Origin of the sequence: Bauldia litoralis, assembly GCF_900104485.1 — a bacterium.
Taxonomy (GTDB): Bacteria; Pseudomonadota; Alphaproteobacteria; order Rhizobiales; family Kaistiaceae; genus Bauldia; species Bauldia litoralis.
Genome location: NZ_FMXQ01000004.1, coordinates 168,135 through 283,477, shown reverse-complemented (window position 1 = coordinate 283,477; position 115,343 = coordinate 168,135). Strand labels below are relative to the sequence as shown.

At 66.1% G+C, this 115,343-nt stretch carries 99 protein-coding genes and 1 pseudogene (2 of these 100 cut by a window edge); 36 read left to right on the top strand and 64 right to left on the bottom strand.

Translation table 11 applies throughout. The annotated features are described in order from the left end of the window. The 3 genes from BLT60_RS11535 to BLT60_RS11525 all read left to right on the top strand — a co-directional run. Window positions 1–784, top strand: the 3' portion of a protein-coding gene (locus BLT60_RS11535) for an efflux RND transporter periplasmic adaptor subunit (protein ID WP_090876591.1). The gene continues 383 nt to the left of window position 1, outside the view; only the last 784 of its 1,167 coding nucleotides appear in the window; its start codon lies off the left edge, out of view; it ends in the stop codon at window positions 782–784. Continuing rightward, window positions 781–3,930 (top strand): efflux RND transporter permease subunit, encoded by a 3,150-nt coding sequence (locus BLT60_RS11530; RefSeq protein ID WP_090876590.1) that lies wholly within the window; start codon window positions 781–783, stop codon window positions 3,928–3,930. Before BLT60_RS11535 ends, BLT60_RS11530 begins: the two co-directional genes overlap by 4 nt. Window positions 3,931–4,065: 135 nt before the next feature. Continuing rightward, the gene (locus BLT60_RS11525; RefSeq protein ID WP_139167808.1) at window positions 4,066–4,629 is read left to right on the top strand and encodes a hypothetical protein; all 564 of its coding nucleotides are present in this window, start codon (window positions 4,066–4,068) and stop codon (window positions 4,627–4,629) included. Window positions 4,630–4,662: 33 nt separating this feature from the next. Here the strand turns inward: BLT60_RS11525 and BLT60_RS11520 are convergent, their stop codons facing one another. The 5 genes from BLT60_RS11520 to BLT60_RS11500 form a co-directional block, all read right to left on the bottom strand. Beyond that, entirely contained in the window at window positions 4,663–5,703 is a 1,041-nt protein-coding gene (locus BLT60_RS11520) for an ABC transporter permease (RefSeq protein ID WP_090876588.1), read from the bottom strand. Beyond that, entirely contained in the window at window positions 5,697–7,259 is a 1,563-nt protein-coding gene (locus BLT60_RS11515; protein WP_090876587.1) for a sugar ABC transporter ATP-binding protein, read from the bottom strand. Before BLT60_RS11515 ends, BLT60_RS11520 begins: the two co-directional genes overlap by 7 nt. Window positions 7,260–7,337: 78 nt before the next feature. Further along, a complete protein-coding gene (locus BLT60_RS11510) occupies window positions 7,338–8,294 on the bottom strand; it encodes a sugar-binding protein (RefSeq protein ID WP_090876586.1) in 957 nt (318 codons plus the stop codon). 843 nt (window positions 8,295–9,137) lie between these two features. Continuing rightward, window positions 9,138–12,317, bottom strand: coding sequence for an efflux RND transporter permease subunit (locus BLT60_RS11505; protein WP_090876782.1), 3,180 nt, complete (start codon window positions 12,315–12,317; stop codon window positions 9,138–9,140). 10 nt (window positions 12,318–12,327) lie between these two features. Then, a complete protein-coding gene (locus BLT60_RS11500) occupies window positions 12,328–13,524 on the bottom strand; it encodes an efflux RND transporter periplasmic adaptor subunit (RefSeq protein WP_139167807.1) in 1,197 nt (398 codons plus the stop codon). Window positions 13,525–13,882: 358 nt separating this feature from the next. Between BLT60_RS11500 and BLT60_RS11495 the strand changes: the two genes are divergently transcribed. Both BLT60_RS11495 and BLT60_RS11490 read left to right on the top strand, forming a co-directional pair. Then, window positions 13,883–15,673, top strand: a complete 1,791-nt coding sequence (locus tag BLT60_RS11495) for an FAD-dependent oxidoreductase (protein ID WP_090876781.1) — start codon at window positions 13,883–13,885, stop codon at window positions 15,671–15,673. Further along, window positions 15,670–17,520, top strand: coding sequence for a 2-oxoacid:acceptor oxidoreductase subunit alpha (locus BLT60_RS11490; protein ID WP_090876584.1), 1,851 nt, complete (start codon window positions 15,670–15,672; stop codon window positions 17,518–17,520). Before BLT60_RS11495 ends, BLT60_RS11490 begins: the two co-directional genes overlap by 4 nt. Window positions 17,521–17,624: 104 nt before the next feature. Here BLT60_RS11490 and BLT60_RS11485 read toward each other — a convergent pair whose 3' ends face one another. Then, window positions 17,625–17,999: an endonuclease domain-containing protein gene (locus BLT60_RS11485; protein WP_244521225.1), complete on the bottom strand. Its 375-nt coding sequence runs from the start codon at window positions 17,997–17,999 to the stop codon at window positions 17,625–17,627. 293 nt (window positions 18,000–18,292) lie between these two features. On the opposite strand from BLT60_RS11485, the gene BLT60_RS11480 reads away from it, so the two are divergent. After that, complete coding sequence (locus BLT60_RS11480; protein WP_090876583.1) at window positions 18,293–19,348, top strand: 2-oxoacid:ferredoxin oxidoreductase subunit beta; 1,056 nt, start codon at window positions 18,293–18,295, stop codon at window positions 19,346–19,348. A 21-nt stretch (window positions 19,349–19,369) separates the two neighbouring features. Here the strand turns inward: BLT60_RS11480 and BLT60_RS11475 are convergent, their stop codons facing one another. After that, a complete protein-coding gene (locus tag BLT60_RS11475) occupies window positions 19,370–21,157 on the bottom strand; it encodes an amidohydrolase (protein WP_210185597.1) in 1,788 nt (595 codons plus the stop codon). A 222-nt stretch (window positions 21,158–21,379) separates the two neighbouring features. Here BLT60_RS11475 and rfaD point away from each other — a divergent pair, with 222 nt between their 5' ends. Beyond that, complete coding sequence (gene rfaD, locus BLT60_RS11470) at window positions 21,380–22,324, top strand: ADP-glyceromanno-heptose 6-epimerase (RefSeq protein ID WP_090876581.1); 945 nt, start codon at window positions 21,380–21,382, stop codon at window positions 22,322–22,324. A gap of 5 nt (window positions 22,325–22,329) precedes the next feature. On the opposite strand, the pseudogene BLT60_RS25035 reads toward rfaD, so the two are convergent. The 5 genes and pseudogenes from BLT60_RS25035 to BLT60_RS11450 all read right to left on the bottom strand — a co-directional run. After that, window positions 22,330–22,585, bottom strand: a pseudogene (locus BLT60_RS25035) (IS66 family transposase); the annotation flags it as partial. A gap of 15 nt (window positions 22,586–22,600) precedes the next feature. Then, window positions 22,601–22,972: an SHOCT domain-containing protein gene (locus BLT60_RS24025; protein WP_175478392.1), complete on the bottom strand. Its 372-nt coding sequence runs from the start codon at window positions 22,970–22,972 to the stop codon at window positions 22,601–22,603. A gap of 280 nt (window positions 22,973–23,252) precedes the next feature. Then, window positions 23,253–24,275: a lipopolysaccharide heptosyltransferase I gene (gene waaC, locus BLT60_RS11460; protein WP_090876579.1), complete on the bottom strand. Its 1,023-nt coding sequence runs from the start codon at window positions 24,273–24,275 to the stop codon at window positions 23,253–23,255. After that, the gene (locus BLT60_RS11455) at window positions 24,272–24,859 is read right to left on the bottom strand and encodes a D-glycero-alpha-D-manno-heptose-1,7-bisphosphate 7-phosphatase (protein ID WP_090876578.1); all 588 of its coding nucleotides are present in this window, start codon (window positions 24,857–24,859) and stop codon (window positions 24,272–24,274) included. The genes waaC and BLT60_RS11455 overlap by 4 nt, the downstream gene beginning before the upstream one ends. Window positions 24,860–24,865: 6 nt before the next feature. Next, window positions 24,866–25,465 (bottom strand): SIS domain-containing protein, encoded by a 600-nt coding sequence (locus BLT60_RS11450; protein ID WP_244521224.1) that lies wholly within the window; start codon window positions 25,463–25,465, stop codon window positions 24,866–24,868. 48 nt (window positions 25,466–25,513) lie between these two features. Between BLT60_RS11450 and rfaE1 the strand changes: the two genes are divergently transcribed. After that, window positions 25,514–26,956, top strand: a complete 1,443-nt coding sequence (rfaE1, locus tag BLT60_RS11445) for a D-glycero-beta-D-manno-heptose-7-phosphate kinase (protein WP_090876577.1) — start codon at window positions 25,514–25,516, stop codon at window positions 26,954–26,956. Between the two features lie 23 nt (window positions 26,957–26,979). Here rfaE1 and BLT60_RS11440 read toward each other — a convergent pair whose 3' ends face one another. The 17 genes from BLT60_RS11440 to BLT60_RS11360 all read right to left on the bottom strand — a co-directional run bounded on the left by BLT60_RS11440 (window position 26,980) and on the right by BLT60_RS11360 (window position 44,488). Then, window positions 26,980–28,404, bottom strand: a complete 1,425-nt coding sequence (locus BLT60_RS11440) for a FadR/GntR family transcriptional regulator (protein WP_175478391.1) — start codon at window positions 28,402–28,404, stop codon at window positions 26,980–26,982. A gap of 133 nt (window positions 28,405–28,537) precedes the next feature. Continuing rightward, the gene (locus BLT60_RS11435) at window positions 28,538–29,371 is read right to left on the bottom strand and encodes an SDR family oxidoreductase (protein WP_090876575.1); all 834 of its coding nucleotides are present in this window, start codon (window positions 29,369–29,371) and stop codon (window positions 28,538–28,540) included. A 26-nt stretch (window positions 29,372–29,397) separates the two neighbouring features. Next, on the bottom strand, window positions 29,398–30,306 hold the full coding sequence (gene iolE, locus BLT60_RS11430; protein WP_090876574.1) for a myo-inosose-2 dehydratase: 909 nt from the start codon (window positions 30,304–30,306) through the stop codon (window positions 29,398–29,400). Window positions 30,307–30,308: 2 nt separating this feature from the next. Further along, the gene (iolD, locus tag BLT60_RS11425; protein ID WP_090876573.1) at window positions 30,309–32,150 is read right to left on the bottom strand and encodes a 3D-(3,5/4)-trihydroxycyclohexane-1,2-dione acylhydrolase (decyclizing); all 1,842 of its coding nucleotides are present in this window, start codon (window positions 32,148–32,150) and stop codon (window positions 30,309–30,311) included. 166 nt (window positions 32,151–32,316) lie between these two features. Beyond that, window positions 32,317–33,492 (bottom strand): Gfo/Idh/MocA family protein, encoded by a 1,176-nt coding sequence (locus BLT60_RS11420; protein ID WP_090876572.1) that lies wholly within the window; start codon window positions 33,490–33,492, stop codon window positions 32,317–32,319. Window positions 33,493–33,531: 39 nt separating this feature from the next. Further along, a complete protein-coding gene (locus BLT60_RS11415; protein WP_090876571.1) occupies window positions 33,532–34,659 on the bottom strand; it encodes a Gfo/Idh/MocA family protein in 1,128 nt (375 codons plus the stop codon). Further along, complete coding sequence (locus BLT60_RS11410) at window positions 34,656–35,624, bottom strand: hydroxyacid dehydrogenase (protein WP_090876570.1); 969 nt, start codon at window positions 35,622–35,624, stop codon at window positions 34,656–34,658. Before BLT60_RS11410 ends, BLT60_RS11415 begins: the two co-directional genes overlap by 4 nt. A 92-nt stretch (window positions 35,625–35,716) precedes the next feature. Further along, entirely contained in the window at window positions 35,717–35,956 is a 240-nt protein-coding gene (locus BLT60_RS11405) for a hypothetical protein (RefSeq protein WP_090876569.1), read from the bottom strand. Between the two features lie 27 nt (window positions 35,957–35,983). Next, window positions 35,984–37,270 carry a phosphopyruvate hydratase gene (gene eno / locus BLT60_RS11400; RefSeq protein ID WP_090876568.1) on the bottom strand — a complete coding sequence of 429 codons (1,287 nt, stop codon included), beginning with the start codon at window positions 37,268–37,270 and terminating at the stop codon, window positions 35,984–35,986. Then, window positions 37,267–38,271 (bottom strand): phosphotransferase family protein, encoded by a 1,005-nt coding sequence (locus BLT60_RS11395; protein WP_090876567.1) that lies wholly within the window; start codon window positions 38,269–38,271, stop codon window positions 37,267–37,269. Before BLT60_RS11395 ends, eno begins: the two co-directional genes overlap by 4 nt. 41 nt (window positions 38,272–38,312) lie before the next feature. Then, window positions 38,313–38,954 (bottom strand): methyltransferase domain-containing protein, encoded by a 642-nt coding sequence (locus tag BLT60_RS11390; RefSeq protein ID WP_090876566.1) that lies wholly within the window; start codon window positions 38,952–38,954, stop codon window positions 38,313–38,315. After that, window positions 38,951–39,601: a class I SAM-dependent methyltransferase gene (locus tag BLT60_RS11385; RefSeq protein WP_210185596.1), complete on the bottom strand. Its 651-nt coding sequence runs from the start codon at window positions 39,599–39,601 to the stop codon at window positions 38,951–38,953. Before BLT60_RS11385 ends, BLT60_RS11390 begins: the two co-directional genes overlap by 4 nt. Next, window positions 39,598–40,338: a polyamine aminopropyltransferase gene (locus tag BLT60_RS11380; RefSeq protein ID WP_090876565.1), complete on the bottom strand. Its 741-nt coding sequence runs from the start codon at window positions 40,336–40,338 to the stop codon at window positions 39,598–39,600. Before BLT60_RS11380 ends, BLT60_RS11385 begins: the two co-directional genes overlap by 4 nt. Then, window positions 40,335–41,273, bottom strand: coding sequence for an L-threonate dehydrogenase (ltnD, locus tag BLT60_RS11375; RefSeq protein ID WP_090876564.1), 939 nt, complete (start codon window positions 41,271–41,273; stop codon window positions 40,335–40,337). Before ltnD ends, BLT60_RS11380 begins: the two co-directional genes overlap by 4 nt. A gap of 163 nt (window positions 41,274–41,436) precedes the next feature. Next, window positions 41,437–42,495 (bottom strand): sugar phosphate isomerase/epimerase family protein, encoded by a 1,059-nt coding sequence (locus BLT60_RS11370; protein ID WP_090876563.1) that lies wholly within the window; start codon window positions 42,493–42,495, stop codon window positions 41,437–41,439. Between the two features lie 40 nt (window positions 42,496–42,535). Further along, the gene (locus tag BLT60_RS11365; RefSeq protein WP_090876562.1) at window positions 42,536–43,384 is read right to left on the bottom strand and encodes a sugar phosphate isomerase/epimerase family protein; all 849 of its coding nucleotides are present in this window, start codon (window positions 43,382–43,384) and stop codon (window positions 42,536–42,538) included. 57 nt (window positions 43,385–43,441) lie between these two features. Further along, window positions 43,442–44,488 carry a C-terminal binding protein gene (locus tag BLT60_RS11360; RefSeq protein ID WP_090876561.1) on the bottom strand — a complete coding sequence of 349 codons (1,047 nt, stop codon included), beginning with the start codon at window positions 44,486–44,488 and terminating at the stop codon, window positions 43,442–43,444. 197 nt (window positions 44,489–44,685) lie between these two features. Here BLT60_RS11360 and BLT60_RS11355 point away from each other — a divergent pair, with 197 nt between their 5' ends. Together BLT60_RS11355 and BLT60_RS11350 are read left to right on the top strand one after the other, a co-directional pair. Then, window positions 44,686–45,708 (top strand): aldo/keto reductase, encoded by a 1,023-nt coding sequence (locus BLT60_RS11355; RefSeq protein WP_090876560.1) that lies wholly within the window; start codon window positions 44,686–44,688, stop codon window positions 45,706–45,708. Window positions 45,709–45,861: 153 nt separating this feature from the next. Then, on the top strand, window positions 45,862–46,494 hold the full coding sequence (locus BLT60_RS11350) for a Crp/Fnr family transcriptional regulator (protein WP_139167805.1): 633 nt from the start codon (window positions 45,862–45,864) through the stop codon (window positions 46,492–46,494). Between the two features lies 1 nt (window position 46,495). Here BLT60_RS11350 and BLT60_RS11345 read toward each other — a convergent pair whose 3' ends face one another. Then, window positions 46,496–47,278 carry an inositol monophosphatase family protein gene (locus BLT60_RS11345; RefSeq protein WP_090876558.1) on the bottom strand — a complete coding sequence of 261 codons (783 nt, stop codon included), beginning with the start codon at window positions 47,276–47,278 and terminating at the stop codon, window positions 46,496–46,498. A gap of 254 nt (window positions 47,279–47,532) precedes the next feature. Between BLT60_RS11345 and BLT60_RS11340 the strand changes: the two genes are divergently transcribed. The 5 genes from BLT60_RS11340 (at window position 47,533) to BLT60_RS11320 (ending at window position 52,876) form a co-directional block, all read left to right on the top strand. Beyond that, a complete protein-coding gene (locus BLT60_RS11340) occupies window positions 47,533–48,873 on the top strand; it encodes an ABC transporter substrate-binding protein (RefSeq protein ID WP_090876557.1) in 1,341 nt (446 codons plus the stop codon). A gap of 70 nt (window positions 48,874–48,943) precedes the next feature. After that, window positions 48,944–49,897 (top strand): carbohydrate ABC transporter permease, encoded by a 954-nt coding sequence (locus BLT60_RS11335; protein ID WP_090876556.1) that lies wholly within the window; start codon window positions 48,944–48,946, stop codon window positions 49,895–49,897. Next, complete coding sequence (locus tag BLT60_RS11330) at window positions 49,897–50,982, top strand: carbohydrate ABC transporter permease (RefSeq protein ID WP_090876555.1); 1,086 nt, start codon at window positions 49,897–49,899, stop codon at window positions 50,980–50,982. The genes BLT60_RS11335 and BLT60_RS11330 overlap by 1 nt, the downstream gene beginning before the upstream one ends. Before the next feature lie 3 nt (window positions 50,983–50,985). Then, complete coding sequence (locus BLT60_RS11325) at window positions 50,986–52,050, top strand: ABC transporter ATP-binding protein (RefSeq protein WP_090876554.1); 1,065 nt, start codon at window positions 50,986–50,988, stop codon at window positions 52,048–52,050. Then, the gene (locus BLT60_RS11320; protein ID WP_090876553.1) at window positions 52,031–52,876 is read left to right on the top strand and encodes a glycerophosphodiester phosphodiesterase; all 846 of its coding nucleotides are present in this window, start codon (window positions 52,031–52,033) and stop codon (window positions 52,874–52,876) included. Before BLT60_RS11325 ends, BLT60_RS11320 begins: the two co-directional genes overlap by 20 nt. Before the next feature lies 1 nt (window position 52,877). Here BLT60_RS11320 and BLT60_RS11315 read toward each other — a convergent pair whose 3' ends face one another. Next, window positions 52,878–53,675: a glycerophosphodiester phosphodiesterase gene (locus tag BLT60_RS11315; protein WP_090876777.1), complete on the bottom strand. Its 798-nt coding sequence runs from the start codon at window positions 53,673–53,675 to the stop codon at window positions 52,878–52,880. Window positions 53,676–53,875: 200 nt separating this feature from the next. Here BLT60_RS11315 and BLT60_RS11310 point away from each other — a divergent pair, with 200 nt between their 5' ends. Then, window positions 53,876–54,340 carry a RidA family protein gene (locus BLT60_RS11310; RefSeq protein ID WP_090876552.1) on the top strand — a complete coding sequence of 155 codons (465 nt, stop codon included), beginning with the start codon at window positions 53,876–53,878 and terminating at the stop codon, window positions 54,338–54,340. 47 nt (window positions 54,341–54,387) lie between these two features. Here BLT60_RS11310 and BLT60_RS11305 read toward each other — a convergent pair whose 3' ends face one another. The 6 genes from BLT60_RS11305 to BLT60_RS11280 all read right to left on the bottom strand — a co-directional run bounded on the left by BLT60_RS11305 (window position 54,388) and on the right by BLT60_RS11280 (window position 60,448). Then, window positions 54,388–54,696: a putative quinol monooxygenase gene (locus BLT60_RS11305; RefSeq protein ID WP_090876551.1), complete on the bottom strand. Its 309-nt coding sequence runs from the start codon at window positions 54,694–54,696 to the stop codon at window positions 54,388–54,390. Window positions 54,697–54,700: 4 nt separating this feature from the next. Continuing rightward, the gene (locus BLT60_RS11300; RefSeq protein ID WP_090876550.1) at window positions 54,701–55,639 is read right to left on the bottom strand and encodes an ABC transporter permease; all 939 of its coding nucleotides are present in this window, start codon (window positions 55,637–55,639) and stop codon (window positions 54,701–54,703) included. Between the two features lie 19 nt (window positions 55,640–55,658). Further along, complete coding sequence (locus BLT60_RS11295) at window positions 55,659–57,239, bottom strand: sugar ABC transporter ATP-binding protein (protein ID WP_090876549.1); 1,581 nt, start codon at window positions 57,237–57,239, stop codon at window positions 55,659–55,661. Next, window positions 57,239–58,405, bottom strand: coding sequence for a levoglucosan dehydrogenase (locus BLT60_RS11290; protein ID WP_090876548.1), 1,167 nt, complete (start codon window positions 58,403–58,405; stop codon window positions 57,239–57,241). Before BLT60_RS11290 ends, BLT60_RS11295 begins: the two co-directional genes overlap by 1 nt. A gap of 57 nt (window positions 58,406–58,462) precedes the next feature. After that, on the bottom strand, window positions 58,463–59,527 hold the full coding sequence (locus BLT60_RS11285; RefSeq protein WP_090876776.1) for a substrate-binding domain-containing protein: 1,065 nt from the start codon (window positions 59,525–59,527) through the stop codon (window positions 58,463–58,465). Window positions 59,528–59,635: 108 nt separating this feature from the next. Further along, window positions 59,636–60,448: a sugar phosphate isomerase/epimerase family protein gene (locus BLT60_RS11280; RefSeq protein WP_090876547.1), complete on the bottom strand. Its 813-nt coding sequence runs from the start codon at window positions 60,446–60,448 to the stop codon at window positions 59,636–59,638. 319 nt (window positions 60,449–60,767) lie between these two features. Between BLT60_RS11280 and BLT60_RS11275 the strand changes: the two genes are divergently transcribed. Next, entirely contained in the window at window positions 60,768–62,180 is a 1,413-nt protein-coding gene (locus BLT60_RS11275) for an ROK family protein (RefSeq protein ID WP_090876546.1), read from the top strand. A gap of 2 nt (window positions 62,181–62,182) precedes the next feature. Beyond that, entirely contained in the window at window positions 62,183–63,181 is a 999-nt protein-coding gene (locus tag BLT60_RS11270) for a substrate-binding domain-containing protein (RefSeq protein WP_090876545.1), read from the top strand. 31 nt (window positions 63,182–63,212) lie between these two features. Here BLT60_RS11270 and BLT60_RS11265 read toward each other — a convergent pair whose 3' ends face one another. After that, window positions 63,213–63,971: an SDR family NAD(P)-dependent oxidoreductase gene (locus tag BLT60_RS11265; RefSeq protein ID WP_090876775.1), complete on the bottom strand. Its 759-nt coding sequence runs from the start codon at window positions 63,969–63,971 to the stop codon at window positions 63,213–63,215. A 443-nt stretch (window positions 63,972–64,414) separates the two neighbouring features. Between BLT60_RS11265 and BLT60_RS11260 the strand changes: the two genes are divergently transcribed. Next, window positions 64,415–65,245: a DeoR/GlpR family DNA-binding transcription regulator gene (locus BLT60_RS11260; protein ID WP_090876544.1), complete on the top strand. Its 831-nt coding sequence runs from the start codon at window positions 64,415–64,417 to the stop codon at window positions 65,243–65,245. Between the two features lie 33 nt (window positions 65,246–65,278). Here BLT60_RS11260 and BLT60_RS11255 read toward each other — a convergent pair whose 3' ends face one another. From BLT60_RS11255 to BLT60_RS11215, 9 genes are all read right to left on the bottom strand, one after another. Continuing rightward, a complete protein-coding gene (locus tag BLT60_RS11255) occupies window positions 65,279–66,364 on the bottom strand; it encodes an ABC transporter ATP-binding protein (RefSeq protein ID WP_090876543.1) in 1,086 nt (361 codons plus the stop codon). Between the two features lie 20 nt (window positions 66,365–66,384). Next, window positions 66,385–67,251 (bottom strand): carbohydrate ABC transporter permease, encoded by an 867-nt coding sequence (locus BLT60_RS11250; RefSeq protein WP_090876542.1) that lies wholly within the window; start codon window positions 67,249–67,251, stop codon window positions 66,385–66,387. Next, the gene (locus BLT60_RS11245; RefSeq protein ID WP_139167804.1) at window positions 67,244–68,167 is read right to left on the bottom strand and encodes a carbohydrate ABC transporter permease; all 924 of its coding nucleotides are present in this window, start codon (window positions 68,165–68,167) and stop codon (window positions 67,244–67,246) included. The genes BLT60_RS11250 and BLT60_RS11245 overlap by 8 nt, the downstream gene beginning before the upstream one ends. Before the next feature lie 145 nt (window positions 68,168–68,312). Next, entirely contained in the window at window positions 68,313–69,692 is a 1,380-nt protein-coding gene (locus BLT60_RS11240) for an ABC transporter substrate-binding protein (RefSeq protein ID WP_090876540.1), read from the bottom strand. A 301-nt stretch (window positions 69,693–69,993) separates the two neighbouring features. Beyond that, window positions 69,994–71,175 carry a M20 family metallopeptidase gene (locus BLT60_RS11235; RefSeq protein ID WP_090876539.1) on the bottom strand — a complete coding sequence of 394 codons (1,182 nt, stop codon included), beginning with the start codon at window positions 71,173–71,175 and terminating at the stop codon, window positions 69,994–69,996. A 40-nt stretch (window positions 71,176–71,215) separates the two neighbouring features. Beyond that, window positions 71,216–71,986: an SDR family NAD(P)-dependent oxidoreductase gene (locus BLT60_RS11230; RefSeq protein WP_090876538.1), complete on the bottom strand. Its 771-nt coding sequence runs from the start codon at window positions 71,984–71,986 to the stop codon at window positions 71,216–71,218. A gap of 32 nt (window positions 71,987–72,018) precedes the next feature. After that, a complete protein-coding gene (locus BLT60_RS11225) occupies window positions 72,019–74,289 on the bottom strand; it encodes a N,N-dimethylformamidase beta subunit family domain-containing protein (RefSeq protein ID WP_090876537.1) in 2,271 nt (756 codons plus the stop codon). A 23-nt stretch (window positions 74,290–74,312) separates the two neighbouring features. Continuing rightward, complete coding sequence (locus BLT60_RS11220; protein ID WP_090876536.1) at window positions 74,313–74,636, bottom strand: N,N-dimethylformamidase alpha subunit family protein; 324 nt, start codon at window positions 74,634–74,636, stop codon at window positions 74,313–74,315. 83 nt (window positions 74,637–74,719) lie between these two features. Next, complete coding sequence (locus tag BLT60_RS11215) at window positions 74,720–76,222, bottom strand: FGGY-family carbohydrate kinase (protein ID WP_090876535.1); 1,503 nt, start codon at window positions 76,220–76,222, stop codon at window positions 74,720–74,722. 275 nt (window positions 76,223–76,497) lie between these two features. On the opposite strand from BLT60_RS11215, the gene BLT60_RS11210 reads away from it, so the two are divergent. Then, complete coding sequence (locus BLT60_RS11210) at window positions 76,498–77,982, top strand: amidase (protein ID WP_090876534.1); 1,485 nt, start codon at window positions 76,498–76,500, stop codon at window positions 77,980–77,982. A 16-nt stretch (window positions 77,983–77,998) separates the two neighbouring features. Then, on the top strand, window positions 77,999–79,717 hold the full coding sequence (locus tag BLT60_RS11205; protein ID WP_175478389.1) for a GMC family oxidoreductase: 1,719 nt from the start codon (window positions 77,999–78,001) through the stop codon (window positions 79,715–79,717). Window positions 79,718–79,723: 6 nt separating this feature from the next. Here BLT60_RS11205 and BLT60_RS11200 read toward each other — a convergent pair whose 3' ends face one another. After that, window positions 79,724–81,334 (bottom strand): GMC family oxidoreductase, encoded by a 1,611-nt coding sequence (locus BLT60_RS11200; RefSeq protein ID WP_090876532.1) that lies wholly within the window; start codon window positions 81,332–81,334, stop codon window positions 79,724–79,726. 28 nt (window positions 81,335–81,362) lie between these two features. After that, window positions 81,363–82,835 carry a M81 family metallopeptidase gene (locus tag BLT60_RS11195; RefSeq protein WP_090876531.1) on the bottom strand — a complete coding sequence of 491 codons (1,473 nt, stop codon included), beginning with the start codon at window positions 82,833–82,835 and terminating at the stop codon, window positions 81,363–81,365. Between the two features lie 228 nt (window positions 82,836–83,063). Between BLT60_RS11195 and BLT60_RS11190 the strand changes: the two genes are divergently transcribed. Genes BLT60_RS11190 through BLT60_RS11170 form a run of 5 tightly spaced genes read left to right on the top strand, consistent with a single transcriptional unit; the run spans window position 83,064 to window position 88,796 of the window. After that, entirely contained in the window at window positions 83,064–85,493 is a 2,430-nt protein-coding gene (locus BLT60_RS11190; protein WP_090876530.1) for a thiamine pyrophosphate-dependent enzyme, read from the top strand. A 36-nt stretch (window positions 85,494–85,529) separates the two neighbouring features. Then, window positions 85,530–86,213: an E3 binding domain-containing protein gene (locus BLT60_RS11185; protein WP_090876529.1), complete on the top strand. Its 684-nt coding sequence runs from the start codon at window positions 85,530–85,532 to the stop codon at window positions 86,211–86,213. A 31-nt stretch (window positions 86,214–86,244) separates the two neighbouring features. Continuing rightward, window positions 86,245–87,363 carry an Ldh family oxidoreductase gene (locus BLT60_RS11180; RefSeq protein WP_090876528.1) on the top strand — a complete coding sequence of 373 codons (1,119 nt, stop codon included), beginning with the start codon at window positions 86,245–86,247 and terminating at the stop codon, window positions 87,361–87,363. Next, on the top strand, window positions 87,360–87,989 hold the full coding sequence (locus tag BLT60_RS11175; RefSeq protein ID WP_090876527.1) for an SDR family NAD(P)-dependent oxidoreductase: 630 nt from the start codon (window positions 87,360–87,362) through the stop codon (window positions 87,987–87,989). Before BLT60_RS11180 ends, BLT60_RS11175 begins: the two co-directional genes overlap by 4 nt. A gap of 30 nt (window positions 87,990–88,019) precedes the next feature. After that, window positions 88,020–88,796, top strand: a complete 777-nt coding sequence (locus tag BLT60_RS11170; protein ID WP_090876526.1) for an SDR family NAD(P)-dependent oxidoreductase — start codon at window positions 88,020–88,022, stop codon at window positions 88,794–88,796. A 24-nt stretch (window positions 88,797–88,820) separates the two neighbouring features. Here the strand turns inward: BLT60_RS11170 and BLT60_RS11165 are convergent, their stop codons facing one another. The 7 genes from BLT60_RS11165 to BLT60_RS11135 all read right to left on the bottom strand — a co-directional run bounded on the left by BLT60_RS11165 (window position 88,821) and on the right by BLT60_RS11135 (window position 96,494). Then, window positions 88,821–89,639 carry an HpcH/HpaI aldolase family protein gene (locus BLT60_RS11165; RefSeq protein ID WP_090876525.1) on the bottom strand — a complete coding sequence of 273 codons (819 nt, stop codon included), beginning with the start codon at window positions 89,637–89,639 and terminating at the stop codon, window positions 88,821–88,823. Window positions 89,640–89,642: 3 nt separating this feature from the next. Next, complete coding sequence (locus tag BLT60_RS11160) at window positions 89,643–90,731, bottom strand: NAD(P)-dependent oxidoreductase (protein WP_090876524.1); 1,089 nt, start codon at window positions 90,729–90,731, stop codon at window positions 89,643–89,645. A gap of 2 nt (window positions 90,732–90,733) precedes the next feature. Beyond that, complete coding sequence (locus BLT60_RS11155) at window positions 90,734–92,005, bottom strand: mandelate racemase/muconate lactonizing enzyme family protein (protein WP_090876523.1); 1,272 nt, start codon at window positions 92,003–92,005, stop codon at window positions 90,734–90,736. Between the two features lie 477 nt (window positions 92,006–92,482). Beyond that, complete coding sequence (locus tag BLT60_RS11150; RefSeq protein ID WP_090876522.1) at window positions 92,483–93,364, bottom strand: carbohydrate ABC transporter permease; 882 nt, start codon at window positions 93,362–93,364, stop codon at window positions 92,483–92,485. Further along, entirely contained in the window at window positions 93,361–94,275 is a 915-nt protein-coding gene (locus BLT60_RS11145; protein ID WP_175478388.1) for a carbohydrate ABC transporter permease, read from the bottom strand. Before BLT60_RS11145 ends, BLT60_RS11150 begins: the two co-directional genes overlap by 4 nt. Window positions 94,276–94,378: 103 nt before the next feature. Further along, on the bottom strand, window positions 94,379–95,710 hold the full coding sequence (locus BLT60_RS11140) for an ABC transporter substrate-binding protein (RefSeq protein ID WP_139167803.1): 1,332 nt from the start codon (window positions 95,708–95,710) through the stop codon (window positions 94,379–94,381). A gap of 130 nt (window positions 95,711–95,840) precedes the next feature. Beyond that, window positions 95,841–96,494 (bottom strand): GntR family transcriptional regulator, encoded by a 654-nt coding sequence (locus BLT60_RS11135; RefSeq protein ID WP_175478387.1) that lies wholly within the window; start codon window positions 96,492–96,494, stop codon window positions 95,841–95,843. A gap of 131 nt (window positions 96,495–96,625) precedes the next feature. Here BLT60_RS11135 and BLT60_RS11130 point away from each other — a divergent pair, with 131 nt between their 5' ends. From BLT60_RS11130 to BLT60_RS11110, 5 genes are all read left to right on the top strand, one after another. Continuing rightward, window positions 96,626–97,642 carry a C-terminal binding protein gene (locus BLT60_RS11130; protein WP_090876519.1) on the top strand — a complete coding sequence of 339 codons (1,017 nt, stop codon included), beginning with the start codon at window positions 96,626–96,628 and terminating at the stop codon, window positions 97,640–97,642. 41 nt (window positions 97,643–97,683) lie between these two features. After that, on the top strand, window positions 97,684–98,859 hold the full coding sequence (locus BLT60_RS11125; RefSeq protein WP_090876518.1) for a mandelate racemase/muconate lactonizing enzyme family protein: 1,176 nt from the start codon (window positions 97,684–97,686) through the stop codon (window positions 98,857–98,859). A 219-nt stretch (window positions 98,860–99,078) separates the two neighbouring features. After that, window positions 99,079–99,891, top strand: coding sequence for a transporter substrate-binding domain-containing protein (locus BLT60_RS11120; protein WP_090876517.1), 813 nt, complete (start codon window positions 99,079–99,081; stop codon window positions 99,889–99,891). Between the two features lie 75 nt (window positions 99,892–99,966). Continuing rightward, a complete protein-coding gene (locus BLT60_RS11115; RefSeq protein ID WP_090876516.1) occupies window positions 99,967–100,632 on the top strand; it encodes an amino acid ABC transporter permease in 666 nt (221 codons plus the stop codon). 4 nt (window positions 100,633–100,636) lie between these two features. Next, window positions 100,637–101,353 (top strand): amino acid ABC transporter permease, encoded by a 717-nt coding sequence (locus tag BLT60_RS11110; RefSeq protein WP_090876515.1) that lies wholly within the window; start codon window positions 100,637–100,639, stop codon window positions 101,351–101,353. Between the two features lie 4 nt (window positions 101,354–101,357). Here BLT60_RS11110 and BLT60_RS11105 read toward each other — a convergent pair whose 3' ends face one another. The 6 genes from BLT60_RS11105 to BLT60_RS11080 all read right to left on the bottom strand — a co-directional run bounded on the left by BLT60_RS11105 (window position 101,358) and on the right by BLT60_RS11080 (window position 107,941). Continuing rightward, window positions 101,358–102,242 carry an SMP-30/gluconolactonase/LRE family protein gene (locus BLT60_RS11105; RefSeq protein ID WP_090876514.1) on the bottom strand — a complete coding sequence of 295 codons (885 nt, stop codon included), beginning with the start codon at window positions 102,240–102,242 and terminating at the stop codon, window positions 101,358–101,360. Beyond that, window positions 102,239–103,246 carry an ABC transporter permease gene (locus tag BLT60_RS11100; RefSeq protein WP_090876513.1) on the bottom strand — a complete coding sequence of 336 codons (1,008 nt, stop codon included), beginning with the start codon at window positions 103,244–103,246 and terminating at the stop codon, window positions 102,239–102,241. Before BLT60_RS11100 ends, BLT60_RS11105 begins: the two co-directional genes overlap by 4 nt. Next, window positions 103,243–104,238 (bottom strand): ABC transporter permease, encoded by a 996-nt coding sequence (locus BLT60_RS11095; RefSeq protein WP_090876512.1) that lies wholly within the window; start codon window positions 104,236–104,238, stop codon window positions 103,243–103,245. The genes BLT60_RS11100 and BLT60_RS11095 overlap by 4 nt, the downstream gene beginning before the upstream one ends. Then, window positions 104,238–105,743 carry a sugar ABC transporter ATP-binding protein gene (locus BLT60_RS11090; RefSeq protein WP_090876511.1) on the bottom strand — a complete coding sequence of 502 codons (1,506 nt, stop codon included), beginning with the start codon at window positions 105,741–105,743 and terminating at the stop codon, window positions 104,238–104,240. The genes BLT60_RS11095 and BLT60_RS11090 overlap by 1 nt, the downstream gene beginning before the upstream one ends. A 74-nt stretch (window positions 105,744–105,817) precedes the next feature. After that, window positions 105,818–106,888, bottom strand: a complete 1,071-nt coding sequence (locus BLT60_RS11085; RefSeq protein WP_244521223.1) for a substrate-binding domain-containing protein — start codon at window positions 106,886–106,888, stop codon at window positions 105,818–105,820. A gap of 282 nt (window positions 106,889–107,170) precedes the next feature. Beyond that, window positions 107,171–107,941, bottom strand: coding sequence for a GntR family transcriptional regulator (locus tag BLT60_RS11080; RefSeq protein WP_090876510.1), 771 nt, complete (start codon window positions 107,939–107,941; stop codon window positions 107,171–107,173). 133 nt (window positions 107,942–108,074) lie between these two features. Here BLT60_RS11080 and BLT60_RS11075 point away from each other — a divergent pair, with 133 nt between their 5' ends. Then, entirely contained in the window at window positions 108,075–109,073 is a 999-nt protein-coding gene (locus BLT60_RS11075) for an FG-GAP repeat domain-containing protein (RefSeq protein ID WP_090876509.1), read from the top strand. 45 nt (window positions 109,074–109,118) lie between these two features. Here BLT60_RS11075 and BLT60_RS11070 read toward each other — a convergent pair whose 3' ends face one another. After that, window positions 109,119–109,562, bottom strand: a complete 444-nt coding sequence (locus tag BLT60_RS11070; RefSeq protein WP_090876508.1) for an Rrf2 family transcriptional regulator — start codon at window positions 109,560–109,562, stop codon at window positions 109,119–109,121. 105 nt (window positions 109,563–109,667) lie between these two features. On the opposite strand from BLT60_RS11070, the gene BLT60_RS11065 reads away from it, so the two are divergent. Together BLT60_RS11065 and fdxA are read left to right on the top strand one after the other, a co-directional pair. After that, window positions 109,668–110,111: a group III truncated hemoglobin gene (locus tag BLT60_RS11065; protein WP_244521222.1), complete on the top strand. Its 444-nt coding sequence runs from the start codon at window positions 109,668–109,670 to the stop codon at window positions 110,109–110,111. Further along, the gene (gene fdxA / locus BLT60_RS11060; protein ID WP_090876507.1) at window positions 110,108–110,446 is read left to right on the top strand and encodes a ferredoxin FdxA; all 339 of its coding nucleotides are present in this window, start codon (window positions 110,108–110,110) and stop codon (window positions 110,444–110,446) included. The genes BLT60_RS11065 and fdxA overlap by 4 nt, the downstream gene beginning before the upstream one ends. Window positions 110,447–110,473: 27 nt before the next feature. On the opposite strand, the gene BLT60_RS11055 is transcribed toward fdxA, so the two are convergent. Then, a complete protein-coding gene (locus BLT60_RS11055; protein ID WP_090876771.1) occupies window positions 110,474–111,172 on the bottom strand; it encodes a helix-turn-helix domain-containing protein in 699 nt (232 codons plus the stop codon). A 231-nt stretch (window positions 111,173–111,403) separates the two neighbouring features. On the opposite strand from BLT60_RS11055, the gene BLT60_RS11050 reads away from it, so the two are divergent. Together BLT60_RS11050 and BLT60_RS11045 are read left to right on the top strand one after the other, a co-directional pair. After that, on the top strand, window positions 111,404–114,133 hold the full coding sequence (locus BLT60_RS11050) for a nitrate/nitrite transporter (protein ID WP_090876506.1): 2,730 nt from the start codon (window positions 111,404–111,406) through the stop codon (window positions 114,131–114,133). A gap of 10 nt (window positions 114,134–114,143) precedes the next feature. Next, window positions 114,144–115,343: the beginning of a nitrate reductase subunit alpha gene (locus tag BLT60_RS11045; RefSeq protein WP_090876505.1), read on the top strand. The gene runs 2,538 nt beyond the window's last position; 1,200 of the gene's 3,738 nt are visible here — the first part of the coding sequence; the start codon lies at window positions 114,144–114,146; its stop codon lies off the right edge, out of view.

Genomic DNA, 115,343 nt, shown 5'->3' with positions numbered 1-115,343 from the left:
GAAACTGTCCGACGAGGGCCGGGTCGCGGCGGTCAAGCAGGCGGAAGCGCTGCTGCTCCAGCGGCAGGCCGAGTATGACGCCAACAAATCGCTGATCGACAAGGGCAACGCGCCGAAGAACCAGCTTCCGGCGCTGGAAGCGGCCGTCGCCTCGGCGGAAGCGACGCTTGCCACCGCCAATGCCCTCGCCGATCGCTCGATCGTCCGCTCGCCGGTCGGCGGCGTCGTCGACAGCGTTCCGGTGCAGGTCGGCCAGGCCGTCGAGGCGGGCTCGCTTATCGCCGAGATCATCGACCCGGACCCGATGCTGGCCGTCGGCGCGGTCAGCGAGCGCGAGCGCGGCTATCTAGATCTCGGGCAGAGCGCGACGATGCGCTTCATCGACGGCAAGACGGTCGATGGCGAGATCAGCTATGTCGGGCTGAGCGCCGACAAGGCGACCCGTACCTATCCGGTCGAGGCGCGCATGGCCAATCCCGGCGCGCTGATTCCCGATGGCGTGACCTGCGAGATGGTGGTGACCACCGAGCCGGTGATCGCGACGTCGATCCCGCGCTCGGCGCTGGTCTTTTCCGACGACGGGCTGCTTGGCGTGCGTCTCGCCGACGAGAATGACCGGGTGCAGTTCAAGCAGATCTCGATCGTCGATGACGGGCGCGACTCGGTCTGGGTCGCCGGCATCGACGAGCCGACGCGGATCATCATCGTCGGCCAGGACTTCGTGAAGGACGGCGACCTGGTCGAACCGGTCTCCGAAGTCGCCAAGGTGGAGCCGCCGGCATGAGAGCGATCGTCGAATACGCGATCGACCACGCGCGTCTGACGATTGCCATCCTGCTCTTCCTGCTGCTGGCGGGCGCCAGCGCCTATGTGAGCATTCCGAAGGAAGCCGAGCCGGACGTCACGATCCCGATCATCTATGTCCAGCTCTCCCAGGCGGGCATCTCGCCCGAGGATTCCGAGCGCCTGCTCGTGCGGCCGCTGGAATCGCAGCTCAAGACGGTCTCCAACGTCAAGGAAATGAAGGCAGCCGCCTTCGAGGGCGGCGGCTATGTGCTGCTCGAATTCGAGGCCGGCTTCGATTCCGACGTCGCCCTGCAGGATATCCGCGCCAAGGTCGATGACGCCAAGGCCGAACTGCCGTCCGACGCCGACGAGCCGCGGGTCCAGGAGGTCAATCTCTCCGAGCAGCCCGTCGTTCTCGTCAGCCTGGCCGGCGACCTCTCCGAACGGTCGCTGAACCAGATCGCCCACCAGGCGCAGGACGCCATCGAGCTGATCCCCAGCGTCCTGTCTGCCGATATCAACGGCCTGCGCGATGAGGTGATCGAGATCATCGCCGAGCCGATGCTGCTCGACAGCTATGGCGTGTCGCTCGAGGACTTCGCGATCGCCGTGGCCCGCAGCAACAGCCTGGTTGCCGCCGGCGCGCTCGAAGGGCCCGAGGGCCGCTTCGCGGTCAAGGTCCCTGCCCTGATCGAGACGCCCGACGACGTGCTCAACATCCCGGTCGCCGCCTCGACAGCGGCGACGGTGACGCTCGGCGATGTCGCCACGGTGCTGCCGACCTTCAAGGACCCGACCTCGATCACCCGTGTCGACGGACAGCCGGCCGTCGTCATCTCGGTCGCCAAGCGCTCCGGCGCCAACCTGATCGAGACCGTCGACGCCGTCCGTACCGCCATTGAGCCCCTCAAGAAAAACTGGCCGGAGTCGCTCGAGGTCCGCTTCCTCCAGGACAAGTCGAAATTCATTCGCCAGATGCTGGCCGACCTGCAGAATGCGGTGCTGACGGCGGTCATCCTGGTCGCGGTCATCATCCTCTTCTCGCTCGGCGGCCGCGCCTCGATCATGATCGGCATCGCGGTGCCCTTCTCCTTCCTCGTCGGCGTTCTCGGCCTCTACATGGCCGGGCTGACGATGAATATCGTCGTACTGTTCAGCCTGATCCTCGCGGTCGGCATGCTGGTCGACGACTCGATCATCGTCTCCGAATTCGCCGAGCGGCGAATGAGCGAAGGCATGCGGCCGCGCGAGGCCTACGCCTTCGCCGCCAGCCGGATGACCGGCCCGGTGGTCGCGGCGACGCTGACCCGCATCGCGGCCTTCTCTCCCCTGCTCTTCTGGCCCGGCATCGTCGGCCAGTTCATGGGCTACATGCCGCTGACGCTGATCGCGACGCTGAGCGCGTCGCTGGTCGCGGCGCTGATCTTCACGCCAACGCTCGGCGCGCTGATCGGCAAGCCGCAACCGCTGCATGAGGAAAAGGCGCGCCGCGAGGGCCCCTATCTCAAAACGGTTCGAATCGCGGTCCGCCATCCGGGGCTGACGCTGATCCTGGCGGTGGCGATGCTGGTCGGCGTCATCATGGCCTATGGCAAGTATGGCTCCGGCGTCGAGTTCTTCCCGACGGTCGAGCCCGATACCGGCCAGGTGCTGGTCCATGCCCGCGGCAACACCTCGCTGGCGGAGAAGAACCGCCTGGTTCGCCAGGTCGAGGCGCGCATTCTCGACCTGGACGGCCTGACGACGATTTATGCCCGGGTTGGCAGCGGCCAGCAGGGCGACGAGAACGTCACCGAGGACGTTATCGGCACCATCCAGTTCGAGTTTGTCGACTGGCAGGAGCGCCGCCCGGCGGCCGAGATCATGGAGGAGGCGCGCCAGCGCACCGCCGATATCCCCGGCATCCGGGTCGAGGTGACGACGCCGCCGGCCGGTCCGCCGACCGGCAAGGCGGTCCAGGTCCAGTTGTCGAGCGTCTATCCCGACGCGCTGAACGAGGCCGCCCGCCGCGTTGCCGGCGAACTCGCCAAATATCCGGAAATCCGCGATCTCGACGACGGCCTGCCACTGCCCGGAATCGACTGGCAGCTCGAGGTCGACAAGGCCGAGGCCGCCCGCTACGGCGTCAGCGTCGCCTCGGTCGGCTCGATCGTCCGCCTGGTCACCAACGGCCTGACGGTGACCGACTATCGCCCGGCGAGCAGCGAGGATCCGGTCGACATCATCGTCCGGGTGCCGGAAGACCGCCGGACGCTGAACCAGATCGACGACCTCTATATCGAGACGCCGGCCGGTTCCGTGCCGATCAGCAATTTCGTCGTGCGCACGCCCTCCCGCCAGGTCGGCGTCATCAACCGCATCGATGGCAAGCGGATCGTGACGGTGACCGCCAACGTCGCCGAGGGCGTGCAGTCCTCGGCCGTCCAGCAGCAGGTCAAGGAAATGCTGGACGAGACCGATTTCGAGGGTCTCGTCACCTGGAAGCTGGCGGGCGAGGACGAGGAAAGCCAGGCCGCCCAGGAGTTCCTCGGCAACGCCTTCGGAGTCGCCATCTTCCTGATCTTCGTCGTGCTGCTGGCGCAGTTCAACAAGCTGTCGAGCGTCTTCCTCATCCTGTCGGCGATCATCATGTCGACGATCGGCGTCATCATCGGCCTGCTGGTGATGGGCCAGCCCTTCGGCATCGTCATGACCGGCATCGGCATCATCGCGCTGGCCGGCGTCGTCACCAACAACAACATCGTGCTGATCGATACCTATGACCGGCTGCGACGGGAAGGCGTGCCGACCGAGGAGGCGATCATGCGGACGGCGCGCGAACGTGCCCGGCCGGTGATGCTGACCGCCGTCACCGCCATTCTTGGCGTGTTGCCGATCGCCTTCGCCGTCAACCTCGACTTCGTCAACCGCGAGGTCACCCAGGGCGCGCCGTCGGCGCAGTGGTGGGTCGGGCTGTCGACCGCCATCGTCTTCGGCCTCGGCTTCGCCACCATCCTGACACTGGTGGTGACGCCTGCGGCGCTGTCCTTCCTTGCCAAGATCAGGCGTCTCTACGACCGCATCTTCCACCGCAAGAAATCGGCGACGACGCCGGGCGGGGGCGTTTCGCCGGCCCATATCCGCGGCCCCGATCACCCCGCCTGACCGGCGCCGACCGCTCGCGAATGGCGGGCTGACGCCGGCGGTCGCGGTGCGCGCGCCGCGCCCTGCATGCCCGGCCAAGTTCCCTGCCCGGCTGAAATCGGGTAGTATTGCCGCGCAAGGCAAGAGGAGGAGACCATGGCGACATTGGCTCTACTCGTTGCGTTGGTGGCTCTCGCCGCTGCGTTGATCGCGATCCGGATGGCGATGAATGCCGGCGGCCAGCATCGGGCTCCCGGCCCGGCACCGGCGCCCCCGGCACCGCCCGCTCCACCACCGCCCCCGGCTGCGGTCAACTACACTATCACCGGCACCATCCGGGTCACCAACGACTGCGACGGCCTGCAGGCGTCGATTCCGGGCCGGGTGACGATCAAGACGGAGCTGTCGAACGCGGCCGGCACGATCGCCGTTCCCGGCTCGACCACCGTCAACCTGGCGCCCGATCCGGCCAGTCCGGCCGCCCCGGTCAAGATCGGCACCTATACCATCACGGTGCGATGGCTGGGCGGCGTCCCGGCCCATTGGACGCGCCCCGATGTGGAGGATCCGGCGACGGGCAACCCGGTCTGCAACGGCATCCCCGGTTGCGTGCCCCCGCAGGTGTGTCGCGACAGGGCCACTGCGACGCGGACCGTGCCCTTCGTCAACCCCAACACGACCCACGACATTCCGGTGGGCTGCGCCTGCGGCAATCCCTGAGGCCGGGCGATTGGCGCGTCCGGCGATGCCCTGCTATTCGGCCGCCGCGGCGGCCGGCCCGGCGGCGCGTTGCCGGCCGCGCTTCCTGGCGTTGCGCTCCCGGTAGAGGAGGAACTGCTGGTCGGCGATGACGCCGATCAGGATCACCGAGCCCATCACCGCGAAGTTCAGCGACGAGGGAATGCCGAGCAGGTTGACGAGGTTCTGCAGGACCTGGAGCAGGATGGCGCCGAGGACGACGCCGACGATCGAGCCCTCGCCGCCGCGCAGCGAGAAGCCGCCGAGCACCGCCGCGGCGATGGCGTAGAGCTCGTAGAAATTGCCGTGGCCCGAAGGCAGGATCGAGCGGGTATACATGGCGAAGAACACCGCCGAGAGCGCCGCCAGCGTCGCGGAAATCACGTACGCTGCCACTATCACGCGCGACGTGCGGATGCCCGAGTAGCGCGCCGCCTCCTCGTTCTTGCCGACTGCGTAGAGATATCGGCCGAAGACGGAGCGGTGCAGCACGATCCACATGATCACCGCGATCACCAGCATGATGAAGAACGCGTGCGGGATGGGAATGGAGTGCATCGTGTCACCGGTCAGAACCGCGACAATGTCGGTGCGCCCAGTGGTGATCCATTCAAGGTCGGGAAAGCTCACGCCGAATGGAAAGCCTGCGGTCGCATCCTTCGTGTAGAAGCGCGCGATGCCGCGATAGATCAGAAGGCCGCACAAGGTGACGACGAACGGCTGAAGCTTCAGCTTGGTGATCAGCAGTCCATGCACCGTTCCCATCACCATGCCGAGCGCCAGGACGACCAGCACCGCGAATGGCCAGGGCACGCCATGGTTGGCGATCAGGTCGACAAACACGACGCCCAGCAGCGCGATGATCGACCCGACCGAAAGGTCGATGCCCCCGGTAATGATCACGAAGCCCTGGCCGATGGCGAATATGCCGAACAGGCCGACCAGGTTGGCGGTGTTGGCGATATTGATCGGCGAGAGGAACCGCGGATTGATGATCGCGACCACCGCCCCCACGACGATGATCAGTGTCAGCAGCCCAAGGTCTTTCTTCAGCATCCCCTGCCCCGTTCCTGGATCGACCGGCCGACAGCCAGTTGCAGTATGTTCTCTTCGCTGCACTGGTCGCGATCCAGCGTGCCCTGGATGTGCCCCTCGTGCATGACCGCGACGCGGTCGGAGACGCCGATCACCTCTTCCATGTCCGACGAGATCATCAGCACCGCGACGCCGGAATCCGCCAGTCCTCGCATCAGGCGGTAGATCTCGGACTTGGCGCCGATGTCGATGCCGCGGGTCGGCTCGTCGAGAATGATGGCCTTCGGCTCCATGGCCAGCCACTTGGCCAGCACCACCTTCTGCTGGTTGCCGCCGGATAGCGCTGAAGTGCGCTGCCTGACGTCGGGCGCGCGGATGTCGAGATGCGTGCGGCTGCGCTCGGCCTGGGCGATCTCGGCCTCCCGCGACACCCATCGCCGGCGCGCATAGGCGGATAGGTTCGGCAGTGAAATGTTCTGTGCGATGGCGAAGTCGAGCAGCAGGCCGGCGCCCTTGCGGTCCTCCGGCACCAGGAAGACCCCGGCGGCGACCGCGTCGGAGGCGGTGGCGAAATGCGCCTCCTCGCCGTTGAGTTCGAGGCGTCCCCCGGCCGGGCGATCGATGCCGAAGAGCACGCGGGCGAGTTCCGTGCGGCCGGCGCCGACAAGCCCGGCCAGCCCGAGGATCTCGCCGGCCCGCAGGTCGAGGCTGATCTCGCGGTTCGGATAGGTCGAGGTCCGCACCGCCTTGATCGACAGCACCACCTCCCCGCTGGTCCTGGCCGGCGGGACGTAATCGACCTTGAGATCGCGCCCGACCATCAGCCGGACCATCGCGTCATGATTGATATCGTCGTCCCCGAGCTCGCCGACCAGGTTGCCGTCGCGCAGCACCAGCACGCGATCCGACGCCTGGACCACCTCATGCAGCCGGTGCGAGATGAAGATGACGGAGATGTCGTGCGCCTTGAGGCCGGCGATGACGTCGAGCAGCTTTTCGGTCTCGGCGATCGGCAGGCTCGAGGTCGGCTCGTCGAGGATGACAAGGCGCGAGTCGAGGCTCAGCGCCTTGGCGATCTCGACGATCTGCTGTTCGGCGAGCGACAGGCGCGATACCGGCGTCGCCGGCGAGAAGGTCGCGCCGAGCTGGTCGAGCAGCGGCTGGACCAACTTTTCGAGCCGGTCGTTGTCGACCAGCTGCAGAAAGCCGTATTTCCTTGGCTCGCGGCCGATATAGACGTTGGCCGCGACGCTGAGATTGTCGAACAGGTTGAGTTCCTGGTGGACGAAGGCGATGCCGGCGGCCATCGACTGGGCGACCGTGAGCGACGGATGCGCCTCCCCGTCGATGACAATGGAGCCCTGGTCCGGTTCGATCACCCCGCCGAGAATCTTCATCAGGGTCGACTTGCCGGCGCCGTTTTCCCCGACCAGGCCGATGACCTCGCCGGGCCTGACCGTCATGCCGAAATCGGCCAGCGCGACGACGCCGGGATAGGTCTTGCGCAGCCCCGACAGGTCGAGGAACGGCTCGGCCGGAGCCGAGGCCTCGACGGCGGCAGTTGCGGACGTGGTCATTGCACCAGGAGTCTCACGGAGGCCGGTATAGCATGAATGCCCGCAGCCGGCGGACCGGCTGCGGGCATCGGGACCGTATCAGCCGCCGGAAAGCTTCTTCTTGAAGTCTTCCTCGAACTGCTTGACGTTGTCCTGGGTCAGGGTCAGGCCCTCGATGATCATGATCCCGTCAGCCGGAATCTTCGACTTGTCGCCGTTCAGGAAGTCGGCGATCAGGTGGGCGCCCTGGTAGCCCCATTCGTAGGGCTGCTGCACGACCGTGCCGGCGAAGGAGCCTTCGGCAACGGCACCGAGCGTGATCGGGTCCTCGTCAAAGGCGACGACCGTGACTTCGCCGAGCTTGCCGGCGTCACGCAGCGCCTCGTACATCCGCGGCGGGTTGTACGAGTAGAAGCCGACCATGCAGTTGACCTCGGGGTTGGCGACGAGCACATCGTCGACATTGGCGCGGGCGCGGGTCTGGTCGATGTCGTCGCCGCGGACGTCGATCAGTTCGAGCCCCGTACCGGCGACGGCCTCGTTGTAGCCATTGATGCGCTCCTTGGCGTTGTCGGCGCCGGGCAGGCCGACGAAGCCCATGCACTTGCCGTCCTTGCCTTCCATCGCCGTCTTCATCAGTTCACCAGCCATCTTGCCGAGCTGGGTATTCGACGAGCCGATATAGGCGATGCGGTCGGACTGGGTCGCGTCCGAATCGAAGGTGAAGAAGGGGATCTCGGCGGCGACGGTGTTGATCGCGTCGGTCGAGGTCGGCGGATCGACCACCGAGACGGCGATCGCGTCAATGCCGGCGGCGACGAGATCGTCCATCATGCGGCGCTGGACGGCCGCGTCGGCGCGCTCCGGATACCGGAACTGCAGGTCGAAGTCCGGCAGTTCCGTCTGGGCCCTGGCGACGGCCGCTTCCATGATCTTCCAGAAGTCCGACGGACCATTGACGACGAAGGCAATGGTCTTCTTGTCCTGGGCGAACGCGGCGGTGGACGCTGCCAGCGTCAACGCGGCCGCGAGGCCCGTAATCATCATACGCTTCATCGATGTTTCCTCCCGATTGACGTTTCGTTCTGGTTGGCGAGCGTGCCCCTGCAGGCACGCCCCGATTGCCGGCGCTTCCTCCGCTCCCGCGGTCGGTGACGCTGGCAAACCCCTTGTCGGGCAGCTACTTGCGACGCTTCATCGGTCGCGCCTGCCGCCTCGCAATCCTCCTCTGGCGTTGCAAAGACTGGCTTGAGGCCACCCGTCAATACAATTGCACATACTATTAGTAAACTATCGAAACCGCGGAAACAGCGCAACAGCGTTTGGGCGAAGGCCTGGCGATTCTTCCAGACAGGGGCATAGCCTCCCCGTCCGCCGCCCGTGACCGCCAGCGCCAACTATACGCTTTCATCCTATGAATTGCCACTGGGGCGATCATGACCCCGCAGCTACGCGCAGGGTGCAGCGCGGAATCCGCCGACGGGCGCCCGCCGAACGCCCGACTCCCCGGGCGATTCGGCGAAATGCGATTCAAAGTGTTGAAAAGTCCGATCGATTCACGCTTAGATATGACCACTGCCAGCGAAGTCATTGGGCATGGTTGGCAGGCCGCCGGATTCAGTCGAAATAATCGACAGCCATGGGAGGCGGCAGACACAGGCGGATCATCCGCCCGCGAAGCAAGCGGGCCGGTCATGGTCTTAAGGGGAGAGGCCTGCGCCTAGGCCGTAATTGTCTGGCGGTGCCGTGCGTTCGTGATTTTTTCGGGCGTCGGCACCGACCCTGCATCGGTCGAAGCAGCGTTCAGCGCCGGCTCGGTCTCTCCCCGCCGCCTCACCCGTCCCGTGCGCAATTCCACCATCGATCCGGCTCGACCGGCACGGCCGAAGCGTCGCCGTCCTATTCGGCGGGCACGCGCGCCGGTTCGGCTTCGCCCAGTTCCTCCGGCGTCGGGGTCATGCCGAGCGGAATGCCCTCCGCCGCGCGCAACTCGCGCTCGAGACGCTGTTCCTCCGTCACCCGGGGCTTGGAAAAGCCGGCCAGCAGGCAGAAGACCACCGGCGTCAGGAACAGGGTCGCCAGCGTCGCGAAGCCGAGGCCGCCGACGATGATCCAGCCGAGCGCCTCGCGGGCTTCGGAGCCGGCGCCCGAGGTGAGGATCAGCGGCAGCCCGCTCAGCACCGTCGAGATCATCGTCATCACCACCGGCCGCAGCCGGATCAGCGAGGCGTTGTAGATCGCGTCGCGGACCGACTGGCCCTGGTCGCGGAGCTGGTTGGCGAATTCGACGATCAGGATGCCGTTCTTCGACATCAGCCCGACCAGCAGCACCAGCCCGATCTGGCTGTAGATGTTCAGCGATCCGCCGGTCAGCAGCATCGCGAAGACGGCGGCAGCCAGCCCGAAGGGCACCGTCGCCACCAGGATCAGCGCGCTGACGAAGCTCTCGAACTGGGCGGCGAGCACCAAGAGGACGATGACCAGCGCGAAGAGGAAGGTCTGCATGACGCCCGAAGAGGCGCGATCGAGTTCCTTGGCCTCGCCGGAATAGAGGATGGTCATGCCCGGCGGCAGGACCGTCTCGACGATCGCCTCGAGCTCGCTCATCGCCTGGCGCAGGTCGACGCCCTCGGCCAGCGACGCGGTCATCGGCACGGCGCGGCGCTGGTCCTGGCGCTGGAGGTTTGGCGCGACGGCCGATTCCTCGAAAGTGACGAGCGAGGCCAGCGGCACCATGCTGCCGCTCGACGAGCGTAGCTGGATGCGGTCGAGCCCGGAGGGATCCTGGATCATCCCCTCCGGCGCCTGCAGGCGGATCTCGATCGGGTCGTCGCCGATATAGAAGTTGCCGAGGTCGCGCCCGTCGAGCAGCGCCTGGACGAAGGACGAGATATTCTCGATCGAGATGCCGAGGTCGGCGGCGCGCTCGCGGTCGATGTTGATCGAAAGCTGCGGCTGGGTGGTGTCGTAGTCGAGCCTGACATTGCTGAAGGCCGGATCCTCGCTCATCGCCACCTGCAGCGCATCGGCCGCGGCGGCGATCTGGTCATAGTCGTTGCCGGCGACCGCGAAGCGCAGGCCCTGCCCGCCGCCGCGAATGCCGAGGCTGTTCGGCGTATAGGCGAAGACCTGGATGCCGGGGATGGCGCCGAGCCGGGCGTTGAGGTCGGCGGTGATCTCCTGCTGGCTGCGCTCCCGCTGGTCCCAGGGCGCCAGGGAAACGAACATGAAGCCGCCGCCGCCAAAGCCCCGCGCCCGGGCGAAGATGTTCTGCACCTCGCCGCTTTCGATGAACGGCGCCAGAACCGCTTCGGCCTTGTGAACCTGCTCGGCCGTGTATTCGACCGTCGCGCCCTGCGGCGCGCGGATGGAGATCGGGATGAAGCCGCGATCCTCCATCGGCGTCAGCTGGTTGGGCAGTTGGGTGAAGGCGACACCGGCGGCGCCGGCGAAGAGCACGGCGACGACGACGACGACGATCGGCGCGGCAAGGCAGGCGCGCAAGAGCCGGGCATAGAGGCGCTCGGCGCCCCGGCCGATCGCCGAGATGCCGCGGCCGAGGAAGCTGCTGCTCTCGGTCGTCCCCTCGCCGATCCAGCGCGACGCCAGCATCGGGACGATCGTCAGGGCGACGACGGAGGACAAGAGCACCGCGAAGGCGAGAACGAAGCCGAATTCCGAAAACAGCCTGCCCGCCGTACCGGGGAAGAAGGAGATCGGGATGAACACCGCGGCCAGCGTCGCGGTGGTCGAGATGACGGCGAAGAACACCTGCTTGGTGCCGACGACGGCGGCCGCCCGCGGCCCAAGGCCGAGGTGGCGCTGCCGGGATATGTTCTCGACCACGACGATCGCATCGTCGACCACCATGCCGGTCGCCAGGACGAGCGCCAGCAGCGTCAGGATATTGATCGAGAAGCCGGCAAGGTAGATCGCGCCGACGGTGCCGATCAGCGCGATGGGAACGGTGATCGCCGGAATGAAGGTGATGCGCACCGAGCGAAGGAAGACGAAGATGACGCCGACGACGATCGCCGTGGCGAGCAGCAAGGTGAAGATCACCTCGTCGATGGCGCCGCTGATGAAGGTCGCATCGTCGGAGGTGATGATCAGCGAGACGTCGTCGGGCAAAGAGGTCTGGAGGTCGGCGACAGCTTCATGGACGCGTGCCGAGATTTCCAGCGTATTCGAGGATGCCTGGCGGACCAGCGCCATGCCGACGCCGGTCACGCCGTTGACGCGCATGGTGCTGGATTCGTCGGCGCGACCGAAGACGACGTCGGCCACATCCCTCACCCGGGTCGTCGGATTGATCCTGACGGCGCCGATATCCTCGGCCGACTTGGCGCTGGCATCGGCACGCACCAAAAGGGTCTGGGTCGCATCGGAAACCCGGCCGGCCGGCGCGTCGAGGGCGACATTCGAAAGCGCGGAGAACAGATCGCCGGCGGCGAGGCCACGCGCCGCCATGGCGTCGGGGTCGACGATGATCCGGACCATCTGTTCGCGGTCGCCATAGATCGTGACGTCCGCGACGCCGTCGATGGCGGCCAGCCGGTCGACGACCATGTCGTTGACGATGCGGGTCAGTTCGTCGATCGGCCGCGTGGTCGAGGTCGCCGAGAGGCGCATGATCGCGTCGGAATCGGCATCGGCCTTGATGACCACCGGCGCGTCGGCGTCGTCGGGCAGGCTGCGCAGGCCACCGATCGCATCGCGAAGGTCGTTGGCCGCGACATTCAGGTCGGTCGACTCGCTGAATTCGATGGTGACGCGGCTTTCGCCGGCGCTGCTGCGCGACGAGATGGAATCGACGCCCGGAGTCCGGGCGACCGCGCCCTCGACAACAGCGGTGATCTCCTTGTCGACCGTCTCCGGCGTGGCGCCGTCATAGTCGGTACGGACGGTGATCACCGGCCGGTCGATATTCGGCAATTCGCGCACCTCGACGCCGAGGATCGCGGCCCCGCCCGCCACCAGGATCAGGAGGTTGAGGACGATGGCGAGCACCGGTCGGCGCACGAAGAGCGATGCGAAGCCCGCGGCGCGGGTCGAAGACGTGGTTTCGGTTTCGGCCATGTCGTCCTCCCTAGCTGCCGCGCTCGGCCGCCGCCGCCGCTCCGGCGGCCGCTTCCGGCCGGCCCGTCGGTTCCGGCGCCGCATCGTCACCAGCCGGCCCGGGCGAAGCCTCGTTGGCGCCTGCCCGCTCGACGGTCTGCCCCTTGCGGAGGCTGAGGACGCCCTCGACCACGACGCTGGTATCCTCGGTCAGGTCGCCGGCGACTGTGACGGCGCCGCTTCGGCGGGCGACGACCTGGACCGGCACCCGCTGCACCTTGTCGCCGTCGAGTGCCCAGACGAAGGAGCCTTCGCGGTCCCACTGGATGGCCAGCGACGGAACCGACGGCCGCACCGTGCCGGGAATCGAGAAGTCGATGTTGATCGCCATGCCGGGCCGCAGGGCGTCGCTGTCGTTCGGCAACGTCGCTTCGACCTTCAGGGTCCGGGTGGTCGGATCGACCCGGTTGTCGATCCGGCTCAACTCGCCGGAAACCGTCACACCGGGCAGTGCCGCGACCGTCGCGCTGACCGACTGTCCGATCGCCACCTCGCCGACGGCGCGTTCCGGCACCTCGAAGGACACCGTCACCGACGACATGTCGGCGATTGTCGCGATCGCCGTCGAGGAATTGACCAGGTCGCCGATCGAGATGTCGGCCAGTCCGATGACGCCGTCGAAAGGCGCCTTGATCGTCCGCTTGGCCAGTTCGATTTCGGCGCTGCGCAGGTCGATCGACGCCTTCTGCAGCGCGGTCTTCGCGTCGGACAGGGTGACGGCGGTGACATTGCCGGATTTCGACAGGCGTTCGGCGCGATCCACCGCCTCCTGCGCGGACGACTGGGCAAGCGTGGCGAGTTCGACCGCGATCTGCTGGTCGGCATCCTCGAGCACGACCAGCGTGCTGCCCGCCTTGACCTCGGTCCCGGGGGTGAAGGCGACCTCGGTGACGATCCCGGTGACCTGCGGATAGACAACCACCTCGCGCGCCGCCGCGGCAGTGCCGATCGCCCGGATGTCGGTGCCGGTCTCGACCATCTCGACCGGCGCGGTCACAACCAGGGTCGGTCCGCCGCCGAACGAAGGCCGTCCGCCGCCCGTCGGGCCGGCCGCCTGTTGCGAGGCGTCGACGCCGAAGATCAGCTCCGGCCGCTGGAAATACGCCCAGCCGCCGGCGGCGACAGCGATGACGACAAGGGAGAGAAGGAGCTGTTTCAGAACGGACATCTGCACTCGCCTTTGGAGCCGCCAGCCTCCCCCTGCTGCCGGATCGAGCCGATAAATCGGCCACACTCGTTGATTCTTAACCTGGAAACGTTAGTTTCAATGTCAGAATCTTCGCTAACCTCTTTATTTGCAAGAAAGAGTTTGTAACAATTTGCATCATGGAGGTTTGGAAGAACTTCTTGGGGAAACGCCTTTTCTTAATGCCCGTTAGAGGCAAGAGAGTGACAGAGAACCTGAAGATCCGCCGAACAGGTGGACAACCGGACCGTCAACACGGGGCCTCGCCCCGAAACGGGCACTGACGATGTCGATTTCGGACACAGCCGATATCGACGCGCAACAGGCGCTCGCCCCGGGCATGAGCCCCACCGACATCGACAATCCGGACTATTTCCACAAGGTCGTAGACTGCCAATGGGCGTGTCCCGCCCATACGCCCGTCCCGGAATACATCCGCCTGATCGCCGCGCAGCGCTACAGCGACGCCTACATGGTCAACTGGCAGTCGAATGTCTTTCCCGGCATCCTGGGACGGACCTGCGACCGCCCTTGCGAGCCGGCCTGCCGTCGCGGCCGGGTCGAGGAAGAGCCGGTGGCGATCTGCCGGCTGAAGCGCGTCGCCGCCGACAACAAGGACGACATCCGCGGCCGGCTTCCGACCGCGCCGGCATCGAACGGCAAGCGCATCGCCCTGATCGGGGCCGGCCCTGCCTCGCTCGCTGTCGCCCGCGATCTGGCGCCGCTCGGCTACCAGCTCGTCATCTACGATTCCGAACCGCGTGGCGGCGGGATGATCCGCAGCCAGATCCCCCGCTTCCGCCTGCCCGAGACGGTGATCGACGAGGAGGTCGGCTACATCGTCGATATCGGCGGCATCGAGACCCGCTACGGCCAGCGCATCGACAGCCTGCGTTCGGTGATCGACGAGGGCTATGACGCGATCTTTGTCGGCACCGGCGCGCCGCGCGGTCGCGACATCGACATTCCCGGCCGCGCCGAAGCAGCCGCCAACATTCATATCGGCATCGACTGGCTGTCGAATGTCTCCTTCGAGCATACCGACAGGATCGGCCGCCGCGTCATCGTGCTGGGCGGCGGCAACACGGCGATGGACTGCTGCCGCACCTCGCGCCGGCTGGGCGGCGAAGACGTCAAGGTCATCGTCCGCTCCGGCTTCGACGAGATGAAGGCGTCGCCGTGGGAGAAGGAGGACGCGATGCACGAGGGCATCCCGATCCTCAACTTCCTCGTGCCGAAGGCCTTCCTTCACGACAACGGCAAGCTCACCGGCATGGTCTTCGAGAAGGTCGCCGCGCAATATGACGACGACGGCCGCCGTCGCCTGGTGCCGACCGGCGAGCCGGACCAGACCTTCGAATGCGACGACGTGCTGGTGGCGATCGGACAGGAGAACAGCTTCCCCTGGATCGAGCGCGACATCGGCCTCGACTTCGATCGCTGGGACATGCCGGTGGTCGATCCGGTCACCCACCAGTCGACCGTCCCCAACATCTTCTTCGGCGGCGACGCCGCCTTCGGCCCGAAGAACATCATCTGGGCCGTCGCCCATGGCCAGCAGGCCGCCATCTCGATCGACCATTTCTGCAAGGGCCGCGACGTCGCCGACCGGCCGCCGCCGATGGTGACCATCGGCAGCCAGAAGATGGGCATCCACGAGTGGAGCTACGACAACGAAATCTCGCTGGAGGAGCGGCGCAAGGTGCCGCTGCGCGACCAGGTCATCGCGCTCGCCGACATCCGCTCGGAGGTCGAGCTCGGCTTTGACCGGGCGGTCGGCTACGAGGAAACCCAGCGCTGCCTGAACTGCGACGTGCAGACCGTCTTCGCCGAACCGCTGTGCATCGAGTGCGATGCCTGCGTCGACATCTGCCCGACCGACTGCATCACCTTCACCGAGAACGGACCCGAGGCGGACCTGCGCCGGCGGTTGAGCGCGCCGGCAACCAATCTCGACCAGGAGATCTACGTCTCCGCCCCGCTCAAGACCGGCCGGATCATGGCCAAGGACGAGGACGTCTGCCTGCATTGCGGGCTGTGCGCCGAACGCTGTCCGACGGGAGCCTGGGACATGCGCAAGTACCTGATCGACATGGCTCACGCCGCGGGGGAAGCCGGACACCAGCAATGAACGCCGACACACCCCGCAACATCCGGGTCAACGACTTCGTCGTCAAATTCGCCAACGTCAACGGCTCCGGCTCGTCCAGCGCCAACCGCCTCTTCGCCCGCTCGATCCTGCGGATGGGCGTGCCGGTCGCCTCGCGCAACATCTTCCCCTCCAACATCCAGGGCCTGCCGACCTGGTACGAGGTGCGGGTCTCCGAGGCCGGCCATATCGGCCGGCGCGGCGGCGTCGACCTGATGGTCGCGATGAACCCGCAGACCTGGGACAAGGACGTCGCCGAGATCGACGAGGGCGGCTACCTCTTCTACGATTCGACCAAGCCGATGCCGGCCTCGAAATTCCGCGAGGACATCACCGTCCTCGGCCTGCCGCTGACAGCGATCTGCAATGCCCGCTACTCGGACCCGCGCCAGCGGCAGCTGTTCAAGAACATCATCTATGTCGGCGCGCTGGCCGAACTCCTCGGCATCGAGATGGCCGAGGTCGAGAAGCTGATCGCCGAGCAGTTCAAGGGCAAGGACAAGCTGATCCCGCCCAATATCGAGGCGCTGGCGCTCGGCCGCGACGCGGTCCGCGCCGAATTCGGCAAGGGCATCGACCTGCGGATCCACCGGGCCGACGCCGTCGGCGACCGCATCTTCATCGAGGGCAATGACGCCGCCGGCCTCGGCTGCGTCTATGGCGGCGCGACCGTCGCCGCCTGGTATCCGATCACGCCCTCGACCTCGCTGGCCGAGTCCTTCGGCAAGCATTCGAAGCGCCACCGCACCGACCCGGTCTCCGGCAAGGCGCGCTACGCTATCGTCCAGGCCGAGGACGAACTCGCCTCGATCGGCATGGTGATCGGTGCGGCGTGGAACGGCGCCCGCGCCTTCACCGCCACCGCCGGCCCCGGCATCTCGCTGATGCAGGAATTCATCGGCCTCGCCTATTTCGCCGAGATCCCGGCCGTCATCTTCGACGTCCAGCGCGGCGGCCCCTCTACCGGCATGCCGACCCGCACCCAGCAGTCCGACCTGACGATCTGCGCCTATGCCTCGCATGGCGACACCAAGCATGTCCTCCTGCTGCCGGCCGACCCGCACGAATGCTTCGAGTTCGCCGCCACCTCCTTCGACCTCGCCGACCGGCTGCAGACGCCGATCTTCGTCATGCTCGACCTCGACATGGGGATGAACGAATGGCTCTGCGAACCGCTGGTCTGGGAGGAAGGCCGGCGCTACGATCGCGGCAAGGTGGTCACCGCCGAGGAACTCGAATCCGGCCGTGAATTCGGCCGCTATCTCGACATCGACGGCGACGGCATCACCCAGCGCACCTATCCCGGCACCCATCCGAGCCGCGGCGCCTTCTTCACCCGCGGCACCTCGAAGACCCGCTATGCCCGCTACAGCGAGGAGGGCGCGGACTATGTCGAGAACATGCAGCGGCTCCTGCGCAAGTTCGAGACCGCCCGCTCGATCGTCCCGGCCCCGGTCCGCCAGAATGCCGACGAGCCGTCGCCGATCGGCGTCATCTATTACGGCTCGACGACGCCGGCGATGCACGAGGCAATGGCGATGATCGCCGACGAAGGCCATCCGCTCGACATGCTGCGGCTGCGCGCCTTCCCCTTCCATGAAAGCGTCTCAGACTTCATCGCCGAGCATGATTTCGTCTTCGTCGTCGAGCAGAACCGCGACGGCCAGTTGCGGACGCTGCTGATCAACGAACTCAACGTCGATCCGGCCCGCCTCGTGCCCGTCCTGCACTACGACGGCACCCCGATCACCGCCCGCTTCATCACCCGCGCCATCGGCGAACACCTCGCCGCGCTCAAGGTGACGCCGCTGAGGAAGCAGGCGTCATGAGCGGTTCGCCCGGGCCCAGCGCGGACGCTTCACCTCTCCCATTGGGAGAGGTCGAATCGAGGCGGATGCAATCCGCATCGATCCGGGTGAGGGGCGAACCCGCGTCAATCGGACGGAGCCCTCAGGGCGAGCGCCGCACGGATATCCTCAAGCACCCCGTCCATTCGAGTCAGCACGTCGCGGTTCCAGAAGCGCAGGACGAGATAGCCGGCCGTGCCGATTGCCTCCGTGCGACGGCGATCGGCCTCGGCCGCCAGGTCGTGTTGGCCGCCATCGAGTTCGACAATCAGCTTCGCCTCGACACAGGCGAAGTCGACGATGAATCCCTCGATCGGCATCTGCCGGCGAAACTTGTAGCCTCCGAGACTCCGGTTCCGCAGTTTCGACCAGAGACGCCGTTCGGCGTCGGTCATCTCGTGGCGCAGTCGGCGCGCGAATTGAACCCGCTTCATCCCCTCACCCGGCTCGACGACGGACATTCGTCCGCCCTCGACCCGACCTCTCCCCATGGGAGAGGTGACGCAAACCGAAGGCCGAAGCAAGCTTCCTGCCGCCGCGTCGGCCCTACCCCGAAGCTCACCCAGCGCACGCGATCCGCGCTTCCAGCAGCGTCCACGCCAACACCCACGCCCACTTCACCTCTCCCATCGGGAGAGGTCGGATCGAGGCGGATGCAATCCGCATCGATCCGGGTGAGGGGCGAAGCCTGTCCGGTCGTGCGCTCACCCCGGTACAAACACCCCTCTCCGCCAGACACGCGCGTGGCTACCCCATGACCTACCTCGTCAAGCCAAAGCTCCATCATCCGAACCTGCCGAAGAACCGGCTGGGCTTCACCCGGCGCGACTATGAGGGGCCGGTGTCGACGCTGTGCGCCGGCTGCGGCCATGACTCGATTTCGGCGGCGATCGTCCAGGCCTGTTTCGAGCTCGACCTGCCGCCGCACAAGGTCGCCAAGATGTCGGGCATCGGCTGCTCGTCGAAGACGCCGACCTATTTCCTCGGCCAGAGCCACGGCTTCAACAGCGTCCATGGCCGCATGCCGTCGGTGGCGACCGGCGCCAGCCTCGCCAACCGCGACCTGATCTATCTCGGCGTTTCCGGCGACGGCGATTCCGCCTCGATCGGCCTCGGCCAGTTCGCCCATTGCCTCAGGCGCGGCGTCAAGATGGTCTATATCGTCGAAAACAACGGCGTCTACGGACTGACCAAGGGCCAGTTCTCGGCCACCGCCGACGCCGGCTCGACCTCGAAGCGCGGCGTCGGCAACAAGGACCAGCCGATCGACCTCGTCTCGATGGCGCTGCTGCTCGGCGCGACCTTCGTCGCCCGCGGCTTTTCCGGCGACAAGAAGCAGTTGGTGCCGCTGATCAAGGCCGCGATCAGCCATCGCGGCGTCGCCTTCATCGATTGCATCAGCCCCTGCGTCGCCTTCAACAACCACGCCGGCTCGACCAAGAGCTTCGACTATGTCCGCGAGCATAACGACGCGGTCAACGCCATCGACTGGATCGAGGGCCGCGACGAGATCGTCACGGATTACGAGCCCGGCTCGGTCGAGGACGTCACCCAGCATGACGGCACGGTGCTGAAGCTCCGCAAGATCGAGGCGGACTACGACCCGACCGACCGCCTCGCCGCGATGTCCTATATCCAGACCCACCAGGCCAGGGGCGAGGTCGTCACCGGCCTGCTCTACATCGACGACGCGCCGGGCGACCTCAACGACCGGATGAACACCGTCGACACACCGCTCAACCGCCTCGGCGAGGAAGACCTCTGCCCCGGCCCGAACGCGCTCGCCGCGATCAACGCGAGCTTGCGCTGACCGGCACGGATCCCGCGATCGTTATTGCGCGATCTGGCTCATGCCTTCGTACATGGCGTGCAGGAACTGGTGCGCGACCTCCGGGTCGCCGCCGCTGAAGGGCAACGATGGAACTAGGTCACCGCGACGCTCTTCCTCGTCCGCCTCGTAGATGACCGTGTCGTCCTTGATGGTGACCAGTACCTGAAGGTCGGCAAGCGTCTCGGGATCGACCGCGGTCGGGTCGTCCGAGAGAATGACGAAATCGGCCAGCTTTCCGACCTCGATCGAGCCCTTCCGATCCTCTTCGAAGTGCTGATACGCCGGCCAGATCGTCATCGCCTTCAGGGCCGTCAACACGTCGACGCGCTGATGCGGGCCAAGGATGTCGCCCGATCGCGTCCGTCGGGTAACCGTGGCGGAAAGGATGCGCATGCTGTCGGGAAACGCCACGGGCGCGTCGTGATGGGAGCCGAACATCATGTCGCGCTGCCGGACCCAGCCGGTCGGCGAAATGTTTTCGGCGTTCACCGGCCCGACCGTGTGATCGCGGTGCCAGTCACCCCAGTAGAAAGTATGCATGGGGAACAATGACGGGAAGACGCCAAGCCGCTTGTAGCTGTCGATCTGGTCCTCGCGCAGGAACTGTCCGTGGATCAGGACCGGGCGGTTTCCCGGGTCTCCATATTCCGCCTGAGCCGCTCCGATCGCCGCGATCAGCATGTCCGAGGCGCCTTCGCCATTCGCATGCGTGAGAATCTGAAAGCCGTGCTCGTAGCACCAGTTCACGGCATCCTGGACCTGCTCCATGGTGACGGAGGCATAGCCGGCATAACCCGGTGGGTAATCGCCGACCGGATCGTAGTAAGGACGGTCCCTGAGCGCGGTGAATCCCTGCGGGGACCCGTCGATGGTCAGCTTGCAGCCGCCGACCCGTACCTTGCCCGCATAGTCCATCGAAACGTTCGCCTCGATAAACGCCCGGTCTTCCAGCACATCCGGATAGGCGACGACATCGACCGGCAGGTCACCTGAAGCATCGACGGCGTTCAGCGCCTTCACGATGCCTGCGGAAGACCGGCCATCCTGGGCCGTGGTGTAGCCGAAGCTCGCCCACAGGTCGGCACCCGCCCGCGCGAAAGCCGTCAGTCCATCGGGCCCGAGTTCGCCGATCATCGGGACCAGAACGGCAAAGAACGCGTATTCCTCGAGGACACCGGAGGGCTCGCCGTCCGCGCCGCGCTGGATCACCCCACCCGCAGGATCGGGCGTGGAAGCATCGATGCCCGCCAGCTCCAGAGCCCTGGAATTCGCGACCCCAAGGTGGCCGGACTGGTGGACGATGATGATCGGAAGGTCCGTCGACACAGCATCAAGGTCTTCTTTGGTCGGATGCCGCAACTCCACCAGTTGCGCGTTGTCGTAGCCAAAACCGACGATCATCTTCACCTTGTCGACCGCTTCTGCGTTCTCCTCGGCCCATGACCTCAGCGTCGCCTGCAGGCTCGCGATGTCGGCTACTTCGCCATCGGGCGGCGCAAGCAGGTTTGCAGACAGGGCCTGCAGGCCGCCCATGACGACGTGACCGTGGCTGTCGACGAACCCCGGCAACATCGCGCGACCCGAAAGGCCGACCATCCTGGTCTGATCGTCCTGATGGGCCATGACGTCGTTCAGGGCCCCGACGGCGATGATGCGGCCATCTTTCACAGCAACCGCTTCGGCGACGGGGTCCGAATCGTCGATCGTGAGAATAGGCCCGCCCGAATAGATCGTATCGGCAACGTCCTGGGCGAATGCCGCGCAAGGCAGCATCGACAGCGCCAGCACGGTCGACAGGCACGCGTTCTTCATGACTTCCTCCCCTATGTCGAGCGTTCACCATAGGTATCTAGCCCGGCGCGAACCATTCGCAATACCCGGCCTCCCGAGGCCTGCCCGCCGCCGCAAGCTAAGTCGCCGGGGCAGATCGTCTCGCCCGTGACAAGACCGGTATCGACGAGTCTGTCCTCCCCCTTGCATTCGCCCCGTCCACAGGCCATCAAACCGGCCATGTTCATCGTCACCGGCGGCGCCGGCTTCATCGGCTCGAATCTGGTCCACGCCCTCAACGGCCTCGGCCATGACAACATCATCGTCGTCGACGACCTGAGCGACGGCCACCGCTTCCGCAACCTCGCCACGGCCCGCATCGCCGACTACATCGACCACGCGGATTTCCGCGAGCGGATCGGCGAGAATGCCGATTTCGGGCCGGTCCGGGCGGTTTTCCATCAGGGCGCCTGCTCCGACACCACCGAGTGGGACGGGCGCTACATGCTCGACACCAACTTCACCTTCTCCAAGGAAGTCTTCGCCTGGTGCCAGTCGCGTGGCGTGCCGCTGATCTACGCCTCGTCGGCCGCCGTCTATGGCGGCTCTTCCGATTTCACCGAGACCAATGACGGCCTACGTCCGCTCAACGTCTATGGCTGGTCGAAGCTGCTTTTCGACCAGTGGGTGGCCCGCCAGGACGACCTGACCGCCCGTGTCGTCGGCCTGCGCTACTTCAACGTCTACGGGCCGCACGAGGCCCACAAGGGGCGGATGGCCAGCGTCATCCAGCACTTCAGCCGCCAGGCGAACGAGGACGGCGTCATCAAGGTCTTCGGCGCCTCGCACGGCTTCAACGACGGCGAGCACCGGCGCGATTTCGTCTTTGTCGGCGATGCGGTCCAGGTCAACCTGTGGGCTTGGGAGTCGCGCACCGCCAACGGCGTCTATAATGTCGGCACCGGCCAGAGCCGCACCTTCAACGACGTCGCCGGCGCGGTGATCGATTTCCACGGCAAGGGCAAGATCGACTACATCCCCTTCCCCGACGACCTCCGCGACGCCTACCAGCCGGTCACCGAAGCCGACATCGAACGCCTGCGCCGCGACGGCTACGCCGAGACCTTCACGCCGATCGAGGAAGGCGTCGCCGAGACGTTGGGCGCAAACCTTCCCGACGCCTGAGCGGTTCGGCCCGCCGCCAGCCCATGGTCATGGGTCAGAAGATGAAACGGACGCAGCGCCGCCACGCATGCCCCATCCGGTCCGCCAAGGAGTGGACAAGGTGAGGTCGATGCCTTCGCCGGTGCGCTTGCTCGGCCGGTTCAGCGGCGGATGCTGGCCAAACGGCTCGAACAGCCCTATGGCGAGCAGGCTCGGACCGGCGAAGCCGCGCGGCGAAACATGGAACGGTGCAGGTGGCCGCTCAATGGCCTCGCGCTGTCGGCGCTGGACGCGCGCTTAGTCGGCCAGCAGCTTCTTGCGTTCTGCAAATTCCCCGGAGTCGATTTCACCCTTGGCATAGCGTTCCTTGAGGAGCGCCAGGGCACGATCATGCGCAGCATGGCCGCTGCCGCCTGGGGCGGTCCCGCCGAACAGGCGCACAAGATAGATGATCCCGGCAACGATTCCGAGCAGTATCAGAATCATGAAAATCGGTCCAAGGACCATACCAAACCCTCCCCACTGGCCACCGCCCCACATCATGTCATGCCCGTAATAGTATGGGCCGTATCGGTCCGGGCTTTCCCCGGCCTGCGCGAGGGCAGATGTCGCAGCTGCTGCCGTCGCCACGATCAGGCTCGTGGCAAGCGCGATATTCCTGTTTCTCACGAGACATCTCCTGTTGTGTGGCATTCACTGTCGCCGCTTGGTCACCATCTACCCGGAGCGATGTCGCCGCCGTGATCTCGATCAAGTGCGCAAGGAAAGACGCTCCCTCGCGGGGCGGCACGTCGACCCGGTCGGTAGGCAAAACTTCCCGTAGGTTTTTTAGGCAAGACGTCGCAGGACCGCAGGGTATCTCCACCGCGTCAGCATCCCGTTTTCGACGCCAATTATTGTCGCGGCGCGCGCGGGTCGATGCACGCAACGACGCTGCGGCCCCGCACCATCACGACTGGCTGGTCAGCGCCTGGATCGCAGCGACAACATCGTAGGGATCGATCGCCTGCATGCAGCAATGGCCGCCCGGTTCGCGGTCGCAGGTGCGGCGGCGGCATGGCGCCTCTGGATAGCGTGAGGCGAGCACCGTCTGGTCCTTGCCATAGGGACCGGTGAGCCCCGGGTCGGTCGGCCCGAACAGCCAGATGCCCGGCACGTCGAGCGCGGTGGCGAGGTGCATCAGGCCCGAGTCGAGACCGATGGCGAATTCGGCGCCGCTGACGACACGGGCGAGATCGGCCCCAGACAGCATCGAGCGCATGACGTGGACGCCGTCGATATCGACCGCCAGCCGCTCGGCCCGCGCCTTCTCGTCCGGCGAGCCCCAGGGCAGGACGACCGACCGGCCGCCAGCGGTGATCTCCTCCAGCACGCCGCGCCAGTTGCGCTCCGGCCAGAGCTTGGTCTCCCAGCTCGCCGCATGCATGGCGATGGCGTAGGGCTTGGGCAGCGCGCTGTCGCGCCCGTCAAGGACGCGCAGGCCGTAGCGCCCCTGCCCCGCCGGCACGGTATAGCCAACGGCGGCGGCCAGAAGACGCCGGCTGCGCTCGACCGCGTGCATTGCCCGGGGTACGGGAATTCCCCAGCGATAGAGCCGGCTGGCGGCCCGCTCGCGGGCGCTGTCGGTGTCGTAGCCGGCGACCCCCCTGCCGGCCAGCAGTGCCGGGATCGCGCTCTTCAGCAGCCCCTGCATGTCGACGACGTAATCGTAGCGCGCCGCCCGCAAGGCGCGGCCGAGGCGGATTGCCTCCATCGGCAGCCGCGTCCAGCGGCTTGGCGGCGACCGCAGCCTGCGAAACGACGCCGGGTGAATTGTCGAGACGGCGGGATGCAACGCCACGAAGGGGGCGAAGGAGTCCTCGACCAGCCAGTCGATCTGGATATCCGGGCGTTGCGACCGCAGATCGCTGATCGCCGGGAAGGTGTGGATGACATCGCCGAAGGACGTCAGCTTGACGATCAGGATCTTCATGGCGACAGCGCCGCGAGGTTGTCGACAAGGTCGAGCGGGATCGAGACGCCCCAGTCCGTGCGCCCGGGCCGCTGGTCGGCGCCGTGGCCGGTGAGGACATGTACCGCGCGACCGACACCGGCGGCCTCGGCCGCCTGGAGGTCGCCCGGCATGTCGCCGACCATCAACGAGGCGGCGAGGTCGATGTCGAGGTCCTTCGCCGCCTGGAGAAGCATTCCCGGCGCGGGCTTCCGCCAGCCGCAGGTTGCGCCTTCCGCCGGCGCATGGCCGCAGGCGCATTCGGCGTCGAGGATGACGCCCTCGGCGGCCAGCGCCTGGCGCATCCGCGCGGCAACCCGGTCGTAGTCGGCCCAGCCGAAAAGCCCGCGCCCGATGCCGGACTGGTTGGTCACCAGCACCAGCGCATAGCCGGCCTCGGCGAAGCGGCGGAGCGCAGGCGCGGCACCGGAGAAAACCGCCACCTTGTCGGGATCCGACAGGTAGCCGGGATCGTCGAGGATGGTGCCGTCGCGATCCAGGAACAGCGCCGGGCAATGCCGCCGTGGCGCGTCGGCAAGATGGACGCGATGCATGTCATCGCTCACCGGAATTCATTCCCTGTCGGTGAAGGCGTCGTCGATCGCGGCGCAGAGGAGATGGCCGAGGAAGATATGCACTTCCTGGATATGGGCAGTGATTTGCGACGGGACAACAAGGCAGTGATCGGCGAGCCGTCCGGCGGCTATCTCGCCGCCGTCCCGGCCCGTCAGGCAGGCCGTCGCAAGCCCGCCCGCGCGTGCCGCAACCAGTGCCGCGGTGACGTTGGCCGAGGTGCCGGAGGTGGTGAGTCCGACCAGCATGTCGCCGGGCCGGCCGAGCGCCTCGACCTGGCGGGCGAAGACCTGTTCATAGCCAAGATCGTTGCTGGCCGCCGTCAGCGCCGAGCTGTCGGTGGTCAGCGCAATCGCCGGAAGCCCCTTTCGCGTGGTCTCGAAACGGATCGTACACTCGGTCGCGATATGCTGCGCATCGGCAGCGCTGCCGCCGTTGCCGCAGAAGAGAAGCTTGCCCCCGGCTTCCAGCACCGATATAGCCGCTTCGGCGAGCGCCGCCGTCGGCGCGAGCAATCCTTGCGATCGCTCGAAGACGGCAAGGTGTTCTTGATAGCGGCGGGTGAATTCAGCCGTCACCGCGGCGCGGTCGGATTTCAAATTGATTCGGCCTTCAGGGAAAGTGGCAGGAAACCGGTCCAAACGGCGATGGATGCTAGCCTCATAGACCGTCTCGCTCAAGCGAAGGTCCTCGTCATCGGCGATGTCCTGCTCGATCGCTTTGTCGAGGGCACCGTCCGCCGCGTCTCGCCGGAAGCGCCGGTGCCGGTGCTTAATCACACCCGCGAGCGGTCGCTGCTCGGCGGCGCCGGCAACGTCGCCGCCAATCTCCTCGCCTATGGCGCCTCCGTGACCCTTGTCGGGGTCGCGGGCGCCGACAGCGGAGCCGAGGAACTCCGCCGGTTCTGCGACGGTTTCGAACGCCTGACCTGCCGCCTGATCGAGGACGAGAGCCGGCCGACGACGGTCAAGACCCGCTATCTCAGCGGCTGGCACCAGTTGCTCCGGGTCGACGCCGAGGCGGTCGACGATCTTCCGGCCTCCGTCGCCCGGGACCTGCTCGCTGCCGCCCGCGAGGCGCTGCCGGACGCCGACGTGGTGATCCTCTCCGACTATGCCAAGGGCGTCCTCGGCGCCAAGACGATCGCCAGCCTGATCGGCGCGGCGCGGGAGGCCGGGACCCCGGTGATCGCCGATCCCAAGAAGCCGCAGGCCGCCGTCTTTGCCGGGGCGACCCTGGTGACCCCGAATACGCTTGAACTCGAACGCTTCACTGGCCGGCCGGTCGACAGCGACGCGGCAGCGGAAGAGGCCTGCCGCAGCGTGCTGGAAACCTGCGGGCTCGACGCCATCCTCGTCACCCGCGGCCACGCCGGCATGACGCTGGTCGCGCACAACGCCGACGCGCTTCACGTTCGGGCCGAAAACCGCCGGGTCTTCGATGTCACCGGCGCCGGCGACACGGTGGTCGCCACCCTTGCTGCGGCGATGGCGATCGGCGTACCGCTTGCCGACGCGGTGCGTCTCGCCAATGCGGCGGCGGGTGTCGCGGTCGCCAAGCCGGGCACGGCGACCGTTCACCCGCGCGAACTCAAGCAGGCGCTGGGCGTCGAGGCCTCGGCCAACGTGCTCGCCCGCCAGGAAGGGCTCGACCAGGTCGGCCACTGGAAAAGCCAGGGCCTGCTGGTCGGCTTCACCAACGGGTGTTTCGACCTTCTCCACCGGGGCCACCTGCATTCGCTGGAGCAGGCATCGCGCCGCGTCGACCGGCTGGTGGTCGGCATCAACAGCGATGCCTCGGCGAAGCGCCTCAAGGGGCCCGGTCGCCCCGTCCAGGACGCCGAAACCCGGGCCGCGGTCCTTGCGGCGCTGCGGTTCGTCGACCTCGTCGTTCCCTTCGAGGAGGATACGCCGGCGGACCTCATCGGCGCCGTCCTGCCCGATGTCTTGTTCAAGGGCGCGGACTACGCGGAAAACGAAGTGGTCGGCGGCGATGTGGTGAAGGCCAATGGCGGCCGGGTCGAACTGATTCCATTACTGCCCGGGCATTCGACCACGGGAACGGTCGGCCGGATGAAATCCGCAGGATAGCGGCGGCGAACAGAGCGCGAGCGCTATGCGCTGCGCTGCTTCCCCAGTCCCACCGCCTCATGCAGGCGACTGTCGGTCAGGCTGAGCATCGCCGCCATGGCGGCGCCGGCCCGTTCCGGGTCAGCCGCGACAATGCCTTGCTCGATCGCGGCATGAACCTCGAGGGCAACCTCGAGGGTTGGCGCGAGGTTGCCCTGGCCCTTCATGCTCGCTTCCAGCACCGGCGCCAGAATCCGGCTGAGGCTTACGAGGATCGCATTTCCACTGGCCGCGGCCACGGCCATGTGGAATTCGACGTCCGCGTCGACCCAGTTCGACTCGGCCGCGGTCCTACGCATCTCGGACATGGCCGACGAGATTCGCGCCATCTGCGCAGGGCTTCGACGCGCCGCCGCCAGCGCAGCCGACGGCGGCTCTACCAACTGGCGCAACTCGATCAGGTCGATCAGGAACTGAAAGGACAGGTCTTTGGGATTGTGCCAGGCGATAACGTCGTGATCGAGCAGGTTCCAGTTCTCGCGGGCCGTAACCGTCGTTCCGGCACGCCGCCGGGTCGACACAAGTCCCTTGGCGGCAAGGACCTTGAGCGCCTCGCGAACCGCTTGCCGGCTGACCTTGTATTTCAGGGCGAGCTCGGATTCGCGCGGCAGCGTGACGCCTTCGCCGAGGGTCCCGGAAACGATCTGCTCGCCGATCTGGTGGGCGAGTTGGCCATGCAGAGCACCGGAGGGATAAAGCAGGCTTGCATCGGAGGTCTTCCAGACAACGGCAGCGTCGGCGGACACTCTGCCGCGTTCATCGGTCGATACCTCGCCGTTGTACATATCGACGACGTATCTCATCGCCGCCTCCGCCCCGTCGGCGTCATGATTGGCGATTGCCGTCGCGACACGCTCGTGGTCGCCCGCCCACGCCGTGCGTTCAGAGGCTGAGCTCTGAACGGTGGAACTCACCTGAAGAACCGGCTCGACGATCGTGCTCAACCGGTCGATCAGCGCGTTGCCGCTGGCGGCGAAGACCGCGGCATGGAATGCGACATCCGCATCGTGGAAGCGATCGCAATCGTCGACCGCCGCGCGCATCGCCTCTGCAGTCCCCACGATCCGCTCCAGTTGGTCGGGGCTGGCGCGCCGTGCCGCAAGCGCGGCGGTATTCGGTTCAACCAGGGCGCGAAATTCGACAAGGTCACGCAGAAATTCGGGTCTGAGGCCGACAATTGCGTGCCAGGCCAGAACGTCGGGATCGAGGAGATTCCACAGGCTTCGAGGTGATACCCGACTGCCGGCGCGGCGCCGCGTGGTCAGCATGCCCTTGGCCGCCAGGACCTTCAGCGCCTCGCGAACCGCCTGCCTGCTGACCCCATAGGATTGGGCCAGTTCAGCTTCGCGCGGCAACAATGTGCCCTCACGAAGATCGTCCGCTACAATACGGCGACCGACCTCGTGCACCACCTGGCCGTGCAGAGCGACCGAAGGGTAAAGTCCCGGCGGGATCGTATCAATCCTCGAAAACGGCAAGAATTATTGCAAATTCGCAATAAGTATAACATTAGAATACCAGCGGGTCCAGCCTGCCTAATAATTAGGCATCCGGTAGCCGACCGGTTGGATGCGCTGCCGACTCCGCCGACCCAAGAACCTGCTGATCGAAATCGATAATCGATCCCGTCATCATGCCAGACTCGTCGCTGGCCAGATACGCGACAGCGCGGGCGACCTCCTCCGGCTTCAGCAACCGACCGAATGGCTGTGACTGCTCCGCCTTGGCAAGCCAGTCCTTGTCATCGGTATGGTAGCGCATCTGGATCGAATGCTCCCCAGGCGTGTCCATCCATCCGATGTTGAGGCCGTTGACGCGAATGCAATCCGGCATCAGCGAGAAGGCGGCATTCTTGGTCAGCGCCGACAGCGCCGCCTTGGACGCGGAATAGGCGGTGATGAAAGGCTGGCCGCCATGGGCCGACATCGACTGGATATTGACGATCGACCCTTCGATTCCCTCGCGCCGCATGATCTTCGCTGCGTCCTGGATCAGGAAGAACGGTGCCCGGACGTTCAGCGCGAACATCCGGTCGAAGAGTTCCGGGCTCGTGTCGAGGATGGTGCCGCGATCGGTGGTGGCGGCGACATTGACGACGACATCGACGCGGCCGAAGGCCTTGTCCGCACCGGCAATGACCTTGCGGCAATCCTCGACCTTGTTGAGGTCCGCCTTGATGAAGACCACTTTTGCGGCGGTCTTGCCGAGCGATGCGGCGACCGCCTTGCCGAGCTTGGCGTTGCGGCCGCAGATCACGATGCCGGCGGCGCCCCGCGCCGCCAGCAGCCGGGCAACGGTCTCGCCCAGTCCCTGCGTACCGCCCGTCACGACGGCGACCTTGCCGGCGAACTGCTTCTTGAGATTCGTCGTCGTCATGTTCCCCTCCCGCGCCGCGGCGCCTCTCAGGTGATCGGGTAACCCGCCGCAGCAAACGCCGATGTCAGGTGCCGGCGCCCCATCAAGGAATACTCGTATGGCGGGGCCTTGGCCGGATCCTGCTCCGCCTCGACGACCACCCAGCCCTCGTAGCCGATATCGGCCAGGACGCGGGCAAAGGCGTGGAAGTCGATATAGCCGTCGCCCGGCACGGTGAAGACGCCGTCGAGCACGGCCGAAAGGAAGCTCTGGTCCTTCTGGCGCACGGTCTTCAGCACGTCCGGACGCAGGTCCTTGCAATGGACATGGTTGATCCGCCGGCCATGCTTGCGCGTCGTCTCGACGATATCGCCCCCGGCGAAAGCCAGGTGCCCGGTATCGAGGAGCAGGCCGACCGCTTCGCCGGTGTTGGCCATCAGCAGGTCGATCTCCCGCTGGGTCTCGACGATGGTGCCCATGTGGTGGTGGTAGGTCATCGGCACGCCGTAGTCGGCCATCCACTCGGCGAGTTCGGTGAGCTTTCGGCCATAGGCCGGGAAATCCTCGGCCGCCATGCGGGGACGCGACGACAGCGGCGCATCCATGACATTCTGCACCGTTCCGGTGGTCTCCGCATAGACATAGGCTGGCGCACCGAGCGCCTTGTAGGTGTCGATCTGCGCCAGCATCCGTTCACGCTCGGCCTTGACCGAGCGCTTCAGCAATTCGCCGGAAAACCATCCGGAGATCAGCTTCAGTCGGTGCTTCTTGAGGATCGGGCCGAGGACCTTCGGGTCCATCGGGAACTTCACCCCGGTTTCGGTGCCGGTGAAGCCTGCCTTGCGGGTTTCCTTCAGGCAGGTTTCGAGGCTGGTTTCGCCGCCCAGTTCGAGCATGTCGTTGTTCGACCAGGCGATCGGCGCGACGCCGAGATGGACTGGACCCGCCGTCGGCATGGTCAGACCCCCACCCGCTGCTTGCCCTTGCCCTCTTCGTGCTCGGCGCGGGCGGCGCGCACCTCCTTGCGGGTCGAGACTTCCGGCACGCCGGTCTCCCACCAGGCATCGCCAGGCGTCCATTCATGCGACTGGACCTTGACGACGATCACCGACGTCCGGTCCGCCTGCTTGGCCCGGTTGAAGGCCTGCTCGAGTTCGCCGATCGAATGGACTGTCTCGGCCAGCGCCCCCATCGAGGCTGCGTGCTTCTCGAAATCGACCTCGACGAGGTTCTCGATCTTGCAGTCGGCAATGAGGTTGTTGAAGGACTTCGAACCCTTGGCGTTCTGCAGGCGGTTGATGACGGCGAAGCCGCCATTGTCCATGACGACGATGATCAGCTTGTGGCCGGTCAGCACCGTCGAATAGATGTCCGAATTCATCATCAGGTAGGAGCCGTCGCCGATCATCGAGATGATGTCGCGATCCGGATCGGCCATCTTGGCTCCCCAGGCGCCGGCGATCTCGTAGCCCATGCAGGAATAGCCGAACTCGCAGTCGAAGGTGGCCGGGGTCTTGGCCCGCCAGTTCTGGCAGAGCTCGCCAGGCAAGCCGCCGGCGGCGGTCAGCGCCAGGTCGGTCGGGTCGCAGATCCGGTTGATCGCGCCGACCACCTGGGCATAGGTCGGAACCTCGGCATTGGTCGGTCCGGAATTCTTGTCAATCAGGTCGTTCCACGCGCCGTATGCCTTGGCCCCCTTCTTCGACCAGCTGCCTGGCGCCTGCCAGTCGGTCAACGCGTCGGACATCTCCTCGATGCCGACCAGCGCGTCGCCGACCACCGCCAGCGAGCGATGCTTGGCAGCGTCGAAGCGGGCGGCGTTGAGGCCGATGATCTGCGCGCTCTCGGGGAAGAGCGTCCAGGAGGCGGTGACGAAATCCTGGAGCCGGGTGCCGACGGCGAGGATGACATCGGCCTCGCGCGCCAGCGCATTGCCCGAGGTCGAACCGTTGATGCCGACAGGCCCGACATTCATCGGGTGGTCATGGACCAGCGAGGTGCGGCCGTTGATCGTCTCGGCGACCGGGACATTGTGCTTCTCGGCAAAGGCGCCGACCGCGTCATTGGCGAGCGACCAGTGGACGCCGCCGCCGGCGATGATCAGCGGCTTCTTGGCCTTGCGCAGAAGCGACACCGCCTCGCGAATCGAGTCCGCGTCGGGCCGGGCGCGCGGGATGCGGTGAACCGTCTCGGCGAAGAAGGCTTCCGGGTAATCATAGGCCTCGGCCTGTGCGTCCTGGGCAAGGCCGATGAAGGCCGGGCCGCAGGTGGCGGGGTCGAGCATGGTGGCCACCGCCTGGGGCAGCGAGCCGATGATCTGCTCCGGCCGGCTGATGCGATCCCAGTAGCGGACCACCGGCTTGAAGCAGTCGTTGACGCTGATCGTCGGGTCGTCGAAGCGCTCGACCTGCTGGAGCACCGGGTCGGGAATGCGGCTGGCGAAGGTGTCGCCGGCAAGCACCAGCAGCGGCAGGCGGTTAGCCATCGCGACGGCGGCGGCGGTCACCATGTTGGTGGCGCCGGGGCCGATCGACGACAGGGAGACCATGATCTGCCGGCGCTTCTTCATCTTGGTGTAGCCGATCGCCGCCAGCGCCATCGACTGCTCGTTCTGGCCGCGCCAGGTCGGCAGGACGTCGCGCACGGGCTCCAGCGCCTCGCCAAGGCAGGTGACGTTGCCATGGCCGAAGATGGCGAAGACGCCGCCGAACAGCGGGACCTCCTCGTGATCGATGACGATCTTCTGCGCGGTCAGGTAGCGGACCAGGGCCTGGGCCATGGTCAGACGGACGGTTTTCATGAGTCTTCCTCCTCCCCTTCGATCCGGCGCCACGATCGCATGAGGCTTTGGCCATTCCGCGGCTGGGACAGTCGAACTATAATAACAGGGACATTCTACACAATCTCAAAACGGAACGTATGTTCTATTTTGAGATTGTTCGTGATCCACGAGGATCCACGCTCGCTCAGAACGCCACCTGGTAATCGATCCAGCCGCCGCTATGGGATGACTCTAGCGCGGCGGCAATGAACTGCATGGTGCGGGCGCCGTCCTCGACGGTCGGGAAATCGAGGGCGAGGCGATCAGGCTTTTCACCGAGCTTGCGGGCGACGATCGCCTCGGCGGCGTCGGCATAGAGCACGGCGAACGCCTCCTGGTAGCCCTCGGGATGGCCGATGCCAACCCGAGTCGCCCGCGCCGCTTCCGGCTTCAGACCGGGGCCGTCGCGCTCGTAGATCGTCGCCGGTTCGCCGATGCGGGAGCAGGTCAGCTGGTTCGGCGTCTCCTGCGCCCATTCGAGGCTCCCTTTGGCGCAGAAGACGCGGAAGTAGAGCCCATGGACCGCGCCGGCGCCGGCCTGGGTCACCCACATCACGCCCGGCGCGTTGTTCTCGAGGCGAAACAGGATGCCGGCATAGTCGTGGGCCGTGCGTCCCGGAACCACGGAGGTGATGTCGGCGGTCAGCCGCGACAGGTCCTGGCAGGTAACGAAGCGGGCGAGGTGATGGGCGTGGCTGCCGATGTCGCCGAGGATCAGCGACTCGCCGACCCGGGCCGGATCGAAATGCCAGTTGCTCTCCTCGCCGCTTTCGGTCGCGGTCAGCGCCGCGTTGTGGCCCTGGACATACTCGACCTCGATCATCCGCACGTCGCCGAGATCGCCATCGCGGACCATCGCCATCGCCTGGCGGACCAGCGGGAAGCCGGAATAGTTGAAGGTCTGGCAGAAGACCACGCCGGCGTCGCGAACCCGGTGGACGAGATCGTTGGCGTCGCGGAGGTTGGTGGTCAGCGGCTTGTCGCAGATGATGTCGAGACCGTTTTCCAGCGCCTGCAGGCAGAGCGGGTAGTGGCTGTCATTCGGCGTCATGATGGCGACAACGTCGATGCCGTCTTCGCGGGCCTTCTCGCCGTCGAACAGCTCCGTCGCGGTTCCGTAGGCGCGGTCCGGCGCAACGCCGATGGCCTGGCCCTCGCGCCGCGACCGGTCGGGATCGGAGGAGAGCACCGAGGCGACGATCTCGTAATTGTCGTCGAGCCGCGCCGCCGCCCGGTGCACCGGGCCGATGAACGAGCCCGGCCCACCGCCGATCACTCCCAGTCGGAGCCGCCGGCCAAGTTTGGCGATGGTCTTGCTCATCCTTGTTCGCTCCCTCGAATTGAATGCTGCGCGGTCGCCCTAGATCTCCGTCACCGCCAGCCAGCGCTCCTCCCGCGCCGACTGGACGATGGCGTCGACGACCCGCTGGATTTCCCAGGCCTCGCGGAAATCCGGCATGAATGCCTTGCCGCCGGCCAGGGCGGTAATCAGCGCCTTGACCTCGATGGTCTTGATGTCGTTGAAGCCGAGCTGGTGGCCGGGCGCCGGGCAGAACTCCTTGTAGGAGTCGTGCTGCGGCCCGGCCAGGATGGTCTTGAAGCCCTCGCGACCGCCCGGCTGGCCGACCGTATAGAGCTGCAATTCGTTGAAACGCTCGTGATCGACGGCGATCGTGCCCTTCGTGCCAGTGACCTCGAAGGCGAGCATCATCTTGCGGCCGGCGGCCACCCAGGAAGCCTCGAGCGACCCGGTTGCGCCTCCGGCAAAGCGGACCAGCGCCCGCGCCTCGTCATCGACCTCGACGGCGCGCATTTCGCTCGCCCCCGGCCCCGACGGACGCTTGTCGGTCACCGTCCGGATCTGTCCAACCACCGACTCGATCGGCCCAACGACGAAGCGGGCGATCGAGATGATGTGGCTGCCGAGATCGGCCACGACGCCGTGACCGCCGGCGGCGTCGAGCCGCCAGGTGAACGGCGCCTTCGGATCGGTCATGTAGTCCTCGGCATGGATGCCGCGGAAGGACACCACCTCGCCGATCTCGCCGCTGGCGACGATCTCGCGAGCCAGCGCCACCATCGGATTCTTCAGGTAGTTGAAGCCAACCGCCGTCTTGACGCCCTTACGCTCGGCGGCGTCGACCATCCGCTTGGCTTCCAGCGCGTTGGGCGCCAGCGGCTTCTCGCAATAGACCGGCTTGCCGGCTTCGATCGCGGCCAGCGCGATCGGCTTGTGCAGGGTGTTCGGGGTGGTGATGTCGACAAGGTCGACGGCCGGATCGGCAACCAGCGCCTTCCAGTCGCCGGTGGAGCGGTTGAAACCGAGAGCGTCGGCCGCCCTGGCCGCGACCGTCTCGTTGACATCGGCGAGGAGTTCCAGCGTCGGCGCCATCGGCAGGTCGAAGACGCCCGCCGCCGCGCGGAAGGCATGAGCGTGGCTGCGACCCATGAAGCCGCTGCCAACCAGACCAACACCCAGTCTCTTCATGTCGTGAGCACCGAAGGATTGACGACGACAGCGGGATCGAGTTGGCCGTCGATGGCGGCCAGCACGTTGCGGGCCGCATAGACGCTGAGCCGCGCCCCTGCCTCGCGGGTCAGCCCGGCGATATGGGGGCTGAGGATGGCGCGCTCGCAATTCAGCAGCGGGCTGGCGCCGGGCGGCGGCTCGTCGGCAAAGGTATCGATGCCGGCACCGGCCAGTTGCCCCTTCTGCAGCGCAAGCGCCAGGGCATATTCATCGATCAGTCCGCCGCGCGAGGTGTTGATCAGGATGGCATCCGACTTCATCGATCGCAATTCGGCGGCGCCGATCATGTTCTCGGTCTCGGGCAGGCGCGGCGTATGCAGGGAGACGACGTCGACTTCGGCCAGCACGTCACGCCAGTCGTCGGTCTTCTCGACTCCCGCCTCCGCCATCGCTTCAGCGCCGACCGCCGGATCGAAGGCGATGACCCGCATGGAAAAGGCCTTCGCGATCCGCGTCACCGACCGACCGACCCGGCCGAAGCCGATCAGCAGCAGGGTGCGTCCGCCGATATCGAAAGCCGGCATCCGGTTGCGGACATTCCATTCGCCGTTGCGCACGGCGGCATCGTTGGCCGGTCCGCCCTTGGCGATCGACAGGATCAGGTAGAAAACGTGCTCGGCGACGGAATCGGCATTCGCCCCCACCGCCAGCGCCAGCGGGACACCCTTGGCGGTCAGCGCGTCGACCGGGATGTTGTCGTAGCCGACACCATGGCGCGAAACGACGCGCAAACGGTCGGCGACGGCGATCGCCTCTGCCGGCAGGAGCGACGTCCGGATAAGCAGCGCATCGGCGTCCGGCAGGTCGCGCATGAATGTCGCCGCCTCGTTGTCCTCCATCTCGCGGATGGTGACATCCGGCCGGGCTTCGAAAACGGCCATGCCGTCATCGTGGATCTGGCCGGAGAGAAGAACGAGCGGCATTGAGGCGTTTCCGTTCGATTGTGGCCCGCGAAACTAAAAGCCCCGCCCCGTCCTGTCCAGCCGATGCCCGGCCGCCGGATGATGGTGCCCCATCAGTGAAAGCGGTTGTCCACCTCCGATGCCACACGCTGCCGCCAGCGATAGAGCGCGACCGCCGCCCAGATCGCCTCGACGACGCCGAACGGCCACGCGCCCTGCAGGAAGCCGTAGACCGAGGCGAGGACGCAGGCCGCCGCGAAGGCGGCGATGTACCAGGGGCTGCGACCCTCCAATGCGTAGAAGACGAGCATCAGCGTCACCGCCAACAGCCCGAACAGCGTCAGGGAGTCCATCGTCACCGCCGTCGTTTGGCGGCACCCTCAGGCCGCGCCCCAGGGGAAGCTTGCGCGCGGCGGCAGGTCGCCGTCGCCGATCGCCTCGGCGACACGCAGGCCTTCGTTCCATTTGGCCATTCGCTCGGACCGGGTGAAGGAGCCGACCTTGAGCTGCGTCGCCCCCCAGCCGACCGCCAGGTGGACGATCGAGACATCCTCGGTCTCGCCGGAGCGTGCCGACACAACCGCGCCCCAGCCGTCGGCATGCGCCGCGTCCAGCGCAGCCTTCGTCTCGGTCACGGTGCCCGCCTGGTTCGGCTTGACCAGCACCGCGTTGCAGGCGCCGACCGCCTGTCCATGGCGAACCCGGTCGGCATTCGTGACGAGATAGTCGTCGCCGATGATCTGCAGCCCCTTGCCGGCGGCCTTGGTGAAGGCGATCAGACCCGCCTCGTCGTCCTCGGCCAGCGGGTCCTCGATCGAGACGATGGGATAGCGCTCGACCCAGCCGAGCAACAGCGCGACCATCGCGTCGCTGTCGAGGTCGCGCGACTCGCGGGCAAGCCGGTAGCGGCCGTCCTTGCCGAACTCGGACGCCGCGATATCGAGCGAGATGGCGACGTCGTCGCCCGGGAGGTAGCCGGCTTTCTCGATCGCCTCGACCGTCAGGCCGAGCGCCTCCTCGTTGGTGTCGAAGTCCGGCCAGTAGCCGCCCTCGTCGGCGACGCCGGCAAGCTTGCCGCGCTCGGCGAGGATGGCGCCGGCGGCTCGATAGACCTCGGCCGTCATGTCGAGCGAGTCGGCGAAGGTCTTTGCACCGACGGCGATGACCATGAAGTCCTGGACGTCGACGCGACGGGCCGCATGGGCGCCGCCGCCAAAGAGCTGGATCTCGGGAAGCGGCAGCCCGACCTTCCGGTCGCCGGCCAGCGACTTCCAAAGCGGCACGCCCGCGGCGGCTGCCCGCGCGTGGGCTGCGGCCAGCGAAACGGCGATGATGGCGTTCCCGCCAAGGCGCGATTTGTTCGAGGTACCGTCCAGCGATATCAGAATGTTATCGACGGTTTCCTGATCTTCTGAATCAACGCCGTACAGCGCTTCGGCGATCTCGCCATTGACCGCGCCGACCGACATGGTGACGTCGAGGCCGCCGAAAGCGGTGCCGCCATCGCGCCGGTCCACCGCCTCGCCCGAGCCCATCGACGCACCCGCCGGAGCGATGGCCCGGCCCATCGCGCCGCCGGCCAGCGTCACCTCGGCCTCGACCGTCGGCCGGCCGCGCGAGTCCCATACCCGCCGGCCGTGCACCTTCACGATGTCCGTCTTCGTCACCCTGTCTTCTCCTTCGTCCAGGCCTGTCGCACCGCGTCGAGCGTCGCCGGTGCGGATTCAATCAATGGAATGGCGACGCGGCGCACCCGCTCTCGCGTCGCGTCATCCGTCACGTATTCGACCGGCGACTTGCCGTCGATCCGCGCCAGCAGCAGGCCGGGGAGCAGCGAGGCCGCCCGGCTCTCGAGGTCGGCCACCGGCTCCCAGTCAACGCCGGCGCGGTAGGCGTCGCAGAAGGCGTCGAAGGCCGCGAGCAGCGCGCCCCCGGCCTGCGGCGCGGCCAGCGTCTTCAGGAGCAGGTGGTTGACGCAGAAGGCGAGATCGAAGGCCGGGTCGCCATACCAGGCGCACTCGGCGTCGAGGATGACGGGCTCGTTTGTCGGCCCGATCATGATGTTCTTCGGGCTGACGTCGCCATGGACGAGCGCCAACCGTGTCGCGGCGGTACGGTCGGCGAGCGCGTTCAACCGGCCAGCAAGCGCCGGATGGCGGACGCCGGTGGCGCGCAGGTAGGGCTCGAGCCGCAGCGCCTCGAACAGCGGGCCGGTCTGGAAGGCCGCGGCAATCTCGGCGTCGCCCGCCGTGGCGGCATGAATCGCGGCGAGCTTGCCGCCGACATTAGCGGCAAAGGCGCCGTCGACGCGGCCGGCCATCAGTTCGGCCTTCCACAGCCGGTGATCGGCCGGATCGAGGAACTCCATGACGAAGAACATGGCCGCGTCATCGGCGGCAAGGACGGCGGGAGCGACACCCGGAACCCGGGCGGCGGCGGTCGCGTACCACAGCTGCTCGTAGCGATTGCGCTCGACCGGCGCGAACCACTCGTCCTTGACCGCAAGTTGCGCCATGGCGCGCTTGACGCAGAAGGTGCGGTCGCCGGCCGTCACCTTCCAGATGTCGGAGGAGACGCCGCCGGTCAGCCGCTCGGCCTCGACCGGCGCACCGTCGGCGATCAACCCCATGGCGGCGAGGCTGGTGATGATTTCGGCGGGAAGGATCATTCGCTCAGCCCGGAAGAGCGCCGTCGCGCGGCGCGGCGGTCTTATAACCCATGTGGCGGGGATGCCACCTCCCGTTTCGCGATTTCGGCCCTACGGGTGAAAACCGCCATCTGCGTCGGCCCGCCGAGCGTCGGATGCGCACCGATGTCGGTGACGGCGCTGTCATAGCCATGCCGGCCGGCGACGCCCTCCGCCCAGGCGCGGAACTTCGCCCGCCCCCACTCGAAACGGTGATCCGGATGTCGGAGACGGTGGGCTGGAACACCGAGCAGGGCGTTGAACTCGCTGTTCGGGGTGGTGACGATGACGGTCGCCGGTGCGAGGTCGCCGAAGACGGCGCGCGCCACGGTCGACAGGCGATCGGGGTCGATATGCTCGATGACCTCGACGAGGACCGCCGCATCGAAGCCGGCAAGGTCGCTGCCGAGGTCGGTCAGCGAGCCATGGATCAACGCGACCGTGTTCCCCTGCCCGCCCGGCAACCGCACGAGATCGGTCCGCAGCCGCGCAAGCGCCTCGGCCGAAAGGTCTACGCCGACGATCCGCTCGATCGCCGGATCCGTGGCCAGCCGGAAGAGCAGCGCCCCGTCACCGCAGCCGAGATCGAGGATCGTTCTTGCCCGGCAGTCGCGCAGCACGGCGAGGACAGCCGCCAGCCGCTGCTCGTGCAGCCACGAGGTCATCGGCGCGGCTTCCGCATCAGAGCCACATCCTTGGCCGGGATGTCACACCACCAGCCGCGTAGCGCCGCGATCGTCCGCAGCGTCGCCTCGCGATAGAAGACGACGTGGGTCGGGTCGGTCCGATAGTGCCAGGTGGCGAAGCGGTCGTCGTCCGTCTGGAAGCAGGTCATGACGCCAAGCCAGCCGCCGGGGCGAAGCAGGGAATCGAGCCGGTCGAATTCGTCGGCGGGGCGATGGAAATGCTCGGCGACCTCGGTGCAGGTGATGAAGTCGTAGGTTTCTTCGAGGGGGCCGGTGTCGGGCTGGAAGAACGGGTCGTAGAGCGCCATGGCGTGGCCGGCCTCGCTGAGCATCGTGGCAAGCGCCGGCCCCGGCCCGCAGCCATAGTCGAGGCCCGCCTTGTTTGGGCCGAGCTTCGCCAGCAGCGGCTCGGCCAGCCGGGCGAGAAATCGGCGATAGCCCGGGTCGTCCGGGTCATTCTCGTGGAGCAGGTAGTGGGCGCGTTCGTCGTCCGATCCGGGCTGCTGGCGCGGATCGAGGAACCGCGCCTCGCATGCCACGCAACGCCAGTAGTCGCGGCCGTCAACGGTCAGAAAGGGCAGCGGCGCGGCCGCGCGACAGACGGGGCAGGCCGCCGGCGCGGTCACGCGGCGCGGGTTGGCGAACCGCTCGCCGTTCTCGCCAGGTAGACGGTTTGCGTGAAGTCCTTGTCCTGGAGCGGATTGTGAAAGGTCACTTCCTCCGCCCGCGCCTCGGCGAAGGCTCCGGCGAGCCGCGCGGTGAAGGCATCGTCCGGCAGTTCGTTCGACCACAGGCCGAAGACGCCGCCGGGCTTCATGTGGGTAGCGAACCGGGCCAACCCTTGCGGCGTGTAGAAGCCGGCATTGGCGGGATCGAGGAAAAACTCTGGCGAGTGGTCGATGTCGACGAGGATGGCGTCGAACTGGCGCGACGGCGCGTCCGGATCGAAGCCGGCCTCCGAGGCGGCCAGCGCGAAGAAATCGCCGAGGACGAGGCGGCAGCGCGGGTCGCCGGTCAGCTGGGGCCCGAGCGGCAGCAGGCCGCTGACGTGCCAGTCGATGACCGGCTCCAGCGTCTCGATGACGACGAGCGACCCGACCGACAGGGATTCCAGCACGGCGGCGGCGGTGTAGCCGAGGCCGAGTCCGCCGACGACGACGTCAAGACCGGCGCCGGAGAGCTCGGCCAGCCCGAGTTTCGCCAGCGCGATCTCGGAGGCGGTGAACAGGCTCGACATCAGGTGCTCTTCGCCGAGCTTGATTTCGAGGATATCGACGCCGAGCTTCAATTCACGCCGTCGTCGCAGGCTCAGCGCGCCGATCGGCGTCGGCCGGTAGTCGAGCTCTTCGAACAGCAGGCTCACGATGGCCCCTCTCCGTCCGGCGCATCATCGGCTACGTCGCGGATACGCTGGTAAAGGCGGAAGACCGAGGCATCGTCGTCGCGGCCCATGCCGGCCGCCGAGGTCATCAGGAAGGATTGCAGCGCGGTTCCGGCCAACGGCACCGGGATCTTTTCGGACCGGGCGATGTCGAGGACGATGCCGAGATCCTTGACGAAGATGTCGACCGCGCTGCGCGGCGTGTAGTCGTTGTCGAGGATATGCGGCACCCGGTTCTCGAACATCCAGGAATTGCCGGCCGAGGCGGTGATGACCTCGAAGACCTTGGCGGGGTCGAGGTCGTGGGCGTCGGCGAAGGACATCGCCTCGCAGGCGGCGGCGATATGAACGCCGGCCAGGAGCTGGTTGACGATCTTGAGGCCGGCCGCGGTTCCCGGCGCGTCGCCGAGATGGAAGACCTTGGCGGCCATCGCGCCGACCACGGCATCCGCGGCAGCCATTGCCGCCGGGGTGCCCGAGACCAGCACCGTCAATTCTCCGGTCGCGGCCCGCTGGGCGCCGCCGCTGATCGGCGCGTCGAGATAGTGGCGTCCGTCCTTTTCGAGCCGCTCGGCCAGCGACCTTGCGACCGACGGCGCCATCGTGGCCGAGGAGACGAACACCGTGCCCTCGTCCATCGTCGCCGCGCAGCCGCCTTCGCCGAAGAGTACGGCCTCGGTCTGTTCGGCATTGAGCACGACGCAGACGACGGCGGCGGCGCCGGCCGCCGCTTCGCCCGGCGTGGCTGCACCCATTCCACCCTCGGCCACGAAGCGCTCGACCGATTCCTGTCGAACGTCGAAGCCGACGACATCGAAGCCGGCCCGCTTCAACGAAACGGCCATGCCGTAGCCCATCGACCCAAGGCCGATCACTGCCACCCGGCGGCCGGCGTTGGTAGCGTTGTCCGCAGTCATCGGCGATCTCACGGTTGTTGGCCCAGGGCCCGGACTACGAGGGCGGAACGAAGCGCCCCGCTTTGCGAGCAGACAGCGGGGCGCTCTATGACTCTACAACCCGGTCGGTCAGGCTGTCCTGTGCGGCTCCGGGGCCGATGTCAGGCGGCCCCGGAATTCCGGCTCAACGGTTCAACCCGAGCGCGCGATTGACGGCCTCGGTATCGGCGCCCTGGTCAATGAAATCGTCGAAATTCGTCTCGCTGACCCGGATGATGTGATCGGCGATGAAGGGAGCCCCCTCGCGGGCGCCGTCCTCGCGATTCTTGATGGCGCATTCCCATTCGAGCACCGCCCAGCTGTCATAGCCATGCACGGAGAGCTGCGAGAAGATCGCGGCGAAGTCGATGTCGCCATCGCCGAGCGAACGGAAGCGCGCCGCCCGGTCCGGCCAGTCCGAATAGCCGGAATAGACGCCCTGCTTCGGCGTCGAGCGCAATTCGGCATCCTTGACGTGAAACGCCTTGATCCGCTCGTGATAGACGTCGATGAACCCGACATAGTCGAGGTTCTGCAGGCGGAAATGCGAGGGATCGTAGTTGATGCAGCAGCGCGGATGGTCATCGACCAGGGCGAGGAAACGCTCGAAGCTGGTGCCGTCGAAAAGGTCCTCGCTCGGATGGAGTTCGAAGCAGGCATCGACACCAACCTCGTCATGGAGGTCGAGGATCGGCCGCCAGCGCCTGGCGAGTTCCTCGAAGGCGGCTTCGATCAGGCCGGCGGGACGCGGCGGCCAGGGATAGAGGAACGGCCAGGCGAGCGACCCGGAAAAGGTGACATGCGCGTCGAGGCCGAGGTTGCGGCTGGCGCGGGCACCGAGCTTGACCTGCTCGATCGCCCATTCCTGCCGCGCCTTCGGGTTGCCCCGGACTTCCGGCGCGGCAAAGGCGTCGAGCGCGTCGTCATAGGCTGGATTGACCGCCACGCACTGGCCCTGGAGATGCGTCGCGAGTTCGGTGATCTCGACACCGTGTTTCGCGGCGGTCCCCTTCAGCTCGTCGCAATAGGTCTTGCTCTCGGCCGCCTGCTTCAGGTCGATCAGCCGCCCGTCCCAGGCGGCGATCTGGACACCCTTGTAGCCGAGCGAGGCCGCCCATCCACAGATGCCGTCGAAGGTGTTGAACGGCGCTTCATCGCCGACGAACTGGGCGAGAAAGATCGCCGGGCCCTTGATCGTTTTCATGGTCCTCTCCCGTCTGGATTGTTTGCCGTGAACCGGCGGCTCAGGCTTTTTTCCATTGCTTGCGCAGGAAGTCGTGACCGAACTGGTAGACCTCGTCGGTGTGCGGGAAGAAGTCCCGCCATACCCGCGTCGCCTCGGCGATGCCGGGCAGGGCCCGGCCGAAGGCTTCGATCACATACCAGCCGTCATAGCCGCCGTCCTTCAGCGCCTTGAAGGTCTCCGGCCACGGCACGTGTCCCTTGCCGGGCGTACCGCGATCGTTCTCCGACGTGTGGACGTGGTTGATCTGGGCGAGCGTCGGGGCGATCACGCCAACCGGATCCTTCTCCTCGATATTGGCGTGGAACGTGTCGTAGAGGTAGCCGTAGTTCGGCTCGTCGACGCGCTTGACGATCTCGGCGGCGTCGGCGGCCGTGTTCAGCGCATAGCACTCGAAACGGTTGAGCGGCTCGATCGCCATCTTGATCCCGGCCCGGGCGGCGTAGCGCGCAGCCTCCTTGTGCACCTCGACGATGCCGGCGAGTTCCTCCGGCGTCGGCGGATCGCCCGAGAAGACGGCGAGCGGCTGGTAGAACGGCCCGCAGAGCAATTCGCCGCCGGCCGCCTCGAGGCAGTCGATGGCCCACTTGAGATGAGCGAGACCGGCGGCGCGGACCTTGGCGTCGGAGCTGGTGCAGTCGTGCTCCTTGTCCGGGATCACGCAGACCGCGGTGGCGCGCAGACCGAGATTCTTCAACTCTCGGCCGACATGGGCGTATTCCTCGGGCGTCCCGCCGAAGATCGGCAGCTCCGCCCCGTCGTAACCGGCGGCCTTGAGCTTCTCGAGCAGCGGGAAGTGCTCTTCCGTGAGCTGGCTGGCCCACAGCAGCATGTTGAATCCAAGCAGCATTCTCGTTCCCCCTTTTTCCGTTCTTTTCCCGAAGTCTATGGATTTGGCGCGCCGCGACTAGCCCCGGCGGGTTGCAAGATGTTCGCCGTTGACCAGGTTCCGCAACCTGCCGTCGCGGAGATACAGCATCGCCGTCTCGACCGCGAGGCGTCGCGCATCCGCCGCACTCTCGGGGCTGGACCAGGCCGAATGCGGCGTCAGGATCAACCGACCGTCGAGGCGACTGCCCTCGAGATTGCCATAGGCGGCGACGATGGCGTCGTCCGGCCGCGGCGGCTCGACCGGCAGGACGTCGATGCCCGCGCCGCCGATGCTACCTGCTTCGATAGCGGCGACCAGCGCCGGCACGTCGACGATGCCGCCCCGCGCCGTATTGATCAGGATGGCGTCGTCCTTCATCGCCTCGAACTGCGGCGCGCCGAGCATGTTGCGGGTTTCGTCGGTCAGCGGGCAGTGAATGCTGACGACGTCGCTCTCGGCGAGAAGCGCTTCAAGCGAGGCGACGCGCCGGACGCCGGTGGCGATCTCGATACCGGCGACCGCATAGGGATCGTAGGCGATCACCTCCATGCCGAAGGCCTTGGCGCGAAGCGCGGCGGCTATGCCGATCCGGCCGAGGCCGACGACGCCGAAGACACGGCCGCGCATCCGACGCACAAGCGGCGTATGGCCGGCATCGAAACGGGTGACGAAGTTGCCGACCGGATCGCTGGTAAGCTCCTTGTGATAGGTAAGCAGCGCCCGTCCCAGCGCCAGCATCAGCGCGATGGCATGGTCGGCAACCTCGCTGGTGCCATAGTCCGGCGTATTGCAGACCGGGATGCCGGCGGCGCCGGTCGCTCGAAGGTCGATGTGGTCGAAGCCGACGCCGGCGCGCACGACGATGCGGCATCTGGGGATCAACTGGACGAACGCATCGTCGATCGCCATCTCGTGCCAGATGACGATGCCGTCGGCCGCCGCGAGCAGATCGCGCGGAAGCTTGTCCGCCGTGCGTTCCCGGAAGATGTCGAAGACCACGTCCGCACCGGCGGTCCGGCGCTCGATCGTCCCATCGTCGGCATACTGGGCGTCGGGGGTGAAGAGACGAAGGCTTGCGGGCATCTTTTTGGCTCCGGATTGTTGTTTCAGACGGTTTGGCACGGCACGGGAATCATGTCGCGCAGGAACGTCGCGCGATCGTGTCGTTTACACAACGCCGGGCGGCGATCCTTGTGGTAATGAGGTCCGCCGTCGCGTAGCGGGGAACAATCGCAAAGACGCTCCGGGTGAGCGCATGACTCGAGACAGGGAGGAACATCATGGATCCATTTCAACGGCGCAAGCTCGGGCGTTCCGACGTCATGGTGCCGCAGTTCGGCTTTGGCGGCGCGCCGCTCGGCGAGTTGTTCACCAAGGTCAGCGAAGCGGATTCGGAGGCGACCCTGTCGGCCGCTTGGGATGCCGGTGTCCGCTATTACGACACGGCGCCATGGTATGGCCGCGGCCAGAGCGAGCATCGCATCGGCCGAGCGCTTTACCATCGCCCGCGCAGCGAGGTGGTCCTGTCGACCAAGGTCGGCCGCATCCTCAAGGCACCGGCCAATCCGGAGACCTTCGACACCGGCATGTGGGCCGGCGGCCTGCCCTTCGATATCGAGTGGAACTACAGCTATGACGGCATCATGCGGGCCTACGAGGACAGCCTCCAGCGCCTCGGCATGACACGCATCGACATCCTGATCATCCACGATCTCGACTGGTGGCATCACAAGACCGACGCCAAGGTGAATGCCTATCTCTCGCAGCTCGGCTCCAGCGGCTTCCGGGCGCTGGAAGAGTTGAAGAGGCATGGCCTGATCGGCGCGATCGGCGCCGGCGTCAACGAGTTGCGGACGATCCCGGCCTTCCTCGACATGGTCGATCTCGACTTCTTCATGCTGGCGCTGCGCTACACGCTTGGCGAGCAGGATACGCTCGATGAGGAACTCCCGGCCTGCGCCGAGCGCGGAGTCGGCTTCATCGTTGCCGGCGTCTTCTCCTCGGGCATCTACGCGACCGGGCCGGTGCCCGGCGCCAAGTACAATTACGAGGATGCGACGCCCGATCAGCTCGAGCGGGCGCGCCGGATCGAGGCGGTCTGCAAGAGCTACGACGTGCCGCTCGCTTCGGCCGCGATGCAGTTCCCGCTGCATCATCCGCTGGCCGCGGCGATCATTCCGGGCGCCTTCAAGCCGGAACACGTCACCAGCAACCTCGCTCTCTTCCGCCATGAGATACCGGATGCGTTGTGGTCCGACCTCAAGAGCGAGGGCCTGATCCGGCAGGACGCGCCGACGCCCTGATCCGCACCGTCGACCGGTCCCGCCTCAGGCGGGACCGATGTTGAGCAGGCTGCGCCCCCAGACGCTTGCTGCCAAGGTTCAACCAGGAATAGCGGGGCTCGAAATCCGGCGGTAAGCTGCCGCTTCGGCAGTTGTCCGTCTGGGAGGGCGCCCGTGAACCTGGCAGAAGTTTTTGGATATGTGGCGTCGGCGTTGGTGCTTGCCACCTTCACGATGCGGACAATGATCCCGCTGCGGCTTCTCGGCATCGCCAGCAACATCGCGTTCATTGCCTACGGCTATGCCGACGACATCCTGCCGGTGCTGCTGCTCCACACCATCCTGCTGCCGCTGAACATCTACCGACTCGCCGAGATGTACAGGCTGGTCAGGGAGGTTCGGAACGCAGAGGCCGGAGACAACGACATGCGGTGGCTGCTGCCATTCATGACGCCGGTGTCCCTCCCGGCCGGCGCGACCCTGTTCGCCATGGGCGAGGCGGCCGACCACATGTACCTGCTGACGAAGGGGCGCATCCGCATCGAGGAACTCGACGTCGAAGTGAACTCCGGCGCGATGCTAGGGGAAATCGGCGTGTTCTCGCCGCACGGAACGCGGATGGCGACGGCGACCTGCATCGACGAATGCCGACTCCAGCGGATCAGCCGGGACAAGGTGCGGGAGCTTGTCTTCCAGGATCCGCGCATCGCCTTCAACCTGATCGGTGTGGTGACCGGCCGGTTGATCGAGGACCTTCGCATCGCGGAGGCACGCGCCGATCGCCCGGAACCGCGCCCGGCGCAGTGACTCAGGCGTCGAAAAGACCGCGCAGTTGATCGTAGATCCCCGGCGTCGCGACCAGGATCTCGTTGCCCTCTGCAACCACGTCCGGCGTCATGAAGTCGCTGAGCCGCCCGCCGGCTTCCGCGACGATGATCAGGCCGCCGGCAACGTCCCAAAGGTTGATGTGGCGCTCGAAGTAGCCGTCGAGACGGCCGGCCGCCGTATAGGCGAGGCCGAGCGCGCCGGAGCCGAGGCGCAGGTATTCGCATCCGGCATCCAGTAGCGCGTGGATGTCGCCGGGATGCGGCGCCACCGGAGTGCGGTAGCTGAAGCCGATCCCGACCCGGGCCTTCCTGAGATCCGTCTCACCGGTGACGCCGATCGGCGCGCCGTTGAGTGTGGCGCCGCCACCGGCAACCCCGGCGAAGAGTTCGTCGGCGACCGGATCGTAGAGCACGCCGCAGAGCGCCCGACCGTCCTCGATCAAGCCGATCGACACGCACCAGTGCGGAATGCCGCGCACGAAATTGGCCGTCCCGTCGATCGGGTCGACCACCCACATCGCCGATCCGGTTCCCCGCAATCCGCCCTCTTCGCCGAGGAAGGAATCGGCGGGGAACGCTTCCGACAGGCGGGCAAAGATCAGGTCCTCGCATTCGCGATCGGCCTGGCTGACCATGTCCTGGAGGCCCTTGCTGTCGATCCGCAAATCACCCCGGCGGCGGAAATAGTCGAGCGCCAGCGCCCCGGCCTCGCGCACCACGGTGGCGGCGACACGCGCACGCTGTTCAAGCTGATCGGAATCCACGGGCGAACCTCGGCGGGGTTGGGGGGACTATCGTCGGCGTTTCATCACTCCCCCGTGCCCGAGTCAACGCGGGTGTCCACAGGCCCGCCGCGAAAACGTTGCCGGCTAAGGTGGATTAGGAATAGCATCGTGCGAGATGCCGCCGAACGCCGATCAATGAGCGTTCCATCAAACTGTAACAAAGCGGCGCTAGCCACAGCGGGAACCGTTCGCAACGGCGGATGGCGATTCCCACGGCACAAGGGAGATGAAGGATGAACAGGATACTCGTAGCGCTTGCCGGTGCGACGCTGCTGGCGACGCCCGTACTTGCGGAAGACGTGACGCTCGAACTCTGGTCGCGGCAGGACACGTCCGGTCCGTTGCGCCCCGGCAATGTCGTCAAGGCCGCCGAACGCCTCAACGCCGAACTCGAAGCCGAAGGCTCGGACAAGCGGGTCATTGTCGAGGTTCGCGAAAGCCCGGCGCCGGGCTTCGACGAGGATGCGCTGCAGCTCCTGCGCGTCTTCGGCATCGGCGAAGGCCCGGACATGTTCATCCAGGCCCATGAGTGGATCTGCGCCTTCCAGCAGGATGGCTTCGTCCTGAAGCTCGACGACTACCTCGCCAAGTATCCGGAGCATTTCGGCACGATCTTCCCGTCGCTGTGGGAATCCGGCAAATGCCCGGACGGCACCTACGCCATTCCGCAGGACGCCGAAGCGCGCATGTTCTTCTACAACAAGAAGCTGCTGCGCGAGGCCGGCTACGACGATGCCTTCATCGAGGCGATGCCGGAGCGCACGATGTCGGGCGACCTGACGATGGACGAGGTTGTCGAGATCGCCAAGTCGGTCGTCGACAAGACCGACGCCGAATACGGCATCCTGCACCGGCCGTCGAAGGGCCCGGATTACCTGATGGTCTTCCAGACCTACGGCAATGACTTCGTCGACCCGGCGACCGGCGAGTTGCTGCTCGAGCGCGACAAGCTGGCCGAGGCCTTCGGCTGGTTCGAGAAGGCTGTCGCCGACGGCGTCATTCCCGCCAACAACACCTCGATGGAGTGGGATGCGATCCGCGCCGAATTCTATGCCGAGGACAATGCCGCCTTCTGGATGTACGGCATCTGGGATCTCGGCAGCCGCGCCTTCCCGACCTACGGCCTGCCGGAGGACGAGGAAGCCTTCTTCAAGGACTGGGGCTGGATCGCCATGCCGGCCGCGGCCAAGGGCGGCAAGCCGTCGAGCCTCACCCACCCCGTGATCTACGCGATCGCTGCCGACACCGCGGAGCCTGAACTCGCCGTTCGCCTCCTCGGCCATGCCTCGGCGGTCGACCTCAACACCGATCACGCCGTCACCACGACGCATCTCGGCATCAAGCCCGAGCAGCTCGACGACCCGCGCTACGCCGCCGCATGGCCGCTGGCCCGGGCGACGGAACTGCTCGAGGTGACCAAGTTCCTGCCCAACAACCCGCAGTTCGGCGACCTGAACGGCATCATCTACACGGCGATGCAGGGCGTCGAGACCGGGCGGCTGAGCGCCGAGGAAGCGGCCGACTTCGTCATCGACGAAGCCGAAGCGACCCTCGACAACGTCATGGTCAAATAGCGCCCGGCAGGCGCGAGAGACATCGGCCGGGGCCCGCGGATACGGGCCCCGGCCGGATACCGGAAAGTCAATGTCGGCGATCGCAGATGACCTCAGGCGCGAACGCGCCGGCCCGGGCCGGCAGCGGAATCGACGGCGCGCGAACTTCGTCATCTTCCTCGGGCCGGCGATCGTCCTGACGATCCTGTTCTTCGTGATCCCGGTGATCATCGACGTCGTCGTGTCCTTCACCGACATGGGCCGGTCGCTGCAGATCACCGGCTTCACCACCGAACAGTATGAAAAGATCTTCGGCGGCGACCGGCGGCTGGTCCAGGTCATCGGCCTGACCCTGCTCTACGTCTTTGCGACGCTCGCTATCTTCAACCTCACCTTCGCGCTCGTCCTCGCGCTGGTCACCACCGCGACCAACCGGATGACCGGCAACTTCTTCCGCGGCGTCTGGCTGCTGCCGCGGATGAGCCCGTCGGTGCTCTACATCCTGCTGTGGGTCTGGGTGATCAACCCGTCGGAATTCGGGCTGCTCAACCAGATCCTGATGTCGGTGCTCGGGCTCGAAACGCCGATCGATCCGCTCAACGAAGCGCCGGTGATGCTGATCATCATCGCCAACGGTTTCATCGGCGCGTCGATGGGCATGATCATCTTCACCTCCGCGATCCGCGCGATCCCCGAGCACCTGTTCCACGCCGCCCGTGTCGACGGCGCCGGGAGCATGGCGATCATCCGCCACATCACGCTGCCGGCGCTGCGTTGGCCGATCAGCTTCGTCACCATCTACCAGACGCTGTCGCTGCTGGTGAGCTTCGAATACATCCTGCTGCTGACCGAGGGCGGGCCGTTCTACGACACGACGGTCTACGCGCTCTACATCTTCCGCCGGGCCTTCGATACGGGCCAATACGCCTACGGCGCGGCCCTGGCGGTCTTCATCATCGCCCTCGGCGTGTTCTTCGCCCTGCTCGGCTGGCGCTTCTTCGACATGCAGAAGCTCCTGCAGCGGCCGCGGATCGAGGTGCAGTGATGTCGGCAGCTGGCACCACCGACCGGACCGAGGCGGTCAACTGGGACAAGTTGGCGGCGCGCTCGCGAACCGTGCGGCGGGCCAAGGCGACCGGCATCTACGCCTTCCTGATCGCGGTTTCCGTGCCGATCGTCCTGCCCTATTTCTGGCTTGTCACAATCGCTTTCTCGGCGAAGACCGGCGTCGCCGAGACCCATGTCCTGTGGCGATCGGTGATCGTTCTCGTGCCGACGATGATCGGCTTCTGGGCCGCGGCGATGCTCGCCCGCAGTCGTCGCCAGCGGTGGCTCGGCATGGCGCTCGTGGCCGTCGCTGGCCTCGTTGCCTTTCTGCTTCTCGTCGGCCCCAGCCTGCATCTGGAGAATTTCATCTTCCTGGTCGAGCCCGACTTCGCCTCGGTGCTGCGATCGAAGGTCGGCACGGTCAGCGGCGCCGTCCAGTTCCCCAATGTCTGGCACGCCTTCGGCAACTCGATCCTGCTGGCGGGCACGCAGACGGTCATCGTCGTCACCGTCGCTTCGCTTGCCGCCTATTACCTGTCGCGGTTCGACTTCCCCGGGCGCGGCTCGATGCTGCGCTCGCTGCTGGTGCTGCACGCCTTCCCTGTGCTGACCCTGATCGTGCCGCTGTTCCTGCTGCTCTATTACATCGGCCTGCTCGACTCGCTGTTCGGGGTCATCCTGGTGCTGGTCGCCTTCGAACTCCCCTTCGCGATCTTCATCATGAAGGGGTTCTTCGACGCGGTGCCCTGGGACATCGAGATGAGCGCGCTGACGGACGGCGCGTCGCGGCGTCAGGCGTTCCTCAAGGTGGTGCTGCCGCAGGCGACCAATGGCATCCTCGCCATTTCGGTCTTCACCTTCATCCGCGGCTGGGAGGAATACATCTTCGTCTTCACGTTCCTCATCCGCAACACCAACTGGACCATGAGTCTCTACATGTTCTACGTCCGCGAGGATGTGATGGGCGTCGACTACGGCGTCGTGTCTGCGGTCGGCGTCTTCTACCTGGTGCCGAGCCTGCTTCTCTACATGGCGGCGCAGCGCTACCTGCTGCAGATGTCGGTTGGCGGGGTAAAGGGTTAGGCCATGGCCAGGATCGAATTCCGCAACATTGCCAAGCGCTTCGGAGACGTCGAAGTGATCCCCGGCATGGATCTCGACATCGCCGATGGCGAGTTCGTCGCCCTGCTTGGCCCCTCCGGCTGCGGCAAGTCGACCAGCCTGCTGATCCTCGCCGGCATCTATCTGCCGTCGGGAGGCGACCTCCTGTTCGACGGCCATGTCGTCAACGACGTCGAGGCGAAGGACCGCAACGTCGGCATCGTCTTCCAGTCCTATGCGCTCTATCCGCACATGACGGTGCGCGACAACATCATGTTCCCGTTGCGCTTCAAGAAGACGCCGCGCGACGAGGCGATCCGCCGGGTCAATGACGCAGCCGCGCTGGTGCAGGTCGGCGAATTGCTCGACCGCAAGCCGAGCGAATTGTCGGGCGGCCAGCAGCAGCGCGTCGCGCTCGCCCGGGCGCTGGTCAAGCAGCCGCAACTGCTGCTGCTCGACGAGCCGCTCTCCAATCTCGACGCGACCCTGCGGCTTTCGATGCGGACCGAGATCAAGTCGCTGCAGGACGAGCTTGGCGTCACCACGATCCTCGTCACCCATGACCAGATCGAGGCGACGACGATGGCCGACCGCATCATCTGCATGCGCGCCGGCCGGATCGAGCAGATCGGCACGCCGGACGACCTCTACGACCGGCCGTCAAGCCTGTTCGTCGCCGGTTTCATCGGCTCGCCGCCGATCAACCTCGTGCATGGCGCCGCGGCGAACAACACGGTCGATGTCGCCGGTGTCCCCTTCCCCGCCGATGGCGCGAATGGATCGATCACGGTCGGCCTGCGGCCCGAACACCTCGTCTTTGCCGAGGCCGGGCTTCCCGGGCGCATCGCCCAGATCGAGCCGATGGGGCGCGAAGTGCTTTATGTCGTCTCGACCGACATCGGCTATGTCCGTGTTCTCGAACAAGGTTCGGTCGCCGGCCACGCCGCCGGCGAGAAAGTCCAAATCGGATTCGATCCGGCCAAATCGCTGGTCTTCGACGCCACAACGGAAAAACTCATCGACGGCGCCCATGTCCGACCGCCAGCGTGACGACGCCGACCAGGGCGTCGCGATCGAGGCCGACGGCCGGCGCGTGCTGCTCAAGTGGCACAAGCTTCGCCGCGCCGCGAGCGAGCCACCCTTTGCCATCGCCAACCTGCCGGCCGGGCTGGCGCTCGGCGCCTCGATGGAGATCGACGTCCGGTTGATGGCCGACGGCAACTGGATATGCCTGCATGATGACCTCCTGGACAAGGAAACCGATGGCACGGGCCCGGTCGCAGAGCTCGACACGACCGCTGCCCGCCGCCTGCACATCGCCGGCGCGAGCTATCCGCCGCCGCTCCTCACCGACATGACGGCGGCGGTCGCGGCGGCGCCGACCTCGGATGCCTGCCTGCAACTCGATCTCAAGGAACCGGCGGCGACGCTGACCGAGGCGGGTGTCGCCCGCTTTGCCGAAGCGATTGCACCCGTCGCCGACCGCTGCCTGCTCAGCGGTACGGAATACGACGCCGTGACGCGGCTGGCCGTTGGCATTCCCGGCCTTCGCGTCGGCTTCGATCCCTGCGACATGGCCGAGACCCGCGACCTCGCCTCCGCGACGGACATGGCCGCCTTTATCGACGAGGTCTTCGCCATCGCGCCGGAGGCCAACGCCTTCTACCTCTATCATCGCTTCGTCAGCGCGGCGCTTCGCCTCGGGATCAACCCGCTCGAAACGCTGAAGCAGAATGGCGCGATGATCGACGTCTGGACACTTGATCCCGATACGCCGGGCGGGCGCGACAGCCTGGCCGACGCCATCGGCGCCGGTGCCGACCAGATCACCACCAACGATCCGCCGGGGCTCGCCCGGCTATGGGCCGGCGGCTGAGCTACTTCCGCCCCGCGCCGAGCCCGACCAGGAAGCCGACGTCGTCGCCCGAGACGCTGTCGAGCACACCGGCCTCGATCCATTCGCTGACCGTGGCGCCGATATCCTCGCCGACCGCCTGGTAGCGCGCCAGGACCGTCGGCCGCTCGACATGCACGCGGATGGCGACGCCGGCGTCATGCAGCGCCTTGCCATCCTCCGGCCGGAACATGCCGCGCTCGATCGACAGCGAGTCGAGGCCGGCCGCCTTCGCCACCGCGACGAAATCGACGTGGCGGGCATGGGTGATGCCCTCCGTGCGAACGTTCGGCACGCGCGCCTTCAGCGCCTTGAGCACCGTGTGGTCGAACGAGATGAAGACCGCATGAACGGCGATGTCGCTGCTCGTGATCAGCGCTACCAGCGCATCGAGGAAGGCGTCGACCCGCCGCTCTTCCTTGATCTCGACCACAAGGCCGATGCCACGCTTCGCCGCGCACTCGGCCGCCTCGTCGAGGGTCGGGATGCGCTCGCCGGCGAATTCCGGCGCGAACCACGCGCCGGCATCCAGCTTCCGGATCTCGGCAAGGCCAAGATTGGAGGCGAGCCCCGCGCCATCGCTGGTCCGGTCGAGAAAGTCGTCATGGAGCAGGATGATCTCGCCGTCGGCGGTGGCGCGGATATCGATTTCGGCGCTGGTTCCCCCTTGAGCCGCCGTCGCCTCCAGCGCGGCGATGGTGTTCTCAGGCGCGCCGATCGAATGGCCGCGATGACCGCAAGCGTGGACAAAGCCCGTGTCGCGGGCGAGCAGTTGAAACATGGGACGATCCTGTGCAGGGAGGGCGCCGATACGGAGCGTCATCTCTAGCCCGCCCCCGACCGCCCGGCCAGCACGAACCTCCATGATTGCGATTTCCGAATGTCGGACCGGAATGGTATCGATCTCTGAAGGATCGGGCGTCGAGGAGAATGCCGCCGGCGGGGCGACCCGGCCGGCACCCATAGCGCAGGTTGGCAGGAATGACAGACAAGACACCGGAACAGCGCATTGCCGAACTCGGGCTTAAGCTTCCGCCGGCTGCGGGCGCGGTGGCCAACTACGTGCCCTGGGCGATCACCGGCAATCTGGTGATGACCTCCGGCAACCTGCCCTGGCGCGACGGCAAGCTCGCCTATGTCGGCAAGATTGGCCGCGAACTTTCCGGCGAGGACGGATATCTCTCCTGCCAGCTTTCCTGCCTCAACGCCCTCGCCCAGATCAGGGAAGCGGCGGGCGAACTCTCACGGGTGAAGCGCATCGTGCGGCTTGAAGGGGTCCTCGGCGTCGCCGACGACTTCAAGGATCATCCGAACTGCCTCAACGGCGCGTCGGACCTGATCAACACCGCCTTCGAGGACAAGGGCCGTCACACCCGGATGATCTATACCAACCCGGTCATGCCGCTCGACTGCACGTCGCTGGTGGTCCTCTACGCCGAGATCTGAGCGCGACAAGCGCGGGATACGGCGGCAACAGCACTGTCGGTGCGGCGTCAGTTCGCCCAGTCGCTCAGCATGTCGAGGAAACGAATCTCGACGGGACAGGCAAGCAACGCCTCCTGCCGGTCGAAGAGCGGCTTGAGGTGCGGCATCTTCAGATGGTCGTCGAGGTCGGCCTTGCTGCGCCAGTTTTCGTAGAAGACGAAGGTGCAGGGATCGTCGGCATCGGCATGGAAGTCGTAATTGATGCACCCCGGTTCGGCGCGCGTCGGCGCGACCTGCGCCGTGAGGATCGCCAGCAATTCCTCCCGCGTCTCCGGCTTGGCGACGACGGTTCCTATGATGGTGCAGACCTTCTCCATCGGATCACGTCCTTTTCTGGCTGAGGGCAACCGCGAGAATGATGATGCCGCCGCGGGCGATGAGCTGCTGGCTGAACTCCAGCCCCATGAGGATCAGTCCGTTATTGATCAGCCCGATCATCAGGGCGCCGACGATGGTGCCGATCACCGTGCCATAGCCGCCGAAGAGGCTGGTTCCGCCAAGCACGGCCGCGGCGATCACCGACAGTTCGTCGCCCTCGCCGAGCTGGAAGCGGCCGGACTGCAGGCGGCCGGCGTACAGCATGCCGGCCAGCGCCGCCGCCATCGACGAGATGATCAGGACCCGGAACTTGATCGCCCGCGTGTCGATGCCCGAGTAGCGGGCCGCGGTTTCGCCGCCGCCGGTCGCCAGCACCTGTCGGCCGAAGGTCGTCTTGCGCAGGACGACATGGCCGATAACCCCGAGGATCGCCATCCAGATCAGCAGGACCGGGACAATGCCCACCGATCCGCCGCCGAAGACCCATGCGTAACCCGACGAGATGATCGGGACCGCCGCCGTGTCGCTGATCCACATCGCGACGCCCTTGGCGACCCCCATCATCGCCAGCGTCGTCAGGAAGGATGGTATGCCTATTCGCGTGGTCAACAGGCCATTGCAGATACCAACGACGACGCCCGTCAGGATCCCCGCCCCGACACCGAAGAGCGGGCCCCCAATATCGATCGCCATCGCCGTGGTCACCGACGCGAGTCCGGCGACCGCGCCGACCGACAGGTCGATTTCCCCCGACGACAGGACAAAGGTCATGGCGATCGCCATGACCGCGATCATCGCCGTCTGCCTGAAAATGTTGAGCAGGTTGTTAGGGTTGAGGAAGCCCTTGTCGTGCAGCGTCGCCGCAAAGACCAGGAAGATGACGGCGAAGCCGATATAGATGATGTTCTGACGCCAGTTGGTCAGCCCAAACCGGGCCAGCATCGACCCGGACGGCGTGATGTCAGTGGACACGGGTTTCTCCCTGGACCGTGGTGAGCGCCTTCTGGATCTCCGCCTGCAGCTTGCGCTCGGCCGACTGGAGCTGATGCATCGTGTCGTCGGCCGCAATGGCGGGGTCGTCGAGATCGTGGCGCGGAATGTCGGCCACCGCCCGGCCGTCGGCCATGACGATGATGCGGTCGCAGGCGCTGAGCAGCTCGGACAGTTCCGACGAGATCATCACGATGCCCTTGCCGGACTGGGCAAGGTCGCGAACCAGCCGGATGATCTCCGCCTTCGATCCGATGTCGATGCCGGCGGTCGGTTCGTCGAGGACCAGGATATCGGGGTCGGCCGCCAGCCACTTGCCGATCACCACCTTCTGCTGGTTGCCGCCCGACAGCGTCGAAACGGCGTGGTCGCGCGAGGCGGTCTTGATGCTCAGGCGGTCGATCTGGTCGTCCGTGACCTCCCGGACCCGCCTGGCGTTGACGAAGCTGCGGTTGCTGACCGCGCCGAGCACCGGAAGAGTAATATTGTCGGCGACCGAGTGTGCACGGATCAGGCCCTGCGTGCCGCGGTCTTCCGGGACCAGGGCGATGCCGGCATCGACGGCGTCGCGCGGCCCGCCGATCGCCAGGGGTTTGCCATTCACCAGGATCTCTCCGGCGGCAAGCGGGCTGATCCCGCAGATGATGCGCGCCAGAGACGAACGACCGGAACCGAGGAGACCGGCGAGGCCGACCACCTCGCCGCGATGGACGGTCAGATTGATGTCGATCGGAACATGCTCGCCCGAAACGTGCCGGAGTTCCAAAACCGCCTCGCCGCGATCCACCGAGTGGCGGACGACATCGGACAGGCCGCGCGACCGCTTGCCGACGATGTGTTCGATCATGGTGTCGATCGGCAGGTCGGAGAGTGGCGCGGTGATGACATGGCGACCGTCGCGCAGGATCGTCGCCCGGTCGGCGATCCGGGTGATCTCGTCCATGCGATGCGACACATAGATGATCGCCACGCCCTGGGCCTTCAGCTTGCGCAGGAAATCGAACAGCCGCTCGACATCGGTGACCGACAGGGCGGTCGACGGTTCGTCGAGGACCAGCACCTTGGCATCCTGCGAAATCGCCTTGACGATTTCGGTGAGCTGGCGTTGCCCCGCACCGAGGGTGCCGACGATCGCCTTGGGATCGACCTCGACGTTGAGGATCTTGAAAAGCTCCGCCGCGCGCTCCTCGGCCTTCCGGTCGTCGATGAATCCGAAGCTGCTTTTCGCCTCACGGGTGAGGAAGACATTCTGGGCGACGGTCAGCGTCGGGATCAGGCTCATTTCCTGGAAGATCATCGCGATGCCGGCGGCCTGCGAGGCTTCGGGAGAAATCTCGGCGAGTTGCCTGCCCCCGACGGAGATCGTGCCTTCGTCGGGAACGTGGACGCCGTTGAGGACCTTGAGGATGGTGGACTTGCCGGCGCCGTTGCCGCCCAGCAAGGCGTGCACCTCGCCGGGCTCGACCTGGAAGTCGACATTGATCAGGGCCTGGACACCTCCAAAATGCTTCGAGATGCCCCGCATGTCGACCGCATAGGTCGGTGTCGTCATTACCCTACCTTGGTCCATTCACCGGTCTGGCCGGATGCCAGCAATGCATCGGCGACGAGTTCGGTATTGTAGCCGTCCTCGAAATTCGGTGACGGCTGCTTGCCCGAGGCGATCGCCGAGAAGAAATCATAGCACTCGATGATCTTCGTTTCCGAATAGCCGATACCGAGAGCCGGGATCGGCCACAGACCGTCGCCATACGGATGCGCCGGCCCGGTATAGACGGTGCGGAAACCCCGCGCATCGCCCGGATCGTCGGCGAACATCACCTGCAACTCGTCGCGGCGCTCGTAATTGAAGTAGATCGACCCCCTGGTTCCGTGGATCTCCAGGGTGATGAAGTTGTTGCGACCATAGGCGTTGCGGGTCGCCTCGAGCGAGCCGATCGCGCCGTTCTGGAACTTCAGCAGGGTCACGACCTCATCGTCGACGTCGACCGGCCCGCGTTCGGCGTCGGCGTTCTTCTCCGAGGCGCCCAGCTTGTCGAGGCCGCCGGCCTGTAACGGCCGCGTCGGGATGTAGGTCGGCGTCAGGGCGTTCACTTCCGAGATCAGGCCGACCAGATAATGCGCCATGTCGACGACATGGGTGCCGATGTCGCCGACCGCGCCCGATCCGGCAATCTTCTTCTGGAAGCGCCACGACAGGGGGCCGTCAGGATCGGCCGACCAGTCCTGCAGATAGGTGCCGCGGAAATTGCGGATCTCGCCGATCCGGCCTTCCTCGATGTATTTCTTGGCAAGCGCCACCGCCGGCGTCCGGCGATAGTTGAAGGCGACCATATGGATGATGCCGGCATCCTTCACCGCATCAAGCATGGTCTTCGCCTCGGCGCCGCCGCGCGCCAGCGGCTTCTCGCACATGATGTGCTTTCCGGCCTTCGCCGCCTCGATGGCGATTTCGGCATGGGCATTGTTGGGAACACAGATGTCGACGACGTCGATATCGTCACGATGGACCACCGACCGCCAGTCCGACGACGCTTCCTCGAAACCGAAACGCGCCTTCGCTTCGTTGGCCAGTTCGTCGTTCACATCGACGACGACCTTGCGGACGGGAATGGCGGGCGCCGGCCAGAAAAACATCGGCATCGATGCATAGGCCATGGCGTGGGCCTTTCCCATGAAGCCGCCGCCAATCATTGCCACGTTAAGGGGCGTGGTCATCGTTCTGTTCTCCGAAAAAAAGGGGTGCGGCCGGCGCTGGCGCCGGCCGCTGGTTGATCAGTTCATGCTCTGCTGGATCTTGTCCGTCGCATCGACGCGATAGACCGTCTTCCAGGCTTCAAGCAGGTTGTCCTTGGTGACCGGAAGCGCCGGCAGGGCGACGAAGTCCGGGGCTTCCTTGTCGAGCAGTCCGTAGCCGGCAAGGATGGCTTCGGCGACGCCCTGGTCGAACGGACGCTGCGCGCCGAGACCCTTGACGAAGCCGCCGGAGGCCATGTTGATCGCGACGTTCTCGCCGAGATCGATGGTGGTGATCACCAGGTCATCCCGGCCGGAAACGCGGGCCGCCGAAATGACGCCCTCGGCCGGCACGTCCCAGACCGCCCAGATGCCATTGATGTTCGGGTTGGAGGTCAGGATGGCGGAGGCAGCCTTGTCGGCATCACCGGCGAAATCCGGCCCGCCAATGCCCTGCTCGGCAACGATCTCGATATCCGGGTAGTCGGACGCGATGGTCGCCTTGAAGGCGTCGTAGCGCTGGCGGGTCACGAAGAAGTCGGCGGCATGGAAGATCAGGCCGATCTGGCCCTTGCCGTCGAGCGCCTTGGCCATCAGGTGGGCAGCGGCGACACCGTTGCCGTAGTTGTCGGCCGAAACGACACTGACATAGTCTTCGCCGACCTTCATGCCCGGCGGAACGTTTTCCATGAAGACGATCTCGACGCCGGCGTCGGCGGCGGCCTTGTAGGCGGCGGCCGTGGCGGCCGGATCGGTGGGAACGGAGACGATGATGTCCGGCTCCTGCGCCATGACCGTCTCGATGTCGGCCACCTGCTTCTCCGGCTTGAAGCCGGCATCGGTGACCGCGACCACCTCGATGCCCATCTTGCCGAACTGGTCCTGCAGGCCCTCGACCTGGGCGCGCGACCAGTCGTTGCCGCCGTAATGCATGACGATGGCGGCGGTCGCCTTCATGTCCTTGATCTTCTGGAGTTCGGCGTCGGTCAGCTCGAGGCTCGAAGCCGGGCTCGGGTCTTCACCATTGGGGCCCTTGGACAGGACCGTGCTTTCCAGGTCGGCAAGCGCCGAATCCGGATCGGCATAGGCCGGCATGCTGAACATGCTCCCGGCCAACAGCGTCACGGCGAAGGCGCCGGTCAGTCTCGTTGCGATGGTCATTATCTTCTCTCTCCCTGCGTGGTGCGAACGTGGTTCGCGGTGTGTTCTGGCTCAGGCGTTCTTGAGGAAATCCATGCTGACCCGGGCCCCCTCCGCCGGGTCGGGCCAGGCGTCGAGTTCGGTCGCGACCCAGCCGTCAAAGCCGGTGTCGCGCATCGCCTTGACGATCGGCGCGATGTCGAGGTCGCCCCGGTCGAGCGGCACGAAAGCGAAGGGATCGGCCTGGAAGCCCTTGAGATGGACGTAGCTGATCCGGTCCTTGTGCTGACGGATCATTGCTGCCGGATCGCCGCCGGCCGCCGCCAGGTGGGCGGTGTCCGGACAGAAGTCGATCGAGGTCATCGACATGATCTTGCTGACCTCGTCCGGTCCCTCGACGATGGTCGTCAGATGGGGATGATAGTGCGCTCGCAGTCCCCGCTCGGTCGCGATCGCGACCACCTGCTCAAGCGCAGCGGCAAGTTTGGTGAAATCCTCGTCGCGGGTCCCGTCATGGCGCTTGGCGCCACCGCCGACGACAAGGTGCTCGGCGCCGAGCGCGGCGGCGTGATCGGCCGCCTTGCGGACGCGGGCCAGCTCTTCCCCGAGGATTTCGTCGAAGATGAAATTGCCGCCGGAATAGGTCGCGACGAGGGACAGGCCGGTGTCGGCCAGCAGGCTGCGAAAATCCGCTTCGGAATAGTCGAGCAGGTTGCCGTCGAACAGTTCGACGCCGGTATAGCCGGCGGCCGCGATGTCGCCCATCGCTGCGGCCATGTCGCCAAAGGTGCGGTAGGTCAGTTCGGTGATCGAGGTGACCCCGACCGCGTTGCCCCCGAGCGGCCCCCAGCAATTCGCGTGATAGGCCAGCTTCCAGTCCGCCATGTCTCGTCCTCCACCCGTCTGTCAGCGAGTTGGGAGTCGACCGCGCTAGCCGGGAGGCGCCTGTCGGCGCCCCGGATTTCGGACTTGCGAGCTGGTTCCTCCCAACCGGGGCTTTTGCCCCTGTCTCGCTTCCCACTAGCTGCGCACCGAACGCAAGTCAACATTAATTCTGCATAAGTAACCTATCTTTTGCAGATTTTCGGTATAAGTTGCGCCTTGCGTCACATATTTGATGCGGATAGCAGTCGGTGCGGATCGGTTGGAGGCAGCCGAATCCTTCCGACCAACGGTTGCGGTCCACTCCCAACGGGATCGGGTGATGGTGTTGAAAGCGTCTGGCGAACCGAGGAGCGACGACGCGCGCGACGATAGTCCGCGCCGTGGCAAGGGACGGCCCCGGACGACCGATGGCGCCACCCAGAGCCTCGCCGCCATCCTCGAACTGGTGAGACAGGGCGCAGCCTCGACCCGTCAGGAGATCGAGCGCGAAAGCGAACTGGGACGGGCGATCGTCGCCGACCGGCTCGCCACCCTCACGGCGCTTGGCCTCGTCGATGAAAGCGAACTGGGAACGGCGTCCGGCGGGCGGGCGCCCCGGCTGGTCCGGTTTCGGGAACAGGCGGCGCGCGTGCTGGTCGCAACCCTCGACCAGACGGCGATCGGTATCGGGCTCGCGGACCTTTCGGGCCGGCTTCTGATGGAGCATCACGAGGCGATGGATCTGGCGCTCGGACCGGCGGCCGTGCTGGACCGCCTGTGCGCCGTGTTCGACTGGGTCCTCGAAAAGCACCTTGACGGGTCGACGGTGTGGGGCATCGGTATCTCCGCGCCCGGCCCTGTGCCGATCGCCGACGATTCACGGTTTCCGGCTCAGACCCCGGCATTCCTTCCGGCATGGGACGCCTTCCCCTTCGTCGAGAGCCTGATCGCGCGCTATGAATCGCCGGTGTGGCTGCGCAGCAGCGTCGAAACCATGACGATGGGCGAATTGAAGGCCGGCGCTGGCGCCAACCTTCAGAACATGCTGTTCATCAAGGTCGGCAAGCGCATCGGCGCGGGCATCGTTTTCGAGGGCCGCCTGTATCGCGGCGCACAGGGAGCCGCGGGCCTGATCGGCCAGTTGCCGGTTCATGCCGGCGGCCAGGGCGGCACGATCGAGACGCTGGCCGGAAGCGACTATATCGAGCGCGAAGGCATCGCCGCCGCTTCCGTGGGGAAGAGCGCCTACCTCGCCGACATCGTCCGGCGGGGCGGCGAGATCACCGCCATTGAGGTCGGCCAGGCGGCCCAGATGGGCGACGCCGCCGGGATGGAGATCATGTCCCGGGCGGGCCACCTGCTCGGCCACAGCGTCGCCACGCTCGCCAACATGCTGAACCCGGCACTCATCGTCCTGAGCGGCAGCATCGTCCAGACCAACGATATCCTGCTCGCCGCCGTCCGCGAGACCGTCTACGGCGAATCCCATCCGATGGTGACCCGCGACCTCAGGATCCTGCGGTCGCAACTGGGCAGTTCCGCCGGACTGGTCGGAGCGGCTATGGTTGTCGTCGATGGCCTCTTCGATCACGCGACGCTGCGTGGTTGGATCCTGAACGGCTCGCCGCTGCGACACCCCGAATTCGCCGAAGCCATGACGAATGCCGGGCGGCGCACGCAGGCGATGGGCGGCGGCTCGGAGACGGAACCCGGTAACAGTCGAGGCGCGCCCGACGGCGCGAGGTTGAGCTAGCCATGGCGATATCGGGATTGGGACCCCACGGCGAACGGGCCGCGCCACCGGACCGGATCGCGCTGACCCGCGAGGATATCGCGGAGGCGCGGGAAGCGAAGTTCAAGGTCGCGGTCGTCCTCCATACGCTGGCCAGCGACTGGTCGCGGCAGCAGATCGCCGGCATCGCCGGTACGCTCGGCGACTGTTCCACCGTTGTCGTCGATGTCGTCGATTGCGGGTTCCAGAACGAGAACCAGATCGCGGCGCTGGAACGACTGGCGCACCAGAAGCCCGACGCCATCATCTCGATCCCGGTCGGCAACACCGCCGTGGCCGACGCCCATCGCCATCTTGCCCGGGCTGGAGTCCGCCTGATCCTGCTCGACAATGTTCCCACCGGCCTCCTGCCCGGCACCGACTACGCGGCACTCGTGTCCGCTGACAATTTCGGCCTCGGGCAGATCGGCGCCGAACTCCTGTCCCCCTATGTCAGCGAGAGCGGAAAAGTCGGGATCCTCGCCTATGGCGTCGATTTCTTCGCCGCCAACGAGCGCGAACTGGCCTTCGTCAAATGGATGCAGAAGAACCGGCGCGACGTCGCGCTCGAGACGTTGCGCTTCGACTCGTTTCAGAATGCCGGCATCGCGGCGCGGCGCATGGTCGAGCAAAGCCCGGATCTCGCCGGACTGTTCGTTGTCTGGGACCAGCCTGCGATGGCCGCGGTGGCGGCGCTCGAAGCGGCTGGGGTCGACATCCCGGTGACCACGGTCGATCTCGGCCGCGACGCCGCGACGAACCTTGCCCGTGGCGGCATGGTCAAGGGGATCGGGGCGCAGCAGCCCTATCTTCAGGGCATCGCCATTGCCCAGGCGACGATCCTGTCGCTGCTTGGCCGTAACACACCGAACTGGATCGCCCTCCCCGGCCTGACTGTCACGCAGGCCAACGTCGTCGAGAGCTTCCAGACGGTCTGGCGCGCCCCGGCACCGAAGGAAATCGTCACGCCGAGCATGCCGTGAACCCCGACCTGACGTCCATGTCCGATTGGCGCTAACGCGCCGCCCATCCGCCATCGACGGGCAGGATGACTCCGTTGACGAAGGAGGCGTCGTCGGAGGCGAGGAACACTGCCACTTTCGCGACCTCCTCGGAGGTCGCGACGCGACCGGCCGGGCTGAGGCCGATGACCTCGCGGCGACCTTCCTCGGTCTCCATCATCGGGGCCGTCATGCCGGTGGCGACCGGACCGGGACAGATGCAGTTCACGCGAACCCCCTTTTCGATCCACTCGACGGCCAGCACGCGGGTGAGGGAGATCATGCCGCCCTTGGCAGCGGAATAGGCATCGGCGCCGGGCACGCCAGCGATACCCATGATCGACGCATTGTTGACGATCGCCCCGCCGCCGCCGCGCACCATGAGAGGAATGGCGTGCTTGCAGCCCATGGCGCAGCCCTTGAGGTTGATCGCCAGGATGTTGTCCCAGTCCTCGCCCGGCGTCTCCACAATGCTTGCCATCTTGAACCGGGCGCTCTCGCTGTGGCCGACGCCGGCATTGTTGAAGAGCACGTCGAGTCGACCGAAACGCGTCTCCGCCAGGCGGATCATCGCGATGACATCGACTTCCTGCGAGACATCGACGCGCAGGGCGACGCCGCCGATCTCATCGGCCAGCCGCGCGGCGCCCTCGCCGTTCCAGTCGGCCACCACAACGCTCGCCCCTTCGGCGGCAAAGAGGCGGCAGGCCGCCTCCCCCTGCCCCGAGGCGCCGCCCGTGACGATGACCACCTTGCCTTCGAACCTTTTCATGAATTCCTCTCGCAACGTTGCTCGCCTGCGTCATCCAGACGGCGATAGTCCCTTGTCATCGGCGCCGACGGGTGATGCCTGCTCCTTCAAGGACACGCCTGTGCGCGGCCTAGCGCCCTGCAGCGCGGTCGTGAAGCCCGCAATCCTGCGCCTTGCGCCGCGTCATCCTCTACCACGACCATTGCAACCGCTAGCGTTTATGTTTGTTGCTGTTCGCATTCGTTTGAACTAACATTTCTCCTGCCCGGCTGGGCTTGCGCATATCTTGGGTACAACCAGAGTAATGCCCCGCCGGTCCGTCGATTCACTGTAAGAGGCAGCTATTCGTCTGACGGTCGGATCGCAGGCGGCAGGGGGGGACGGCGAGGTTTGTCCGGATTTCGATCGCGCAGGCGAATGGCTCCGCGACCTCCTCGCCCGGAAAGCACATGCGATAGACGCACATGACCCACATGCTTGATCAGGACCAGGACGAGAGTAAGCGGCTGCTCGGTCGCGTTCGCAAGGAACGCATGACCGAAATGATCCGCAGGCGCGGCTTCATGTCGAGTTCCGCGCTGGCGGCGGAGTTCGGCGTGTCCGAGATGACCGTGCGCCGCGACCTTGCCGAACTCACCGCCCAGGGCATCCTGATCCGCACCCATGGAGGCGCGATGTGGCGCGAAGAGGAGGCGCTTGAGACGAAAGGCGCCGAGGAGCCTTTCTTCGACGCCCGTATGCGGCTCAACCGGGAGGCCAAGTCCCGGATCGCCAAGTCTGCCGAGCGACTGGTCCAGAAAGGCCAGGCGGTGGCTCTGGACCTGGGCACGACGACCTACGAACTGGCGGACAGGCTGGCCAACCGGAATGAGATCCGCATTATCACCAACAACCTGCGCATCGCGACGATGCTGGCATCGTATCCGGTGGATGTCTACCTGCTGGGCGGCCATGTCCGCCAGAACGAGATGTCGCTCTGCGGCCCCGTGGCAGTGCAGCAAGCCGGCAAGTTCCGGTTCGACATCGCCTTCCTCGGCGTCGCCGCCCTCTCGCAAGGGGGCATCTACGACTACGCGATCGAAGAGGCCGAGTTGAAGCAGGCGTTTCTGACGCAGGCGACCCGCAGGGTCGTCCTGTGCGATTCCAGCAAGTTCGGCCGGGTCTCACTGGTCCACGTCGCCCGGCTCGACGCGTTCGATACGCTGATCACCGACGCCGCGCCCCCGGCCGACATCGCCGCCGCCCTCGCGGCCGCCGGCGTCGAGACGATCATCGCCGGACCGTCGGCGTCCTAGCCGACCTGATCCTGCTCTCAGCAAGACCCGAGACTATTGCGCCACCCGACGCTCGGTCTTCGTGTCGAAGAGGCCGGCATTCGACGGATCGAAAGAGGCGTGAAGCGCCTGGCCGATCTTCGCCTCGAACCCGGCAGCAACGACCGCCCGGACCTTCGATCCGTCCGGCGCATCGGCGATCAGGACCGACTCGTTGCCGAGATGCTCGATCGCATAGACGGTGAGCGGCACGGTCCCCTCGCCAGCCTCGCTCACGATCCGCATGAATTGCGGCCGCACCGTCAACGTGACGCCGGAGCGCGGGGCGAGCTGACCGTAGGCATCGGCGAGCCTGAACCTGGCGAACGCATTGACGAAGGTAGGCTGGCCATCGACCGTCTCGATGTCGCCGGCGAAGAAATTCATCGGCGGCGAACCGACGAAGCCCGCGACGAAGAGGCTCTCCGGGTTGTTGTAGATGTCGTTGGGCGTACCGATCTGCTCCAGCCCGCCATTGCGCATCACGCCGATACGGTCGCCCATGGTCATCGCCTCGACCTGGTCATGCGTGACGAAAACCATCGTCGTGTTGAGGCGTTTCTGGAGGTTGACGAGTTCCGACCGCAGCGTCATCCGCAACGCCGCATCGAGAGCGGCCAGCGGCTCGTCGAGCAGGAAGCAGGCCGGCTGGCGGACGATCGCCTTGGCGGTCGCAACCCGCTGGCGCTCGCCGCCTGAGAGCTGGCCCGGCATCTTATCGAGCAGGTGGGCAACATCGACCGTGGTGGCGGCCTCGGTGACGCGCTGGCTGACATCGCTCTTCGAAAGCCCGCTCCGCTTCAGGCTCATCTGGATGTTCTGCCGGGCCGTCAGATGCGGGTAGAGCAGTGACGACTGGAAGACCATCGCGACGTTGCGCTGGTAGGGCGACTCGTCGGTCACCTCGCGGTCGCCGAAGACGATAGAGCCCGATGTCGGGGGCAGCAGTCCGGCAATCATGTTCATCGTCGTGGACTTGCCGCAACCCGAGGGGCCGAGCAGGACGAGCAGTTCGCCGTCGGCGATTTCCAGATCTAGGGCGCGCACCGCGTGCTGTTCGCCGAAGACCTTTTCAAGATTGATGAGTTCGATTCGGGCCATTTGAAACTGTCTCGGTCGGCTCAGCGCACAGGGTCGGAGAGGTTCATCTCGACGATGTGCCTTTGCAGGAAGAAGGCGATGAAGAAGGGCGGAAGCAGGCTGATGGTCAGGCTGGCGGCCAGGTGTTCGGGGTTCGGCACCTGGAACAGGAAGCCGGACATCGCGGCGGGAAGCGTCACGGCGCGGGAGCCTGTCACCAGCACCTGGGCATAGACATACTCGTTCCAGGAGAACAGGAAGGCGATCACCGCGGCGACGAGGATGCCGCTCCAGGCCATCGGGACGATGATGCGGATGAACGTGTAGGCCTTCGAGAAGCCGTCGATACGGGCGAGATTCTCGATCGGCGGAAGGTTGCGGAAGAAGCCGATCAGCATCCAGGTGACGATGGGAATGGTGATCGTCAGCGTGATGATGATCAGCCCGGTCAGCGTGCCGACGAGGTCGAGCTGGACGTAGAGCGAATAGAAGGGGATCAGCGTCGAGACCGGCGGCAGCGACACCGACAGGAGCACCGCCATCAGCAGGGCCGTCTTGAAGCGGAATTCGAGGCGGGCATAGACGTAGGACAGCGGCACGACGACCAGCGTCGTGATGATCGTGACGACGATCGCGACGATCAGGCTGTTGCGCAGGCCCAGCATGATCTGCTGCGCCTGGCCCGAGCCTTTCACGACCTGCCCGCTCGCCAGGGTGTAGTCGTGGCCGAAGATGTTGAAGAAGGCCGCGACCTGCGGATTGGGCGGGAAGATCAGCGGCGGAAAGGCGGCGATCTCGCTATGGGTCTCGAACGCGTATTTCAGCGTCCAGTACATCGGCACGAGCGTCCAGAGCAGCGCGACGATGACCGACAGGGTCATCCATATGGTCCAGCGTTTCTCACGCATTGCGCGCCTCGCGTCGTCCCCAGAAGAAGTAGAGCCCCAAGGTGACCGCCAGGATCAGGAACAGCAGGTAGAACGACATCGCTGCGCCCAGGCCAAGTTCCAGGTTCACGAAGCTGATCTTGTAGAGCTGGTAGGTGAGCACCGACGACGCGTTGCCGGGGCCGCCTTGCGTCTCCGTGAAGATGTAGTCGAACTGCTTCAGCGACAGCACGGTTATGATGCAGGTGAAGACAAAGAAGGTGAACCGCAGCGGCGGCAGCGTCACGTGCAGGAAGACCTCGAACCGGTTGATCTGGTCGATGGCGGCGAGATCGTAGAGACGGCTTGGCGTGGTCATCATGCTGGCCAGCAGGAAGAAGGCCAGCAGCGGCGCCAGATTCCATGCATTCCCGAGGGCCAGGTATTCGACCACGATGTTGGCGGCGATCAAGTTGATGGTTTCCTCGCTGCCGAAGAGGGAAATGAAGGCCGTGCCGATGCCGCTTTGCCCGCGACCGAGAAAGGCGAACAGGATTCCGGTGCCGTAGGGAGACACCGCCCAGGGCAGGATCAGGATGGCGCGCAGCCAGACCCATCGCCCCCTGAGGTCGCGAAGGATCAGGGCGAGACCCAGCCCGATCAGCATCGTGAAGATGACGCTTTCCACGGTGAAGCGGACCGACAAGAGGGCGGAGCGCCAGAAGTCGCCGTCTTCGAGGACCGCGACGTAATTGTCGAGCCCGACCCATTCGGTGGAATAGCCGCCGAAGAAGCTCACCTCGTGGAAACTGACCCACAGGGCGTAGCCGAGCGGATAGGCGACGACGATGACGAGAAAACACAGGACCGGGACCGTGACGAGAAGCGCGAACTGAAGGTTCGACATCTCGGCGCCCTTGCGGCGCGTCGGGCGCTGGATAATTGCAGTGCTCGACAAGAATCACACCCCCGTAACTTGAATTGTCATGTCGTCATGGGACGGCGTCCGCCGCCCCATGACATTTCATAAAGACCCGTTGAGCAAGACCCGTGCCGAACCAGGGCACGGACCGCGGCCGGCCACGCGACGTGGCCGGCGCTGCTCAGTCGATCTTGTACTTCTTGTTGAGCCGCGCGATCTCGTCATTCGCCTCGGTGATGACGCTCTCGACCGACAGATCCTGCTGCAGGAAGGCAAACAGCTTCTCACGCAGCCACGCATTGAACTCCTCGCTCCACACGACACTCCAGATCCCCTTCGGGAACGGCGTATGCGAGTAGACCTCGATGAGCTTCTCGTAGTCGTCGGGGTTGGAGATCGATGCCTGGATGGTCTCCTTGGCCAGGTCGCTCTCCATGACCTCCTTGTAGGCGGAGAAGAGCATGTTCTCCTTCATCCACCGCTCGGCTACGGCAATCTGGCCGTCTTCGTTCTTGTAGCCGTACCAGGACGCGAACTTCTTCACGTCGTCGGTCACCGCATCGGGACGATCGCGGCTGGTCATCAGGTACATGGCGGAGTCGATCAGGCCCCAGGGCTGCCCCTGGTAGGGCAGGAAGCCGATCTTGCCGGCAACGGCCGCGGACTGCTCCGGGTCGTTGAAGGTCTTGAGGTCGTAGATCTGCTGCGGGCTGATGATGTAGCGGCCCGAGCGGAACGCATCGATATAGGCGGCTTCGTTGTAGGACAGGACTTCCTCGGGAACGAAACCGTCCTTCCAGATCTTCTTCCAGTCCTCGAGGGTCTGGCCGGCGGGGCCGTCGACCGTCATCATCGGCTTGTGGGTTTCCGGGTCGGCCATGACGCCGCCGCGGTTCATCATCTCGAAAACGAAGCCCCAGCTGATGCCGAACCATTCGGCGAACCAGTGCGCGAGATACGGCGTCTTTTCGCCCTTGTCGCGCAGCTTGTAGAGCATGCTGTAAAGTTCGGGCCAGTCCTTCGGATAGTCTTCCTCGCCGAAGCCGGCCGCCTGGAACTTCTCGGTGTTGATGCACATCGTGCCGCGGGTCGACACGAAGTAGCTGAGACCGAGGAGCTTGCCCTTGTAGGACCAGGCCTCACGGATGTTGTCGTACATCCCCGCCTTGATTTCCTCGGCGTTCGGCATGTCGTCGACCGGCATGATCCAGTTGCCGCCGTAATAGCGCACCGCGCTCGACGGGTTGGCATAGAGCACGTCGAGATCGGCATTCGCGATCAGGCTCTTCTCCATGATCGACGGATAGTCGCCGGTGACCGTGGCGTAGTCGACCTTGCCGTTCAGGTTCGTGTTGTATCGTTCGACATTGGCCTGCACCACGTCGGTGCGAAAATTCCAGCCACGGAAATAGATCGGCTCTCCGCTCGTGGCGGCGAGATCCATGCCCTGGGCGCGGGCAAAGTCGAACGGCCCCAGAACGCCGGCCGCGGCCGCCACTCCGACTCCGGCTGTCGACTGCAGGAGCCCACGCCGTGTCATGCCAGTTTCGCGTTTCTTCATCGCTCATTCCCCTCTTTTGCGGCGCAATGCCACCAAGCGAACGCCGTATCCGGTCGTTAATGTTCGTTCACTGTTGCATATGTTCGAATTAACCCAGCATTCGACGGCCCGGTCAATAGGAATTGGCGATTACCCCGCCAATGAAACCGGTTTTCCCGCGCCGTGCCATCGCCTTCGCCACATCGCGCAAACCTTCGGCAGGCGACTGCCCAAGGACTGGTCCCGATGGTTCGGATTTGCGCAGTTGCCTCGGCCGGTCGGCGTATACGAGACGCCGACGATGAGCATGAGGCGAACGGACTCAAGTCCGGCCGGCCAGCCGAGCTGCCTCGGCCAGCATCCTGGCGCATTCGGCCACCTCGGCGATCTCCACGAATTCGTCGAGGGCATGCGCCTGGTCGATGCTGCCGGGTCCGAAGATGATCGTCGGGATGTCGCCGACATTGACCATCTTGGTCGCGTCGGATCCGTAGGGAACGCCGATCGGCGTCGGGTCGATGCCATGGCCGCGGCAGACGCCGTCGAACAGCGTCACGACCGAAGCGGAATCGGCGACGTCCATCGCCGAGGAATCGATGAACGGTTCGATGACGGTGAACCGGGCGCCCGGATGGTCCGACGCGACCGCGGCGGTCAGATCCTTGAAGTGCCGCCAGACCGCCTCGCCGGTCTCGTTCGGCAGGAAGCGGTAGTCGAAACGCAGTTTCGCTCGGGGCGGAACGGTGTTCGGTCCCTCGCCGGATTCGAAACCGGTGCACACCAGCGTCGCCGATCCCAGCAGCGGATGCGTCTCCGTCCGCGTCGCCATCTCGGCCTCGAAGGCGGTCAGGAGATGCCGGGCGGCGACCATGGCGTCGATGCCCTCATGGGGCTTGGCGGAGTGAGCGCCGCGGCCGAGAATCTCGACATGCCAGCGGACGCAGCCCTTGCAAGCGCGCACGATGCCAAGGCTCGTCGGTTCGCCGGCAACGCCGAGGTCGTAGGCCTCGCCGCGCTGGAGGAAATGGGTGATGCCGGCGAAGCGGTATTCCTCGTCCGCCGCCGCGACGAAGGTCACGTCGCCGGCCGGCGGATCGGCCACAAGCGAAGCGAGCGCCAGCATGAAGGCAGTCAGACATCCCTTGTCGTCGACCGCGCCACGGCCGTAGAGCCGGCCGTTCTCGATGCGCGGCGCGAACGGCGCCTCCATGCCGGTCACCTGGACGGTATCGAGATGGCCCTCCCAGAGCATCCTCGGCCCGCCTCCGGTTCCCTTCAAGCGAGCGATGATGTTCGGGCGTTCGGGCGCCACCTCGTCGATCTCGACCTCGAGGCCGATGTCGCGCAGCCATCCGGCAACGAAGTTTCCGACCCGGGCCTCGTTGAACCAGTCGTCGGGATCGCCGGGCTGGCGGAAGCCGGGATTGACGCTCGGGATTGCGACGAGCGCCGCGAGCAGATCGGCCGCAGCCCGGTTGGAAATTCCGTCCGTCGTCTCGCTCATGCTTCGCCGTCCATCATCGGACGGAACGACTGCGCAAGGATCACCAGCATGTGTAGCCGCCGTCGACGAGGACGATGCTGCCGGTCATGTAACTGGCCGCGTCGCTCGCCAGAAAGAGCATCACGTTGGCGATCTCGGACGGCTCGGCAAACCGCTTCATCGGGGTCATCTCCTCCCAGAGCTTGACCCACTCGGTATTGCTCAGGCCGCGCTTGGTCATCTCGGTCAGGACATAGCCGGGCGCCACCGCGTTGACCCGGATCTTGTGCGGCGCCAATTCGACGGCCATCGATTTCACCATCTGGTGCACGGCGGCTTTCGAGGTGTTGTAGTGTGCCTGCGGCTGGGGCTTGTCGACGATGAAGCCGGAGTCGGAGCCGATCGCCACGATGCTGCCGCCACCCTGCGCCGCCATCTTGCGGGCGAAGGCCTGGGCGACGAAGAACTGCGCGTTGACGTTGACGTTGATGACGTCCTGCCACTCCTGCGGCGGGATCTCCAGCACGCCGGTGTTGGGATTGATGCCGATGCAGTTGAACAGCACCGCGACGCGGCCGAAGTCTCGCTCGACATCGTCGGCGACCGCCCCGGCCGCCTCGGGGTCGCGCAGGTCGGCCTTGTAGAAGCCGGTCTTGCGGCCCGACTCCGCTGCGATTTCCTCGGCGGAGGCAGCGCCCTGGTCGAGGACGTCGACGATGGCGATGTCGGCGCCCGCGCTGGCGGCAAGACTGGCGATCGCATACCCGATCCCTCGGGCGCCGCCGGTCACGACGGCGACCTTGCCGTCGAGGCGAAACTGTTCAAGTGACATCAAGGCGTCCCCTGTCTTGGAAAATTGTCCGGTCAATCGTCGCCGGTTGCAAACGGCTCGGGATCGAGAAAGCGCTTCAGCACGTTCGCGGTGATCTTCGAGACGTTGTTGTCGTAGCCATTGTGCGAAAGCGACCCGCACCAGGCGATCGAGGCGGTTGCGAAAATCGCGCCGCCGGCCGGCGTCTCGCCAAAGGCAAGGTCGGCGCGCACCCGCAGGTTCTGGTCGCCGCCGAGATTGGGCGGCACCGGACCGAACTCCTCGTTGACCAGCAGCATCAGCGCCGAATGGCCCTCCGAGCTCGCCAGCCGCAGCATGTTCGGCGGCGACCCGAGGTCGCGGGCGATGCAGTCGAGCTCGATGCCCGCCGCGCCGCCGCCGACGAGGCCGAAGTCGCCGATGATCTCGTCCGGCACGCCCTCGAAAATGAACGCGGCGCGCGGATTGTCGGCATCGGGCGCCCGCCGGTAGTAGGAGGAGATGTCGAAGCCCTGGGCAATGAATCCGACGCCGGCCATGACATTCGGCGGCCGGCCGATGCGCCGCCACAGCCCGCCATATTCGCCGTTGAAGGAATGGAAATATTCGCCGGGCTCGGCGACCCAGGGCCGGATGCCGTCCTCGGCGCGCCGCAGTTCCAGCACGCCCGGCAACTCGTCGTGGAAGGCGACGCGCCAGTACCAGCCGTTGCCCCCCATATACATGAGCCGCCCGCCGCGATCGATCCACGCCTTCATCGCGTCCCACATCCGGGTCGAGTGATACTCGGGGTGGGTGCCGGTCATCACCACCTCGTAATCGCTCAGGAGGTCCAGTCCCTCCTCATGCAGGTCCTCGTCGGTGATGACGTCGTAGTCGATGCCCTGGTGTTCCAGCCAGTCGAAGAAATGCGTGTCGGCGTTGTACTGGTAGACCGCCGAGCCGTGGCCGCCGAGCCAGGAATGATACTGGGCGGTGAAATTGAGGATGGGGCGAAGCCGGCTCGAATAGGCAACGCCCGATCCATCGGCATGGGTGTCATAGAGCGAGCCGCCGAGTTCGGGATGCTCGTACATGTAGAGGTCCGAGTGGCCGAAGTTGACCATCCGGTTCATCAGCACCTCGACGCCGCGCGCCGTGATGTGCTCGGCGTGATTGGCATAGGCGATGTAGGAGCAGGTCGGCGCCAGGAAGGCCACCTTGGGACGGTTGACGCGCGCCTTCGGATCGCGCGGCGGCCGGACGAAGAAGGAGAGGTAATCCTCGCGCGTCGCCGTCCTGTCGCTTTCGCCGCAACTGACATGCAGCGCATAGGGGCCGCTGCGAAGGTCGTCGGGAATCGTCACCGAGACCGACGTCTCCCAGCCGGCATCGTAGAGGTCGTCGCTGTGGAAATGGACCGCGCCGTAGTGCTCCGGCTTCTTCGACCAGGAATGCTCCTCGCCCGTCCAGTTCCAGCCCTTCATGCCGCGGGTCGGCAGGTTGACGAATTCGCCGTCATGGCGAAGCGGTCCTACGTCGACTCCCTGGAGCGAGCGGATGTCCCTGGAGAAATCCCACCGGGCGATGATGTCGGTGCCCAGTGTCTGGTCGCCGGGCGTGCGCAGAAGCGCATCATGCACCGCCCGTCCGTGCAGGCCGGAAAGCAGCGCCGGACCATCGATCTTGCCGTCATAATGCCGCCCGACGGTGCCGTCGGCGCCGGGGCAGCCGGCCAGAAAGAGCGGCGCCTCGATCACCGGCGGCGCGACGTCGAGGTCGAAGGACCCGACAAAGGTATCCTCGACCTGCGCGTACGGCACGAGCGGCTTCTGGTCGATGGTGACGCGCCGGGCACCGGGATCGACGCCGACGACCAGCGAATACCACTCGCGCTCCAGCATCCCGCGATCGGCGATGACCGTGCTCACCTTGCCATTGTCGGCGAAGGTGACGCTGATCCGGCCGCCGGCGGCGAGGCCGATCCAGATGCCGCTTTCGGTCTCCGGGTCCCACTGGCAGAGCAGCGTCTGGTCGTCGCGTTTCAGCAGGGTCGGCCAGAGCATGGTGACGAAGGTGAAGGGCGCGGCCGCAAGAGCCGGAAAGCGCTCGACCCGCATGAAGGAGCCGGCGTCGATCCGCTGGACCTTGCCGGGATGGCTGCCATCCGCGTCGGTCGGAATGTGGACGAATTTCAGTCCCGGTCCCTCGGGATTGCAGTCGCCGTGAACGACGCGCACGATCCGGGCGTCGAAGCTGTCGCCCTCATCCACCGAAACCTTGAAGTCGATGGTCTCGCCCGGGGCCACGCTGAGGCGGTCCGGATAGCCGACAATCTTAAGCATGAACTCTACCTTCCGCGCCGCTGTTATTCATCCCCGAAGGGTCGGTTGATGCTCTCGCCGGTATGCTCCCGCCACCGCCGACAGAACATCTCCCACTCCGCTTCCTCGCGGGTGGCGAAGACCATGTCGTCCTCGATCTCGATCGGATCGTCGCGGTCGGGTGGCATCTTGCCGATGACGTATTCCTCGAAGAGCTTGCGGCAGACCAGGATGTACTGGTCGCCGCCGCGATCGAGGCGCATGATGGTGAGGACCCGCTGCAGACCGGGGCTGTGCGCCCCGATCGGCATCTTGCGGAACTCCTCGATATACTGGCGGTCGGCGTCCGCATCGATCTTGTAGACCATTCACTCAGTCTCCCATCGGAAGGCCAGCCGGTTGTCGGCGGATGGCGTTCCCCGCCACCCCGCGACCATGCTGGCGAAATTACTCACTGTCCCGCCTCCCCGGCAAAGAGGCGCGGATAAAGATCCCGGTAGCGCCGGTAGCCCTCGGCATAGACGGCGGCATTCTCCGGGTTCGGTTCGATACGCGGCCCATTGCTCACGAATCGCGAAATGTCGCTCCACTCCCCGGCCAGGGCGGTGCCCATCGCGGCGGTCCAGGCAGCGCCGAGACACGACCCCGGATGCCCTTCCAGAAGCTGGATCGGCCGCTGCAGGATATCCGAGACGATCTGCATCCAGACCACGCTCTTCGAGCCGCCGTCGCAGGCGATGTAGGTGTCGGTCGCGTGGCCGATGTCGTTGAGGACCTCGACATGATGGGCGATCGCGTAGCCGTAGGATTCGAGCAGCGCGCGCCACATGTGACCGAGCCCGTGCGAGAAGCTGATGCCCGAGAAGACCGCCCGCGCGGCCGGATCGTGGATCGGCGTCTTCTCGCCGAGAAAATACGGAAGCACCGTCACGCCATCGGCGCCGGCCGGCAGGTCGGCGGCCAGCGCGTCGAGCCGCGCATGGATGGTGATGCCGGCGTCCGCGGCCGCGCCGGCTTCGCCGCCGCCGAAGGTCCCGACGAACCAGTTGAGCCCGGAGCCCCCGGTCGCCATGCACCCGTTCGGCACGAAGAGGCCGGGCACGAGGTGATAGTCGAGATACATGCGCGGATCGGGCTCCGCCCGGTCGGCCGCGACCAGAACGTCGACGGACCCGCCGAACTTCAGGAGCGTGTCGCCGCGTCGCGTCAGGCCGGCGGCAAGCGCCGAGGCAATGAGGTCGGCCGCGCCGCCAACCACCGGCGTTCCGGCCTTGAGGCCGGTATCGGCCGCGGCCTGCGCGCTCACCTTGCCGAGCACGGCATGCGATTTCGACTTCGGCGGCAGGGCGTCGCGCGGGATGTGCGCCAGCGCCACGAGATCATCGGCAACCGCATCCTTGGCAAGGTCGACGAAGCCGCCTTCCAGCGCCCAGTTCTGTTCGACCGCCCGCTCGCCGGTCAGCCGCCAGTTGATGTAGTCGTAGGAACCGAACACGGTGGCGATGCGCGCAAACGCTTCCGGCTCGTGCTTTTCGAGCCACCGCAGCTTGCAGATGACCAGTTGCTGGTTGATGCCGTTGCCGGCGCGGCGCACGAAGTCGTCGCCGTCGATCTCGGACGCAAGGTCCCGCACCTCCGCGCCACAACGCGCGTCGCTCTGCTGGATGCTGGGCCGGATCAGCTCCCCGTCCCGGTCGAGCAGGACCACAGCCGGCAGCATCCCGGTCACGCCGATGGCGTCGATGGATTCGAGGTCGACGCCCCGGTCGCGGAATTCAGCGAGGATGGCGCAGACATTCGTCCACCACTGGCGGGGATCTTCCTCTGCCCATCCCGCATGCGGCGCCGACAACGTCATCGGCCGGGAGACGATCCCCATCACCTCACCCGGCAACCGGATGAGGATGCCGATGGTGGACGTCGTGCCGATGTCGAGTCCCAGGACGCAGGCCATGCAGATTTCACGGTTTTGGTGATCGCGGTACAGACGTTGTGTAACATGGTCAGTGACCCAAACAATCTTTTTCAAACATGTTTGAACAGGTCCGCGATATCGAGGACCACGCGTCGATCCGCTCCAGGCCAGCCTGCCATCACTTGCCCTTGACGCCATGCCCGCCGAACGGTTGCAACATAAACGCTCATTGATAATGACGAAGAGTGCCGGGATCGGGTGGCCGCGTTCAAACCCGACGGCCCAATCCGGACCCTGTCCGCAAGGAGTGAACGATGCCCGCAGGTGACGTTCCCCATCTGAGCGCCGTCGAGATGGCCCGGCTCGTTCGCGAGCGCGCGCTGTCCCCCGTCGAGTTGATGGACGCGGTGATCGCCCGGATCGAGGCCCGCAACCCGACCCTCAACGCCCTGGTCTACAGCGCCTTCGACGAAGCACGCGACAAGGCGAAGATCGCCGAGAGAGACGTGATGGCCGGCAAGGCGCTTGGGCCGCTGCACGGCGTCCCCACTGCGATGAAGGACTGCGTCGACTTCAAGCCCGGATGGCCGAGCACCTTCGGCGGCATCCGCTGCCTCGCGAATGCGATCGCCGATTCCTGTTGCACCTTCGCGGAGCGGATGGAGGCGGCCGGCGCCATCATCGTCGGCAAGACCAACAGCCCCCAGTTGGGCTTTCGCGGCACCTGCGACAACACCCTCTTCGGCCCGACCTCGACGCCATTCAAGGTTGGCTACAATTCCGGCGGTTCATCCGGCGGCAGCGGCGCGATGGTCGGCGACGGCATGCTGCCCTTCGCTGAGGGAACGGACGGCGGCGGATCGATCCGCATCCCGGCGGCATGGTGCGGCGCCTTTGGCTACAAATCCTCCTATGGCCGCGTCGCATCGATGTCCCGGACCAATGCCTTTTCCGGCACATCGCCCTTCGTTACCGAAGGCATCATCGCACGGCGTGTCGAGGATGCGGCGCTGGCGACCACGGCGATTGCCGGCTACGACCATCGGGACCCCTTTTCCCTGGATGAGTCGGTGGACTTCACCGGCGCGCTGAACACCGACATCCGGGGCTGGAAGATCGGCTACAGCCGCGACTTCGGCATCTTTCCGGTCGATCCGGCGGTCATCGAGGTCGTCGACGCGGCGGTGAAAGCCTTTGAAGACGCCGGGGCGATCGTCGAGGAAGTCGATCCCGGTTTCGGCTACAGCCAGTCCGAACTCAGCGATGTCTGGTGCCGGTTTTCCGGCCTCAACGCCATGGGCGCCTTCGAGGCCTACAAGGCGATGGGCTACGACATCCTCAAGGACCATCCCGACGACGTTCCGCCCGAGGTCCACGAGTGGGACCGGATCGCCCGGACGCTGACCCCGCTCGACAAGCACAACGACCAGATCATCCAGACCCGGATCTTCCTGGCGATGCAGGCGATGCTCGCAAAATACCGGATCGTGGTGACGCCGACGCTGGCCGCCATGCAGGTGAAGAATGCCGATGATGGCAACACCCGCGGCCCGGCGACCATCAATGGCGAGGCGGTCAACCGGCTGATCGGCTGGTGCATGACCTATCCGGTCAATTTCAGCGGCCATCCCGCCGCTTCCGCCCCGGCCGGGCTGTCGTCGAAGGACAAGCTGCCGGTCGGCCTCCAGATCATCGGCCGGCGCTACGCCGACAACGATGTCTTCGCCGCCTCGGCCGCGTTCGAACGCCACCGGCCGTGGATGGACAGCTACGCCATTCCCGAGGCACGTCCCCTTTGAACCACAGAGACTCTCGATGAGCGAACCCGTTGTGACCGACTTCATCATCGTCGGCGGCGGTTCCGCCGGCTGCGTGCTTGCCTCCCGCCTCAGCGAGGACAGCGGCACCAGGGTTCTCCTTATCGAGGCCGGCCGCGACCTCACCGAGGAGACCATGCCGCGGGACCTGCGCAGCGGCTTCCCGGGCCGCGCCTATCTCAACCGCGAATATCTCTGGCCCGGGCTCTCGGCAACGCTGACATCGCGCGGCGCCAATGCCCCTTCGCGTGACGCCGGCTTCTACGAACAGGCCCGTATTCTCGGCGGCGGATCGAGCATCAACGGCATCGGCGCCAACCGCGGCTCACCGGCGGACTATGACGAATGGCGCGACATGGGGCTGGAGGGCTGGTCGTGGGACGAGGTGCTGCCGTTCTTCAAGAAGCTGGAGCGGGACCTCGACTTCGACAACGCCTACCACGGCAAGGACGGCCCGCTGCCGATCCGTCGCCTCGGGCCGGCGATCTGGACACCCTTCACCCACGCGATGATGACGAGTTTCGTGCTGCGCGGCATTCCGTTCCGCGCCGACCAGAACGGCAAATGGGAAGACGGCGTCTTCGAGATGGCGCTGAATGTCGACGAGAAGCGCGAACGCGTCCCGACATCCCTTGCCTACCTGTCGGCCGACGTCCGGCGGCGCCCCAATCTGGAGGTGCGCACCGGTCTGACGGTGGAGCGCATCATCCTGGAAGGCAGCCGCGCCGTCGGCGTCACCGTGCGTGGCGAAGACGGTGTCGTGTCCGAGTTGCGCGGCGGGGACGTCATCGTCAGTTCGGGCGCGCTCGCCTCCCCCGCCCTCCTGATGCGCAGCGGCATCGGGCCCGCGCCCCATCTGGCCGATTGCGGAATCGAGGTTCGGCAGGACCTGCCGGGCGTCGGGCAAAACCTGATGGAGCATCCCTCGGCCGGCGTCATGGCCTTCCTCAAGCCACATGCCCGCCAGCCGCGCGACGCCTATTATCACATCCCCATCGCCATCCGTTACTCGTCCGAGGTCGAAGGTTGCCCGACCGGCGACATCCACATGAACGTCATGACGCGGGCCTCGTGGCACCAGATCGGGCGGCAATTCGCCCCGCTCTTCTTCTGGATCAACAAGTCCCATTCCCGCGGCCAGCTCATGCTCGATCCGGACGCACCGGACGGTCCGCCGCGGATCGACTTCCGCATGCTTTCCGACCCGCGTGACCTCCAGCGACTGGCTGACGCCTTCGAATACGCCATGGAGCTGTTCGCCGACCCGGTGGTCGCCGACACCATCGAGGAGATCTTTCCCGTCGAGATGTCCGAGCGGGCGCGCGGCTACACCTATCCGACGCAGCGCAATGCAATCATCACCGACCTCCTGAGCCGCGCCCTCGATACCGGGTCCGCCGTCCGCAAATGGGCGCTGCCGAGGATGATGGAAGGCGCACCGTCCCCGCATCGCCTGGCCGCCAACCGCGAGGCGCTCGAAGCCTATCTCAAGGAGAAGGTGGGCGGCGTCTGGCACCCGTCCGGAACCTGCCGCATGGGCGTCTCAGGCGACCGGATGGCCGTCACCGACCATAACGGCCGCGTCCGCGGGGTCGACGGCCTGCGCGTCTGCGACGCCTCGGTGATGCCGACCATCCCCTGCGCCAACACGAACGTGCCGGTAATCATGGTCGCCGAGAAGATCGCGCAAGGGATTCGCGACAGTCGCGTCGGCTGACGCCGGTCACTCCGCTGCCTGCATGAGCGAGACGGCGCGGTCGGCGACGGCCATCGTCGGCGCGTTGGTGTTGGCGGTGACGAGCTTCGGCATCACCGAGGCATCGACCACCCTCAGGCCATCGATCCCCCGAACCCGGAGCCGGGCGTCGACCACCGCGTCCGGATCGTCGTCATGCCCCATCCGGCACGTGCCGACCGGATGGTAATCCGTCTTCACGGTCCGGCGCATATGGGCGTCGAGCGTCGCGTCGTCGGTAGCCCCCGCACCGGGAAAGAACTCGCCCTCGACGATATCGGCGAGCGGGCGCGCTCGCAGGATCTCCCGCGCCACGCGCAACCCTTGCCGCAGATGGGCGATATCGGCCGGATCGGCGAGATAGTTCGGATTGACCAGCGGCAGGTCGCCGGGATCGGACGACCGGAGCCGGACCCATCCGGTCGAACGCGGCCGCATCAACACCGCATGTAGCGTGATCCCGTCGACATCGGGCACGCTGCGCACATCCGCATCGACATAGCTGGTTTTCGGAACGCACCAGATCTGGACGATCGGGTCGCCCGTACCGTCCTCCGGCACGTGGAACGAACAGGCCTCGACGCCGTTCGTCGTGACCCGCCCCCGGCCGGTCAGCAGGTATTCGATACCGTTGGCGAGCATCCGAAGGCCGCGGTCCTGCTGGTAATATCCGAGACGACTCCGCGTCGTCGCCATGACCGGCGACCCGCAATGGTCCTGCAGGTTGCTCCCGACGCCCGGAAGATTGGCGAGGACGGGAATGTCGAGGGCGCGCAGATCGTCGGCCGGGCCTATCCCGGAGAGCATGAGCAGTTGCGGTGACACGAATGCACCGGCGGCGAGGAGCACCTCGCCATCGGCGCGCGCCACGCGGGCCTGGCCGTTCGCGACATACGCGACACCGATGGCCCGGCCGTTCTCGATCAGGATCCGCTGGACCTGCGCTCCGGTCTCCACCGCCAGCCGGTCGTCGCCGGCCAGCGGCGTCAGGAAGGCGTCGACCGCGCTGCATCGACGCCCGCCGCCGGCCGTGATCTGGATGGTGCCGACGCCATCCGGCTGGCCCCGGTTGAAGTCCAACGTGTAGCCGAGCCCCATCGCCTGGACGGCCTTCACATAGACGTGGCTCATCTCGCAGACGAACCCCGGATCCGAGACCCGCAGCGTCCCGTCGACACCGTGGAAGGCGTTGTTGAACCGCTGGTTGGCCTCGACCCGCGTGAAGTGCGGCAGGATCTTCTGCCACGACCAGAGGTCCGATCGCGCGATCGTCCCCCAGGCGTCGTAGTCGGCGGCGCGGCCGCGCATATAGGCCATCGCGTTGACGCTGCTGCCACCGCCAAGCACCCGGCCCTGCGGGATCGCCTGCACGCGGCCGCCAAGCTGCTCCTGCGGCACGGTCTGGTGTTGCGTCAGGTAGCGAGTCCCACCAAGGATCCGGCTGAACCCGGCCGGCATCCTGAGCATCCAGTCCTTGTAGGGACCACCGGCTTCGAGCAGCAGGACGCGGGCGCCGAATTCCGCCACCAGGCGCGAGGCGGCGGCGCAGCCGGCCGAGCCGCCGCCGATCACGATATGGTCATAGCCTGTCGCCGCCATTTTCCGGCCCTTCCCGCCTGCGTGCTGCCTATATCTGATCGAGCGGATAGAGCGGCCGCGTTACCCTGGTGAAAGGAATCCGGCGCATGTCCGGCGCGGTCGGTCCCGGCGTATTCGCCACCAGGATGCGGCTGGCCGCCGGTCCGAAGCTGGCGCGGAAATGCGACGGCGACTTGACGAAGACGAGCGCGGCATCCTCGAGCGCCAGCCCTTGCGAGGTGTACAGCGCCTTGTCCCATTCCATCGACGGCTGCGTCCGGATCAGCAGGCGGATCGATCCGATGGCAAGGACGACAGTCGGTCCCATCGACATCTCCAGCCCGTGCATCCCGCCATCGCCGACGATGTATCGCCCGTCCGACACCGACACCACCGTGCCGGTGATCGCGACCGGCGACCCGTCACTGACCGAGAAGGCGTGTCCGACCGGCACCGTGATCGACGCTCCCTCGCCGGCCGCAATGGCCGCCTGCGCGCCCGCCGGATCGCACAGGGTCAGGTAGCTGAGCCGTGGCGCCTCGTCGGCCTTGTTGGCAAGCAGCGCCTTCAGCACCGCGGCGCTGTCGGCGGCGGACCCGCCGGTCGGCGCGTCGCCGGCATCGCTGACCAGCGTCATGCCTTCCGAGTCGAGCCCGATCCGGATTGCATCGTCCAGTTCCGTCAGCTCCGGGAAGAAGTCGCCGCGCCGTTCCCACGCCATCCCGGCGAGCCGTTCCGCCGCGTCCTCGGCAGCGGAACTTGTCTCGGCGCAGACCAGAACGCCGAAGCCGAGGTCGGGCACGTCGATCCAGGGCTGGACCGGAAACAGCGCCGCGTGGATGACCGCGCCCGTCTCCTCCATCCGTCGCGCCGCCGCGACAACCGGCAGCAGCGGGCCGTCGGTGGTCCGCGCGCAGGTCGGGCTGACCAGCAGCGGACGTTTGGCCAGCCCCATGGCCGGCATCGGCCGCCCGCCGACGACCTTCATCATCAGCCGCGCGGTGCGGACGCCGGTCTCGTAGATGTCGGTATGGGGATAGTTGCGATAGCCGATGAGGAAGGTATCCGGCTGGAGCATCAGCGGCGTCAGGTGACCATGCAGGTCGAGGCTGACGCCGATCGGTGTCCCGTCGGGCAGGATCCGCCGCATCCGCTCGATCATCTCGCCGTCGCCATCCGGCTGGCCCTCGACGACAAGGGCGCCGTGCAGGGCAAGCAGCAACCCGTCGACGGGGCCCGCGGCGCGCAGCCTGTCCTCGATCTCGCCGACCAGCGTCTCGAAAGCATCCCGCGTCACCGTCCCGCCGGCCGCGGCATAGGCGGCGAGGAGCGGCACCGGCTCCACCCCGGCATCGGCCAGCACGTCGAGAAAGCCCGGAACCTCGGTTCGCGCCTCGCCATACCCGGTTAGGATGGCTTCGCCGCGCAGCAGATAGTAGCTGGCGAAGGTCTCGACCGTGGTCTTGAGTGGGGAAAAGCTGTTGCTCTCCTCCCAGAGGGAGGCGACTGCAATCCTGGACATGTGTCTCTCTTGTACATTCGCCGACGCACCGCTCTTGCCACGAATACGCCGCTTCACTGGCTCCCTCGCATACGGCGGATGCGACGCGATCCGCAAGACGGCCCGCAGGCAAGGAGGCCCATCCGTTCCCCCTTGGCAGCGGACGCAGGCTGCGATAACATTATAATATTATATGTCTCTGAAAACGATAAGTGCGTCGCCCGGACGCCGAGGACATTGAGGAAACGCATGCCAGATCAGGCCAGGGCCGGTCGCCGCAAGTCCCGCGCGCCGAAGGCGGATTTCGACCGCGACGAGCTGCTCGCACTCTATGAGAAAATGGTGCTGCTGCGGCGCTTCGAGACGCTGGCGCAGGGTGCCTGCCGCAAGGGCGAGACCCCCGGCTTCTTCCATCTCTATATCGGCGAGGAAGCGACCGCGGTCGGCGTCTGCGCCAACCTGCGCGACAGCGACTGGATCACCTCGACCCATCGCGGCCACGGCCACGCGCTGGCCAAGGGCATGGACCCGAAGATCCTGATGGCCGAGCTTTACGGCAAGGCCGAGGGCTGCTGCGGCGGGCGCGGCGGCACCATGCATCTCTATGACCGCTCGGTCGGCCTGTTCGGCACCAACGGCATCGTCGCCGCCGGCATCGGCCATGCGGTCGGCGCCGGCATCAGCGCCCGCACGCAAGGCCGCGACGACATCGGCGTCGCCTTCTTCGGCGACGGCGCGATCAACCATGGCGGCTTCCACGAGGCGACGAATTTCGCCGGCGTCCAGAAGGCGCCCGTCGTGCTGGTCTGCGAGAACAACCTCTACGCCACCGCGACGCCGCTCGCGTCGGCGACGCTCAATCCGGAGATCGCCACCAAGGCCGCCGCCTACGGCATTCCCGGCATCGCCGTCGACGGCAATGACGTGCTGGAGGTCCTGACCGTCACCCGCGAAGCCGTGGCCCGCGCCCGTCGCGGCGACGGGCCGACGCTGATCGAGGCCAAGACCTACCGCACCGTCGGCCATCACGAGGGCGACCCGGTGGTCGGCACCTACCGCACCCAGGCGGAAGTCGACCTCTGGCTGCAGCGCGACCCGATCACCCTCTTCCGCCGCCGCCTCGTCGACGAGTTCGGCATCGACGCCGAGACCGATCTCGATCCGATCGATACGCGCATCGAGGCGGTGGCGCAGGAAGCGCTTGAATTCGCGCGCAACGCCACCGATCCCGATCCGGCGACGGTCGGCCAGCATGTCTATGCCGAGCCGCTCAACCCCGCCGACGCCCTGCGTCCCGCGTCGGGCGGCGCGACGGTCGAGCAGAGCTGGCTCGACGCGGTCCGCGACGGCCTTGCCGAGGAAATGCGGCGCGATCCCAACATCCTCTATTTCGGCGAAGGCACCGGCGAGCGCGGCGGCACCTTCGCCCATACCAAGAATCTCTATCAGGAGTTCGGCCCCGCCCGGATGGTCGATACGCCGATCTCCGAGCAGGGCTTCACCGGGGCGGCGCTCGGCGCTTCGGCCACCGGCTCGCGCACCGTTGCCGACCTGATGTTCGCCGATTTCATGTTCGAGGCCGCCGGCCAGATCGTCCTGCAGGGCGCCAAGCTCCGCTACATGAGCAACGGCCAGATGAACGCGCCGATGGTGGTTCGCGTCGGCATGGGCGCGGTTCGCAGCGCCGGTCCGCATCACAGCGGCGCCTATTATCCGATGTGGGCGCATGTCCCCGGCCTCATCGTCTGCGTGCCGTCGAACCCGGCCGACGCCAAGGGCCTGATGAAGACGGCGCTGCGCGCTGGCGACCCGGTGATGATGCTCGAGCCCAAGGCGCTCTTCGCCACCAAGGGCGAGGTGCCGGTCGGCGAGCATCTTGTCCCCTTCGGCGTCGCCCGTATCGCCCGTCCCGGCCGCGATCTCACCATCGCCACCGCCGGCCAGCTTGTCGGCCCCGCCCTGCAGGCGGCCACGACGCTGGCGGCGCAGGGGATCGAGGTGGAAGTCATCGACCTCAGGACGATCATGCCGCTCGACGTGGCGACGGTCGCCGCCAGCGTCGGCCGGACCCACCGGCTGCTGGTCGTCGACGAAGCCTGGGCGATGTGCGGCGTCGGCGCCGAGCTTGCCCAGGCGATGAACGAGATCGCCTATGACGACCTCGACGCGCCGGTCGCCCGCCTCCATACCGACGCGATGTCCCATCCCCTGGCCCCGTCGCTCGAGCGGGCCATGCTCGTCGACACCGACAAGATCCTTGCCGCCGCGCGCGGCCTGATCGACGGCAACGCGCCAGTCCCCAGCCACTGGCGCTACGCCGCCGTCGACGGGGCTCCCGTCGCGCAGGCGGCTCCGGCCCCGGCCGTCCAGGCTGCCGCCCCGCCTCCCCCCGCGCCGCCCCCGGCGGAAGCGCCTGCCAGCAATGGCGCGGCGCAGTCCGTTGCCGGCGAGCCGATCACCATGCCCTTCGGCGACCTGACGATCAGCGAAGGCAAGATCGTCCGCTGGGCCAAGGGTGACGGCGATACCGTCGAGCCCGGCGAACTCGTTGCCGAGATCGAGACCGACAAGTCGGTCGTCGAGATCGAAGCCCCGGCCGCCGGCCGCCTGACCATCGAGCAGCAGACGGGAACCGTCGTGCCGATGGGCGGCCGGATCGGCGTCGTCAGCCCCGGTTGATAGGGAAACCGCAAGAATGATCGGGAGACTGTTGCCGTGACGCCGAAGCGCGCGCCGACCGACCAGCCGGGGCCCCGCGTCCGCTCCACCCCCTATGCCCGCCGCCTTGCCCGCGAACGCGGCATTCCGCTCTCCGCCCTCGCCGGCACGGGTCCGAACGGACGGGTGACGGGCAAGGATGTCACCGACTTCGTCCCGGCGGTCGCGACCGCCGCCGCTGCGACCGTCCACGCCCCGATGCCGGCGGCGCTGGCCGCATCGGTCTCGCTCGCCGCGATCCGGGACCTCCTCCCCCAGTTCGATGACGTCGTCCCGGCGATCGAACTGGTCGATGTCTGCCTGAAGGCGACCGCCGCTGCTCTGCGCTCAGCGCCGGATCTGGCAACGGTGATCGTCCTCGACTCCCGTCGGCTTGCCGGACTCGACCGGCTGACCCTCGGCGCCATCGCGACGCTGCGGCAGGAATCGGACAGCGCCGACGAAGTGGCCGATGGCGGCGATCTCGTCGTGACCTGGATCGACCGCGCGGGCATCCGTCCGGTCGCCATGCCGATGCCCGAAGGCGCGGCCGCGCGGCTGGTCATCGCCGCCAGTGCGGATTCGGATCGCGCCGAGTGTCTTTTAAGCTACGATCCCCGCCGCATCGGCGATTCCGAGGCAGCTGATTTCCTCCTCGCCTTCAAGGCCGCCATGGAGATCCCGCTCCGGCTGATCGCATGATCGATGCCGAAACGGGTTTCGGGGAGTTGGAATGGCTATTGAAGACATCGAGGGCAAGCTCGGCACCGCCGAGGACCTCACACGCTACGTTCGCGACCTGATCGCGGCTGCCGGAGCGGATGCGCCAAGCGCCGAGGCGACGGCGCGCGCCGTGGTCGATGCCTCATCGCGCGGCGTCGATACCCACGGCGTCCGGCTGGTGCCGTGGTATCTGGAAATGGTCGAGGGCGGCCGCGTCAACACCCGCCCGAACCTCACCTTCACACAAAAGGCCGCCGCCGTCGGCCATGTCGATTCCGACGATGGTTTCGGCCATCGCGCCAGCTTCCGGGCGATCGAGGAAGGGTGCGCCATGGCCGCCACCTCCGGCATCGCCGCCGTCACCGTCGGGCGCTCGACCCATCACGGCGCCACCGGCGTCTATACCCTGGCGGCGGCCCGCAACGGCTTCGCCGCGCTCGGCATGACCCATGCCGACCCGGCAGTCGTTCCCCATGGCGGTACCAAGGCCTTCTTCGGCACCAACCCGATCAGCTTCGCCGTACCGGCTCCGAACGGGGAACCGGTGCTCCTCGACATGGCGACCAGCAGCATTCCCTTCAATCGCGTGCTGCTCCGCCGCGCGACGGGCACTGCCCTCCCGCCGGAAATCGCGGTCGACGCGGGGGGCGACTTCACCACCGACCCCCACGCCACCGTCGCGCTGAAATCGCTCGGCGGCGGCACCTTCGGCTACAAGGGCGCGGGGCTGGCGGCGATGGTCGACATCCTCTGCTCGGCCTTCACCGGCATGGGCCACGGCGCCACTTTCGCTCCGTTCAACGGCCCCGACTACAGCAAGCCGATTCCGATCGGCCATTTCTTCCTTGTCCTCAACCCGGCGACGTTCCAGGCGCTGTCCCTCTTCGACGCCCGCATCGCCGCCTTCCTCGACGACCTGCGCAACGCCCCGGCCCATCCGGGACAGCGCATCATGGCGCCCGGCGATCCCGAGCATGAGGAAGCTATCCGCCGACGGGAGCGCGGTGTGCCGATCGACCGGGTGACGTGGAAAGCGCTGGCGGTCGCGGCGAAGAAATACGGCGTCGCCCCGCCACGGGTCACCGACACGGCGGACGTCAGCGACAACAGGGAGACTGCCGCCGGATGAAGATCTCGGCTGAGGGCAAGACGGCGCTGATCGTCAACGGACAGGGCAAGGTCGGCCAGGCGATCGCCGCCGCGCTGACGGCAAGTGGCGCCACGGTCGTCGAGGCGACGGCAGGCGGCCTCGACCTCTCGTCGCAGGCCGCGGCAACCCGATCGGCGCCCGCCGTCGCTGACTCGCCCTTCCTCCTCATCCATGTCAGCGCCGGCCTCAACTCCACCGACCGCGCACCGGACGGCTCCGCTCCGTCGGAGCTTGACCGTTTCGCATTCGCCGCCCGCGCCTTCGCGCCGCAGGTCGCGCGGATCGTCCATGTCATCTCGGCCGCCGGTGTCGTACCGTTGCGCGGTGACGCCGCCTTCTCGGCCGCGCAGGCCGGGCTTGCATCGCTGACCCGCGCCCTGGCGATGGAGCTTGCGCCCGATGTCGTGGTCAACGCGCTGGCCGTCGGTGCCGTCGACGATGCCGACGAGCGCCTCGTCTCCCATTCGCCGCTCAAGCGCGCCGCCACCCCCGCCGAGATTGCCAACGCCGCGCTGTTCCTCGCCGATCCGGCGAACACCTACACCACCGGCCATGTCATGACCGTCGATGGCGGCTGGTCGATCGGCTACGCGCGGGATTTCTGATCATGGACGCCTTGCCTTCGGAGACACCGCATGGACGTTGACCTCACCGGCCGCGTTGCCTTCGTCACCGGCGCCGCCGGCGGCATCGGCCGCGCCACCGCCGAGCGCATGGCCGCCTGCGGCGCGGCGATCGTCGTCGCCGACATCAACGGCGACGGCGCCATCGAGGTCGCCGGCCAGTTGCCGAAGGCAATCGCGATCACCGTCGACATTCGCGACTCCGACGCGGTCGAAGCCGCGGTCTCCAAGACGGTCGAGAGCTTCGGCCGCCTCGACATCCTGATCAACAATGCCGGCGTCAACACCTTCAAGGACCGCGTCGACATCGACGCCTTTCCGGCGGAGGAATGGCGGCGGATCGTCGGCATCGACCTCGACGGCCTCTACCTGATGAGCAAGGCAGCCGCGAAGCCGATGATCGCGGCCGGCGGCGGGCGGATCGTCAACGTCGCCTCCGTGGTCGGCGTTACCGCCATGCGCCTGCAGAGCGCCTTCGTCGCCGCCAAGGCCGGCGTCATCCACCTCACCCGCTCGATGGCGCTCGAACTCGGGCCAAAGGGCATCATCGTCAACTCGATCGCGCCGGGTTCGGTGATGACCGAGGGCACCCGCCAGCTCTTCTATGGCGAGGATGGCTCGTTCCGGGCCCAGACCGCCGCCTTCATGAAGCATATCCCGCTCGGCCGTCCGGCGACCGTCGAGGAGATCGCCGAGGGCATCCTCTTCCTCGCCGCCCCCGACAATTCCTACATGACCGGCCACCTCTTGATGGTCGACGGCGGCTGGACCGCCGGCTACATGCTCTGACCGATCGCCTTTCGGCGCGAAGGCTCAGCCGGAATACGAGCCCTTCGGACCTTCGGCCGAGAGGCCCTGATCGCCGCGATAGGCTCGCCACTCGCCCATCAGCGCGGTTGTCGCCTGGCGGTAGTAGTAGATCTCGCTGCCGGTCGCGACCATCAGGAAGCCGTCATCGAAGACCTGCTGCCAGCTCCGCCCGATGCGCGGCACGCTGGCCAGCGGCTTGCCGGCGTCGACTGCCGCCTTCATTGCCTGTTCGATCAGCGCGGTGACTTCCGGCGCTCCGGTCTGGCCCGGCAGGCCAATGCTCCCCGACAGGTCGGTCGGCCCGATGAAGACAACATCGACGCCGTCGACCCCGGCGATTTCCCGCGCATTCTCCACCGCCCTGGCGGTCTCGATCTGGACGATGATCAGCAGGTTGTCGTCGGCGCGGTCGTAATAGTCCGCCTGGAAGCCGTAGCTCGACGAGCGGGTGATGTCCCAGGCGTTGCCGCGGCTGCCGCGCGGCGGAAACCGGCAGGCGGCGACGATCGCCCGCGCTTCCTCCGCCGTCTCGACCATCGGCACCAGCAGCCCCTCGACGCCAGCATCGACCAGCCGCTTGAGGTAGACCGGCTCCGACGACGGCACCCTGACCACCATCGTCGCCTCGCCGCCGGAGGCCGCCCGCATCTGGTCGATCGCATCGCCGAGATCGCCGGGACCGTGCTCCTGGTCGACGATGAAGAAGTCGAAGCCGGCGGTCGCGGCAAGTTCCGCGAAGGTCGGGGTCGCGCTTTGCAGCCACGTTCCGAAGGATCGCTCGCCGGCGCGAATCCGGGCCTTCAGGCGGTTGGGGCGGAACATGGTCTATGCCTCGTTTTCGCGGTAGCGGGCCAGCTTGGCCTGGAAGCCCGGCCGGTCGAGCACCGCTGGATTGACGACATTTTCGGGAACCAGTCCGCGCGACGCCCTGAGCATCCCCTTCGACACCGTCGTGGTGATCAGCCGCGCGGCGTCGCGGGTCGCCGGCAGCCAGTGCGGCGTCACGATGACGTTGTCGAGCTCGAGCAGCGGATCGTCGAGCGGCAGCGGTTCATGCTCGAAGACGTCGAGCCCGGCGCCGGCGAACCAGCGTTCGCGAAGCGCCCGGGCGAGCGCCACCTGGTCGACGATCTCGCCGCGCGCGACATTGACGAAATAGGCTTCCGGCTTCATCAGCCGCAGATGTTTTTCGCCGATCAGGTTGCGCGTCGCCGGCTCCAGCCGGTTGTGCAGGCTGACGAAATCCGACCCGGCGAACACCGCCTCGAGCGTCGGCACCAGCGTCACGCCGAGCGCCTCGGCGGCGGCGGGGTCGGCGCGCGGCGAATAGGCGATGATCCGCATCCCCCAGGGCTGCATCAGCCGCGCCAGTTCGCGGCCCGTGGCGCCTAGGCCGACGATGCCGAGGGTCTTGCCCGGCAGGTCAGCGCCCATCGTCACCGGTTGCAGGTCCCAGCGGCCGGTCCGCGCCAGCTTCTCCTGCTCCGTCAAGCGCTTGGCGAGCGCGAGGATGAGGACGAAGGCCGAGGACGCGGTCGAATGGGTGAGCGCGTCGGGGGCGTTGAACACCGCCACGTCGGCCGCCGTACAGGCGTCGAGGTCGATCTTGTCGACACCGACGCCGGCCCGGCCGATCACCACGAGATCGTCGGCGCCCTCGGCGAAGGCGCTGGCCTTGACCCACGGCCGGAAGATGACGATGGCATTGGCCCCGGCGACGTGATGCGGCTCGATCTCCAGCGAGTAGAGCCGGTCCCAGTAGCCTGCATCGCCGGGCGTCGGGCTCTGGTCGCGCAGGAAATCGTAGCTGATGAACGGGCTCCCCTCGTAGAGGTCGAGGGCGATATCGCCGACGCCGATGGCGCCGGTCTCGTCGAGATAGTCTCCGGTGTAACCGATCTTGAACGGGCGCATGGCTACCAGGCCTTCAGGTTGTCTTCGGTGGTGATCTCGACCCGGGCATTGGGCCGCTCGGTGAAGCCGTCGCGGAGCCGCGTGCCGAGCCCCGGCCGATCGGGAAGCGTCAGGTGGCCGCCGGCGACCGGGATGCGGTCGGTGACGACGTCGTCGTACCAGCCGTCGATATAGCCGCGCACGGTTTCCATGATCAGCGCATTCGGCGCGTGCAGCATCAGGTGGGTCGCCGCCCACAGCGCCACCGGACCGATGGTGTCGTGGCAGGTCAGCGGCAGGTAGGCGGTGTCGGCCATCGCCGCGATCTTGCGGCCCTCGGTCAGCCCGCCACCCCAGGACAGGTCGGGCATGATGATGTCGGCGGCGTTCTTCTCGATCCACGGCCGGAAGCCGAAGCGGGTGAAGACCCGCTCGCTCTGGCAGATCGGGATCGACGTGTCGGCCTTCAGCCGCACATAGGCGTCGACATTGTCCGGCGGCATGATCTCCTCGAGCCACAGGATGTCATACGGCTCCAGCGCCCGCGCGATCCGCGTCGCCGAGGGCAGGTCCCAGCGGGCATGGCCCTCGATGGCGATCGCCATCCTGTCGCCGACCGCCTTGCGGATATCCTCGACGATTGCGACGCCGCGCTTGAGGTCGTCGTTGGAGATGTGGTGGCCGAGCGTGCCGGCCGCCGTCACCGCCCCCCAGACCATCACCTGTTCGCGTTCCCTCCCCGGCCCGGCCAGCGTCGGCCCGAACTGGTCGAAAGGCCAGATCTTCATCGCCGTGATGCCGCTGTCGAGCAGGTCGGCGGCGAGTTCGGCGGCGCGGCCGTTCAGCCAGGCGTCGAGATCGGGGTATTTCCCATAGCCGACGCAGGTGTTGTAGATCGGAATCCGGTCGCGGCTGCGGCCGCCGAGCATCGTGTGGATCGGCAGTCCGGCGATCTGGCCGAGCAGGTCCCAGAGCGCGACATCGACCGCCGAGATCGCCCGCATCTCCGCCCCCATCGCGCCGCAGAAGTTCACCAGCGCGAACATGTTGCTCCAGTGATTCTCGATGTCGCGCGGGTCGCGGCCGACCAGCAGCGGTGCGAAGACGTCATGGACGATCGCGGCGACGGCGCGCGGCAGGTAATAGGTCTCGCCGAGGCCGGAGAGGCCGGTATCGGTGTGGATGCGGACCCACAGGTTGTTGGGCAACGCCTGCCGCGCGGAGGCGTTCTGTTTCGCCCACTCCTTCTGCGGCAACGCCTCGAACCAGATGGTCTCGACCTTGTTGATCTTCATGGACGGTTCCTTGGTACGGGGAATCGGAAATCACGCTTCGTATGCAGTCGAACAAGGCGCTCGCAATGCCTCCCGATTCTCGCGAGGGATGGCGCAGATGGAGACGGCGCCCCCTCGCCCCTTGTGGGAGAGGGCCGTTTCTCTTGGCGAGCGACGAGCGAGCTTAGCGAAACGGGGGTGAGGGGTACCCCGCCGGGCGTCTCGCTCTCTCCTCATCGTAGCGGGCTGCACCCGCGAGGTCTCAGGATTGCGGGCTTGCCGGTGCAGCCGGCTTCGTGAACGCCGCGGCAATCGCCCGACGGGGTACCCCTCACCCTTCCGGCCTAAGCGTCTCGGCCGCTTCGCGCCCTGCGACGCAAAGGCCGAAAGCCCTCTCCCACAAGGGGAGAGGGGAATGAGCCCATATCCGATTTCCCTGCCGAACCGGGAAAGGATCGCGGTGTCGCTGTCCTTGCTCATGTGTTTCCCAACTTGAGCCTAGCCCTTGACCGCCCCGGCGGTCAGTCCGCGCAGGATGTGCCGCTGGATGGCGAGATAGAAGAGGATCGGCAGGACCGAGAAGGTAACACCGGCCGCCATCAGCACGAACAGCGGCGTATCGAGCTGGGTGATCAGCGTCGCAAGGCCGAGCGAGCCGGTATAGAGGCCGCTCCGGGTGATCAGCGCCGAGGAAAAAAGGTACTCGTTCCAGGAGAAGAAGAAGGCGACGACGCTGACCGCGACCAGCCCCGGCCGGGTCAGCGGCAGGACGACGCTGAACAGCGTCTGCCAGTGATTGCAGCCATCGACCAGCGCCGCCTCGACGATCTCGCCGGGCACCGCATCGAAGGACGCCTTGAGGATCCAGGTGCAGAGCGGAACGACGAAAGCGGCGTGCAGCAGCGCCAGCATGGTCAGGTTGTCGGTCCAGCCGAAGGCGCGGAACAGCGTCAGTTCCGGCGCGACGATCATCGCGCCGGGCATGATCTGGGTGAACAGCAGGAAGAGGCCGAGCAGGTTGCGGCCGCGCCAGCGCAGCCGCGACAGCGCATAGGCGGCCGGCACCACGACGATCAGCGTGACGACGACGACGATCGCCGCGACATAGGTCGACATCAGCAGCCACTCGACGATCGGCTTGTCCTCGAAGAGGCGCGCGAAATTCGACCATTCGAGGCCGCGGGGGATCAGCGCCGGTGGCCAGGTCAACGAGAATTCGCCCGGCTGGATCGCGTTCAGCACCATCCAGTAGACCGGGAAGAGCACGACGAAACAGACGATCAGGATCAGCGCTGCGCGCAGGACGGCGCCGAGCGCCGCCGCCCGGTCGGCGGCCGACCGCGCCGATGCCCGCTGCTCGGGAAGCAGGGTCGCGCTCATGGCGTTTCGCTCGTCAGGCGGCGCTGGACGGCGATGAAGGCCACCGTCGCCATCGCCGCGAAGATCAGGCCGACCACCGCCATCGCGCTTGCATAGTTGAAATTATAGAAGCGGAAAGCCTGCATGTAGATCGCCGGCGCCAGCGTCATCGTCGCGTCGACCGGCCCGCCGCCGGTGATCAGCCAGATCAGCGTGAATTGCTGCATCGAATAGATGAAGGCGAGGACCGCGAGCAGCGCGATGCTCGGCCGGATGCCAGGCAGCGTGACATGGAGGAACTGCCGGCCCGCACTGGCGCCATCCAGCTTCGCCGCCTCATAGAGTTCTTCCGGCACCGCCTGCAGCGCGGAGAGCAGCACCAGCGAGTAGAAGGGAAAGCCCTTCCAGACCGTGACGATGATGACGATCGCCATCGCCAGTGTCGGGTTCAGCGTCCATTGCGGATTCTGGGTGACGCCAGGCAGCATCCGGGCGAGGAGATTGAAGACGCCGAAGGTCGGGTCGATCATGAAGATGAAGGTGATCGCCACCGGCACTTCCGGGATAGCCCAGGGAATCGTCAGCAGGCCGCGCACCGCCGCCCTCCCCCGGAACTGCCAGTTCATCAGCAGCGCGACGCCGAGGCCGGCGACGAGAATGATGATGTCGACCAGGACCGTAAAAACAAGCGTCCGGCCCATGATCCGCCAGAAATCCGGGTCGACCAGCATCTGGCTGAAATTCGAAAGATCGAAACCGCCGGCCGGTCCCTCGACGCTGGCCGCCATCCCGGTGACGATGGCGTAGACGAGGAAGACCGCCTCGAGCGCGAGGAGCGGCAGGATCAGCCAATAGGCGCTGCTCCCGGAAGCGTTCCACCGGAATCGGCGTCCGGGGCCTGCGGCGCTCGCCACCGTCGCGGCAGAACTCATTACCCCTCCCCGATCGCCCGGCCCCGCGGCTGCGGTCTTGCCCGGGCTACCAATCGGCCCGCGCCGAAGATCGGCGCGAGCCCTTTGGTTCTTGTCCGTCCGCCTAGAGCTTGGCGGACAGCGCCTCAAGCTGCTTCTGGGCCGCGTCCATCGCGTCCTTGACCGAGCCGCCCGGCTGCATGGCGCGCTGGAAGTTCTGCATGACGATGCGACCGAACTGATCGTCGACATAGGCGAAGTCGCCCATCACATCGATCGGCGAAACCTGCTTGGCTTCCTGGAAGCCGCTGACCCAAGGCTTGTCGGCGAGGAAGTTCTTGAAGCTCTCCGATTTGGCCGCGAGGTCGTAGGGCGGGATGACGTAGAGGTTCTTCTCCATCAGCGCGGCCATGATGTCCGGCTGCATGGTGAACTTGATGAACTCCATCGCGCCATCGACATGCTTGCTCGACTTCAGCGCCATCAGCGGATGGATGCGATCGAGCGAACGCTTACTCGGCCACGGCGGCGGCGCCGACAGGAGGTCCGGGTAGATTTCCGGATTGGTGGCGCGCAGCACCACCACCGTCGGGTTGACGCCAAACGCCTGGGCGACCCGGCCGTCGGCGGTCAGCTTCATGATCGCGCTCTGGGCGGTGCCCTGCGGCACGCCGGCCTCGTAGAGCCGCTTCCACAATTCCAGGCCCTTGACCGTCTCCGGCGAATTGGCGAGCGGCGTCTTGCCCTCCGCCCATTTGCCGTCATAGGGCAGGCAGAAATTCTGGAGCTGGAACCACCACTCGCCGCCGTCCGAGATGTTGTTGGTCAGAGCGATGCCGAACTGGTCGGGGCGGTTGGTGAGCTTGGCGGTGGTGTCGACCCAGCCGTCCTGGTCGGTGGCCGGCTCGACACCGGCTTCGGCGAACAGCGCCTTGTTGTAGACAAGCGCGAAATTCACGTCGATCGCCGACAGCCCATAGAGCTTGCCGTCCTCGCGGAGGAAGTCGTGGCCGCCGCTCGGCGTGATGCCGAGGTCGGAGACGATCGGATCCAGCGGCTCGGCCAGCTTGAACTTGCGGATCACCTGAGCGGCAAGGTCGGGCATCGCCATCAGCACGTCGGCGTCGATACCGCCTGCCTGCGCCTGAATCACCACGTTGGAGATGTACTGCCCGGCCGGCCAGCCGGTCCATTCCACTTCGTATTCCGACTGGGACTGGTTGAACTTGTCGAAGACGGCGTTCCAGCCGTCCTTTTCGCCCGGCTGGAACTGTTCCCAGCTCATCACCTTCAGCGTCTTGCGGCCGGCGGCGAAGCTTCGGCCGCCGGTCAGGGTCGAGGCAAGCACGCCCCCGCCGATCGCGGTCGCTCCGGCAAGCAACTGCCGGCGGGTCGGCTTCATCAGTGAGATGGAATTGGCAGGCGAGGCACTGCACGAACGCGGCTTGGTGGTCACGATATTCCTCCCTCAACGGTTCCCGGTGTCTTCGCCGACTGGCGCGATGACATGGGTTGCATCGGCAACTGTTTATTGTTTACAATTTAACGGTAGAGAGCGGTGCCGACCCTGTCAAGCCGCGACGGTTCTAGTCAGTGGTGGAGTGGCCGCTATCCTTCGCGAGCATCACCAGAAGGCGTGCATGGGCGCCGCCGATGTGCTCCTCGATCGCCGCGGTCGCGGCGGCGACATCGCCGGCGCGCACGGTCGCGACGAGGTTGGCATGGTCGCGATGCCAGCTGTCGAGGTAGTCGTCGGGCAGCGCGTCGCGCAACAGCAGAAAGACCATGACCTGCGAACGCAACCCTTCCCAGGCGCGGTAGAGGCGCCGGTGATGGGCCGCCCGAAACAGCGCATCATGGAAATCGATATCGAATTCAGCGACCTTCTTCCGGGTGATGTTCTCGCGCGGAGTGGATTGAAAAAGCAGGAGAATTGCTTCCAGCGGCGCAAGGTCCGAAGCCGTCGCCTTCTTGCAGGCCTGCTCGATCGCCAGCCTTTCCAGCGCGGTGCGCAGGCTGTAGATCTCGGCGACGTCGTCCGGCGAGGTGGTCGCCACGGTGGCGCCGCGATGGGTTTCGTGGACGACAAGGCCTTCCTGCTGAAGCTTGAACAGGGCCTGGCGGATCGGGCCGCGGCTGACGTCGAGCATCTGGGCAAGGTCGTCCTCGATCAGCCGCGTGCCGGCGGCGAGCTTGCCCGAAAGGATCGCCTCGCGGATTGCATCGACGACATCGTCCATGAGGACGCGACGACGCCGGGGCTGCACGGGTTGATCGATACTGTTGTCTTCCATCATGAAGCCTGTTTACAATTTACAAAAGCCTTCGCCAAGTCTTTCATCGGCGAGGACCGTACTCCAAGGGAGAGACTATGCGTATCCTGAAGGTCAACACCTACGCGCCTGACAGCCCGCTATACCAAGCCTTCGGGCCGGATGTGACCTTCGACATCCATCGCGCGGGTGCGGAAGCGGTCGCGCCACCGGTTGCCGAATCATGCCGGCTGGCGGATGCCGTCATCAACTGCGCGGCGTCCTTGCCGATCGGCGTCGAACCCGACGGCTTCGAGCGCTGCCGCATCGTCGTCCGGGAGGGCGTCGGCTACGACAATCTCGACCTCGAGGGCTGGGGCGCGCGCGGCGTGCCGGTCTGCAACGTCCCGGACTATGGCACCACCGAGGTCGCCGACCATACCCTCGCCCTGACGCTGGCCCTCACCCGCGGTACCGGCGCCTATGACGAGGCGCTGCGCAACAATCTCATCCCCGGCTGGACCTACAAGACAGCGCCTCTCGTCCGGCGCCTGCGCGGCGCCACCTTCGCCGTGCTCGGTCTCGGCCGCATCGGCCTCGCCACCGCCCGCCGCGCCGCCGCCTTCGACATGAAGGTCATCTTCCACGACCCCTATCTGTCGAACGGCGCCGAGCTCGCCGTCGGCTACGAGCGGGTGCGTTCTCTCGAGGAGTTCATGGCGCGGGCGGATATCCTCAGCGTCCATACCCCCCTCACCGAGGAGACCCGCGGCCTGATCGGCGAGAAGACGCTTGCCCATGCCAAGCCGGAGCTGATCGTCATCAACACCGCGCGCGGGCCGATCGTCGATCTCGACGCGCTGGCCAGCGCCCTGCGCGAACGCCGCATCGCCGGCGCCGGCCTCGACGTGTTGCCGCAGGAACCGGCCGACATGGCGCACCCACTGATCGCCGCCTGGCTGGCCGGCGATCGCTGGGTCCGTCGTCGGCTGATCCTCACCCCTCACGCTGCCTTCTACAGCCCGTCGGCGCTGGAGGACATGCAGCGAAAAGCCATCGAGGTCATCGTTTCCTACCTCCGGGACGGGACACTGATGAACTGCGTCAACCAGCAGTATCTCAAGGCCCGTCCGTAGCCGTCCCATCGCCGTCCACGACCACGCTTCAGGGGTGTCCGATGCGTATCACCGAGATCGAAACCTTCGCCGTCGGCGCCGGCTGGAAGAACTGGCTGTTCGTCAAGGTCCACACCGATAGCGGTTTCCACGGCATCGGCGAGGGCACGCTGAACGGCTTTATCCACACCACGGAAGCCGGCATCCGCGAGCTCGAACACCTCGTCATCGGCCAGGATCCGCGGCAGGTGCGGGCTCTCGCCAAGCGGATGCTGGACAGCGTGTCGCTCGATGGCGGGCATATCCACCGGACTGCCATCGCCGCGATCGAGGTCGCCTGCTGGGACATCCTCGGCAAGTCGCTCGGCGCCCCCATCCACCAGCTTCTCGGCGGCCGGATGCGCGAAACCGTCCTCGGCTATGCTAACGGCTGGTACCGCACCGAGCGCACGCCGGAGGCTTTCCTGGCGGCGGCGAAAGGCGTTATTTCCAAAGGCTTTAAAGCCTTCAAGGTGGATCCTTTCGGCACCGCCCAGGGCTTCATCAGCGAACCGGAACTGGCGCTCGCCGAGGACATTCTCGGGACGCTGCGCCGCGAATTGCCCGCCGATACCCGCATCCTGATCGACGTCCATGCCCGCTTCACCGAAATCGAGGCGATCCGCGCCGCCAGGCGGCTGGCGCCGCTCGATCTCTACTGGTGGGAGGAACCCACGACCCGCGATCGCCAGGAGACCGTCCACCCGGTGGGCAATGCCAGCCCTATCCCCGTTGCGACCGGGGAAATGTACGACACCGTCGGCCAGTTCTTCACGCTGGCGGCCGGCGGCGGCGTCAACATCTTCCAGCCGGAACCGATGTCGCTCGGGGGGATAACCAACACACTTGCGGTCGCCGATATCGCGCTTGCCCATGGCAGCTACATCGCCCCCCACCAGAGCGGCGGGCCGGTAGCGACCGCGGCCTGCCTGCAACTCGCCGCCTGCGTGCCAAACTTCCTGATCCAGGAGCATTTCGACGCCTTCAACGAACCCTGGACGCGCGATCTCGTCTCCTGGCATCCGACCATCGATCCGACGAACGGCCACCTGTCGCTTCCCGACGCGCCGGGCCTCGGTATCGACCTCGATGTCGAGGTGGCGCGCGCGCATCCCTACGACCCCAAGTCCTACCTGAACATTTTCGAGGAAGGATGGGAGAAGCGGCTGGGCACCGGACGCGGCGAGGCTCCGGCCTAACCGGCTGGATCGCCGGAGATGATCGAACGACCGCGAGTTGCCCAGGCCCCAGATGCAGAAGCCGATAGCCTATGTCAAATTATTATAATAGCATAAATTCATATTCGCATGGCCCGCAGGGAGGCGGCCAACCGAAGGTGAACGATCGCCGCGGCGCATGACGCGATGCCCGCAAGCGCGAAAACAACACGCGTCAAACACACCCAAGGGAGGATGCACATGAACAGACTCAGCCCAGGACGACTGCTTGCGGGACTCCTCGCCGGCCTCTTCGTCATGGTCTCGCTCGGCCTCGCGCCGGCGCAGGCAGTGACGACCGACGAGATCATCAGCCGCGGCAAGGTGATCATCGCCATCGACACGACGACCGCGCCTTACGGCATGGTCGACACCAGCATGGAGCCGTCGGGCTTCGACATCGACGTCGCCAAGCTGGTCGGCGAAGCACTCGGCGTGCCGGTCGAATTCGTCACCGTCACTTCGCCCGGCCGGATTCCGTCGCTGCTGACCAATCGCGTCGACATGGTGATCTCGATCTTCTCGATCACGCCGGAGCGCGCCCTCCAGGTCGCCTTCTCGATCCCCTATGCCGGCCAGTCGTCGGTGGTGCTGGCGCCCAAGAGCCTCGACATCGCGGGCCCGGAAGACCTGGTCGGCCTCAAGGTCGGCGTCACCCGCGGCACCGGCGAGGACGGGCTGCTGACCAAGCAGGCCGAGAAATTCCCCGGCATCGAGATCCTGCGCTTCGACGACTATGCCTCGATCTCGCAGGCGATGCTGTCCGGCCAGATCGACGCCATGGGCGGCGGCGACTACGGCGACATGTACCTGCAGAAGAGCGTTGACGGAGAGGATTTCGAACTGAAGTACATTCTCAAGAGCTTCTTCTTCGGCATCGGCGTCCGCAAGGACAGCCCGGAGCTGCTGCAGTGGCTGAACACCCTCGTCTATTCGCTCAAGAATGACGGCACGCTGAACGAACTGTCGATCGAACACCGGGGCGCGCCGCTTCCCGAACTGCCGGTCTTCTGATCGTATCGACGCTGCGGGTCCGGGCCGATAGCCCGGACCCGGTTTCGACCGCGCGAGGGGGAGTGACGCCGGCGGATGGACTACGTCTTTCATTTCGGTCCGATCCTGGACCGCTGGCCGCTTCTTCTGTGGGGCCTGTCGCGCACCCTTGAACTGTCGCTGGTGTCGATGGTCTTCGGCCTGGCGATCGGCATCCTCGGGGCGGTGGCGAAGTCGTTCGGGCCGCGTCCAGTCGCGGCGCTCGCCAGCGCCTATGTCGAGCTGATCCGCAACACGCCGCTGCTCATCCAACTCTATTTCATCTTCTTTACCCTGCCCTTCATCGGGCTGAGGCTGTCCAGCGACACGGCGGCCATCGTCGCGCTGTCGATCCACCTTGGCGCCTACGCGACCGAGATTGTTCGCGCCGGGATCGAATCGATCCCCGCCGGCCAGATCGAGGCGGGCAAGGCGCTCGGCCTCTCCGGAAGGCAGATCATTCGCCACATCGTCATCGTGCCGGCGATCCGCGCGGTTTATCCGGCGCTCGGCGGCCAGTTCATTCTGCAGCTCCTCGGATCGAGCATCGTCTCCGCGATCGCCGCCGAAGAGCTGACGGCCATCGCCAACAACCTTGTCATGCAGACCTTCCGCAACTTCGAGATCTATATCGTCGTCGCGGTCATGTATTTCGTCGTCGTCCAGGCCTTCATCATGCTGTTCCGCCTCGGCGGGCGGCTGCTTTTCCGCTGGAAGGTGTGACCGAATGCTCCGCGATTTCACCTTCAACGAGGTCTATTTCCTGCTGCTGGCAACCCGCTGGACGATCCTGCTGGCGGTTATCGCCTTCGTCGGCGGCGGCCTGCTCGGCCTGGTGATTGCCGGCATGCGGGTCAGCCCCTATGCAGTCCTGCGCCGCGCTGCGATGGCCTATATCCAGTTTTTCCAGGGCACGCCGCTGCTGATCCAGTTGTTCATGGTCTTCTACGGCACCGCCTTCATCGGCCTCAGCCCGGATCCGTGGACGGCGGCGGCGATTACCTTCATCGTCAACTCCGCGGCCTTCTTCGGCGAGATTTTCTACGGTTCGATCGAGTCGATCCCGCGTGGACAATGGGAGATTTCGCGGGCGCTCGGCTTTCGCTTCGTGCCGACGCTGCGCCTCATCATCCTGCCGCAGGCGTTCCGGCTGATGCTGCCGCCAACGGTCGGCTTCACGGTCCAGATCGTCAAGGGCACGTCCGTAGCTTCGCTGATCGGCCTGACCGAACTGGCGCGCACGGCGACGGTCATCAACACGGTGACGTTCGAGCCGGCGCTGGTCTTCGGCACGGTGGCGCTGATCTATTTCGCCCTGTGCTGGCCGCTGTCGCTGCTCGGCGCCTCCCTCGAACGCCGGTTGCTCGTGCAGAAAGTGCGTGGCGGGCCGCTCGGCAAAGGCGCCGCGGCCTCGCCGGCCGCCGCCGTCGCGGGGCCCGACTGACGGCTCAGCCGGCGAAGGGCACCAGCGGCAGGCCAGTGGCGCCAAGTCCCGTGATGGCGAACAGGCCGCCCGGCTTGGTCTGGCCGCGAAGGGCCGCCTCCTCCCGGCGCAAGGTGGCCGAGGTCACGTAGAGGATATCGAGATCGGGCCCACCGAACTCGCAACAGGTCGGCAGGTCGAAGGGCAGATCGACGGTCGCGATCCGCCGCCCTGAGGGGTCGTGGGCAAGAACCTTGCCCTTGAAGGGCACCGTCAGCCAGTAGTTGCCGGCGCTGTCGACCGTCGCGCCATCGACGATGAATCCTTCCGACGACAGGTCGAGATAGAGGCGCTTGTTCGAAACCCCGCCGCTGGCCGGATCGAAGTCGTAGGCCCAGACGAACGGCGTGTGGCTGTCGGTGAAATACAGGACGCGACCGTCCGGACTCCAGGCCAGGCCATTGGAGCAGCCGATCCCCTCGAGGACGCGATGAATGCCAAGGTCGGCGTCCATGCGATAGAGCGAGCCGATCTTCTCCGCCGGCTTGCCCTCGGCCTCGAACATCGAGCCGGACCAGAAGCGGCCCTGGCGGTCGGTCTTGCCATCGTTGAAGCGGGTGTCGGGGATGTCCGCCTCCGGGTCGCCGATTGCGTCAAACGCCCCGGTCTTGTGATCGAAGAAATAGAAGCCGCTGGCCATCGAGACGATCAGGCCGCCCTTCTCCCTGACGGCGAGGCAGCCGAGATATTCCGGCGCCTGCCAGCTCTCGTCCCGTCCTTTCCTCGGATCGAAGCGATGGATCGTCGGCCCGTAGATGTCGATCCACCACAGGACCTGGTGCTTCACATCCCAGTAGGTGCTCTCGCCGAGCAGGCTCTTCGAGTCGACGACGCAGGTGATCGCGGTCATGGGGTATCGGCCTCCCTGGGCTCAGGCGATGGGTCGCGCCGCCCGAGCGCCGAGCGGATCGCCTGAGCGACCTCCGACAGCGCATCGCTGGCCAGCGAGACCGTAACGAGGATGACGGCGCCATAGACGATCAACAGCGCACCGTTGGAGAGATTCAGCGCCGGCAGGAGGCCGGTCAGAATGGTGAGAACGAAGGCGCCCGCGATCGTGCCGATGTAATGGCCGCTGCCGCCGAGGATCGAGGCCCCGCCGATCGCCACCGCGGCGATCGAGGTGAAGAGATAGGAGTCGCCCATGCCGAGATAGGCCTGGCCGGTGTAGCCGGTAAGCAGCATCCCGGCGAGCGCCGCCGTGAAGCCCGAGATCATGTAGGTGGCAATGGTGGTCCGCATGATCGGGACGCCGGAGAATTCGGCGACGGTGGCGTTGGCGCCAACCGCGTAGAGCTGACGGCCGAAAGCGGTCTTCGACAGGAGGATCGAGGCGGCGATCGCAAGCACCGCCCAGATGATCACGACGACGGGAAAGAAGCCGATCCGTCCGACGGCGAGATACTGGATGAAGGCCGGCGCAGTGGTCGGCGGCGCTCCGCCCGTATAGACGAGGATACTCCCCTGCAGGATGACGTTGACCGCCAGCGTCATGATGATCGGCGGAACGCCGAAGAAGGCGACGCCGATGCCGTTGATCGCGCCGACCGCCATGCCGGCGACCAGAACCAGCGGGATCGCCCAGATAAGGGGGCCGTTCTCTCCCCCGGCGATCAGCGACATCAGGATGGCGGCGCAGTTCAGCACCCAGGGAATCGACAGGTCGATGCCGGCGCCGATGATGACGAAGGTCTGGCCGAGCGCGACGATGCCGATGAACGCGGCAAGCACCGACATCGAGCGCAAGTGCGACCCGGAGAGAAAGCCGGGCGAGAAGAAGCTGGTCAGCAGCAAAAGCACGATCATTCCGAGATAGGCGAGGAAGATCGCGCGGTGGCGGGTGAGCATGCTCATGCCAGGCTCCTGCGGGCGGAGCGCTCGGCAAGCGAACTGGCCAGGACCGCGATCAGCAGGATGATGCCGGAAACGATCGGCTGCCAGTAGCTCGACACCGACAGGACGAAGACAAGGTTGCCGATGATCGTCAGGATGAAGGCGCCGATGATCGTCCCCGACAGGTCGCCGCGACCGCCAAACAGGCTGATGCCGCCGATCACCGCGGCGGCGACCGACGGCAGGATGTAGTCCTTGCCGATGGTCGGCGAGCCGGTGCCGGTCTGAGTCGTCAGGTAGAGCGCGGCAATGGCGGCGAAAACGCCGGACAAGCCGTAGGTGATGACGTTGATGCGGGTCAGCGAGACGCCCGACAGGAAGGCGGATTTCTCGTTCGAGCCGGTGGCGCGAATGGCGATGCCAAGCCGGGTCTTGCGGAACCAGACCCAGAAGACAAACAGGACAATCAGGATCCAGACCGAGGTCGAGAGGCCGAGGAAGCTGCCGTTGCCGAAGGTCATCCAGCCGCCCGGCAACCGGCCGCCATCGGTCGGCAGGATCAGCAGCGACGCGCCGGAGAGGATCGACCAGGTGGCCAGCGTTACCAGGAAGGGCTGGAGACGCAGGATCGAGATAAGCAGGCCGTTGATCGCGCCGACCGCGAAGCCGATGAGCAGGATGCCGAAGCCCCAGGCCGTGGCCGTCACCCAGCTGTCGCCGAACTGGGTCGCGGCGATCACCGTGCCGAAGGAGATCATGCCGCCGATCGACAGGTCGATGCCGCCGCGTAAGAGGACGATGGTCTGGCCGGTCGCGGCGAGCAACAGCGTCATGGCAGCGGCGGTATCGATGTTCAGTTCCTCGAGGGTGAAAACCCCCTCGCGCAGCGACCCGTAGACGGCGACCAGCACGACCAGCATGACGCAGGCGACGAGAAACGGCCCGCGGTCAACCAGCGTCGCGCGCCATTCGGCGGGTTTCCGGGTGGCGGGCGGAAGCGTTTGGTCGGTCATCAGTGCAATCCAGCGCCTTCGACCATCGCGGTCTTGAGTATGTTTTCCTCGGAGATTGCTTCACCCTCGAGAATGCCTGCAATACGCCCGTTGCGCATCACCGCGACCCGGTCGGCGACATGAACGAGTTCGGGAAGATCGCTCGAATAGAAGAGGATGGCATAGCCCTTGGCGGCAAGGTCGCGCATCAACTGGAAGATCTCGCCCTTGGTGCCGACATCGACGCCGCGGGTGGGATCGAAGAGCAGCAGGACCCGCGCCTCGGTCAGCAGCATCTTGCCGAAGATCACCTTCTGCTGGTTGCCGCCCGACAGGGTGCCAGCAAGTTGCTCCGGCGTGCCGGCCTTGATCTGGAGGACGCCGACCATCTCGTCGACCAGCGCCCGCTCGCGACGCCGGTCGATCAGGCCGAGATTCGAGAAACGCGGGATCACGGAAAGGGTCAGGTTCTCGCGGACTGTTTTCGACAGCAGGAGCCCCTGCCCCCGGCGATCCTCGGGAACCAGCGCCAGCCCGTCGCGGCCGGTGAGCGCCTGTCGCGGCGAACGCGCATGCATCGGCTTGCCCCAGAGTTCGACCAGACCCTTCGACTTGCCGACGCCGAACAGCGCCTGGAAGAGCTGGCGCTGTCCATGGCCCTGGAGGCCGCCGACGCCCAGCACCTCGCCTTCCTTGAGGTCGAGATCGACGCCCTGCAGGCGATGGTCGACGGAGAGGTCCCTGATCCGCAGAGCGATCCGATCGGTCGCCGTCGGTTTCCGTTCGGGATAGAGCCGGTCGAGGCGGCGGCCGAGCATGTCGGCGATGATCTCGTTGTCGCTCACGGCTGCGGTGTCATGCGCCGCCACGGTCATGCCGTTGCGGAAGACGGTGATCCGCTTTGCCAGATGGCGGACCTCTGCAAGGCGGTGGGAAATGTAGATGACGAGCTTGCCGTCGTCGGCCAGCTTGCGGGCGAGCCCGAGCAGCCATTCCGTCTCGCGCGGCGCCAGCGCCGAGGTCGCCTCATCGAGGATGAGGACCGCCGGATCGCGGGCCAGTGCCTTGGCGATCTCCACCACCTGGCGCTCGGCCAGCGACAGGCGCCGCACCTCGACATCGGGGCGGGAAACGGGGATGTCGTAGCGCTCGAACAGCGCCAGCGTATCTGCGCGCATCTTGCGGCCATTGACCCGACCAATGGGCGTAAGCGGTTCGCGGCGAAACCAGACATTCTGCTCGACCGTCAGGTCGGGGATCAGCGACAGTTCCTGGAAGACGGCCGAGATGCCGGCGCGTTGGGCAGCGCTTGGATCGGCGGCATTGAACGGCTGGCCGCGCAGCAGGATCTGCCCCTGGTCGGGCTGAAGCGCGCCAGCGAGAATCTGGATGAAGGTGCTCTTGCCGGCGCCGTTCTCGCCGATCAGCGCATGGACTTCGCCGGCGTCGGCATGGAACTCGGCCCGTGACAGGGCCGCGATGCCGCCGAAGTGTTTCGACACCGCCGAAGCCTGGATCATTTCCATTTTCAAATCCGCCCGATGAAAAAACGGCGCCCCCTTGGCCGAGACGGCCGCAGGGACGCCGCAGGGAGGAAGGCTTACGAGCCCGCGGCTTCGGCCGCCGTGATCTCGACCCAGTCCGGCGAAATCGGCAGGGTCAGTCCCGGGGGACGATCCGGCCAGGCATTCTCGCCAATCTCGATCTTCTGGATAGTCGCATCCGGATACAATTCCGACTTCCACATGCCGCCGTCTGTGGCGAGGAAATCGCCTTCGACGAGAATGTGGCGATCGGCCGGCTTGGGCTTGCCGTCGAGCATCTCGACCGCCATGCGGATCGCCTCGGAGGACAGGAAGGCCGGGTTGGAGCCGAGGATGCAGGCCGCATTCTCCGTCTCGGCGCAGGTTACCGCTGCGACATTGTAGGAGAAGGCGGTCACCGGAACGATCGGGCGTCCGGCGTCCTGGAGCGCCTTGATCGCGCCGCTGCCGTAGCCCTGGGTCAGGATGCCGTCGACCTCGGGATGCGCGGCGAGCAGGCTGGCGACGCCGGCCTGTTCCGGACCGAGTGCGTATTCGCCGTTGTAATTGCCGATCACCTCGATGTCCGGATACTTCTTCAGCACCTCGAGATAGCCGTTCTCGAGCTGGCCCGAGATCGGCGCGCCGGCGAGGCCGCGGTCGACGAAGACCTTGCCCTTGCCGCCCAACTGGGCCGCCATCCATTCGGCCAGCACCGCCGGGATCCGTGTCCAGTCGGACTCCAGCGCATAGGCGCAAGGCTCGGTGACCACCTGGTCGAAGCTGATGACGATAATGCCGGCGTCACAGGCCTTCTTGATGGTCGGATTCAGCGCCTCGGCCGAACCGGCGTCGATGACGATCGCATCGGGCTTGGCGCGGATGATGTTGTTGAGCGAGTTGATCTGGGCCTGGACGGTGTTCTCGACATTCTCGATCTTCAGATCGACGCGTCCGGCCAGCGGCCCCTTGTTCACCGACACCTCGGCGACGCGCTCCATCTGCTGGCGCCAGTCGTTGCCGATAAAGTTGTTGGAGAGATAGATCGTGTATTTCTTGTCTTCCGCCACGGCCTGCGAGCCGAGGCTTCCGGCCAGCATCGCGGTCGCGCAGACCGCCGACGCGAGCAACCCAACGTATCGTTTCACCAGCTTTCCTCCCTGTTGCAGGCACTCCGGCCTGTTTCTGGTTTCCTCGACGCCGTCGATTTGTTCGGCGCCCTCCCCTGGACCTGCCGATCGCGCCCTTGCTCCGGCAGGAGCCCGCGTCGATACCGGCTGTCCAACCCGGGTTCCTCTCCCCGGGCTTCGTAACGATGGTATAATGCTATTATAATTTTTGGAGATCGTCCACGCCAATCTGGCTGGCCGATTCCTCCCTTCGGCGTTTCATCCGGAAAGACATGTCGGCCGGGCCGGCAACCGCGACGATCAGGGGATGTCGTTGGGAGCGTCGTAGGTCAGCGTGTAAACGTCGGCGCGATGCCGCGCGATCGTGAACTCGATCGGCTGCTGGTCGACCGAGCGATAGAGCATCTCGACCGTCAACACGGCTTCCCCCTCGGAACAATCGAGATCGGCGGCAAGATCGGCATCGGCGACTTCGGCCTTGACCGTGATGGCGGCGGCCGCCAGTCGCAGGCCCAGGTGCTTCTGCACCGAACGGAAGATCAGGACGTCGTCGAAATTGCCCTTGGTCAGGCGCATGCCGATCTCGGGCGGGAAGTAGGTGGTCACCTGGGTGTCGGCGCGACCGCGGGCGATCAGCACCGCGCGGAGGCAGTAGCAGCGCTCACTGGCCGCCAGGCCGAAAATCTCGGCCGCCTCCGGCGACTTCTCCCGCCGGTAGCTCCTGATGACCAGTTCGGCATTCTCGGTCGCCGCGGCGATGTCGCCGAAGCTCCTGAGATTCCAGGCATGGCGCATCGGCGGCGCCTGCGCGGCGACAACAGCCGGCTTGGCGGAGCGCTTGCGGATCAATCCCTCGGCAGCGAGTTCGCGCAATGCCTGGCGCACTGTGATCAGGCTGATCCCGAACCACTCCGCAATCTCGGCTTCCTTCGGCAGGCTGGCGCCGACGGGGAACTTGCCGTCGGCGATCGGCGCCCTCAGTATTTCGCCGAGTTGCCGATAAAGCGGCCCGTTGGAGCGCGACAACTGGCGCGCGGGCAGACTTTCGAGGCTGACGGTTCTCTTGCTCATCGATCAGGATTGCTTGCCCGGTCGCGGTGACGGCGGATACCGGCTTACTATGCTAGTATAATCGTCTGAACAAGAACCTCGCGGCTCCAGCCAGTCATTGACTGGGATCGGAGCCCCACACCCTGAGAATCAAATGTTGACGCCAGTCCTCTCCCTTTCGCTCGCCATCATGCTCCTGCCCGCCGCCGCCGGTGCCGCGTGGGTCGAGCAAGTGGTCGACCTGGTCGGGCCAGTCGTCGAACTCCGCCAGGACGGCGACGAGGTCTTTGTGCGAAACGGCGAATGGCAGCGTCTGGTGGTCTGCGATGCGGGCGTCTGCGCGAACGCGGGCGAACCCTTCGAGCCAGAGCCGGCCCCCGATGGCCTGCCGGGCTGGACCGTGGCAACCGCCGACGATGGCGGTGGGGCACGCCGCGCCTGGTACGCCGAACCGACCGACCGCTATCCGCACGGCGTCTTCGGCCGGCCGGAAAATGCCGGGGCGCTGGTCGTCGAGGACGTGCAAGGGCGCAACACGACCTTGCGGTTACCCGCGGACAGCGTGTTCGAGGACCTCGCGCCACGGATCGCGGACTTCGACGGCGATGGCCAGAACGACGTGCTGGTGATCCGTTCGTCGGTCAGGGCTGGCGCGCAGATCGTGGTCTATCGGCTTGCCGCCGGCACGTTGTACGAGTCCGCCGCGACCGCGCCCATCGGACGGCCCAACCGTTGGCTGAGCATCGCCGGGATCGCCGACTATTCCGGCAACGGCCGGCCAGACATCGCCCTCGTCAAGACGCCTCATATCGGCGGCGTGCTCGAGTTGCTGTCCTTCGACAGGCGACAGCTCCGTCCCGTTGGCCGGCCGCTGAAGGGCTTCTCCAACCACGTCTTCGGCTCGCGCGAAGCGAGCCTGTCCGCGAGTACGACAGTGAATTCCGACCGCATCCACGATCTCGTTCTGCCCGGCGAGGACAGGCGCTCACTGAAGATCGTGACGGCAGCCGGCGGCAGCCTCCGGGTCATCGTGGATGTGCCGCTGGATGGCGCGATCGTTACCGACATCGGCGTTCTCGACGATGATGGCCCGGTCTTCGTCATGGGCCTCGAGGACGGCCGACTGGTGCTGGTGCGCCAGACCGCGGACTGATCCTGCTCGGAAAACGCGAGCAACGCGCCCAGACGTCACCTGCGCTCAGGCGATCGCAAGGAGCTTGCGCAACGGGGTCCTCGGTCTGGCGAGGTCGCCGAGCGAGTAGCCGTCGAGCGCGGCAAGAAAGGCATCCCCGGCATTCTGCAGCGCCTTCCGCAGGACACAGCAGGAGCGGATCGCGCAGGGCGCGTCGACGGGGTTGAAACAGGGCACCAGGGCCATGTCCGGCTCCGTCTCGCGAACAACGTCGCCGAGCCGTATCTCGCTTGCCGCCATGGCCAGCCGCAGGCCGCCGCCGCGTCCGCGCACCGTCTCGATATAGCCGGCGGCACCGAGCTGATAGGCGACCTTCATCAGGTGGTTCCGCGAGATCCCGTAGCTGGCCGCGACGTCGCCGATCGTCGCCAGGCCCTTCTCCCCGTCGTCGTTGACCGCGAGATACATCAGGAGGCGCAGCGCGTAGTCGGTGTAGATGGTCAGCCGCACGGGAGTCTCCCTCGGGATCGACATCAAAGAAATATTTGCAATATTGCTTTGCCGCAAGTCGCCGATTAGATGTATCGAAAATACTGGTTATGAAGGAGGCGGGCGATGACCATACGCGACCAGACGCCAGTCGATGCCACGGCGACGAGGCCGGCGCTGCGGGACGCGGTGACCGAGGACGGGATTCGCGATCTTGTCGATCTGTTCTATGCCCGGATTCGCTCCGACCCCGAGCTCGGGCCGATCTTCGCCCGCGCCATCCCCGGCGACTGGGGGCCGCACCTGGCGACCATGCGCGACTTTTGGTCGTCGCTGACGCTGGCCAGTGGTCGCTACAAGGGCAACCCGCTGGCGGTTCATCGGCGCATTGAAGGCATGGAGCCCCACCTGTTCGATCGCTGGCTCGTCCTTTTCGCCGGAACCTGCGACGAGCTCTTCACCCGCGATCTGGCCGCCGCCTTTGTCGACAAGGCGACGCGCATTGCCGAGAGCTTCAAGCTCGGCCTGTTCTATCGACCTGACCGGGTCTGGCCACCGAGGGCGTCATGACCTTCGTCGTCACCGACAATTGCATCAAGTGCAAGTACATGGACTGCGTCGAGGTCTGCCCGGTCGACTGCTTCTATGAGGGCGAGAACATGCTCGTCATCCATCCCGACGAGTGTATCGACTGCGGCGTCTGCGAACCGGAATGTCCAGCGGAAGCGATCCTGCCGGACACGGCCCCTGGCCTCGAGAGCTGGTTGAAGCTCAACGCCGAGTTTGCGGCGGTCTGGCCCAACATCACCAACCGCCGCGATCCGCCGGCCGACGCCGACGAATTCGACGGCGTGCCGGAAAAGCTGGAACGATACTTCTCGCCGGAGCCCGGCGAGGGGGACTGAGCGCCGACGGTCGGCTATCCGGGCGCGTCAGTAGTCGGGGTCGTCGATCGACGGCGTCGGGTCAGCGAAGGCGGTCAGCGCGCCGGCATCGACGATCGTGACATCGCGGTTGTTGATGGTGACGCCACAGGCGGCGAGTTGCGCGAGATTACGCGACAGGTTTTCCGGCGTCATGCCCAGCCGCGCCGCCAGCGTCCGCTTGTCGTAGGGGAGCTTGAAGCTGCCGTCGCCGCCGTTTGCGTGGTCTTCCGCCAGGATCCAGTTTGCCAGCCTTTCGGCGCTGGCCCGCAGCTTGTGGCTCTTCAGTTCCTTCATCACGCCACGGAAAGAGGCCGAAAGTTCGCGGACAATGGCGCGGGCGAAGGCCCCGTCCCGGTCGAAGGCCAACCGCACAGCCTCGGCCGGCAGCATCAGGATCTTCGACGGCTCGATCGTCCGGCCGGACGCGAGATAGGGTCGGTCCTGCACCACCGCGGCAAGAATGAACGTCGTGAACGGCCGGCACACCGCGAGCGTCGTCTCGCGTCGGCCGTGTCGCGCATAGAGCTCGACTCCGCCTTCGAAGACGACATGCAGGAAGTCGGGCTTCTCGTTTTCCTCGATCAGCGCCATCTGGGCCGGGAACCGCTGAAGATAGGCGGCCATGGTGAGATCGGCGAAATGCGACTCGGCCATGTCCCTGAACAGATGAATGGATCGAACCTGCTCGATGTCTGTCTGGCGCATGAATGCCTTTCCCACGGCGGGCCACAAACATTTTTGATAAATATCAATCGATAAGCAGAAAAATGTCTAAACCAACGAGAAAAATGTAATTTACTTTCATAACGTCAGTCAAAATAAGAATAATCCAGACGCCTTACGAGTTCGTCTTGATTCACGTCAATAACCATCGCCCGTGTGTGTGCAATCGCTTGCCCCGACGTTGAATCCTTGGATCAGGATAAGGGGGGCAACATGCCAGCGACGGAGAGCGGACAAAAGCGCGCACTTGGACTCTCGACGGTCGCTTTCACCGTCTGCTTCGCGGTCTGGACGATCTTCGCGATCATCGGCGTGCGGATCAAGCAGGACCTCGGGCTGAGCGAGACGCAGTTCGGGCTTCTCGTCGGCCTGCCGATCCTGACCGGGTCCCTCTCCCGCATCTTCCTTGGCATCTGGGCCGATCAGTATGGCGGCCGGGTCGTCTTCACCCTGACCATGCTGGCGGCCGCGGCTGCCACCTACCTCCTCTCCTTCGCGTCGACCTATCCGCTGATGCTGCTTGCCGCCCTCGGCGTCGGGCTTGCCGGCGGTTCGTTTGCGGTCGGCATCGCCTATGTCTCGAAGTGGTATCCGCCCGAGAAGCAGGGCACCGCGCTCGGCATCTTCGGTGTCGGCAATGTCGGCGCGGCGGTGACCAAGTTCTTCGCCCCTTTCGTGCTGGTCGCCTTCGGATGGCAGATGGTCGCGGTCGTCTGGGCCTCGGTCCTGGCCGTCACTGCCATCGTCTTCTTCTTCACCAGCCAGGACGACCCCGAGCTGGTGGCGCGGCGTGCCCGCGGCGAGAAGGCGCGCTCGGCGTTGATGCAGCTCGAGCCGCTCCGCCATCAGCAGGTCTGGCGCTTCGCGCTCTACTACTTCTTCGTCTTCGGCGGCTTCGTCGCGCTGGCGCTGTGGCTCCCGCACTATCTCATCGACGTCTACGGCCTCGGTATTGAATCGGCCGGCATGCTTGCCGCGCTCTACTCAATCCCGGCCAGCCTGTTCCGCGCTTATGGCGGGCATCTGTCCGACCGCTACGGCGCCCGGACGATCATGTACTGGACGTTCTTCGTCTCGCTGATCTGCCTGTTCATGCTGTCCTATCCGCAGACCGATTACGTCATCCACGGCATCGACGGGCCGATCGCCTTCTCGACGCAGATGGACCTGATCCCCTTCGTCATCACCATCTTCGTCCTCGGCTTCTTCATGTCGCTGGGCAAGGCGGCGGTCTACAAGCACATCCCGGTCTACTACCCCGGCAATGTCGGCTCGGTCGGCGGGCTGGTCGGCATGATCGGCGGTCTGGGCGGCTTCGTCATGCCGATCGCCTTCGGCGTCATGGCCGATCTCACCAACATCTGGACGAGCTGCTTCATGCTGCTTTTCCTGGTGGTCGCCGTGTCGCTGGCCTGGATGCATTTCGCCATCCGCTCGATGGAGCAGCGGGTCGCCGGCGAGGCGCTGGCCAAGCTGCCGCCGCTGGCCGAGCTGGAGCATGTCCACAAGCCTGAGGAGCATCACGCGAGCAGCGCGCTGATCGACGACTGGCGCCCGGAGGACGATGCCTTCTGGCAGGAGAAGGGCCGGCGGACCGCCCGCCGCAACCTGTGGATCTCGATCCCGGCGCTGCTGCTCGCCTTCGCCGTCTGGATGGTGTGGAGCGTCGTCGTCGCCAAGCTTCCGGCGATCGGCTTCACCTACTCGACCGACCAGCTTTTCTGGCTGGCGGCGCTGCCGGGCCTGTCCGGGGCGACGCTGCGCATCTTCTATTCCTTCATGGTGCCGATCTTCGGCGGCCGGCTGTGGACGACCGTGACCACCGCTTCGCTTCTGGTCCCGGCCTTCGGCATCGGCTACGCCGTGCAGAATCCGGAAACGCCCTACCTGATCTTCCTGGTGCTGGCGCTGCTTTGCGGACTCGGCGGCGGCAACTTCGCCTCGTCGATGGCCAACATCTCCTTCTTCTTTCCGAAGCGCGAGAAGGGCAACGCGCTGGCGCTGAATGCCGGCCTTGGCAATACCGGCGTCAGCGTCGTCCAGTTCGTCGTCCCGCTGGTGATCACCGGCGGCGTCTTCGGCGTGGTCGGTGGCGAGGGGCAGACGCTGTCGGACGGCTCGATGCTCTGGGTCCAGAATGCCGGCTTCGTCTGGGTGCCGTTCCTGATCCTGTCGACCATCGCCGCCTGGCTCGGGATGAACGACATCGCCTCGGTCAAGGCTTCCTTTGCCGAGCAGGCGGTGATCTTCCAGCGCAAGCACAACTGGATCATGTGCTGGCTCTATACCGGCACCTTCGGCTCCTTCATCGGCTACTCGGCAGGCTTCCCGCTGCTCGCCAAGACCCAGTTCCCGGACGTCGATTCACTGAAATTCGTCTTCCTCGGACCGCTGGTCGGCGCGCTGTCGCGGGCGGCGACCGGCTGGATTTCCGACCGCTGGGGTGGTGGCCGGGTGACGCTGTGGGTCTTCATCCTGATGATCGCGGCCGTGGCCGGCGTCCTCTACTTCCTCGGCATCAAGGACCAGCCGGGCGCCTTCTGGGGCTTCTTCGCGATGTTCATGATCCTGTTCTTCGCGACGGGCGTCGGCAACGCGTCGACCTTCCAGATGATCCCGGCAATCATGCGCAAGGAAACCGTCCGCCTGATGCCGAGCGCGCCGGCACAGGACCAAGTTCGCCAGGGCGACAAGGAGTCGGCGGCGATCATCGGCTTCACCTCGGCGGTCGCCGCCTACGGCGCCTTCTTCATTCCCAAGGCCTACGGCTCGTCGATCGCGTCGACCGGCGGTCCCGAGATGGCGCTGTGGGGCTTCATGATCTTCTACGTCACCTGCGTGCTGGCGACCTGGTGGTTCTACACCCGGCGCGGCGGTCTGCTGCATGACGTCGAGCACGGCGGCGGCGGCGCCACACCCACCAGCATCAAAGCAGCGGCCTGAGGAGACCCCGATGAGCCACTTTCTCGACCGCCTGACCTTTTTCAACCGGGTCACCGAAGATTTCGCCGACGGCCACGGCATCGTCACCCACGAAGACCGTCGCTGGGAGGACGGCTACCGCAAGCGCTGGCAGCACGACAAGATCGTCCGCTCGACCCATGGCGTGAACTGCACCGGGTCATGCTCGTGGAAGATCTACGTCAAGGGCGGCATCGTCACCTGGGAAACCCAGCAGACGGACTACCCGCGCACCCGCCCGGACCTGCCCAACCACGAGCCGCGCGGCTGCGCCCGGGGCGCCAGCTACAGCTGGTATCTCTACTCCGCCAACCGGGTGAAGTATCCGCTGGTTCGTTCCCGCCTGCTCCGGCTTTGGCGCGAGGCGCGGGTGTCGATGACGCCGGTGGCGGCGTGGAAGTCGATCGTCGAGACCCCGGCGAAGCGCGCCTCCTATGTCGAGAAGCGCGGGCTTGGCGGCTTCGTCCGCGCCGACTGGGACGAGGTCAACGAGATCATCGCCGCGTCGAACGCCTACACGGTCAAGACCCATGGGCCCGACCGGGTCTTCGGCTTCTCTCCGATCCCGGCGATGTCGATGGTCAGCTATGCGGCGGGCTCCCGCTACCTGTCGCTGCTCGGCGGCGTCTGCATGTCGTTCTACGACTGGTATTGCGACCTGCCGCCGGCCTCCCCCCAGACCTGGGGCGAGCAGACCGACGTTCCGGAATCGGCCGACTGGTACAATTCAAGCTTCCTGATCCTGTGGGGGTCAAACGTCCCGCAGACCCGGACTCCGGACGCCCATTTCTATACCGAGGCCCGCTACAAGGGCGCCAAGAGCGTGGTGATCTGCCCGGACTATTCCGAGGCATCGAAATTCGCCGACTTGTGGATGTCGCCGAAGCAGGGCACGGACGCGGCACTCGGCATGGCCATGGGCCATGTCATCCTGCGCGAGTTCCATGTCGACCGGCAGGTCCCCTACTTCCAGGATTACGCGCGGCAATACACCGACATGCCGATGCTCGTGCGCCTGGTGAAGCAGGGCGAGCACTATGTGCCGGAGCGCTTCCTGCGCGCCTCCGACCTCGCCGACTGCAAGGAGACCAACAACCCCGAATGGAAGACGCTGGCGATCGACGAGACGACCGACACCATCGTCGTGCCGCAGGGCTCGGTCGGCTTCCGCTGGGGCGAAAAAGGCAAGTGG

Bases quoted from the DNA above. Each gene is read 5' to 3' on its own strand.
- BLT60_RS11340 (WP_090876557.1), top strand. From the start codon at position 47,533: ATGAACAGGATACTCGTAGCGCTTGCCGGTGCGACGCTGCTGGCGACG.
- BLT60_RS11510 (WP_090876586.1), bottom strand. From the start codon at position 8,294: ATGAAGCGTATGATGATTACGGGCCTCGCGGCCGCGTTGACGCTGGCA.
- BLT60_RS11290 (WP_090876548.1), bottom strand. From the start codon at position 58,405: ATGACCACGCCCCTTAACGTGGCAATGATTGGCGGCGGCTTCATGGGA.
- BLT60_RS11170 (WP_090876526.1), top strand. From the start codon at position 88,020: ATGGACGTTGACCTCACCGGCCGCGTTGCCTTCGTCACCGGCGCCGCC.
- BLT60_RS11250 (WP_090876542.1), bottom strand. From the start codon at position 67,251: ATGCGTGAGAAACGCTGGACCATATGGATGACCCTGTCGGTCATCGTC.
- BLT60_RS11485 (WP_244521225.1), bottom strand. From the start codon at position 17,999: ATGTCCGTCGTCGAGCCGGGTGAGGGGATGAAGCGGGTTCAATTCGCG.
- BLT60_RS11175 (WP_090876527.1), top strand. From the start codon at position 87,360: ATGAAGATCTCGGCTGAGGGCAAGACGGCGCTGATCGTCAACGGACAG.
- BLT60_RS11080 (WP_090876510.1), bottom strand. From the start codon at position 107,941: ATGAGCAAGAGAACCGTCAGCCTCGAAAGTCTGCCCGCGCGCCAGTTG.
- BLT60_RS11500 (WP_139167807.1), bottom strand. From the start codon at position 13,524: ATGTCCGTTCTGAAACAGCTCCTTCTCTCCCTTGTCGTCATCGCTGTC.
- BLT60_RS11275 (WP_090876546.1), top strand. From the start codon at position 60,768: ATGGTGTTGAAAGCGTCTGGCGAACCGAGGAGCGACGACGCGCGCGAC.
- ltnD (WP_090876564.1), bottom strand. From the start codon at position 41,273: ATGACTGCGGACAACGCTACCAACGCCGGCCGCCGGGTGGCAGTGATC.
- BLT60_RS11435 (WP_090876575.1), bottom strand. From the start codon at position 29,371: ATGACGACGACGAATCTCAAGAAGCAGTTCGCCGGCAAGGTCGCCGTC.
- BLT60_RS11160 (WP_090876524.1), bottom strand. From the start codon at position 90,731: ATGCGCCCGTTCAAGATCGGTTACACCGGAGACTATCTCGACGAGACC.
- BLT60_RS11330 (WP_090876555.1), top strand. From the start codon at position 49,897: ATGTCGGCAGCTGGCACCACCGACCGGACCGAGGCGGTCAACTGGGAC.
- BLT60_RS11205 (WP_175478389.1), top strand. From the start codon at position 77,999: ATGAGCGAACCCGTTGTGACCGACTTCATCATCGTCGGCGGCGGTTCC.
- BLT60_RS11285 (WP_090876776.1), bottom strand. From the start codon at position 59,527: ATGTTCAGCATGCCGGCCTATGCCGATCCGGATTCGGCGCTTGCCGAC.
- BLT60_RS11255 (WP_090876543.1), bottom strand. From the start codon at position 66,364: ATGGCCCGAATCGAACTCATCAATCTTGAAAAGGTCTTCGGCGAACAG.
- BLT60_RS11110 (WP_090876515.1), top strand. From the start codon at position 100,637: ATGCTCCGCGATTTCACCTTCAACGAGGTCTATTTCCTGCTGCTGGCA.
- BLT60_RS11300 (WP_090876550.1), bottom strand. From the start codon at position 55,639: ATGCTGGCCCGGTTTGGGCTGACCAACTGGCGTCAGAACATCATCTAT.
- BLT60_RS11365 (WP_090876562.1), bottom strand. From the start codon at position 43,384: ATGCTGCTTGGATTCAACATGCTGCTGTGGGCCAGCCAGCTCACGGAA.
- iolD (WP_090876573.1), bottom strand. From the start codon at position 32,150: ATGAAAACCGTCCGTCTGACCATGGCCCAGGCCCTGGTCCGCTACCTG.
- BLT60_RS11520 (WP_090876588.1), bottom strand. From the start codon at position 5,703: ATGCTGAAGAAAGACCTTGGGCTGCTGACACTGATCATCGTCGTGGGG.
- BLT60_RS11155 (WP_090876523.1), bottom strand. From the start codon at position 92,005: ATGAAGATCAACAAGGTCGAGACCATCTGGTTCGAGGCGTTGCCGCAG.
- BLT60_RS11065 (WP_244521222.1), top strand. From the start codon at position 109,668: ATGACCATACGCGACCAGACGCCAGTCGATGCCACGGCGACGAGGCCG.
- BLT60_RS11325 (WP_090876554.1), top strand. From the start codon at position 50,986: ATGGCCAGGATCGAATTCCGCAACATTGCCAAGCGCTTCGGAGACGTC.
- BLT60_RS11390 (WP_090876566.1), bottom strand. From the start codon at position 38,954: ATGACCTCGTGGCTGCACGAGCAGCGGCTGGCGGCTGTCCTCGCCGTG.
- BLT60_RS11360 (WP_090876561.1), bottom strand. From the start codon at position 44,488: ATGCCCGCAAGCCTTCGTCTCTTCACCCCCGACGCCCAGTATGCCGAC.
- BLT60_RS11130 (WP_090876519.1), top strand. From the start codon at position 96,626: ATGCGTATCCTGAAGGTCAACACCTACGCGCCTGACAGCCCGCTATAC.
- BLT60_RS11305 (WP_090876551.1), bottom strand. From the start codon at position 54,696: ATGGAGAAGGTCTGCACCATCATAGGAACCGTCGTCGCCAAGCCGGAG.
- BLT60_RS11050 (WP_090876506.1), top strand. From the start codon at position 111,404: ATGCCAGCGACGGAGAGCGGACAAAAGCGCGCACTTGGACTCTCGACG.
- BLT60_RS11515 (WP_090876587.1), bottom strand. From the start codon at position 7,259: ATGACCACGTCCGCAACTGCCGCCGTCGAGGCCTCGGCTCCGGCCGAG.
- iolE (WP_090876574.1), bottom strand. From the start codon at position 30,306: ATGCCGACGGCGGGTCCAGTCCATCTCGGCGTCGCGCCGATCGCCTGG.
- BLT60_RS11190 (WP_090876530.1), top strand. From the start codon at position 83,064: ATGCCAGATCAGGCCAGGGCCGGTCGCCGCAAGTCCCGCGCGCCGAAG.
- BLT60_RS11370 (WP_090876563.1), bottom strand. From the start codon at position 42,495: ATGAAAACGATCAAGGGCCCGGCGATCTTTCTCGCCCAGTTCGTCGGC.
- BLT60_RS11105 (WP_090876514.1), bottom strand. From the start codon at position 102,242: ATGACCGCGATCACCTGCGTCGTCGACTCGAAGAGCCTGCTCGGCGAG.
- BLT60_RS11395 (WP_090876567.1), bottom strand. From the start codon at position 38,271: ATGATCCTTCCCGCCGAAATCATCACCAGCCTCGCCGCCATGGGGTTG.
- BLT60_RS11145 (WP_175478388.1), bottom strand. From the start codon at position 94,275: ATGAGTTCTGCCGCGACGGTGGCGAGCGCCGCAGGCCCCGGACGCCGA.
- rfaE1 (WP_090876577.1), top strand. From the start codon at position 25,514: ATGGATGCTAGCCTCATAGACCGTCTCGCTCAAGCGAAGGTCCTCGTC.
- BLT60_RS11355 (WP_090876560.1), top strand. From the start codon at position 44,686: ATGGATCCATTTCAACGGCGCAAGCTCGGGCGTTCCGACGTCATGGTG.
- BLT60_RS11165 (WP_090876525.1), bottom strand. From the start codon at position 89,639: ATGTTCCGCCCCAACCGCCTGAAGGCCCGGATTCGCGCCGGCGAGCGA.
- BLT60_RS11225 (WP_090876537.1), bottom strand. From the start codon at position 74,289: ATGCTTAAGATTGTCGGCTATCCGGACCGCCTCAGCGTGGCCCCGGGC.
- BLT60_RS11270 (WP_090876545.1), top strand. From the start codon at position 62,183: ATGGCGATATCGGGATTGGGACCCCACGGCGAACGGGCCGCGCCACCG.
- BLT60_RS11420 (WP_090876572.1), bottom strand. From the start codon at position 33,492: ATGAGCAAGACCATCGCCAAACTTGGCCGGCGGCTCCGACTGGGAGTG.
- BLT60_RS11315 (WP_090876777.1), bottom strand. From the start codon at position 53,675: ATGTTTCAACTGCTCGCCCGCGACACGGGCTTTGTCCACGCTTGCGGT.
- BLT60_RS11135 (WP_175478387.1), bottom strand. From the start codon at position 96,494: ATGGACGATGTCGTCGATGCAATCCGCGAGGCGATCCTTTCGGGCAAG.
- BLT60_RS11480 (WP_090876583.1), top strand. From the start codon at position 18,293: ATGACCTACCTCGTCAAGCCAAAGCTCCATCATCCGAACCTGCCGAAG.
- BLT60_RS11125 (WP_090876518.1), top strand. From the start codon at position 97,684: ATGCGTATCACCGAGATCGAAACCTTCGCCGTCGGCGCCGGCTGGAAG.
- BLT60_RS11280 (WP_090876547.1), bottom strand. From the start codon at position 60,448: ATGGCGGACTGGAAGCTGGCCTATCACGCGAATTGCTGGGGGCCGCTC.
- BLT60_RS11055 (WP_090876771.1), bottom strand. From the start codon at position 111,172: ATGCGCCAGACAGACATCGAGCAGGTTCGATCCATTCATCTGTTCAGG.
- BLT60_RS11095 (WP_090876512.1), bottom strand. From the start codon at position 104,238: ATGACCGACCAAACGCTTCCGCCCGCCACCCGGAAACCCGCCGAATGG.
- BLT60_RS11230 (WP_090876538.1), bottom strand. From the start codon at position 71,986: ATGTCACTTGAACAGTTTCGCCTCGACGGCAAGGTCGCCGTCGTGACC.
- BLT60_RS11220 (WP_090876536.1), bottom strand. From the start codon at position 74,636: ATGGTCTACAAGATCGATGCGGACGCCGACCGCCAGTATATCGAGGAG.
- BLT60_RS11100 (WP_090876513.1), bottom strand. From the start codon at position 103,246: ATGAGCATGCTCACCCGCCACCGCGCGATCTTCCTCGCCTATCTCGGA.
- BLT60_RS11265 (WP_090876775.1), bottom strand. From the start codon at position 63,971: ATGAAAAGGTTCGAAGGCAAGGTGGTCATCGTCACGGGCGGCGCCTCG.
- BLT60_RS11150 (WP_090876522.1), bottom strand. From the start codon at position 93,364: ATGAGCGCGACCCTGCTTCCCGAGCAGCGGGCATCGGCGCGGTCGGCC.
- BLT60_RS11260 (WP_090876544.1), top strand. From the start codon at position 64,415: ATGACCCACATGCTTGATCAGGACCAGGACGAGAGTAAGCGGCTGCTC.
- BLT60_RS11240 (WP_090876540.1), bottom strand. From the start codon at position 69,692: ATGAAGAAACGCGAAACTGGCATGACACGGCGTGGGCTCCTGCAGTCG.
- BLT60_RS11180 (WP_090876528.1), top strand. From the start codon at position 86,245: ATGGCTATTGAAGACATCGAGGGCAAGCTCGGCACCGCCGAGGACCTC.
- BLT60_RS11405 (WP_090876569.1), bottom strand. From the start codon at position 35,956: ATGGACTCCCTGACGCTGTTCGGGCTGTTGGCGGTGACGCTGATGCTC.
- BLT60_RS11210 (WP_090876534.1), top strand. From the start codon at position 76,498: ATGCCCGCAGGTGACGTTCCCCATCTGAGCGCCGTCGAGATGGCCCGG.
- BLT60_RS11115 (WP_090876516.1), top strand. From the start codon at position 99,967: ATGGACTACGTCTTTCATTTCGGTCCGATCCTGGACCGCTGGCCGCTT.
- BLT60_RS11525 (WP_139167808.1), top strand. From the start codon at position 4,066: ATGGCGACATTGGCTCTACTCGTTGCGTTGGTGGCTCTCGCCGCTGCG.
- waaC (WP_090876579.1), bottom strand. From the start codon at position 24,275: ATGAAGATCCTGATCGTCAAGCTGACGTCCTTCGGCGATGTCATCCAC.
- BLT60_RS11195 (WP_090876531.1), bottom strand. From the start codon at position 82,835: ATGTCCAGGATTGCAGTCGCCTCCCTCTGGGAGGAGAGCAACAGCTTT.
- BLT60_RS11495 (WP_090876781.1), top strand. From the start codon at position 13,883: ATGAGCCCCACCGACATCGACAATCCGGACTATTTCCACAAGGTCGTA.
- BLT60_RS11200 (WP_090876532.1), bottom strand. From the start codon at position 81,334: ATGGCGGCGACAGGCTATGACCATATCGTGATCGGCGGCGGCTCGGCC.
- BLT60_RS11505 (WP_090876782.1), bottom strand. From the start codon at position 12,317: ATGGCCGAAACCGAAACCACGTCTTCGACCCGCGCCGCGGGCTTCGCA.
- BLT60_RS11215 (WP_090876535.1), bottom strand. From the start codon at position 76,222: ATGGCCTGCGTCCTGGGACTCGACATCGGCACGACGTCCACCATCGGC.
- BLT60_RS11310 (WP_090876552.1), top strand. From the start codon at position 53,876: ATGACAGACAAGACACCGGAACAGCGCATTGCCGAACTCGGGCTTAAG.
- BLT60_RS11335 (WP_090876556.1), top strand. From the start codon at position 48,944: ATGTCGGCGATCGCAGATGACCTCAGGCGCGAACGCGCCGGCCCGGGC.
- BLT60_RS11490 (WP_090876584.1), top strand. From the start codon at position 15,670: ATGAACGCCGACACACCCCGCAACATCCGGGTCAACGACTTCGTCGTC.
- rfaD (WP_090876581.1), top strand. From the start codon at position 21,380: ATGTTCATCGTCACCGGCGGCGCCGGCTTCATCGGCTCGAATCTGGTC.
- BLT60_RS11075 (WP_090876509.1), top strand. From the start codon at position 108,075: ATGTTGACGCCAGTCCTCTCCCTTTCGCTCGCCATCATGCTCCTGCCC.
- BLT60_RS11410 (WP_090876570.1), bottom strand. From the start codon at position 35,624: ATGCCGCTCGTTCTTCTCTCCGGCCAGATCCACGATGACGGCATGGCC.
- BLT60_RS11320 (WP_090876553.1), top strand. From the start codon at position 52,031: ATGTCCGACCGCCAGCGTGACGACGCCGACCAGGGCGTCGCGATCGAG.
- fdxA (WP_090876507.1), top strand. From the start codon at position 110,108: ATGACCTTCGTCGTCACCGACAATTGCATCAAGTGCAAGTACATGGAC.
- BLT60_RS11120 (WP_090876517.1), top strand. From the start codon at position 99,079: ATGAACAGACTCAGCCCAGGACGACTGCTTGCGGGACTCCTCGCCGGC.
- BLT60_RS11295 (WP_090876549.1), bottom strand. From the start codon at position 57,239: ATGACGACACCGACCTATGCGGTCGACATGCGGGGCATCTCGAAGCAT.
- BLT60_RS11235 (WP_090876539.1), bottom strand. From the start codon at position 71,175: ATGAGCGAGACGACGGACGGAATTTCCAACCGGGCTGCGGCCGATCTG.
- BLT60_RS11530 (WP_090876590.1), top strand. From the start codon at position 781: ATGAGAGCGATCGTCGAATACGCGATCGACCACGCGCGTCTGACGATT.
- BLT60_RS11090 (WP_090876511.1), bottom strand. From the start codon at position 105,743: ATGGAAATGATCCAGGCTTCGGCGGTGTCGAAACACTTCGGCGGCATC.
- BLT60_RS11415 (WP_090876571.1), bottom strand. From the start codon at position 34,659: ATGAAGAGACTGGGTGTTGGTCTGGTTGGCAGCGGCTTCATGGGTCGC.